A 113,484-nucleotide genomic window follows, 5' to 3' on the forward strand; every position below is an offset into this window, starting at 1 on the left:
ATGCAGCCGGCTCAGCCGGCAGAGCGGGAGGCCCTGCCCGATGCGGTGGACGTGCAGCGCAATGCGGATGGTTCGGTGGATGTGCGCAAGGCCACGCCGGAGCCGGCGGCCCTGCGGCGCACCGGCGACGGGGGCGTGGAGATCCGCAAGGTGGATCCTGCAGCCGGGCAGGGTGCCGATACGGCGTCGGCCAAGGCCAGGCCGCAGCAGTGAACCCCGCCACCCCGGATGAGCTTGCGCTCGCCGGGGTGGTTCAACGCGCGGGCTGCGCACCATTGCCATGTTCAGTTTTGTGCAGGCCTTCCGCTTCCCGCCATCGCCTGCGACAATGAACACCTGCGCCGGCCACGCGAAAGTGGCGGAATTGGTAGACGCCCTGGATTTAGGTTCCAGTGCCGCAAGGCGTGGGGGTTCGAGTCCCCCCTTTCGCACCAGTGCCGGCCTGTCCCCGCCCTGATCGGGCCATCTGCGCCCCCTTGACCGGCACGCGCTGGCAGTGCACGCCGAATTGGGCGAAACTAAAGGGCTGCGGCAAGCAGGCGCGTCCCAGACGTCGCGTCCTTACAACCGTTTCATCCCAATCATCGAGCCGGGGGCCTGGGCCACCGGTGGCAGGAGTTAACATGCAAGCTTCGATCGAATCCACCGGCAACCTGGAACGCCGCCTGAGCTTCTCGCTGCCGGAAGAGCGTCTGCAGAGCCACATCGCCGGCCGCCTCGGCGAAATCGCCCGTACCACCCGCATCAAGGGCTTCCGCCCGGGCAAGGTGCCGGCCAAGGTGATCGAGCAGCGCTTCGGCGCGCAGGTCCGTGGCGAGGCGCTGGACGGCCTGCTGCGCGAAACCTTCGATGCGGCCGTGCGCGAGCACGACCTGCGCATCGTCGGCAGCCCGCGCATCGACAAGGGCGACGAGGGTGAGTTCTCCTTCGTGGCCACCGTGGAAGTGGTGCCGGACTTCGGCGACATCGACGTCAGCAAGCTGACCGTCGTGCGCCATACCGCCGAGATCACCGACGCCGACATCGACCAGATGATCGAGAACCTGCAGAACCAGCGTCGTACCTGGGCCCCGGTCAGCCGTGGCGCGCAGGACGGTGACCTGGTCGCGGTGGAAACCTGGTCGCAGGCCGGCGAAGAGCGCCTGCCGGCCGAGGGCACCGAGAAGGGTTCGATCGTGCTCGGCCAGGGCATGATGTTCGACACCATCGAGAAGGGCCTGGTCGGCCTGGCCAAGGGCGAAGAGAAGACCCTCGACGTCGAGTTCCCGGCTGACTGGCGCGTGCCGGTGCTGGCCGGCAAGACCGTGCAGGTCACCGTCAAGGTCACCGAGGTCTCCGAGCCGGTCGTGCCGGCGGTCGACGAAGCCTTCATCAAGAGCTTCGGCGTGAAGGGCGGCGATGTGGAGCAGTTCCGCAGCGACATCCGCGCCAACCTGGAGCGCGAGCTGAAGGGTGCGTTGATGAACCGCCTGCGCCGTGAAGTGGGCGAGCAGCTGATCGCGGCCTACTCGTCGGTGGAAATGCCGCCGCGCCTGGTCGAGAACGAAGCCCGCGCCATGCTGGCCCAGCAGGTCGAGCAGCTGCGCCGCAACGGCCAGAACGTCGGCGAGATCCCGGCCGATGCCCACGAAGGCTTCAAGGACGCTGCCGCCAAGCGCGTGCTGGTCGGCCTGCTGGTCGGTGAAGTGGCCCGCATCAACGACCTGCGCCTGGAAGCCAAGCGCCTGAATGAAACGATGCGTCTGATCGCTTCGACCTACGAAGAGCCGGAGCAGGTCATTGAGATGTACCGCAACGACCCCCAGTTGATGTCTGGCCTGCAGAACCGTGTGATGGAAGAGCAGGTGATCGACTGGATCGCCGAGCGTGCCCAGCACACCGAAGAGAAGCTGTCGTTCCAGGACGCGATCCGCCAGTAAGCCCGGGCGGATCACCGGATGCCCCGCGCCTTTGCCGGCGCGGGGTTGTTGCCCCCCAAGATAGGTACCTCACGTAATGGACAACCGAACCAAAGCCCTGAACCTGGTTCCGATGGTGGTCGAGCAGACCAGCCGCGGCGAGCGTGCCTACGACATCTATTCGCGCCTGTTGAAGGAGCGCCTGATCTTCCTCGTGGGCCCGATCGACGATCACATGGCCAACGTGGTGGTGGCGCAGTTGCTGTTCCTGGAATCGGAAAACCCGGAAAAGGACATCAACATCTACATCAACTCGCCGGGTGGCGTGGTCACCGCCGGCATGGCGATCTACGACACCATGCAGTACATCAAGCCGAATGTGAGCACCACCTGCATCGGCCAGGCCGCCTCGATGGGCGCTCTGCTGCTGGCCGCGGGCGAAGCCGGCAAGCGCTATGCGCTGCCGAACTCGCGCGTGATGATCCATCAGCCGCTGGGTGGCTACCAGGGCCAGGCCACCGACATCGACATCCACGCGCGCGAGATCCTGACCCTGCGTTCGCGCCTGAACGAGGTGCTGGCCAAGCACACCGGCCAGTCGCTGGAGACGATCGCCCGTGACACCGAGCGCGACAACTTCAAGAGCGCCTTCGAGGCGCAGGCCTACGGTCTGGTCGACCAGGTCCTGGAGCGTCGTCCGGATGAGTCGATCCAGGCCGGTTGACCGGCCTTCACGGGGCCAGGGAGGCCTCGTTCCTGCAGGGTCGGGTGGGACTGGTGTCCCCTCGGCCCTGTGCTATTCTCGAATCGAACCCCCGTTCAGCGGGTGGGGTAACTGGGTAAGCGAAGCATGAGCGAAGACCGCCAAGGTCGTTCCACGGACACCGGCAAGATCCTCTACTGCTCTTTCTGCGGCAAGAGCCAGCATGAAGTGCGCAAGCTGATTGCGGGTCCGAGCGTGTTCATCTGCGATGAGTGCGTGGAGCTGTGCAACGACATCATCCGTGAGGAACTTGAGGAAAAGGCGCAGTCGGCGCGCAGTTCGCTGCCCAAGCCGCGCGAGATCCTCGAGGTCCTCGACCAGTACGTGATCGGCCAGAACCGTGCCAAGCGCACGCTGGCAGTGGCCGTGTACAACCACTACAAGCGCATCGAGAGCCGGCAGAAGAACGACGACGTCGAACTGGCGAAGTCGAACATCCTGCTGGTCGGCCCGACCGGTTCGGGCAAGACGCTGCTGGCCGAGACCCTGGCCCGCCTGCTCAACGTGCCGTTCACCATGGCCGACGCCACCACGCTGACCGAAGCCGGTTACGTGGGCGAGGACGTGGAGAACATCATCCAGAAGCTGCTGCAGAAGTGCGACTACGACGTCGAGAAGGCGCAGCAGGGCATCGTCTACATCGATGAAATCGACAAGATCTCGCGCAAGAGCGAGAACCCGTCGATTACCCGCGATGTGTCCGGCGAAGGCGTGCAGCAGGCCCTGCTGAAGCTGATCGAAGGCACCGTGGCCAGCGTTCCGCCGCAGGGCGGCCGCAAGCACCCGCAGCAGGAATTCCTGCAGGTGGACACCAAGAACATCCTGTTCATCTGCGGCGGCGCGTTCGCCGGGCTGGACAAGGTGATCCAGGCGCGTTCCACCGACGTCGGCAGCATCGGCTTCGGTGCCAAGGTGAAGAGCAGCGAGCGCAAGCAGGAAGTGGGCAAGGTGCTGGCGGAAGTCGAGCCGGAAGACCTGATCAAGTTCGGCCTGATTCCCGAGTTCGTCGGCCGCCTGCCGGTGGTCGCGACCCTGGAGGAGCTGGACGAGCCGGCCCTGATCAAGATCCTGACCGAGCCGAAGAACGCCATCACCAAGCAGTTCAAGAAGCTGTTCGAGATGGAAAACGTGGAGCTGGAGTTCCGTCCGGACGCGTTGTCGGCCATCGCCAGGAAGGCGCTCAAGCGCAAGACCGGCGCCCGTGGCCTGCGCACCATCGTCGAATCCGTCCTGCTGGACACCATGTACGACCTGCCGTCGCAGGAGAACGTCAGCAAGGTGGTCGTGGACGAATCGGTGATCGAGCACAAGTCCGAGCCGTACCTGATCTACCAGACCCCGGCGGCCCCTGAACAGAAGGCCGCAGGCGCCGAGTGATCCTTCCAGGTTGTTGATTGGAAAGGATTTTCAAGGAATGCCTTGCATCTGAAAGCCGATGGCCCCATAACGGGGCCATCGGCTTTTTTTGTCTCCGGAAGATGCCCTCCCGGAGGCGGTTTTCCCCCTTCCCTGGAGCCCCCATGGCCCGTTCCCCAAGTGAAACCCTCGACCTGCCGGTCCTGCCGCTGCGCGACGTAGTGGTGTTCCCGCACATGGTCATCCCGCTGTTCGTCGGCCGTGACAAGTCCATGCACGCGCTCGAACAGGCAATGGAGGCGGACAAGCGCATCCTGCTGCTGGCGCAGAAGTCGGCCGAAACCGACGACCCGCATGCGGCCGACCTCTACCAGGTCGGTACGCTGGCGCAGGTGCTGCAGCTGCTGAAGCTGCCCGACGGCACCATCAAGGTGCTGGTTGAAGGCCTGTCGCGCGTGCAGGTCACCCACGTCGACGAGCGCGACGGCTCGCTGCATGGCCAGGCCGTGGAGATCGACGCCACCGACGAGCGCGAGGCGCGCGAGGTCGAGGCGATTGCCCGCTCGCTGATGTCGCTGTTCGAGCAGTACGTGAAGACCAACCGCAAGCTGCCGCCGGAGCTGCTGCAGACGCTGTCGGGCATCGATGAGCCGGCGCGCCTGGCCGACACCATCGCTGCGCACATCAGCGTGCGCCTGGCCGATAAGCAGCGTCTGCTGGAAACGCTGGCCGTCGGTGACCGCCTGGAGATGCTGGTCGGGCTGGTCGACGGCGAGATCGACGTGCAGCAGATGGAGAAGCGCATCCGCGGCCGCGTGAAGTCGCAGATGGAGAAGAGCCAGCGCGAGTATTACCTCAACGAACAGATGAAGGCCATCCAGAAGGAACTGGGTGACCTGGACGACGCGCCGGGCGAGCTGGAAGAACTGGCCCGCAAGATTGCCGAGGCCGGCATGCCGAAGGCGGTTGAAGCCAAGGCGCGCAATGAACTGAACAAGCTCAAGCAGATGTCGCCGATGTCGGCCGAAGCCGCCGTCGTGCGCAACTACCTGGAGTGGCTGCTGGGCGTGCCGTGGAAGAAGCGCAGCAAGGTGCGCAAGGACCTGAAGGTCGCGCAGGATACGCTCGATGCCGACCACTACGGCCTGGAGAAGGTCAAGGAGCGCATTCTTGAATACCTGGCGGTGCAGTCGCGCGTGAAGCAGATGAAGGGCCCGATCCTGTGCCTGGTCGGGCCGCCGGGCGTGGGCAAGACCTCGCTGGGCCAGTCGATTGCCAAGGCCACCAACCGCAAGTTCGTGCGCATGTCGCTGGGCGGCGTGCGCGACGAGGCCGAAATCCGTGGCCACCGCCGTACCTACGTCGGTTCCATGCCGGGCCGCATCGTGCAGAACCTCAACAAGGTCGGCAGCAAGAACCCGCTGTTCGTGCTCGACGAGATCGACAAGATGTCGATGGACTTCCGTGGCGATCCGTCTTCGGCGCTGCTGGAAGTGCTCGATCCGGAGCAGAACAACGCATTCAACGACCACTACCTGGAAGTGGACCTGGACCTGTCCGAAGTGATGTTCGTGGCCACCTCGAACTCGCTCAACATTCCCGGCCCGCTGCTGGACCGCATGGAAGTGATCCGCATCCCCGGCTACACCGAGGATGAGAAGCTCAACATCGCGACCCGCTACCTGGTGCCGAAGCAGGTCAAGGCCAACGGCCTGCAGCCGGAAGAGCTGGAAATCGGCAGTGACGCCATCCAGGACATCGTGCGCTACTACACGCGCGAATCGGGCGTGCGCAACCTGGAACGCGAGATCGCCAAGATCTGCCGCAAGGTGGTGAAGGAGATCGCGCTGGCCGGCCCGCAGCCGGTGAAGGCGAAGAAGGGTGCGAAGAAGCCCAAGGCGCTGGTCAATGTGTCCAGCAAGAACCTGGACAAGTACCTGGGCGTGCGTCGCTTCGACTTCGGCCGTGCCGAGGAAGAGAATGAAATCGGCCTGGTCACCGGCCTGGCCTGGACCGAAGTCGGTGGCGACCTGCTGCAGATCGAATCGACCCTGGTGCCGGGCAAGGGCCAGCTGATCCTTACCGGCCAGCTCGGCAACGTGATGAAGGAATCGGCGTCGGCCGCGCTGTCGGTGGTGCGTTCGCGCGCCGTGGGCTTTGGCATCGACAGCGACTTCCTGCAGAAGCATGACGTGCACCTGCACGTGCCCGATGGCGCCACGCCGAAGGATGGCCCGAGTGCCGGCGCGGCGATGGTCACCTCGCTGGTGTCGATGCTGACCAAGGTGCCGGTGCGCGCCGACGTGGCGATGACCGGCGAGATCACCCTGCGTGGTCGAGTCACTGCCATCGGTGGCCTGAAGGAGAAGCTGCTGGCCGCACTGCGTGGCGGCATCCGCACGGTCATCATCCCGGAAGAGAACCGCAAGGACCTGGCCGACATCCCGGCCAACGTCACCCGCGATCTGAAGATCGTGCCGGTGAAGTACATCGAAGAAGTCCTGGACCTGGCGCTGGAGCGTCCGTTGGCACCGAAGAAGGCGCGCAAGAGTGCGCAGCGTGTCACGGTGCGCAGCAAGGCCAAACCGAGTGGAAACGCGCGCGTCAAGCATTGACGCGCGCTGTCCAATGGCCCGAAACCCGCGTCGTTGCTGGCTTTCCAGCTTGCGTGGGGGTAGGGCCACTGGTATAAAAGCAGCACTCGCGAATGAGTGGTCGCAGTCTGGTGATCGCTAGATTCGGCGAACCGTTTCCACATGGCGGCCGCATGCAGATGGCGTGCGGTTGCTTCCCTGTCGAATAAGCGGAACCCACCGCCAAAGGAGTTGTAGAGAATGAACAAGACCGAATTGATCGATGCCGTTGCTGAAGCTGCCGACCTGACCAAGGCAGAGTCCAGCCGCGCTGTCGATGCCGTCGTTGCTGCCATCACCAAGGCGCTGAAGGACGGCGATGCGGTCACTCTGGTTGGCTTCGGTACCTTCCAGGTCCGCGACCGTGCTGCCCGCACCGGCCGCAACCCGAAGACCGGCGACACCATCAAGATCGCTGCTTCGAAGAATCCGTCGTTCAAGGCTGGCAAGGCCCTGAAGGATGCTGTAAACTAAGCGGCTCGCTGGGGTGCTTAGCTCAGCGGTAGAGCGTCTCCTTTACACGGAGAGGGTCGGGGGTTCGAAACCCTCAGCACCCACCACAGCACCGCGGTAAAAGTTTGAGTGTGGAGCGGTAGTTCAGCTGGTTAGAATGCTGGCCTGTCACGCCGGAGGTCGCGGGTTCGAGTCCCGTCCGCTCCGCCATTCAACGAGGCCTCCGGCCAAAAGCTGGAGGCTTTGTTTTCTCCCCGGTCCAGGCCGGCTGAAAGCAAAAAGGTAACAACGCGGAGCGGTAGTTCAGCTGGTTAGAATGCTGGCCTGTCACGCCGGAGGTCGCGGGTTCGAGTCCCGTCCGCTCCGCCATTACATCCAGGCCCCCGGTTCAAGGCTGGGGGCCTTGTCTTCTCACCGAGAGGTTCGGAGGAAGGCGAAAAAGTCTTTGCAAGAACGGAGCGGTAGTTCAGCTGGTTAGAATGCTGGCCTGTCACGCCGGAGGTCGCGGGTTCGAGTCCCGTCCGCTCCGCCATTGCAGACTTCTTAAGTCCCTGTGAAAAAACTTTGAAAAAAGTGTTCATCGGGCTGGGTTTCCAGAGAGTCTTCGGATATACTGGGCGCCTGCAAAGTTCAAGCGCGGAGCGGTAGTTCAGCTGGTTAGAATGCTGGCCTGTCACGCCGGAGGTCGCGGGTTCGAGTCCCGTCCGCTCCGCCAACTCTAAAAGCCCTCGGCGCAAGCCGGGGGCTTTTTCTTTGCGCCAGGATGTGGAGTTGGCCGACGCACTGGTGGTGCCTGCCTGCGCAAGTGGGCGCAGGCCGCGTCGGTGCTGCTTTTGGTCCCTGCGGCGAAGCGGGTTACACTGCCGGGCTCGCCAATCAGGCCTTGTGATTCCTCACCATGCTGCAGAAACTCCGCGACAAGACCTCAGGCTGGATCGTCACAGTGATCCTGGGGCTGCTGATGATTCCGTTCCTGTTCGTGATCGACAACAGCTACCTCGGTGGCGTTGGCGCACAGAACGTGGCCAAGGTTTCCGCGCCGCCCACCTGGTGGCGTTCGGCGCCGTCGTGGTGGCCGGTGCGCATGCTGTGGCAGCACCATGAGATCAGCTCGCAGGATTTCCGCACGCGTTTCGAGCAGGAGCGCATGCGTGAGCGCCAGCAGCAGGGCGACAACTTCGACCCGCGCGCGTTCGAGAGCACCGAGAACAAGATGGCCGTGCTCGATCAGCTGATCGACGAACAGGTCGTGCGTCTGGTCGGTGAACAGGCGGGCGTGGTGATCGGCGACGGCGCGGTGCGCGAGTACATCGCGACCATGCCGGCGTTCCTCGATTCGAACGGCAAGTTCAACGAGAACAACTACCGCCTGGCATTGGCCGGTGGCAATCCGCCGCGTACCCCGACCCAGTTCCAGGAACTGGTGCGTGAGAGCCTGCAGCAGTCGGTGATCCCATCGGGCCTGCAGAGCTCCGGCTTCGTCACCCAGGCCGAGACCGAGCGCCTGTTGAAGCTGCTGGGCGAAACCCGCGACGTCGAGCTGGCCGCGTTGCCGCCCGTACCGGCCGATACCGCGCCGGTCACCGATGATCAGATCAAGAAGTGGTACGACAGCCACGGCAAGGATTTCCGCCAGGCCGAGAGCGTGTCGCTGGAGTACGTCGAGATCAACGGTGCGAACCTGCCGGCACCGACCCCGGCCGATGAAGCGACCCTGCGCAAGCGCTATGAAGAGGAAAAGGCAAAGTTCACCTCGCCGGAGCAGCGCCAGGCCTCGCACATCCTGATCACCGGTGACGGCGCCGAAGCCAAGGCGAACAGGATCGCTGCCGAAGCCAAGGCGGCCGGTGCCGACTTCGCTGCGCTGGCCAAGGCCAATTCGGAAGATCCGGGCTCCAAGGACCAGGGCGGTGACCTGGGCTGGGTCGAGCGCGGTGCGATGGTCAAGCCGTTCGAGGACGCGCTGTTTGCGGCCAAGGCCGGTGACGTGATCGGCCCGGTCAAGACCGAGTTCGGTTACCACATCATCAAGGTGGCCGCTGTGCGCGGTGGCCAGGGCAAGTCGTTCGAGGAAGTGCGTGACACGCTGGCTGCCGAGCAGCTGAAGGCCGACGGCGAGCGCGGCTTCAACGAACTGGCCGGTCGCCTGGTCGATGCCATCAACAAGAGCCCGAGCGACCTGGCGGCCGCCGCCAAGGAAGTGAACCTGCCGCTGCAGACCCTGGGCCCGATCACCCGCGCGACCGCCAGCGGCATCGCCGCTGACCCGGCCGTGCTGCGTGCCGCCTTCTCCGACGTGCTGGTGCAGGACGGTACCGCCAGTGACCCGATCGCCCTGGGCGGCGCGACCAACCACAGCGTGGTCATCCGTGTGGCTGCACACACCCCGGAACAGGCCCTGCCGCTGGACAAGGCCCGCGAAAAGGTGATCGCTGCGATCCGTGCTGATCGCCAGCGCCAGGCCAGCGACAAGGCGGCCGATGCCATCCTGGCCAAGCTGAAGGCGGGCGCCACCCTGCAGTCGCTGGCTGCCAGCGAGAAGCTGCAGCTGAGCCCGATGCCGGGCCTGCCGCGCAGCCAGCCGGTGCCGACCCCGGAAATCAACCGCGCGATCTTCAGTGCGCCGGTGCCGGCTGAAGGCAAGCCGAGCTATGGCAAGGTCGACGTCAATGGTCACGCGCTGCTGTTCGCGGTGAACAAGGTCAATCCGGGCGACATCAAGGAAGTGACTGCAGAGCAGCAGAAGCAGCTGAAGGAACAACTGAGCCAGATCGACGGCATGGCCGCGGCCAAGGCCTACATCGAGGCGATGCGCAAGAAGTTCATGATCCAGACCACCGAAGCGAACCTGTAAGCCTCGCGGCGAGCAGATCGAAGAAGGCCCGGCATTGCCGGGCCTTTTTTTTGTGCGGGCGCTGCTGGAAATTGAATTGTAGAGCCGAGCCCATGCTCGGCTGGCCATGAACCCCGACAAGTCGCAGGCAAGAAAAAAGCCGAGCAGGGGCTCAGCTCTACAGGAGGGCCTGGCCTGCGCGTCAGTCTTCGACGCGCAACACGGCGCCCGGCTTCAGCACGCTGCTGCCGCTCAGGCCGTTCAGCGACAGAAGCGCCTTGACCGGCATGCCATAGCGGCGGGCGATGGTCCAGGCCGATTCACCATCACGCACGGTGTGGCGACGGCTGCGCGGACGATCGGCGATCGCGGCCACGGTCTTGGCGACCTGCGGCGTTGGCGAGGCGGCGGCAGCAGGTACGCTACTGGCCACCAGTGCGGTGGCGGTGTCCGCCACGGTCGCGCTGGCGGCCGAGACCGGCGCCAGCACGCGGGTGGTGCCGGACGAGACGCGTCCACCGCCCGCCAGGGCGGGGTTGAGACGGACGATCCTGGCCGGGTCCAGGGCGCGCTGTGCGGCCCACTGCTGGACGCTGGTGCCGGCGGGCAGGGTGTGGTCCTTCAGTACGGGTACGGTGCGGTCCAGCGAGGCCATGACACCTGGCTGGTCTTCCACGTCTTCCAGCACGCAGGCCAGGGCATGCAGCTTCTCGACGTAGGCATGGGTGACCGGCGACAGGCCGGGCAGCGCCGAGGGCTTGGCGTTCTGCGCGTTCATGCCGGCCTTGCGCATGGATTGCAGCACGCGGTACTCGCCGGCGTTGTAGGCCATGGTGGCCAGGCGCCAGTCACCGCCGAACATGCCGTGCAGGGTCTTCAGGTAGCGCACTGCGGCCTGGGTGGAATCGACCGCCGACAGGCGGCCGTCGTAGCCGTTGGCCATGGGCACACGGTGATTGCGCGCTGTGGTGGCGATGAACTGCCACAGGCCGGTTGGGCCGCTGCCGTTGCGGGCATTGGGCCGGTAGCCGCTTTCCACGAAGGGAATCAGTGCGAACTCGGTGGGCAGGTTGGCCTTGCGCAGTTCTTCGACCACGTAGCCGAACAGCACCAGTGCATCGTCATCCTGGTTGGCCAGGCGCGACGGGGCGTGGGCGAACTGCTTCTGCCAGCGCGGGCTGGTGGCCTCGGCATTGCAGGTGGGCTCGGCCAGGCCATCGCGGAAGCTGGAGAAGATCTCCTGGCCGTTGCGGACCGACGCGGCCGGCAACGCGGCCGGATCCAGCGGCAGGGCGGCGGCGGCGGTCAGGTTCTGGCCGATGCCAGCGCCCAGCGACTGGGCGCCGGCGGTTCCGGCCAGCCCCAGGACCAGGCCCAGGGCCAGCGGCAGACTTCGGCGCATCATGCGCGGAAGCCGTCTTTCCAGTGCCGGAGACCGGCCATCACGTCGACGTCGTCAACGACGTCACGGCCCAGGTGTGCCGACACCGACGCGCGGATCGGCGCCGTGTGCACACGCAGGAACGGATTGCAGTCGAATTCGTTGGCCAGGGTTACCGGCAGGGTGGAACGGTCATCGCGGCGCATGGCCAAAGCCTCCTCTTGGCGCTGCCGCAAGGCAGCGTTGGCGGGGTCGACATGCCGCGCGAAGACGGCATTTGACACGGTGTACTCATGAGCGCAACAAAGCAGCAGTTGCGCGGGCAAGGTACCCAGCTTGCGCATCGATGCCAGCAGCTGGGACGGCGTACCTTCGAACAGGCGTCCACAGCCCAGGCTGAACAACGAATCTCCGCTGAAAAGATGTTCAGCAGTGTGAAACGCGATGTGGCTGCGGGTATGCCCGGGCACGGATAGTACGTGGAACGCCCGGCCCAGTGCCTGAACGCGTTCACCTTCGCCGACCCGTTCGGTTGCCGTGGGGATGCGCTCCTCGACGGGCGCGATCACCCGGACTCCGGGAAAACGTGCCTGCAGCACGGGCACGCCACCGATGTGGTCATCGTGATGATGGGTGAGCAGGATCGTGTCCACGCGCAGGCCCTGATCGGCGAGCGCAAGCACCGGCGCGGCATCGCCGGGATCGACGACCACGGCGTTACCGTCGTCGTCGATCAAGGTCCAGATGTAGTTGTCCGCAAATGCGGGCAGGGCAGTCAGTCGCATAGAATTGGACCATGCCCGCGCTGCAGAGCACCCGTCAAGCGAGCCAGACCCCGTGGTTCGACAGCGAACCGGCGGAAGCCCTGCGCGTTCTGGAGCGGCAACTGCTGCTGCCGCAGCTGTCGTTGCTGCCGGTGCAGCCCTGGCTGTGGATCGCGCCGAGTGCCGCATGGCTGGACGATGCGCAGCTTGGCGGGCGCGGCCTGCGCCTGTACCGGCAGGGGCACGGCTATGCCGGCGACACCCGCTGTGCGTTGCCGCTGCCGCTGGCCAATGAAAGCGTCAATGCGGTCGTGTTGCAGCATGTCACCGCAGCTGACGCTGATCGGTTGCTCGATGAGTGCGAGCGCGTGCTGATGCCGGGCGGCCATCTGTGGCTGAGCAGCCTCAACCCGTTCAGCCCTTACCGCAGGCACTGGCGCCAGCACGGGCTGGTGGTGCGCACGCCGCAGCGGATCCGCCTGCTGCTCGGCCGCCACGGGCTGGAGTGCGACGATATGCGTTTCCTCGGCCCGCTCTGGCGCGGCGCCGGCAGCCGTCGCCCGGGCGGTTGGTCGCCACTGCGCGCGGCCTGCCTGTTCCATGCTGAAAAGCGAACGCTGGCCCTGCCCGGGCCGAAACCGTTGCCGGTGCGTTGGCACGGCACCGTTGCTACCTGATCTGGAGTTGTATTGAAAACCATTGAAATCCACACCGACGGCTCCTGCCTTGGCAATCCTGGCCCCGGCGGCTGGGCTGCACTGCTGCGCTACAAGGGCCACGAGCGTGAACTGAGCGGCGGCGAAGCGCACACCACCAACAACCGGATGGAGCTGATGGCGGCCATTTCCGGCCTGGAAACGCTGACCGAGCCGTGCAACATCGTGCTCTACACCGATTCGCAGTATGTGCGGCAGGGCCTGACCCAATGGATGCCCGGCTGGATCCGCAAGAACTGGAAGACCGCCGGCGGCGACCCGGTGAAGAACCGCGAGCTGTGGGAGCGCCTGCATGCGGCGACGCTGCGGCACCAGATCGACTGGCGCTGGGTGAAGGGCCACTCCGGCGATCCGGACAATGAGCGGGTGGATACCCTGGCGCGCAACGCGGCCATCCAGATCCGCGACGCCAGCCCGGTAAACTGAGCCCATGCGTCAGATCATCCTCGATACCGAAACCACCGGCCTGGAGTGGAAGAAGGGCAACCGCATCGTCGAAATCGGCTGCGTGGAGCTGTTCAAGCGCCGCCCGACCGGCAACAACTACCACCAGTACATCAAGCCGGACTGCGAGTTCGAACAGGGCGCGCAGGAAGTCACCGGCCTGACCCTGGAGTTCCTGGCTGACAAGCCGGATTTCGCGCAGATCGCCGATGAATTCCTGGCCTTCATCGATGGCGCCGAGCTGATCATCCACAACGCGGCGTTCGACCTGGGCTTCCTCGACAACGAGCTGTCGTTGCTGGGCCCGCAGTATGGAAAGATCACCGATCGCTGCACGGTGATCGATACCCTGGTGATGGCGCGCGAGCGCTTCCCGGGCCAGCGTAATTCGCTGGATGCGCTGTGCAAGCGCCTGGGCGTGGACAATTCGCACCGTGCGCTGCATGGCGGCCTGCTCGACGCGCAGATCCTGGGCGACGTCTATATCGCGCTGACCTCGGGCCAGGAAGAGATCGGCTTCGGCCTGGGCGACGATGACGGTGGTGGCGCCGGTGCCGCGCTGCAGGCGTTCGATACCAGCAAACTGCTGCCGCGCCCACGCGTGGTGGCCACCCCGTCTGAGCTGGAAGCGCACAGCGCGCGTCTGGAACGACTGCGCAAGAAGGCCGGCTACGCCTTGTGGGATGGCCCGAAGGTGGAAGAGCCCGCCAGCGCGTAATGCCTGGCATGGGGTACTGCCGGACGCTGGCCGGCAGTGCCGTATCCACGCATGGCGTGGATCTGCCGCTTAATGGCAGCGCACCAGGATCACGCTGATGTTGTCGCGGCCACCGCCGTCGAGCGCGGCCGCGACCAGCGTGTCCACGCATTCCTGTGCGCTGGCATCGTCGAAGGCGAGGGTGCGGGCGATGCTGCGGTCGTCCACTTCCTCGGTCAGACCGTCACTGCACAGCAGCAGCTGCATGCCCGGGCGCAGCTCACCGCTGGTGGTGGCCACGTTCAGATGTGCAGGATCGGTCACGCCCAGCGCCTGGGTGACCACGTTGCGATGCGGATGCGCGCGTGCCTGCTCGGCCGTCAGGTTGCCCTGCGCGACCAGCTCCTGCACCACGCTGTGGTCCTGGCTGAGCTGCGCCAGCTGGCCATCGCGCCACAGATACGCACGGCTGTCGCCGACCCATGCCACTTCATAGCGATTGCCGTGCACGCGTGCTGCGACCACGGTGGTGCCCATCGGCAGGGTGTCGTTGCGCCGGCGCGAGGCGCGGATGATCTCTTCGTCGGCGGTGCGGATGGCGTGGACCAGCGGCGCGCCACGGCGGATCTCGCGCACGATGGTTTCGCGGGCCAGCGCGCTGGCCACCTCGCCGCAGGCGTGGCCGCCCATGCCATCGGCCACCAGCCACAGGGCCAGCTCGCTGTCACCGTCGTAGGTGTCTTCGTTGAGCTCGCGGCGCAGGCCGGGGTGGGTGAGGTGTCCGAATTCGATCATGGGGTGCGGGGGGCGGGGTATTGCTGGGGAGACACGCATCATCGGGGGGCTGCAGGCATCCGGCAAGGCATGCACTCAGGAAATTTTCACTTCGTTGACCGGAATGACTTGTCGCCGGCCTCGCTTCCTCGTATGATGCGCGTCCCCGGTCCGCCGGGGACCACCCGGAGAGGTGGCAGAGTGGTTGAATGTACCTGACTCGAAATCAGGCAGGCGTTTATAGCGCCTCGGGGGTTCGAATCCCCCCCTCTCCGCCAGATACTTGAACTAAGCCCTTGAATTTCAAGGGCTTTTTTCATTTGTGGCCTGGCTGGTATGCCATCTGGTATGCCATCGGGGGCTGGCTGCTGCTGGATCCATCTGGACGGGGCGCGTCTGCAATTGGCACAGATGGTGTGCCTTGCTGAAAGGGACGTTTGCATGCCATAGATCGCTATACGGAGCAGCTCACGTCGCTGTGTGCCTTGCGATAGGCTTCGCTGGCCATTCAAATGAATGGCAGTAGCTAGACGATGCTGACAAAATTAGCTGATGTTTTGGTACTGTATACCGCAGTACATATGCAGCCGCCCTGGGGGGCTATGGCCACGTCCAAGACTGCCACACTGACACTTCGGATCGATCCAGACTTGAAGGAGGCTCTTCGAGTTGCGGCTGAGCATGAGCATCGATCGATTGCGAACATGATCGAAGTTCTTATACGCAGCCACTGCGAGCGACATGGCATTGATGTAGAGCGCTCGGTCGGAAAACCAAACAGCAACGGAGTGCGTTCATGATCAAGACTGTCAAGCAGGCCTGCAGGTTCAATCCCGTCATCCGTGACTATCGTATGGCTCAGGGCATCGAGAACCTCGCAGACCTCATCAATGACGCTGGCGATGGCAGCGAGTTCTTCTCGCGTAACTTCGTCACCCACGGCATGGATCAGCTCTTCCGCGAAGCTCTGCTGCGACTGTCCGGCAAGTCCGACCAGGCCGTCTTCGAGCTGACCCAAGCGATGGGTGGCGGTAAAACGCACATGATGATCGCGCTGGGCTTGCTCGCCCGCCATTCGCATCTGCGCAAGGATGTTCTGCCTGCGGATCTGGCCTCGCGCATCGAGTTTGGCCAAGCGCGTATTGCTGCGTTCAACGGTCGCAACAACCCCGACAACTTCATCTGGGGCGAGATCGCCACCCAACTTGGAGCTGCAGAAGCCATCAAGCCCTATTGGGCGAACGGCCCCAAGGCCGTCGATCAGCGTCAGTGGAAAGAAATCATCGGCGACAAGCCGACGCTGATCTTGCTCGATGAACTGCCGCCCTATCTGGACAACGCCAGCACTCAGGTGTTTGGCCAAGGCACGCTTGCCAACATGGCGGTTTACAGCCTCTCCAGCCTGATGAGTGCTGCGCTAGAACTGCCTAATTGCGCCATCGTGGTTGCAAACCTCTCGGGCAGTTACAAGGCTCAGACAAAGGCCTTGGCTGATGCCATCTCCAACCTGCAGCAGGAAACCCGCCGCCAGGCGATGACCATCACGCCTGTGCAACTGGCGGGCAACGAAATCTACGAGATCCTGAAGAAGCGTCTCATCGACGAACTGCCGGACGAACGCGTCATCTCCGACATTGCGGAGGAGTACGCGCAGCAGATCAAGAAGGCCGAGGATGGCGGCTATATAGTCGCCAGCAGCATCGAGCAAATCGCCGAGCAGGTCAGGGAAACCTATCCCTTCCACCCGTCCTTCAAGCACCTTGTCGCGCTGTTCAAAGAGAACGAAGGCTTCCGCCAGACCCGTGGCCTGATGCAGTTCACCGCACGCTTGCTCAAGAGTGTGAGTGAGCGCGAAGCCGACGATGTCTTCCTGATCGGCACACAGCATCTGAACTTGAACGACGAGCAGGTCAAGGACGAGATCGAGCGTATTGCGCCCAAGCTGATGCCGGCTGTGACGCGCGATATCGCAGATGCGGGCAACGCCATCGCCGAGCATATCGACATCGAACTGGCAGACGATGCCGCGCAGCAGGTCATGACCTTGCTGCTGTCATCCAGCCTGTCGCGTGCTGTCGGTGGCCGTATCGGTCTCTCCGAAAGCGAGTTGATCGAGTTCCTGGCTGCGCCGCAACGCAAGCCCGACGAGTTCCTGCAGGCATTGCAGCGCCTGCGCGAATCGGCGTGGTACCTCCACCGTGAAGAGCAACGCTTCTTCATCAAGGAAACCGAGAATCTCTCGCGCCAGATCGAGCGCAACGCCAAGGAAGTTCCGCAAACCAAGGTCGATCAGGCGCTCATCAATCGCCTTTCGGGCATCCTTGCCCCGGTCAGCAAAATCGCCTATCAGGCCGTGCAGGTACTGCCCCGGCTGGATGAACTCAAGCTCGGTGGCCCGCGCACGCTGATCGTTATCAAGCCGGATGGCAAGGTGCCGCCGAGCGAATTGCAAAACTTCTTCGATTACCAGCAGGAGAAGAATAACCTGCTGGTGCTGAGCGGCCAGGACAGCCTGTTAGCCGACGCAGTTGAGGAGCGGTTGCGCGAGTTGTATGCCATCGAGCAAATCCACAAACGCCTAAAGCCCGGTGACACTCTGTTTGATGAGGCCCGCGACCGCTTCGAGGAATCCGAGGATCGCTTCAGCAAGGCCCTGTCGGCAGCCTACAACCGGATTTATTTCCCAGCCAACGACCCGGTGGATGGGCGTGACGTCTTGGCTGGAGTCACTATTGATCAGGGCCTCAAGCTTGGCCAGGGCGATCAGTCCGCTGAGGCGCAGATCGAAAAACTGCTGGCTAGCCCGCGCGCCGACTACAAACTCGTAGCCGAGCTAGGCAAGGACAACTTCGACGAATGCTTCGCGCAGGCCGAGGAGTACCTGTGGCCGTCCGGCAAGGACAACCGCCGCACCCCTTGGAAGGATGTCACCACCCGCGCCAAGTGCTCGCCGATCTGGCCGTGGATGCCGGGTTCCAGCGGCCTCGACACGCTCAAGACCGAAGCCCTGAAGCAAGGCCGCTGGCGTTTGGGTGAGGATGGCTACATCGAGAAGGGCCCGTTCCCCAAGGACAAGGCAACCGTCAACGTCTCGGTCATCAACGTCAAGCCAGACACCGGCGAAACGATTCTGAGCCTCACGCCTCGCCACGCGGGCGACAGCCCCATCGTCTATTGGTCGAGCAAGCCCGACGTTTCCGACAAGGACAACAAAGTCGAAGACCTGGATAACTTCGCCACCGGCGAGGGCACGGTCTACTTCATGGTGAAGGAGCCCACCGGGCGCTACGAAAGCGGCCCCGCCACTCGCTGGCTGGCCGATCTCAAGATTCGTCATCAGATCGAGCCTGCGGCGGACAAGCGCCGCGTCACCCTGGCAGCTACACCGCACGCCGACATCTTCTATACCCTGGACGGCTCCAATCCCAAAGACGGCACCCGCTACGACGCGCCGTTCGAGATCGGTTCCGCAAGTGCCCGCCTGCTGGTGTTTGCCCGCGCGGGCGAGGCCAACAAGACAGCGGACTTCCAGATCCCGGCCAGCGGCGACAAAACCGTGCAGATCGTCGACAGCAAGCCTGCACGCCTACAAAGCAAGCGCGTTGCGCTTGACTCCACCGACCGTGTCTTCAGCGTCATCAACCGCTTTCGCGACCAGCCGGGCACGCGCTTCAAAGGCGTGCGCGTCGAAATCGGTGAGGGCGAGAACACCGTAACCGTGCGCTTCCAAGAGCGCGAAGTCACCGCCGCCATCATCGAAGGCGTGGTCAACAGCCTGCGCGATGTGCTCAAGGAGCCCGACGCCCCGCTCAACATTGCCATTGCCGACGGCATCGCCTTCGATACCGGCTTTGCACTCAAAGAGTTCGCCAAGCTCGCCGGTATAGAGCTGAAGCCGGGCGACATCAATCAGGAGGAATGAGGATGTCCAAAGTTGCAGGTAACACACCATTGCCCAAGGCACGTGCGCAAGTGCTGCACACGCTGGGTTTTGGCGTGCCTGCGACTTCTGATCCTCATCACTTCAAGGTCGTTATTCCCAAGGCCAGCACGGGCAAAGTTCAGATCAGCGAACACCTTGGCTTGCAGTCTGCAAGCAACGACAACGCAGTGATCGACCGCGTTCTACTGGATCGGCCGCGCTGGTCCGCCATCCGCGCCGAAGTTCAACGAGCCTTCAACGCTCGTCTGGCCGCGCACGGCATCAAGCCTGGTACGTGGAAGGTCGGCGACAACCCGGTGGATCGCCTGCTCGGCAAGGAATTGTGCGTACTGGCCTGGGCCGTCGAGCAGATGGAGATGGAGAAGATTCAAGTCGCTGTGCGCAACTGGTTGGCGCTGCGCCCGGAGGAACGTTGGTGGCTGTTTGGCATGACGGCCATGAGCACCGGCGGGGTGATGGATGGGGGCAAGGGCTGGCGCGCAGCGCTCAAACACGCCTTGGGCGATGTGGCGCAGAGCGAACTGCTTGCACCGCGTGCGCGACGTGTCAAGTCGGAACAAGACGCTGTCCAGATCTCCTTGGGCCTGTTCGGGGAAGACGCGCCATGAACGCCGTGCCCGTGCCCCAGCAGCCGAAGATTTATCACATTGCCCATGTGGATCGTCTGCCGTCCATCGTGGCGACGGGCGGGCTTTTGTCGGATGCGCTGGTTCAAGCGCAGGCGCTGGGCGGAACGATGGTGGGCATGAACCACATCAAACAGCGCCGACTGACCGAGCTTCAACTTGCCAGCCACCCCGGCTTGTTCGTCGGTGCCTGCGTGCCGTTTTACTTCTGTCCGCGCTCCGTGATGCTGTATTTGATCCACCGGCGCAATGCAGAACTGGCCTATAAAGGTGGTCAGGAACCCATCATCCACTTGCAAGCGGATTTGGGCGCAGTTGTGGCCTGGGCCAACGCGCAACCCGCTCGCTGGGCGTTCACGCTATCAAACGCCGGATCGTATTTTTTTGAAGACCGCAATGACTTGGCGCGTCTTGGTGAAATCAACTGGGCGGCGGTGCAGGCGAACAACTGGAGTGGCGGCCTGAAAGAAGGCAAACAAGCCGAGTTCCTGTTGGAGCAACATTTTCCGTGGCACCTGATCGAACGCATCGGCGTGCAGTCGGCCACGGTCTATCGACAAGTCGTCAACGCCCTTCCGGCGCACGGACACCGGCCTCCGGTCGAAGTGCGCCCGGACTGGTATTACTGAATGAGAGGAGCACAGCCATGATCGAGTACACCTCGGGCGACATCCTCCAGTGTGAGGCCGACGCACTGGTCAACACCGTCAATTGCGTCGGCGTGATGGGGCGTGGCATCGCCTTGCAGTTCAAGAATGTCTACCCCGAAAACTTCAAGGCTTACGAGGCCGCCTGCAAACGCGAAGCCGTGCACACTGGTCGCATGTTCGTTTTTGAGACGGGGCAGCTCACATTGCCGCGCTTCATCATCAACTTCCCGACCAAACGCCACTGGCGCGGCAAGAGCCGTATTGAAGACATCGATGCGGGCCTTGTCGATCTGGTCAATGTCATACGCGACAAGGGCATTCACTCCATCGCCATTCCGCCCCTGGGCGCAGGCCTGGGCGGGCTGGACTGGAACGAGGTGCGACCACGCATTGAGCGCGCCCTGGCAGAGCTTGCCGAAGTACGCGTGCTGGTGTTTGAGCCCAAGGGAGCCCCTGCCAACGACAAGATGGCACACGTGCGCGAGGTACCCAAGATGACGGCGGGTCGCGCCGCCTTGGTGGAACTGATGCAGCGCTATCTTGGCGGCCTACTTGACCCCTTTGTCAACCTGCTGGAAGTCCACAAGCTGATGTACTTCATGCAGGAAGCAGGCGAGCCGCTGCGTCTCCAGTACGTCAAGCATCACTACGGCCCTTACGCCGAGAACCTTCGGCATGTGCTGAAGGCGGTGGAAGGCCATTTGATCGCGGGTTATGCCGACGGCGGCGATGCGCCGGACAAGCCGCTCACGCTGGTGCCCGGTGCGGTGGAAGACGCCAAGGATTACCTGGATCAGCACGACATCAGCCGCGCCCGTTTCGAGCGCGTCACCAAGCTGGTCGAGGGCTTCGAATCACCTTACGGGCTAGAACTCCTCGCCACAGTGCATTGGGTGATGAGCCGCGAGGGTGCCACACAGCACGAAAGCGTGGAACGTCAGGTCTACAGCTGGAACGTACGCAAGCAGCAGTTCACCCCGCGCCAGCTTGCCATTGCCGAAGAGCGGCTGCGCTCCCACGGCTGGCTATCACCTGACGTGGCTTCGGCCCATTAAGGATTCATCAGGGAATGCAAAAAACAACAATCACTCTCACGCCCTTGGCCCTGAAAGATGCGCCCGCGCTAATCGAGTCGGTTTTTCCCGCCCAGAAGGTGTCGTTCGAGGCACAAAAGGAGCGGAAGGCAAATCTTGGCCAAACCCTGACCGGGCTGGGCTCCTACTGGAAGGGTCGCAAGCCACTGATCTTGGTGCGAGCCATCGTGCTTGGCACTCTGCTACCGCCCACTGACGACGCGGAAGCCGATCTCGCCATCTTCGAAAAGCTTATGGCCTTCGACGATGAAGGATTGGCCCGGCGGGCATTGGCTGCCAACGCGTTCTCGGTGTCCAAGCTCCAGGAGATGATCCCCATCTCGGACCCGGAGCGCTACTTTGGCGGACGTGGTTGGCGACGCGACATCACCGATGACGACAAGCTGGTGCTGTACCGCCAGGCGCTGGCCACCCTGTCAGGTTACGAAGAAAAGGCCAGCATCAGCAAACGCCCCGAAGAACTGGATCAAGACTGGCTCTTCGCCCCGGTGTGGGCAGAGGTCAACCGTCACTATGCTCATCTCGGTTTGAGCGTGCAGTCCTTGCCCGAGCTGGTGGAACAGCTGGGCGTATTGCGCTACGGCCACCGCGCCCGCGTGGGCGACACTTTTAGCGGCGGCGGCTCCATCCCTTTTGAGGCTGCGCGCATCGGCTGCGACGTGTATGCCTCCGACCTCAATCCCATCGCATGCATGCTGACTTGGGGCGCATTGAACATCATTGGTTCAAGCCCGGAGCGACGCGAAGAAATCGAGAAGTCACAGGAACGTGTTGCCAAGTCGGTGGATGCGGAGATTACGAAGCTGGGCATCGAGCACGACAAGCAAGGCAATCGAGCCAAGTCATATCTTTATTGCGTAGAAGCCCGTTGCCCGGAGACGGGATGGATGGTTCCTCTGTCTCCCTCGTGGGTGATCTCTAAGGGCCGGAACATCATCGCTCGCCTGAAGCCGGATCACGGCAACAAGCGATTCGACATCGAGATTGTCAGTGGCGTTTCGGACAAGGAAGCAGCGGCTGCTGATCAGGGTACGGTACAAGACGGCGACATGGTCTATACGCTGGACGGAAAGACCTATCGCACGCCCATCAAGACGCTGCGCGGCGACTATCGGAATGCCGATGGCAGCACGGGCAACCGCCTACGCCGTTGGGAGAAGAACGATTTCAAGCCTCGCCCTGATGATGTGTTTCAGGAACGGCTCTACGCCATTCACTGGATCGCCAAGGACTCGCTCACCAAGTCCCGGCAGGAGACTTGGTTTGCCGCCCCGACCGACGCCGATTGGGAATGTGAGCGCCGCGTGGAAACGCTCGTCGCCGAAAAGCTGAGCCAGTGGCAGGATGAAGGACTGGTTCCGGATATGGCCATCGAACACGGGGACGAAACGACGCGTCTATTCCGTGAACGCGGCTGGACGCACTGGCACCATTTGTTCAACGCCCGCCAGCTTCTTCTGATCTCGCGCTACTTCCAGCATCGCACGCCGGAAGACTACGTCTTCAACGCCAAGTCGCTGGATTGGAACTCCCGGATCGCCAACTGGATGAACCATTGGGAGAAGACCAACAACGTCTTCTACAACCAAGCGTTGAACACGTTCTACAACTACGGCATCCGTTGCTTTTTCAGCCACGAAGCAGGCCGGTCGTTCGGCTTTGCCAACAGTCCGCTTCCAGAGACTCGCCGGTCGATCAAGTGCCGTGATGCAGCCAAGCTTGAAGACGACGCCGATATCTGGATCACCGATCCACCCTATGCGGATGCGGTGAATTACCACGAGATCACCGAATACTTCATTGCCTGGTTGCGCAAGAACCCACCCAAACCCTTCGATGACTGGGTGTGGGATTCGCGCCGCGCACTGGCGATCAAGGGGTCACACGACGAGTTTCGACGTGGCATGGCTGCCGCCTACAAAGCAATGGCCGATCACATGCCTGACAACGGCATGCAGTGCGTGATGTTTACCCATCAGGACAGCGCCGTCTGGGGCGACCTGATCGGCATCTTCTGGGCTGCGGGCCTACAAGTTGTGGCGGCGTGGTACATCGCAACGGAAACCAATGCAGCCATCAAGAAGGGAAGCTTTGTCCAAGGCACCGTCATCCTGATGCTCAAGAAGCGAGCGGCTGGCGAGCGAACTGGCTTCAAACAGCGCCTGCTACCCGCTGTGCGGCAGGAAGTGGCGCGCCAGATCGAAACCATGATGCACTTGAACGACACCGTGGCCGCCCATCACGGTGAGCCGGTGTGGGGCGACTCCGATTTGCAGATGGCCGGTTATGCGGCAGCGCTCAAGGTGCTGACCGCCTACACACGCATCGGCGACGAGGACGTCACCACCTTTGCCCTGCGCCCGCGCGCACGGGGTGAAGTGACCGTGGTGGACGAAATCGTCCAGCAGGCAGCGGAAACCGCATCCAGCCTGCTCGTTCCAGAGGGCCTCACCGCCGACGCGTGGGGGCGCCTCACTGGCATCGAACGCTTTGTACTGCGGATGATGGACATGGAAACCGCAGGCACGTCCAAGCTGGACAACTATCAGAACTTCGCCAAGGCGTTCCGCGTGACGGACTACAGCCGCGTGATGGGCGACATGCGCCCCAACAACGCACGCCTCAAGCGCGTCAGCGAATACGCTTCGCGCGATCTGACAGATGCCGCCGAGATCGGCGTGACGCGGCTGGGTCAGCTCATCATCGCATTGCAACAGCTGCTCAAGGACACGGAGGCGCAAGTTATCGTCGAACAACTGCGATCCGAGATGGCGGACTTCCTGGAGGCCCGATCCCTGCTTGTGGACATGCTGGGCTTCATCGAGCGCAAAGCGCCCGAATCTGAGGTGCGCTCTGCCGCCGAGGTGTTGGGTGCGCGTTTGAAGAACATGCGCTTCGGCGATTGAGGGAAATTACATGCAGGCGGATTTTCTCGATGCACATGAACGCCATTGGGATGATGCGGAACGCTTGTTTCAGTCGCAGCGCTGGGCCAATGCCGATCATCTGTACGGCATGGCGGCGGAGTGTGGAATGAAGCGGCTGATGCTGGCGTTTGGAATGCAATACGATGCAATCAAGGATCGACCTGCCAGCCAACAGGACCGGGTGCATGCGGATGGCACTTGGGCGCGTTTCGAGAGCTATCGCAGCGGCCATGCGCAAGGGACGAGCTATGCGCTGTCGCCCGGTAATCCATTTGCAGACTGGGGCGTTTCCGATCGCTATGCCCATCAGTCCAACTTCGATCAAGCGCGAGCGCAGGGGCATCAAGCCGGCGCTCAGACAGTACGCAGCCTGATTACCAAGGCGCAATACGAGGGCTTGCTATGACCACCTTCGATCAGATTCTGCCGATCACCACTGGGGTGCTGGCGGCTCATCGCGACACACTGTCGCGGCTGGAATGGTTGATCATCAATCGCGACCTTAACGGGCGAGTGCGCTTTATTGCACCAGAGCAAGTCCGCGAGGACCAGGGCCTGCGTGCGACTATCGAGGCTGTTTACCAAGCACTGGCCGAGCGCCTGGCGCCGCACGCTTATCAGCCGGCGATGGGCATTTTGTATGAAGCCAATCTAGAGCAGGCTAGGCAGGGCGCATCCAGCTATGACGTGAACGGATTCGAGAACGTGTGGGTGGTGGACCGACTGGCCACCGAGGCCAACTGGGCGCGTATCGCGCCGGAAACGCAAGGTGCTCCGCGCATTGTGTTCTTTTCCATCAAGGGCGGCGTTGGCCGCTCTACGGCGCTGGCTGCCACGGCGTGGCAACTGGCGCAGGCTGGCAAGCGGGTGCTGGTGTTGGACCTTGACCTGGAGTCGCCCGGACTGTCCTCCGCGTTATTGCCGGTGGAACGGCAGCCGATGTACGGCATCACCGACTGGCTAGTTGAAGACATGGTGGGCAACGGCGATGTCGTTCTCGACAGCATGGTTGCTACCAGCAATCTCTCTCATGACGGTGAAATCCATGTTGTTCCTGCTCATGGTGCGAAACACGGTGAATACATCGCAAAGTTGGGCCGCGTCTGGATGCCCAAATTGCACGCTGATGGAAGGCGCGAGGCGTGGTCGGCTCGGCTTGAGCGCTTGTTGCATACGCTGGAGGCGCGTATCCAGCCGGATGTGCTGCTGATCGACTCGCGCTCCGGCATCGACGAAATCGCCTCTGCTTGCATCACTGATATGGGTGCAAATCTGATTCTGCTGTTTGCGCTCGAAGGTGAGCAGACTTGGAACGGTTATCGAATGCTGTTCGAGCAATGGCAGCGTGCCCAGGTGGCCGAAGAAATCCGTGAGCGCCTGAAGGTTGTAGGCGCCATCGTGCCTGAGCTGGATCGGGTGACTTATCTGGAGGGCTTGCGCGAGAGCGCATATGGCATTTTTGCCGACAGCCTCTACGACGAGATTGCGCCGGCCAATCCAGCCGCCATCGGGCCGAGCGCGAGCGGTGACGGGAAGTGGCGGGTTGAGGAGCTGGTAGAAGGCTGGAACTTTGACGAGGCGGATGAAGGCGCGCCCCACTACCCGTGGGCAGTGAACTGGCACCGCAGTTTTGCCGGTCTGCGCTCATTGCAGGGTCGGCTCGCCAGCATTGATGCGCAGGAGGTGCAGACCGTTTTCGGCCCGCTGATCGGCGGTGTGCGCGACGCCATTGAATCAAGGAGTTTGTCATGACGTCAGCTCAGCAGTTGCGCGAAGCCATTCTGGCCGCGCCCCTGGAAACCAGCAATTTCGCGGAAACCCCGCAAGCCGGAACCTTGTATCTACCCCCTTCGCACCTCAAGGCATTGAGGTTGGATGCGCACGTTGTTGTAGGGGGGCGAGGCGTGGGCAAATCATTCTGGACGGCAGCCCTGCAATCGAACCCGCTTCTCCAGCAACTGGGCACTGCGGTCACTGAGTTGCAGGGCATTGAAGTTTTCGTCGGCTTCAGCAATGCCGAGGCCATTGACGACTATCCGAATGCCGACGTTTTTGCCGCTTTTCTTGACCAGGATGGCGACCCCTATGATTTGTGGCGCGCCGTGATTGTGCGCAGGGTTGCGCAAAAGGCCGGCGAGCAGATTCCGCTTACCAGCTGGCAAGCAACGGTCAATTGGTTGAAGCAACAGCCGGAAGACGCGGCGCGATTGATGCAACGTCCACGTAACTGGAAAGGCTTGGTGCTCTTTGATGCGCTGGATCGCACCAGCACCGACTGGCGGCGCATGGACGGCATCGTGCGCGGTCTACTGCGGGCAACGCTTTGGCTGAAGGCCTTTGCCGGTCTGTACGCCAAGGTGTTCTTGCGTGAGGACCAGGCCGAGCGCACCGTGTTCAATTTCCCGGATGCCTCCAAGCTCACCGCCACCAAGGCTGAACTGACTTGGGCCAGACATGACCTGCATGGCCTGCTCTGGCAACGTCTGATCAATGCGCCCGATCCAAGTGGCGTGTGTCTGCGCGATGTTTGTCCGCACGAACAGCAAAATGGCGTGTGGCGTGTCGCGCAGCCGATGAAATCGGAGTCAGAGGCGCAAAAGCAGGCATTTGCAACCCTGGCCGGGCCGTGGATGGGGCGTGACCGGCGTCGGGGTGTGCCCTACACATGGTCGGTGGGTCATTTGGCCGATGGGCGCGGCCAGACCTCGCCACGCTCCTTCCTCGCAGCCATTAGGCGCGCGGCGGAAGATTCCAGCGAGCGCTATCCGCAGCATGACCATGCCTTGCACTTTGAGAGCATCAAGCGCGGCATTCAGAAGGCATCGGAAATCCGTGTGCAGGAAATGGCCGAAGACTACCCGTGGGTGCCTGAGGTCCTCGCCGCTCTGAGCGGTATGAACGTGCCAATTGATTTCGATGTGGTATTAGCTAAGTGGCAAGAGGCGTTTCCTGACGGCGCACAAGGCATTAGCACTACCCAGCTGCCCGCACAGCACGTTGATCGTGGCTGGAGCGGTGTACGTGAGGATCTGCAGCGCCTGGGATTGTTGGAAGTCAGAAAGGATGGTCGCATCGACATGCCCGACCTGTACCGCGTCGGTTTCGGCTTGGGTCGCCGCGGCGGCGTGAAACCCAAGAATTAACACTTATGAGCATTCGGCGTTTCTCTTCGCGTACCCATCGGCTGGATGCTAGCTTCCTGATGCAGCATCTGGCCGGTGCCAAAAGCTACAAGCGCATCGCTGGTTACTTCACCAGTTCTTTGTTCGAGGTAGCAGGGGAAGCACTGGAGCACATTCCTGAGGTCAAGATCGTCTGCAACGTGGATATCCACCCGGACGATCTGAAAGTGGCGCAACTGCGCGAGAGCAAGATGCTCGGCCGCTGGAACGAGCGCGCCCTGGAGGCCGAGGCACTGCTGAACCGCGAACGCTATCGGCGGCTGGACGCCTTCCTCGCCAAGCATGGGCAGGCGGTGCGCATAGCACCGGACGATATCTGCGGTTTTGTGCATGGCAAGGCAGGTGTGATTACCCTGGCTGATAGCCGTAGGCTGGGGTTCCTCGGGTCGATGAATGAGACTCGAAACGGCTGGCAGCGCCACTACGAAATCCTGTGGGAGGACGAATCGCCAGAGGGCGTGGCGTGGATCGAGGAAGAATTCGACTTCCTCTGGAACGCCGCCAAGTCCCTCCCGCAGGCCGTGATTCGCGAGGTACATCGGCGTGGCTACCGGCGTGAGATCGAGTTTATCGAGATCGATGATGACGAGAGTCTTGCTCCTGCAGCCCTGATCGAATCACCGCTGTACCGAGAAGGTCAACAACTCCAGCCGTGGCAGCAGGGCTTTCTGACCGAGTGCCTACGCCACCAGCGTCTGTACGGCACGGTGCGCTTGCTGTTGGCAGACGAAGTAGGCCTGGGTAAGACGCTGTCGCTCGCTACCGCCGCGTTGACGCTTTGCTTGTTGTCCGACAAGGACAATGGGCCGCGTCGTCCGGTCGTGATCTTTGCACCTGCCACGCTGACCGAACAATGGCAGACCGAAATGCTGGACAAGCTGGGCATCCCGACCGCCCGCTGGGATACCGTTGGCAAAGTCTGGCTGGATGCTGACGAACGAGTGCTGTCGCCTGCCGGGCGCGAGCAAATTGCTCATTGCCCGTTGCGCATCGGCATTGTCTCCACCGGCTTGATGATGCGCGACTCGCTGGAAAAGCAGTACCTGCTGGGTATGCGCTTCGGCGTAGTGATTCTCGACGAAGCGCACAAAGCCAGAACCCGCCAGGGCTTCGGAAAGGAAGCTGGAACACCAAATGAGCTGCTGGCCTTCATGCGCGAGATCGCCGCCCGGGCAGATCACGTGCTGCTGGGAACGGCCACGCCGATACAGACCAACCCTGCTGATCTATGGGACTTGCTTGGCATCCTGCATCAAGGCCCAGGCCGTTTCGTGCTCGGCCACGACCTGGCGACGTGGCACCGACCCGACGAAGTGCTTGACATTCTCGCGGGCCGCGTGGAGGTCGAATCGCTCACCCATGCGTGGGAACTGTTGCGCTCGCCGCTTCCACGCACGGAATCAACCAGTGAGCCTCGCGCTCGTCGCTTGTTCTCAGCTATCCGGCAAGACTTGGGTTTGCAGAACGGCGAGTGGCAAACCAACCGTTCGCTGGCAGATCTGACGGAGGAAACACGGGAGATTCTGGAAGAGGAGTTGGAGCGCCGCATATCAGGTGCAACGCTTTTTCAGCGCGAAAACCCGCTGGTACGCCATGTCGTTCTTCGCAAACGCCAGCAGCTTGAAGACGCTGGGCTACTGGCTCGCGTCGGCGTGGACGTGCATCCGGAACGAGGGCAAATATCGGAGCAGCGCGCTTTCGATGCCTTGTTCGAGGGCAAAGCACTGCGCACGTCCGAAGACTTCAGGCAGGCGTACGGCGAAGCACGTGCGTTCGGCAAGGCACTGGCCAAACGCGGTAAAGGCAGCGGTTTCATGAAGAACATGATGGAGCAGCGCATCTGCTCCAGCGTACACGCGGGCTTAGCGTCGGCCCAGCGCTTGCTACAAGGCGATGCCGAGCATGAGGAAGACGAAGAATTGGAAGTTGATCTCACAGTCGAGACAGGTGAGGAGCGCGAGGTTCTTCAACGTCTGATTACCCGACTCGAGCGGTTAGAAGCCGATCCGAAGATGGAGGCCGTCGTCCACTTCCTCGACAAGGAGAAATGGCTGGAATTGGGCGTCATCATCTTCAGTCAGTATTACGACACAGCGAAGTGGTTGGCGGACTTGCTGGCGTCGCGTTACCCGGAAGAAGCTGTCGGCCTTTATGCGGGTGCGGGCCGGAGCCGTCTGTACCAACGTGGTGACAGCGTTAGTGTCGAGCGTGAAACCCTGAAGCGGATGGTCGCCGAGCACCAGATTCGCATCATGGTGGCTACCGATGCCGCCTGCGAAGGCTTGAACCTGCAAACGTTGGGAACGCTAATTAACGTCGATCTGCCGTGGAACCCAACGCGCCTCGAACAGCGGATTGGCCGCATCAAACGCTTCGGACAGCGGCGTGAAACCGTTGACATGCTGAACCTCGTGTTCGAGCAGACCGTGGACGAAAAGATTTACGAGCGCCTTTCCGAGCGCATGAAGAACCGCTACGACCTCTTCGGGTCGCTGCCAGACACCATCAAGGATGAGTGGATCGAGGACATCGAAACGCTGGGTGAGCAGCTGGATGACTACATCAACGCGCAGAAAACCGCGACGGGCTTTGATCTACGCTACACCGGCACGATGATGCCACCGGACAAGGATTGGCGTGAGTTCACGGAGGTTCTATCAAGACGCGATCTGGCTACTCTGATGAGTACAGCTTGGAGTTAGCTTTTTAGGGATGTTAGTTTCTGATTTTTTCACTTTGATTAGGAAAATCATCATTCTATTAAATTTCAAACACATATTACCCAGTTGATGCCGGTGGTTGCTGGCTTCGCGTGTCGATGCTCCGCAATGAAGCATCTTCCTTGGGTATGGCTGTATGAAAGAAAGATCCGATTGTCTGTACTGTGTTTTGGTTGTCGCAGCCTCCATCATCGCTGCGGTTGCTCGGTGTGCTCTGTCTTCGGGCAGTGAAGACATCGAACCCTTTAATTGATACTGCATTGGCATACGCACAAGGCCCGGCATCGTCCGGGCCTTGTGCGTTTGTGTCGTAAGAAGCGAGGAAAATACGATGCATCTGATTGAAACAATGGCCTATGCGGGCGCTAAGCCATGGCATGGTCTGGGCAATAAGCTTGAACAGCACCAGCCCATTGAGGTCTGGAAGCGTCAGGCAGGCATGGATTGGCAGATCGAGGACTCCGAGGTCCGTTTCATCACGGGTAGCAATGCCATCGGTGCCATCCACTCCTTCCCGGAGCAGAAGGTGCTTTATCGCTCCGATACCAGGAAGCCGCTGGCTGTCGTCTCCAAGCGGTTCAAGGTTGTCCAGCCGGGAGAGATCCTGGAGTTCTACCGTGATCTGACGCAGCACAGTGGCTTTGAACTGGAGACGGCGGGGGTGCTCAAGGGTGGCAAGAAGTTCTGGGCCATGGCTCGGACGGGCCAGAGCACTTCGCTCAAGGGACGTGACCGGGTGGATGGCTATCTTTTGCTTGCTACTGCCTGTGACGGTACGTTGGCCACCACGGCGCAGTTCACCTCGGTGCGGGTGGTGTGCAACAACACCCTGCAGATCGCTCTGGGAGACAGCAGCGGAGCCATCAAGGTCCCGCATCGTAGTCAGTTCGACCCGGATGCTGTGAAGCGCCAGTTGGGGATCACCGTCTCGACCTGGGACAGCTTCGTGGCTCGCATGAAAGCCCTCTGCGACCATCCAGTTAACCCCGATACGGTCGATGGTCTGTTGCGACGGGTGCTTACCTACCAAGGCCAGGGCAGCGCCGCTGAGGTCGTCAACGAACAGGCGCTGGCCAGTGTCCGTGCCCTGTATGAGGGCGGCGGTCGAGGCGCGTTGTTGCCTTCCAGCCGTGCAACGGCCTGGGGTGTACTCAACAGCGTCACGGAGTACGTTGACCACCACCGACGAGCTCGTAGCGATGATCACCGCCGTGATGCGGCATGGTTCGGTGCTGGAGCTCAGCTCAAGCAGCGCGCGTGGGATGAAGTGATGAAGTTGGTGGCCTGATGGAAGCGCAGGCCTATCACTTGACCACATCAGGGGCCGGATCCAAAGAGGAAGACAGCAGGATCCGGGTACGTGAGGACAGGACGATTGCGAGGGCGCTGCAGATCCTGCAGAAACGGGCATCGTTGCCAGGGGAAGTGCTGGGAGGAGCAACCCAGAGCGCATTGTTCTTCCGGCTACGTCTGGGGGGTGAAGACCGCGAGCATTTTGAGGTCGCCTTTCTCAACACGCAGTTCCAGCTCATCGCAGTTGAGCGGCTTTTCTCAGGGACGATTGATGGAGCCGAGGTCCATCCTCGGATCGTGGTTCAGAGGGCACTTGCACACAATGCATCGGCGGTACTCATGGCTCACAACCATCCAAGCGGTAGCTTGCAGCCATCTGCATCAGATCGGGCAGTCACGGCGCGGCTGAAGGCTGCCTTGGACACCGTGGACGTGAGGCTGTTGGACCATTTCGTTGTCACCAGCCATGAGGTGGTCTCGATGGCCTCTCAAGGCATGGTCTGACAGAGCTGCAGCGATCAGTGCTGTCGCTTCGCCCATCCATCTTGCCCACATCGATAGCTTGAAATGAAAGACCTGACCAAGGCCGCCCATCAAGGCGGCCTTTTCTGTTCCGGAGATTGCCAATGAGCAAGCACACCGCGTTGCGTTTGGTTGATACGCGTTCACTGGATCGCCAGCAGTGGCTGGAGGTCCGCAATGGCGGCATCGGTAGTTCGGATGCTGCCACCGCCGTCGGGTTGAACCCCTACAAGAGCCAGCTGGAGCTGTGGCAGGAGAAGACGGGCCGAAAGCCAATGGAAGAGATCCCCCCTGGACAAGAGGATCCCCGCTACTGGGGAACCCTGCTCGAACCCATGGTGGCCACGGCCTACCAGGAGCGCACGGGGAACCGGGTACGCCGGGTCAACGCCGTTCTGCAGCATCCGACCTTCCCGCACATGCTGGCCAACCTCGATCGAGAGGTAATTGGTTCCCCGGCGGTCCAAATTCTTGAGTGCAAGACAGCTGGGGAGTTCGGCTCTCGGCTGTGGAAAGACGGGGTGCCCGAGTATGTACAGCTCCAGGTTCAGCACCAGCTAGCTGTGACGGGCAAGCAGGCCGCTGAGGTGGCTGTTCTGTTGTGCGGTCAGGCTCTGCAGATCCACCGCATCGAGCGAGACGAAGAAATCATCAGTCGATTGGTGGTGCTGGAAGCCCGTTTCTGGGAGCACGTCATCAATGACATCGAGCCTCCAGCCGATGGCTCGGAATCAGCGGCTCGGGCGCTTCGGAGCCTGTATCCGGGCAAAGACACGGTTGTCGACTTCAGTCAGGACGAGGCGCTGGTCGAGACGTTCTCCAACCTGGTGTCTCTCAATGAGGCAGTAGCAGTGCAAGAACAGCAGGCAGAGCTGCTGAAACAAACGCTGCAGCAAGCCATGGGCGACGCATCCGTTGCCAGATTTGGCTCGCTGGGGGAGGTGATCTACCGCCGCAGCAAGGATGGCACGTCCCTGGACACCAAGCGGCTTGCAGCCGAGTACCCGGAGATCGGTGCAGCCTGCACGGTCGTCCGTCCGGGTTCGCGCCGTTTCCGGATCAACACCACGATCAAAGAGGTCAAATCATGCTGAAGGGACTGGCTATAACACCGCCCGTGATTGGGCGTATTTCCATTGGCCGGGTAGTGGAGCGCAATGGCAAGCGACTACCCGAAAAGGACGATCAGTTCACCCTTACCAGCCAGGTGCAGAACCGGGAGGGCTGGGTACTGCATCCACTGGATGAGGAGCTACGGAAGACATCGGAGGGTAACAAGCTGCGATCCATCCCGGTACGGCTGCTCTTCGACGACCCAACACTGAACCTGCGAGCGGACTACTCGCTGTTCAATCGAGAGAACGGAAGGCCGCTGTGCGTAGGCAACGGAGACACCTGTCGACGTGCTGGGCCAGAAGGCATGGAGACGCTGCCTTGCCCAGGGCCGGATGCGTGTCAGTTTGCCAATGGGGGCTGCAAAGCCTATGCCCGTTTAAACGTGGTCATTGGGGACGGGGAGGGGGATGCGATGGGCAGCTTTGTTCTGCGCACTACCTCCTACAACACCATCCGGACACTCGCAGCGCGACTGCACTACCTCAGTGCGGTGTCAGGTCGTCGGCTGTCTTGTCTGCCCCTAGAGCTGAAACTACGAGGTAAGTCCACCACGATGAGCTACCGATCAGCGATCTACTACGTCGATCTGGTGGTTCGGAGCGGGCTGACGCTCGAATCGGCGGTCGCAGAAGCGGTGGACCGACACGCCGCAAGAGCTGCGGCAGGGATCGACCAAGCTGCACTGGATGAGGCAGCGAGACAGGGCTTCGCAAATGGAGCCTTCGAGGATCTGGACGAAGACGTGCCGGCCGTGGTCGAGGAGTTCTATCCGTCAGGGCATGGCGAGGTTGCACAGGCTCCTGCGAAGGAAAGTCTCAAGGATAGGCTGGAAGCGCAAGCGTCCCGGTTGGCGTCGTAGGAGAGCAGCACCGGTTCGGACTCGTATCAGGTTCGGACGAGAGGCAGTTCAGGTCCTGAGCAGACAGAGGATGAAACGGACCGATTTGTGGGCGCAGAGGGCGAGACATGCTAGGGGGCGAAAGCTCCCTAGCATGTAAGTGTTTGATTTTTCTTTGATCTGGTCGGTTGTGCGCGTCCCTGGAAAAAACCTGGATTTTTTTTCCCTGTACCCCCAACAGCAGCATATCGACACTGATCACGTCGGAGGCCAATCCCCTTCGATAGGAAACCGGCCGGATTCCTTCCTGAAACGTTCAACACAACGAAGGAATCAACAAATGAAGCACATGACGTCCAGTCTGCGCCAGGGCGTAGACAAAAGCATGCCTTTGGCTGAGGAGAACAACACTGGCTGGAAAGCAGGGTGGCCGGATAGCCCGACGCTCCGCTTGAAGGAGCTGATCAAGCTGCTCCGTGTCAGCAGGAGCAAGGCGTACGAACTGATGAAGTCCGACCCGAACTTTCCGAAGGGCATTCCGCTCTATGACAGCGAACTGTCCCCGAAGTTCTACTGGACGCATGAGGCCATGGCATGGGCTGAAGGGCGTGCAGCCAAGTTCCGCCGTGCGATGGAGGTGAAGTGATGGCGATTAATTACGGAATTCACACCTCGCCGCTTGAGGCGCTCAAGCATGCTCTGGATGAGCAGCTGTCCAAGGGCAAGAGCAAGCTCGAGCAGGACTTCAGGCAGGCCTATCCGATCCTGGAACAGCACATCGCAAAGAAGATGCGCAAGAAGATCCTGGTAGATCAGTTCAATGCTGCGTACAAGCATGAGCTGAACCTGATTCAGTTCCGAAAGCTGCTCAATGAGGAGCGTGCTCGTCGCCATGCGGAGGGCGATGCTGCTCGGTGCCAGAGCTGTGGCCATCTGTTGGTCGAGGCTGAAGAGCAGACCGCGTTTGGCGCGGCAGAGGAGGATGCATGATGACTACCCATTGGCAGCGTTATGCCCCCAAATATCCCCTGGAAAGCTTCCATCACATTGCGCGTGAGGCTGGTCTTGAGCTCTTCCGCAACGTGCAGGTTCCTGATGCCATGGTTGGCATGGGTCTCATCAATGCCATCTCGATGGCTTGCCAGGGGCTGATTGATGTCAAGTTGCCAACCGGGCAGACCCGGCCTGTAACACAGAATTTGATGCTTGTTGCTGAGTCTGGTGAGCGCAAGTCGACGGTGTTCGAGCTGCTGCAGGCGCCTTTCCGCAATGCAGATACGAAGGCGATGACTGCGTTCAAGCAGCAGACTGAGGCTTATGAGATCGAGTACGGACTCTGGACGGCCAAGATGAAGGGGTTGAGGAGCGCGATCAGTAAAGCAGTTGCAGCAGGTAAGTCTGCGGAAGCACTCGAGTCACAGCTGAAGGAGCACGCAGAAAAGAAACCTCTGCAGCCTCGCTTGCGCTGCTTCCTGCGGCAGGACATCACGGCCAAGGCCATTATGGAGGCCGTTCAGGGTGATGGTGAGTCCATCGCCATCACGACTGATGAAGGTCACATGCTGTTCAAGAGCGAGGCAATGGCGAATGTGGGCTTGCTCAATCGTCTCTGGGATTCACCAGGAATGATGCCGTTGGATCGAGCGGAGAACGAGCATCTGATTGCGATGAATCCGCGCGTGTCTGTGAGCATCATGACCCAGTACGAACCGCTCAAGCAGTTCCTCAATAGGCGAGGCTCTGTCGCAAAGGGGAGTGGGCACTGGGCACGCTATTTGGTCGCGTGGCCTCGCTCCATGATGGGCTATCGGCGAATCGAGGACGTGGAACCGGTGTGGGAGCATTTGCCCGCATTCCATGAGCGGGTCGCGGAGCTGTTGTTGAAGTACAAGGAGCTTTCAGCCTCGGGCGCCGTTGTTCGTGAAGTGGTGTCCTTCTCCATCGATGCCAGGGCACGCTGGGTAGAGTTGGCATCAGAAACTGAGTCTTTGCTGCGCGACGGGGAGTACTTGAGCGATATCAATGACTTCGCGGCAAAGATCATGGAGATCGTGGCACGACTCGCTGCATCGATGCAGTACTTCAGTGGAGAGGGAGGTGACATCACCCTCGATACGATCAATCGTGCCTTCGAGATCGTTCGGTGGCATGTTGATGAGTACAAGCATCTGTTCTCACCTGCGTTCGTGGTATCGCAGGATCAGGCCGATGCTCAAGCTCTGGATCGGTATCTGCATGCAAAGTGGTGGAGAGGGATTTATTCGGATACGTGCGTTCCCAAGAACCAGGTTTTGCGCTGTGGACCTGTACGTAACCGAGCAAGGCTGAATGCAGCCATCTCGGTTCTTGAAGGCCAGGGAGCAATTCAGATCTGCAGTGGGTACCGGGACAAGAGGACGTATCTGCGCTTGATGAATAACTACTTCGATCGGAGGGCGCTGTAAGCGGTCTTTACACCGAGGAAGCCCCGGCGATAGTCCGGGGCTTTTTTGCTGTGGTCAGTAGGTGCCATTGCGATTCTGCGACTTTGTCGCAGAATCACTGGGTAAGGTACTGGCCTCTGCCCGGTTTTAAGTGACTGAAGCTACCTGCGCTTCTTTACGGCATTGAGCATACTGTGACTTCTCTGCATCTGCCATCTCCTTGACGAAGCGTTGGCCGAGGTGGCGCTCCGGTGACCTGGTAATGCCCTGGTCGCGCAAGCTGCGGTGGTCTACACGGGCGGAGTATCCGTTCTCAGCAAGGAACTGATTCTGGGTGTCCGCTACAAGCTTTCGCTGTGCCGTCACTTGCTGCTTCAACTCCATTGGGCTCTTTCCGCCACTATCCTTGCGGCATCCGCCTGCGGAAGGGTTCTTGGGGTTGTAGCGGGCGAAGGTCTGTTCAGGTGTACGGGGGATGCCATCAGGCAGTCTATCCGAGCACATCAGATGGATGTGCGGGTTCGGATCGCCACCGAGTTTTCCTTCAGGTGCATGAAGCGCGTATTGGTAGGGTTTTTTCCCTGCGAGATTCTTTGCAAGGCGGTCGGCAAGTTCGACCTGCTGTTCAGTACTGAGCTCACTCGGAAGAGTGATTTCGTGTTCTCGGTACACTGCTCCGTTGGCACGCTCATGCTTGTCAGCAACGCTCCAGAACCGTTTCGGATCATCTCCTGCCCATTCGGGCATGTTCCCATGTCCTGTTTGGACAAGGTCCTCCTTGTCACTATGAGATCCTTTACGATCGATATAGTTGGCGTGCCTGCGTGCACTACCTTTCTTGCCGCTTTTGATGCTGTAATGGAAGCTTGCCATTGCTGTATCACCCTTTCTCTAAGGAGAATAAAAAAGCCGACAAGAGTGGTTCTTGTCGGCCACAGGTAGATACTCATGATCGAAGAGTGTTGTGATTAGATAGAAAGGGTAAGTGCGCGTACCACACCCTGCCTGTAATCCATCGTCAGTTCTATTTGATTTCTATTCCCTTCGATGCCTTTCGTTCTTCGTGTTGTTGCTTCGAAGGACGCAAGTGAGTTTCTACATATGTATAAGGGTGGTGCAAGTTAAAAATTACATCGCATGCGAAGTGGCTTGATCTTCGATATATTGAATAAGGTCTTCGCAAAACATGTTGATCTTTCTCTCGTATTCGTTTCCTGCTTCAAGATCGAAATGAGAGTGAGCTACGGTCATGTGCTTCAGATATGCGATCTGGAATCTCATGAACGCTTCCATTCGGTTGCTGCGGCCGAAAAGTAATGCGTAGGCGATGCAATATCGATGATAGAGGGTGAGCATCGCGCCTTGCGGGATGTAGTCCTCTTCATATAGCTCTTCGATGTCTCTTGAGGTGTCCAGGTGGCTCAGTAGGCGAGATACCGTTTTCTCGCTTGAGCTCTGTCCTTTCCAGTTGGGCGTGTACTTCGTTTTGATCTTTTTTTGTATCGTAATGGCTAAAAGGGCTGCAACGCAGTCGGCCATTGAAATGTTGACGACGTCATGATCTATTCTGTGCCATTCGTGGAAGACATAGGCATGCAGAACCTTCTGCGTTTCGTCGGCTATGTTTTTGATCTCGCTGGATCTCAACTCATAACCAGTGGCTTGGTGAACCAAGTGTGCCAGCTCATTTGCATGGGTTTGCAGGAAGGAGTGAATAGCTGCGAGTGATGTGACAGGTCGCAATAGGGCATCGCACTCCGTCGGTGAGGAGATGGCGTGAGCGAAGAGTGGCTCTATCTTGTATTTGCTCAACTCTTCGTTTTCTGATTCGACAACCTGCTGATACTCTCCAACGAAGTGCAGGAATGGGAGAGTCAGCAAATAGATGTATAGCCTTTCGTGTACGGGGGCGCCTTCTTTGCCGAGTAAGGCATTTGAGGGTTGATAGCTTTCTATTTGATGTGCGCCAAACATAAAGGCGCTTGCAATGGCTTCATCATTGCCGGCGAAAGCCATGTAGATAGGTTCTATAAGCTCCTTTATGTGTCTTGCGTGGCATTCAAGGAGTTTCGATGGTGTGAGTCTGTTGATGTGGATGTGCTTAAGTCTCTCCTCGTCGATCTCAAGCTCAAGCGTGGACATGAGATAGGAGGCTGCTTTTATGGTCTTTTCATTTCTTGGGGTGTTGCGTTCTGTCCAGTGCTCGAAAGTGGCCTTGATGGTTCCTGGTTTCGAGATTCTTTGGAGTAACTGAGTGTCGCTGGAGTCGTTCTTGAGGTAAAGGAGCTTGATTGTTTTTAGAGTAGAGATTGGGAGGGTGCAATTCCCGTTTGGAATCTCTTGTTCCAATGTAGAGTTGATGAAGCCAATGACTCCATTTAGCTCCTTGCGGGTTATTGTTTTTCCGGAGGCATCGGAGTGTTTTGATTTGCCGCCACTTGGCGTTTCTGTAAGCTCGTAATTGAGCTCATTCAAAAGATCGTTGATGCTTCCAGTTGTTGATTGGTCTGTTGCTTGATCTTTCCCGAAGTCGAAGCGCGGCTTGTACTTCCCTGGTTCGATGTTGCTACTTTCCATTTTCAACCGCCATCCTTTTGGTTGTGTATAGAATTTGATGATCGCTATGTCGCCGATCCTTGTCAGCGCACCTGCAGAAGGTCGCCCCACTTCGTTGTATAGCTGGGCGACAACGAATGCAATATGGGTCGCCATTGAGCGTTGATAGTCACGTTGGACTGCTCTCCAAGTCTGGCTCCACCAACCCGCCAGCCCACGTTGCCTACTCCCACAGTGCCTCTGCCGAACTTCGCGTTGATCTGGCGACGTCCCCCCGGTTTTGAGTAGCACGGCGATTTGGAGTCCAATCCCGCAACCCAAGGAGATTGGACGTGAAGAAGCATTTTACCGAGGAACAGATCATCGGCTTCCTGCGTGAGGCCGATGCCGGCATGGGGGTGAAGGACCTGTGCCGACGGCACGGATTCAGCGAAGCCTCGTACTACCTGTGGCGCAGCAAATTGGGCGGGATGAGCGTGCCGGACGCGAAGCGGCTGAAGGAGCTGGAGGCGGAGAACGCCCGGCTGAAGAAGCTGCTGGCCGAACAGATGTTCGAGAACGACGTGATCAAGGACGTCCTGCGAAAAAAGCCGTGACCCCACCCGTCCGGCGCGACGTGGTGCGACAGATGACCGTGAAGGGACTGAGCGAACGGCGGGCGCTGGCGGCGGTGCGGATGAGCGCCAGCGCGTATCGCTATGCACCACGGCCCGACCGCAATGTCGAGCTGCGTGCGCGGATCCTGGCATTGGCGCAGCGGCACAAGCGCTATGGCGTCGGGATGATCCACCTCAAGCTTCGTCAAGCGGGGATGCACGTGAACTACAAGCGCGTGGAGCGGCTGTATCAGGAGGCACAGTTGCAGGTGCGGCGACGCAAGCGCAAGAAGGTGCCGGTTGCCGAGCGACAGCCGCTGCTGCGGCCGTCCGCAGCCAACCAGGTGTGGTCGATGGACTTCGTGTTCGATCGCACCGCCGAGGGGCGCGTGCTCAAGTGCCTGACGATCGTCGACGACGCCACCCACGAGGCGGTGGCGATCGAGGTGGAGCGTGCGATTTCCGGCTTGATGCTGACGCGGATCCTGGACCGTCTGGCGCTCAGTCGCGGCCTGCCCCAGGTGATCCGCACCGACAACGTGCTAACTCTGGAGTCAACAACAAATTCGGAGCGAACGGATCCGCGGACGTCGCTGACGTCCGGTCAGGCAAGTCGCACCGCTATTTGCACCAAGTCCCGTGGGCTTCCACGTCTTCAGGGTCTCCTGGTCTGACCATAGTGAACACGAGGTCCGGAACGGCCTCGAACGTGCCTAAAACAGCATGGAGTCCCGTGGAAGGCCCGAGCATTATCTACAGGATCCTAAGAGGTCCCGACGGCCCTACGGAGAGGGGTCGATCCACGGGGTAAAGCATTTTCGAAGTAGCAGCGGTATTGGGTTTGTTGCTTGACCAGGCCATAGGCGACACGCGCCATCTTCGCGGCCACGGCAGTCAGTGCTTTTCTTTTGCGGTCGGCGTTGGATGGATCGTTCCGGATGTAGCGCTCGTACTTCTCCCGGAAGCTGTTCTCCCGCATCCGGATGGCCACTGTGGCGGCAAACCAGAAGGCGAAGCGAAGGCGCGCATTGCCGCGCTTGGACAGCCGCTCCTGGCCCTTGTATTGGCCTGATTGGCACTTGGCCAGATCGAGGCCGCAGTACTTCAGGAACTGGCGATGGTGGGCGAAGCGACGCAGGTCGCCAGCCTCGGCCAGAATGGTCAGTGCAAGCACAGGTCCAATACCCGGAATCGAACGCAGCGACTCATAGTCTGGGCGCCCCGAAAGGGTCTGGTGCGCCTGTTCCGCGAGCCGGTCGCGCTGCTGGACCAGCTCCTGGAAGCGCTGCAATTGCAGGCGGAAGCTCTGAACCTCGAGCGAGTCATCGGCGACAGGCAAGCCAATGCTTCGCAGGGCGATTTCATATAGTTCGCGTAGCCATGCCGCCTTGTTGACCTTGCGCCCCACCAGGTCCCACGCCTCCTTGCGGAACGTCTCGTAGTCACGCTGTTGGATTGATGCCGCAGTAGGAAAGCGGAGCATGAAGCGGGCGAACCAGTCCGCATGTGCGCTGTCGAAGTAGCGCTCGATTTCGGGAAAGTACAGCGGCAGATAGTGCGTCATCAAAGCTGTGCTGCAGTCGCGTCCTTGCCAGGCTGATCTGATAGTGAGTCTTGGACAGCTCCTGCAATCCGTGGTACCCGGCCAGCAAGGGATCAATGTAGCGCAGCGTCATGCCCTGCTTGAGCAGGGCGAGAATCACGCGGGCATCTTTCGGGTCGTTCTTGCCCCATGAGTTGAACATTGCTTCGCGGTAGCGGGCGCCAGCGACCGATGAGACAAGGCAAACGTCGAAGCCTTCCGTGAGAAGCCGGAAAGCCAGCGTTCGATGGCAGTCTCCAGTGGGTTCCATGGCGATCCTGGCAGGCTGGGGTAATCCACGCAGCAGAGCGACCAGACGATCGTGCTCTTCCATCGAGCTGGCCATCCGAAACTGCTGCTGCTTGCCGTCAGGCGTTTCAATCAGGACGGCATGGTGACGCTTGGCAATATCAATCGCGACCCACGTGGCCGCAGGCGTAGCATTGGGCTGGGCAGTCATCGTCGGCAAGCTCCTGTGGTGTGTGAGAACCCTCAGGATGACCTTGGAGACGGTGGCTGCCCACGTCTTGGGGATGCTTCCAGATGTACTACGGCAAGGAGTTCTGCGGCAAGGCCATGGTGAGTTGGGCGTATGCGCGCGGCGTCGCGCTGCGCCTGATCGAGCCCGGCAAGCCGAACCAGAATGCGTACATCGAGTCCTTCAACGGCCGCCTGCACGACGAATGCCTCAATGAGCACTGGTTCATCGGCCTGCTGCAGGCCCGCACCGTCATCGAAACCTGGCGGGGTGAATACAACGAGGAGCGGCCGAAGAAGGCACTCGGCGGGCTGACGCCCGCCGCCTATGCACGACAACTCGCGGCCAATACCGCTACGATGAGCACCGGACTCTAAACAGCCCCGCTACTGAAGACGGGAGGACGTCGACACAAAAAATCCTGCACACGCTCACCTATGGACGAAGGTTGTCGATCAGGCTTTCGACGGACGCTGGCTCGCACTGAACTGTTGCGGCGTGACGGCCATTGATCTCGACATTGACGCCCGCCTCCCTGGCGCCACTCTCATTGGTCTGGTCGAAGATGCTATAGACCGTATTTCCCGTAGGAATTCTGACCGTATCCATCGACGAGGTTCGCGCCACTGACACCATGCTGTTGGGGACAGAGAGGTTCATTTCGGACTTCCCCGTATGCCGTGCGAAGATGTAACGCAGTGCCGAGCCGGAATCGCACAGCGCCACCTCCTTTTGATTCGTGGTGGTGCAGCTGAAGATCAATCGCTCAGCGTTTGTGCATGTCGTTGCGCCAGTTGATAGCGACGAGTGTGCAGGCTCCGCAGGTGACTGAATGGAACCGGCATTGGAAGGTGCCATGCACTGGCCAGACTCACATATCCGGTCACCCTTGCAGTCAGTGTCCTTTCCGCATTGCGAGAACGCCGGCTCTTGCAGGGGAGGCTGAGACTCCTGCTGAGGCGTTGCAGGGGGCTGAGCAAGTTCCGGCTCGGGAAGGCCTGCCGGCTGGTCAAGTCCAAACGCGCGCCTCACTAGGAAGGCGGCTTCTTTACCGACCCCGCAGCTCTCAAGCGCGTCGACCATTGCCCCATTCCATTCCCGGTCGGGAAGCTTCTCGACTCGAACATAGTCGTCGATCTGGCTGCTGTTGAACTTGCCTTTCAGCTCCTTGTACGTGCATGAGCACATTTCCTTCGCGATGCCCTGAGCGGTACAACTGGCCACATATCTGCTTCGCGACTTTCCGTCGCATGCCACAAGCAGCATCGAGACGATCATCGCCATGAGGATGATTGTTGCGTTCTTCGCCATGTGGTTCACCTCTTCGATGCCAAGACCATACCGAGTACGCCAAGCAGAACAATGCCGCCGAGTATCTTCCCCAGCGACGGGAAGATAATTGCAGGCCAGATGATTGACTTGCCCAGGTTGTATGCAAAGCCCCTGTAAGCGTCGTCGCCCCACCAGTTCCCGTAGAAAGCGAAGATGATTGCAATGATGAAATAAAGTACGGCCAGATTCTTCACGGTCATTCCTTGGATTTGAAGCAGTCATCTATTGGCACTAGGCAATCCACTCAAGAAGCGCGCTCTCGATATCGTCATCGATGTCATCCAAAAACCCGGGAATGGCATTCGTGGGCAGATATCTATCTGTTGCCTCTTGCATGAAACCCAGGAACTCGTTGCCGAAGGCGGTCACTGGGTAGAGCTCCATAAGTGCGGGTGAGCGGATGGAATGCTCGAACTCATCAATCAGGCCGGAGGCATCCCTCTCTGATATCAGGAGCTTGTATCGGCCCCATCTGCGCATGAACTCGTTGAAGAATCCCGACTTCCTCAGCTCCTGCTGGATGGTCTCCATCTTGTGGAGACCTCTGATTTTATTGAAACCACTGAGCTCGATGATGCATTCGATCAGCAGGGTGGTCGCGGTAGCTGCTGCAATCTCATCCGCATACTCACGCCCATCCGGGATATTTGCTCTGATCAGATGCTCAGCGGCGGCCGTCGAGTAGATAAGGAGCTCAAAGCGAACGGCGTCGCTCATCCAGAGTGAGCGCAGTTCCCGAGGAATATCGCTCTCCGATTCAATCCATTCTGCAAGCGACAAGGATATCGGCAGAAGCAGGCTGGCGAGCTGCAAGACCGCTTGCTCCCTTCCTTGAGTAGCCTTGATCCTCCTGTCTATGCTTTGCTCAAAGCTCTTGTAGTAGCCCTTTTCCAGCAGCGTGAAGGCTTGGTGCCCTGTCCCGGCAGAAGCCGGGCGCTTGTGCTTGGTCTCGCGCGGCGCATCGGCGCGGCGCTGCTGACAAAAGGCATTGAAGAAGTCAAAGAATTGATGGACTTCATCTGAGTCCGGCACGTTCAGTTTGCCCAACTCCTGCCCGTTGACCGTGATCCTGCTCTTATAAGCCTCGATGCTCCCGATTTTTTCCACCTGGACCGAGCGGGGGGATTCGAAGACCGCCTTGAACCTGAGCTCTTGCTCCGTGATAAGCACACCCTCTTTGGCACTGCCGAACACGGTGTCGTCGATCAGCGCGATGACATTTCGCGGTTTCAGCCCACGGCCATAGCTTTCCAGGGCGCCACCCAGCTTTTTCTGCGGGATGTGGGGAGCGACATGTATCTTCTGGAAGAACTCATTGTCCGGTACATACCTTTGAAGAAAATCCAGCAACGGGCTGCGCTCTTCCGGCTCAGGAATGGGTGGTGGCGAAGCTGCCGGTCTGGCGGATTGCTTCCCACGCTGTTGATCAAACCGGGCTCGCTCACCCTTATCCTTCAGGATGGCGTATGCCGCGTTTAATTCCTTCATTTTTTCCGTGGCCCAAGCGAGGGTTTCGGAATCGGAACTGGCGTAACGATCCGGGTGATACTGGCTCCGCCGCCCCTTGTACGCGAGATCGATTTCATCGATTGACGCACTGGGACGGATTCCCAGTACTTCGTAATAATCTTTTTCCAACATGCATCCCCCTGATGCTTCACTTTCTCGCTTTTGGCTCTTCGTCAAAAGTTTTTGAGAGGATAGCATCGATGATGAATGGGGGGTACTCCGTTTTTTCGAGAGGGTTCACCCCCACTAACACGGACACTTCAGTTAAGCCCTCTGGTGGGGCCTACGTCAGCCTCACCAGCGCAACGTCCACCTGTGAACTTTTAGGGCTTAAGCGGAGCGCGCCGACGTTCAATATTTCCTTGCCCCGTGTGGGGCTAACAAGGAGACGAACATGGCGAAGGGTAATGGTGGATCGGCTGGGAAGGCCGGTGGTGGCTCGAAGGGCGGTTCGACTGCCGGCGGTGCTCGAGGCCCCGCTGGGTGGCCGTCGACCAAGCCTGGGATGCCGTCAGGCGGCAACCGCAGCAACGCGCCTGCGAAGCGCTGACTACGGATCGATCAGCCAAGCTGGTGGCAGGGGGGCTGTCGATGGGACCGGGGGTGGGTAGTGGTGTCTATGCCGCTCCCACCATCCCAGGTAGGCCTCCCGCCAGCCCGTGCGGTCCATGTGGCCCGCGGCATTTGGATGGTCTGGTAAGAGCAGGCTCAACAAGAGTGCGGCCACCAGGTAGGTTTCAAGTAGATCCGCTTGGTCATCGAGATCAGACGCCTTCGCTTTGGGGGGGGGGGGGCAGAGTTGGGTGTGGATCAGTGTTCTGAACGACTTTCGAGTCAGCGGGGCCTTGCCACTTCTCAAGCCGCGAACGAATCGTTCGCCATCGCCAAGCCGAGTCCCTGATAGATCTGCCTGGGCGCCCATGTCCGCGATAGGGAGCGGGCGCTCAGGCCAGCTGCCTTCGCGCAAGTAGTGGCCAACGGCGCCGATGAAATCTACGAGGCGCGCGGCAGGGTCAGCCGGGGTATGGCGACGCCGATGAGTTGGTCCAGGCGGGGCCAACAACACTGCAAATCTGGGGAGACCCACCAAGGCATCTGGCACCCCGGTTCGTCCAATCCAATGCCCGATTTCGTGGTCTATTGCTGCTAGGAATGACAGTGCCATGTGAGCGCGTCGGTTCAGGGCCAGATTTAAGGCAGCCCGCTCAGGTGCGGTCAGCTCCAGCGTGGGACCTCGGATACCTGCCACCGCCAACGGTGCGCAGTAGGCAGGCCCCAGCTCGGACTGCGGGCCTATCTCGTCGAAAAAGCCGGACACGTCTGTGTCCGACAACTGGCAAAGCCGTTTGTCTGACGCATCGAACATGGCGACCAGCTCTCGGGTCGCTGGTGCTGTGTGATCGTCGAGCAAACCCAGCCCGTAGACCATGATCGCCGAGTGCCCCTGGGGGATGTTCTCCTTGAATCCACGGAATTCGGCGTCCGGGACGCCGCGTTTCTGAAGCATGCGTAGCAGTAGAGAGTCCGAATACGCTTCGACTTGCTCGCGCTTGGCCATGAAGGCTGCGTAGCCATGGCCGCGTCGATAGTTCATGTGGTTTAGACCCGTGGCGTACTCGAAGAACGCAGCGGGGGCCATGCCCACAAGCTTGTGAGCAACCTCGATGTGGAGAGCGAAGAGCATTGCCTATCTCATGCTTCCAGTGGAAGGGCGAAATCAGCCCATGCTTGCATCATGGGGCGTCGCTGCTCCAGCAGATCAGTGCGGTGATAGGCGGCTTCGACCTTGTTCTTGACTGTGTGGGCCAATGCACGTTCAGCTAGATCTCGTGCGTAGCCCTTTTCGCTGCACCAGTCACGAAAGCTTGATCGGAAGCCGTGTGCGGTGGCTATCCGCTTCTCGTTATCGCTGTGGGCTTTCAGGCGACGTAGGAGCGCAGTCAGGGTCATGTCCGAGAGGATTGTTCGAGCCTGGATCGATGGGAAGACCAGTTGATCGTGCTTGCCTATCTGTTTCTGCAGCAATGTCAGAGCTTGCTCAGAGAGTGGGACTCGATGGGTCTGGCTGGCTTTCATGCGCTCAGCGGGGACGATCCAGACTTTATTCCGGAAATTGACCTCTTCCCAAGTCATAGCCCTAACTTCGCCAGAGCGTGCAGCGGTCAAAATTAAGAACAGCAGCGCGCGTTTGGTGACATCCAGCTCGGTTGCATCCACAAGTCTGGCTTTGACAAACGCCGGGATGTCGGCCCAAGGCATGGCCGGTTGATGCTCTTGTCGGACCGTCTTGCTGGGTTGCACAGGCAACAGGTGCGTGACGACATCCACCGGGTTGGCTTGATTGAACCCGTGTGCCCAGCCCCAGGCCATCACGGCATGCAAGCGCTGCTTTACCCGGGAGGCGGTCTCCGCTTTTTCCAGCCAGATTGGGCGTAGGACATCGGCCATATGGCGTGGCTGAAGTTGATCCATCGGCAAGGAGCCGATCTTTGGGAAAACGTATTCGGTAAGTGTGTTGATCCACTGCTGTGCGTGTTTGGCATTCTTCCAGCCTGGCTTCAGTTCGGCGTGTACCTGTTCTGCTGCCTGTTGAAAGGATGGCATCACCGGTGCGGCCCCTGGGGTCTCCTTGATCGCCAGGGGGTCTTGCCCCAGTGCAATCTCATCGCGCATTGCGCGAGCCAGCTTGCCGGCAAGTGCGACGCCCACATGCGGGTAGCTGCCTAGGCCAGCATTGCGCCGCTTGCCAGTGATAGGGCTTACGTATCGCAAGACCCACTTGCCTTGGCCCTTCCGTGTGCGTGAAGGAAGCAGGCTCAGGCCGGTAACTCCGCCGTGTGGCAGTGCTGCGCTTCCGGGAGTGATGCTTCGAGCTTTGATGTCGGTTAGCAGTGCCATGCGTGCGCGGTATGCCATCTGGTATGCCGTCCAGTATGCCATCTGGTATGCCACTTCGCATTGGGTGGCGAAGGATGTTGCTGGACGCTGGTGGATGTATTGCCTAGTAATTCATTGAATATAAACGTTAAATTATAACTTCTTGAGATCCTGTTGGACTTCCATGGGCAGTTCTATGGCAGACCCCCTCTCCGCCAGATAAAGAAAAAGGGCTGCCGAAAGGCAGCCCTTTTTCTTTATCTGGCGCGGGACGCGACGCGCTCTGCGCGCGTCGCCCCACACGTTGCTGTGCAACGCGTGGGCCCCTCCCTTTGCCGGCCTCTCCCCGCCCCTGTCGGGGCAGCCCCTCAACAGAGGGGCTTGTTTCACCAGATGCCTCCGTGAATCCACGCCATGGATGGATGCACATCGGCATTTGCGGCGCAGTGACCATGTCCTGATCCGGCGCGGAACACGACGCGCTTTGCGCGCGTCGCCCCACACGTTGCTGTGCAACGCGTGGGCCCCTCCCTTTGCGGGCCTCTCCCCGCCCCTGTCGGGGCAGCCCCTCAACAGAGGGGCTTGTTCCACCAGATGCCTCCGTGAATCCACGCCATGCGTGGATGCACATCGGGAATTGCGGCGTAGTGACCATGTCCTGATCTGGCGCGGGACACGACGCGCTTTGCGCGCGTCGCCCCACACGTTGCTGCGCAACGCGTGGGCCCCTCCCTTTGCCGGCCTCTCCCCGCCCCTGTCGGGGCAGCCCCTCAACAGAGGGGCTTGGTCCTCCAGATGCATCATGGGAGATCCGCGGTGCGTGGATGCTGTTCCTGCTGGCAGGCTCATCCACGCATGGCGTGGATCTACCCGGGATATCCGTGCGGACGCTGCGGGTTACCATGTACGCATCACCTGCTGGAGCTTTTCCCGATGACCGCTGAAATCCTCGTCCCCGTTTCCTTCGGCGAGCTGCTGGACAAGATCTCGATCCTGCAGATCAAGTCCGAGCGCATCAGCGACGAGGGCAAGCTTGCCAATGTGCGCAGGGAGCTGTCGGCGCTGGAGCAGACCTGGATGGCACACCCGGCCGCGGTGAAGGACATCGCCAGGCTGCGTGCCGAGCTGAAGGCGGTCAACGAGCAGCTCTGGGACATCGAGGACGACATCCGGCTGAAGGAGAAGGCGCAGGCGTTCGACCAGGGCTTCATCGACCTGGCGCGCAGCGTCTACCTGCGCAACGACGAACGCGCACGCATCAAGAAGGCGATCAACCTGGCGCTGGGTTCGGCGTACGTGGAAGAGAAGTCCTATCAGGATTACGCGCAGCGCACGTGATCCCGGGCAGTCCGCCGCTCACCCCAGGTGGTCGGCGACGTAGCGTTCGAAGGCGGCGATACCGTCTTCGACGGTAATCAGTTCCATCACATCGTCGAATTCGATCTTGGTGCCCCACTTCAGATCGGTGGCCTGCTTGGCCAGGTACTTGCGCGCTGCGTCGTCGTAGCGGTCCACGCAGTAGCGGCGGTCCGAGTACGGGCCACTACGGTTCGGGTTGCTGGCCGCATGCAGTCCCAGCACCTTGGTGCCCATTGCGTTGGCGATGTGCATCGGGCCCGAGTCCGGGGTCATCACCAGGTTGGCGCGGGCCAGCAGGGCGGGCAGCTGCTTGAGCGTGTCCTTGCCGACCAGGTCCAGTGCCGGCGTCTGCAGCTGCGCCTGGATCGCATCGGCCATGTGGCGCTCCAGTTCGCTGCGGCCACCGCACAGCACCACCCGCCAACCGCGCTGGACGGCATGGTTGGCCACCGCGGCGTAGCGGTCGGCGTACCAGTTGCGGCGCACGTGGCTGGAACAGGGTGAGATCATCAGCGCCGGGCGGCCATCGTCCTGCCACTGCGCGGCGGCCCACTCGAAGGCGGACGGCGGCACGGCCAGATCCCAGCTGACTTCGGTCTGGCGCAGGCCCAGCGGCTCGCAGAAGCTGCCGATGGCATCCAGCACGTGGATGCCGGGGCGATCGGGAATACGCTCGTTGATGAAGAGCCCGTGCAGGTCCTTGGAGCGGCTGCGGTCGTATCCGATGCGGCGCTCGGCCGGAATGAAGGCCGACAGCAGGTTGGCGCGGAACGCGACCTGCATCTGCAACAGCGCTTCAAAGCGCCCCGGTGGCAGTTGCCTGCGCAGTTCCTTGACCCCGGCCATGCCGCTCTTCTTGTCGTAGGCATGGAAGGTGACGCCGGGCAGGCCGTCAAGCAGCTTGTGGCCAACCTTGTCGATGATCCAGTGGATCGGCGTGTCCGGGCGCGCAGCCTGCAGGGTGCGCACCAGGGGCACCACGTGGGTGACGTCGCCGAGTGCGGACAGGCGCAGGAGGCACAAGGAGGAGGACGCTGATGCCATGTGTTGTTAGACTCAATGAAATGGTCGCATTCGACGCCAATGAAGCGCTGACGCCATGCCGCGAGGGTCGCGGCATCGGGGCCATTCTGTTCGACCGCGAGCGGCTGCGGCAAGCCGATATTGGCCTGTTCTCGCCCCAGCACTGGGGCAGCAAGGCCCGCCCGGTGGGCGAGGGCGGCCGCGGCAGCGCCTGGTTCGTCGATGCGCCGTTCGGTGCCAGCGTGCTGCGCCACTACCTGCGCGGCGGCATGGCGGCCCGGATCAGCCTCGACCAATACCTCTGGCGCGGCTCGGACCGGACCCGCAGCTTCGCCGAATTCCGCTTGATGCGCGCGCTGCGCGAGAAGAAGTTGCCGGTGCCACGGCCGATCGCCGCGTTCTACATGCGCGAAGGCCTGCGCTACCGGGCCGCGATCCTGATGGAACGGATCGAGGGCGTGCGCTCGCTGGCCGACCGCGCACTGGTTGCGGGCCGCGGCGCGCCCTGGGAGGAGGCCGGGCGGCTGATCGCCCGTTTCCACCGTGCCGGCCTGGACCATGCCGACCTCAACGCGCACAACATCCTGTTCGATGGCAGTGGCCATGGCTGGCTGATCGATTTCGACCGTGGGGTGATCCGCATCCCGGCCACCGGCTGGCGCGAACGCAACCTCAAGCGGTTGCTGCGCTCGCTGGTCAAGCTGCGCGGCGAGCGCAGCGTGGAAGACGTGCAGAAGGACTACGCACGGCTGCGCCGTGCCTATGACATGGCCTGGAACCGGGGCACCTGATGGACTGGTCGTTGCGTTTCCTCGGCGTCGGCAACGCGTCGGCGGTCGAGCTGGGATCGCCGATGTCGGTGATCGAGCGCGGTGGTCGCCCGTGGCTGACCATCGATTGCGGCGGTGAAGGCCTCACCGCGTTCAAGGCGCACTACGGGCACATGCCGCAGGCGCTGTTCGTCACCCATGTGCACCTGGACCATGTGGCCGGCTTCGAGCGCCTGTTCGTGGACACTTTCTTCAATGCGAACCGGCGCGGCAAGGTGCGCCTGTACGTGCCTGCCACGGTGGTGCCGCTGCTGCACAAGCGCATTGGTGACTATCCGAACGTGCTGGCCGAGGGCGGTGCGAATTTCTGGGATGCCTTCCACCTGATCGTGGTGGGCGAGGCGTTCTGGCATGAGGGGGTGCGCCTGGAGGTGTTTCCGGTGCGCCATCACTGGCCGGAGACGGCCTATGGCCTGCGCCTGCAGGGCGCGCTGACCTGGAGCGGCGATACCCGGCCGATTCCGGAGATGCTGGCGCGCTACGCCAACGACAACGAACTGATCGCCCACGACTGCGGCCTGCACGGCAACCCGTCACACACGGGCGTGGACGACCTGGAGCGTGAGTACAGCATCGAACTGCAGGCGCGGATGATGCTCTACCACTACGCCAGCGTGGCCGATGGCCAGGCGCTGGCCGCGCGCGGGCACCGCGTGGCGCAGCCGGGGCAGTGCGTGCCGCTGGCCGACCCGACCGCGCCGCACGTACTGGTGCAGGATCCGCCGTGAGCAGGACCGGCCAGCCCGCCGATGCGGCGCGGGCTGCCGAACTGGAGGCGCTGGAGCGCGCGCGGTAGTAGCGCGGGGCCATGCCCGGCAAAGGGCGCCAACCAGGGTTGGCATCTACCAGAGGCGAGGGCGTCGCCGGAAAAGGCGGTGGCCCCGCCGGCTGGCCTCGGCGCCCGCGTCGATCGATACCGTTGCTGCCTTCCGGCCCTGGCGGGGTTTTCGACCTAGCGTCGCGAGGGGCCGACGGGGCCACCATAGAGACGTTGGCCGCCCGGTGGGCGGCCAGTTCACGGATCAGGGGAAGCAGCGCGCGATGCGCCGGAGACCACAGCCGGACCGCACATCGGTTTACCGATGGCAGACCCCCATTCTAGCGCAGGCCGGGCCATCGACGCCAGCTTCACGCACTGAACCGGCTGTAACCCGTTCCTGGCCACGGCGGCCGGGCGTGGCCCCCGTTGCTAGAATGCCGGCCAGGAGGAACGACCTCCCCCACATCGGGAATCAAAGACCAGGACGGCCTGGCCCTACCAAGAGGAGGGCCGTCATGGCCTGGATCTATCTATTGTTTGCCGGCCTGCTGGAAATCGTCTGGGCCGTATCCATGAAGCAGTCCGAAGGCTTCACCCGGCTCACCCCCACCGTGGTCACGATCATCGGCATGATCGCCAGCTTCTGGCTGCTGGCGGTGGCCATGCGCAGCCTGCCGCTGGGCACCGCCTATACGATCTGGACCGGCATCGGCGCGGTCGGCGCGTTCGTGGTCGGCATCGTGTTCCTGGGTGAGCAGGTCAGCCCGATGCGGATCGGTGCAGCGGTGCTGATTGTTCCCGGCCTGGTGCTGATGAAACTCTCCAGTAGCTGAATTATTTACTCATGGCGGGGATGGATTCCCCGCCACATACAGCGATATGCATTTTCGGCAAAACCATTCTGCTGGCCTCTTTTATTTGACGTGCGTCATGAAAATAACGCGCGCGATTCACATGCCGCTGGCACCGCCGGTCGCACAGTGCCGCCATTCGTCGGGCGAAATCGGGGAGTTTTCGCCTTGAGGGACACGCTGACGTACCTGTCCCTGGGTGCGATCAGGTGAAGATGTGAAGATTTTCAGGAGTTAATGCCTTCAGGCCTTGTTCCCGTATCGGGAGCAGGGGTGGCCCGCATTGTCTCCAAAAAAACCTGCCAGCTGTGCCATCCGGTCTTTTCATGGAGATTTACCGATGAACCGCATTTACCGTCTGGTTTTCAATCGTGCCCTTGGGGTAATGCAGGTTGCTTCGGAGGTCGCCCTGAATCCCGGGGGGAGCGCGGTCAGCGCAGGGCGGATACCGCGATTGCGGACGCACCAGCTGGCGGCGGCATTGGCCGCCACACTGGCCAGTGGATCGGCATTCGCGGCGTGTACGGGTACCACGACCGTAAACTGCGACAGCACCACCACCATCAACAATTACTCCAACGCGACCAACGGCCTCACGCTGAACATCGCTGCGGGTGCATTGCTGCGTACGCCGCCGATCGTAGGTGGAGGCAACGCAGCAACGCTGACCGGCGACAACGTGACGGTCAACAACAATGGCACGATCGATCCGAGCTCGATCGTCCTTGCCTCGCCCGGCCTGGTCATCGGCAATGGTTCCGCCAACAACAGCGCGATCGTCGTCAACAACAACGCCAGTGGACAGATCAAGGGTGTCGTCAACATCGCAACGCTGCTGGGCTTCGGTGGACAGGCGCTGGTGGCACAGAACGTCAACGGCACCACCACCATCAACAACGCCGGCCTGATCAGCACGTCGTTGATCGGCGCAGGCAGCGTTTCCGACGCGACCACGGTGGTGACCTACGGTGGTGCGGCAGCCAATGTGACCAACACCGGCACCATCGACGGGCGTGTCGGCCTGGGCGCTTCTGGCGGTAATACGTTCCTCAATGCAGGGGCGGTCAGTGGCAGCGTTCACCTGGGTGATTCAACCGGCGGCAATACCTTCACCGCAGTGTCGGGTTCCAGCGTTGTGGCCGGCGGTGGCACCGCCCTTGCCGGCGTGATTACGGGTGTTACCGGGGTGAAGGTTGCGGCAGCGGGAACGGTCGACGCGGGTACCGGCAGCGGTGCGGGCAACAACGCGCTGGTGCTGCAGAACAGTTCCGCCGGTCCCGGGTCAGGCACCGGCGGAGCGGTGACCACACTGGGCTGGAACCAGTACCTCAACTTCCAGAAGCTCACCGTCAACAGCGGTACCTGGAACCTGCAGGGCGCATGGGGCGCATCCGGCCCGACGACGCTCAATGATGGCCTGGTCAATTTCAACAATGCCGGTTCATTCGGCACCGGGCTGTTCACGGCCAACGGCGGTGCCATCGCATCCTCCACGGCCGGTCTGAATCTGGTCAATGCGTTCAACCTCGGCGGCAATCTATCCCTGGCCGGGACCAATGCGTTCGGCTTGAATGGCGTGCTTTCAGGCGCTGGTGGGCTGACGGTCAGCAACACCGGCATTGTTACTCTCGGCGGCGCAAACCTGTTCTCCGGGGGCGTCAACCTCAATGCCGGCGGCCTGCTGCTGGGCAATGCCGGTGCACTCGGCAGCGGCAACCTGACCGTCGGTGGCAGCGCCTCGCTGGATACGACGGCAGGCTTCACCCTGGGCAACAACCTGGTGGTCAATGGCGGGGGCTCGCTGAACCTGCTGGGCAGCAATGCGCTGACATTGAGTGGCTCGATATCCGGTGCCGGCAACGTGACCAAGAACGGTGCCGGCACGCTGACCTTGAACGGTGCCAATTCGCTGAGCGGCAGCTTCAACCTGGCCGGGGGCACGTTGGCGCTGGGCGCGGGCGGCAGCCTGTCGCCCACCGGTGCGATCTCGCTGGACATTGGCACCAGCCTGGATCTTTCGGCGGCGGCCAACCAGACCATCGGCTCGCTGGCCGGCCTCGGCGGTTCGGTCAACCTCGGCAGCCACACCCTGACCCTGGGCGGGCTGGGCAATACCAGCTACAGCGGCACGTTCGCCGCAGGCACCGGCGGCCTGATCAAGGTCGGCACCGGTGTGCAGACCCTGTCGGGCGTCAACAGCCTCACGGGCGGTGTTGCGCTCAACGCCGGTGGCTTGTTGCTGGGCAATGCCGCCGCGCTGGGCAGCGGTACACTCTCTGTCGGCGGCAACACCACCTTCGACGGCACCACGGCGCTGGCGCTGACCAATGCTGTCAGCCTCGCATCGGGTGCCAGCCTGAATCTGCTTGGCGGGCAGGCGCTGACGTTCAACGGGGTGATCAGCGGCGCTGGCGGCCTGATCAAGGATGGTGCATCGTCGCTGACCCTCAACGGCGCCAATACGTTCGGCGGTGGTCTGGCACTCAACGCGGGCAGCCTGGTGCTGGGCAACGGCGGTGCACTGGGAACCGGGGCACTGAACGTCGGCGGCGCGGTATCGCTCGACGCCAGCGCCGGGCTCGCCGTGGGCAATGGCATCACGCTTGGCGCCGGTGGTTCGCTCAATGTGCTGGGCTCGAATGCGCTGACGCTGGGGGGTGTCATTGGTGGGGGCGGCAGCCTGGTCAAGAACGGCGCTGCCACGCTGACGTTGGGCGGCGCGAACACGTTCACTGGTGGACTGGCGGTAAATGCCGGAACGGTGGCATTGGCCAGTGGTGGCAGCCTGGCGGCGACCGGCGCGGTCAGCCTCGCCGGCGCTGGCAGTGCACTGGATATCTCGCTGGGTGGCAACCAGACCATCGGTGCATTGTCCGGTGTGGCGGGCAGCACCCTGGCGCTGGGCAGCAGCACGCTCACCTTCGGTGATGCCACCAACCAGACCTTCGCCGGCGTGATCGGCGGCACCGGTGGGCTGATCAAGCAGGGTACCGGCGTGCAGACGCTGACCGGTGCCAATACCTTCAGCGGTGGGGTGAATCTTGCGGCCGGTGGCCTGGTGCTGGGCAACGCCGGTGCGCTGGGAAGCGGTGCGCTGACGGTCAGTGGCAACGGCTCGCTGGACGCCACTGCGGCGCTGAACCTGGGCAATGCGATCAACCTCGGCGCGGCCCTGACCCTGCCGGGCAGCCAGGACCTGACCCTGGGCGGCAACATCACTGGCACCGGCAGCCTGGTCAAGAATGGCGCGTCGACACTGACCTTGAACGGCACCAACACTTTCAGCGGTGGACTGAACGCAAACGCCGGCAGCCTGCTGCTGGGCAACAGCGGCGCGCTCGGTACTGGAATACTGGGCATCGGCGGCAACGTCACGCTCGATGGCAGCGCCCCGTTGAGCCTGACCAACAATGTTGACCTGGGCGCGGGTGCGGCGCTGTCGTTGCCGGGCTCGCAGGCGATCACGCTGGGTGGCGTGGTGTCCGGTACCGGCAGGCTGGTGAAGAACGGTGCCAGCACGTTGACCCTCAACGGCGCCAACAGCTTCGGTGGTGGGCTCACCGTCAACGGCGGCGGCGTGTTCCTGGGGAACGCCGGCGCACTGGGCACCGGTGCACTGTCGGTGGGCGCCACTGCCACGCTGGACAGTTCAGCAGCGCTGAACCTCGCCAACAACGTCAACCTCGGGGCAGGCGCGGCGCTGGATCTGCTGGGCAGCCAGGACGTGTCACTGGGCGGTCTCATCAGTGGCACTGGCAGCCTGGTCAAGAATGGTACGGCCACGCTGGCGTTGAATGGAGCCAACACCTTCAGCGGGGGTGTCGGCCTCAACGCGGGCCTGCTGCAGCTGGGCAATGCGCAGGCACTGGGTACCGGCCAGCTGGACGTGGGCGGTAACGCTTCGCTGGATGCAACGTCTGCACTCACCGTAGGCAACCTCATCGGCCTGGCCGCCGGTGCGAATCTCTCCGTGCTGGGCGGCAATGACCTGACGCTCACCGGTCCGGTATTCGGTGCCGGTGGGCTGATCAAGGACGGCGCGGCCCGCCTCACTCTGTCCGGCGCCAACCTCTACACCGGTGGCACCACCATCAACGCCGGCACGCTGGCGCTGGGGGCGGGCGGCAGTCTTGCCGCGGCCGGCGCGGTGGATCTTGCGGGTGCCGGTGCGACGCTGGACATCTCCGCAGCCGGTACGGCGCAGGCCATCGGCGCGCTGAACGGCGTGGCAGGCAGCCAGGTGGTGCTGGGCGCGCAGTCGCTGACCTTTGGCGGCGCCAGCAGTGGCAGCTTTGCCGGCGTGATCGATGGTACCGGCGGCCTGATCAAGACCGGTGCCGGCGTGCAGACGCTGTCCGGTGCCAATACTTTCAGTGGTGGCCTTGCACTCAACGACGGTGGCCTGATTCTCGGCAACGCCAGCGCACTCGGTACCGGTGCACTGGGCATTGGTGGCACGACCACGCTGGACAGCACCGTGGCGCTGAACCTGGCCAACGCAGTGAACTTCGGTGCCGGTACGCAGCTGACCCTGGGCGGCAGCAACGATCTCACCCTCGGTGGCGTGGTGGCCGGCAATGGCAGCCTGATCAAGAACGGTGCGGGCCTGCTGACCCTCAACAACACCAATACCTTCGATGGCGGCCTGACCTTGAACGGCGGTGGCCTGGTGGTCGGTGCGAATGGTGCGCTCGGTACCGGCGCGCTGGCGGTGAATGCCAGCACCACGCTGGACGCGGGCGCGGCAGTGACACTCGGCAATGCGGTCACGCTGGGCTCGGGCGTCGTACTGACGTTGCCGGGCAGCAATGCGCTGACGCTGTCGGGCGTGGTCGGCGGCAATGGCAGCCTGGTCAAGAATGGTGCCACCACGCTGACGCTGTCCGGTGCCAACACCTACAGCGGCGGTACCACCATCAATGCCGGCACGTTGGCGCTGGGCGCGGGCGGCAGCCTTGCTGCAGCGGGTGATGTCACGTTGGGTGCAGGCGCTGGCTTTGATATTTCCGGTGCCGGCAGCAGCCAGACCATCGGCGCGCTCAACGGTGCGGGTGGCAGCACCCTGGCGCTGGGCGGCAATTCGCTCACCTTCGGTACGGCCGGCAACGCCGCGTTCGATGGCGTGATCAGTGGCGGCGGCGGTCTGATCAAAGCAGGCGCGGGCGTACAGACGCTGTCCGGTGCCAACACGTTTGGCGGCGGCGTAACGCTCAACGCGGGCGGACTGGTGCTTGGCAATGATGCGGCGTTGGGCACCGGTGCATTGACCGTTGGTGGTGCCGCCACGCTGGATACCACCGGCCTGGCAACGCTGGCCAACAACATCGCGCTCAACGCCGGGCTGACCGTGCTCGGGACCAATGCACTGACGCTCAACGGCGTCCTGTCCGGGGCCGGCAGCCTCACCAAGAATGGCAGCGCGACGCTGACCTTGAACGGCGCCAACACCTATACCGGTGGCACCAACATCAATGTCGGCACGCTGGCGCTGGGGGCCGGTGCCAGCCTGGCGGCGAGCGGTACCGTGAACCTCGCCACGGGTGCCACGCTGGATCTGTCTGCCGGCAGCGGCACGCAGCAGTTCGGCACGCTGGTCGGCAATGGTACGGTGAACCTCGGTGCCAACTCGCTCGAGGTCGGCGGCGCCACCGATGGCACCTTCAGTGGCTCGATCGCAGGCACCGGTGGCCTGACCAAGGTGGGCGCGGGCATCGAAACGCTGACCGGTGCCAACACCTACACCGGCGGCACCTTCATCAACGCTGGCACGCTGGCGATTGGTCCGGGCGGCAGCCTGGCCGCGACCGGCGCGGTGACGCTGAGCGCTGCGGGCACCGGCTTCGACATCTCCACCGCAGGTGCCAACCAGACCATCGGATCGTTGAACGGCGTGGCCGGCTCGACGGTGAGCCTGGGGGCACAGACGCTGATACTCGGTGGTGTGGGCAACAGCCTCTTCGATGGCGCGATTTCCGGCACCGGTGGCCTGGTCAAGAATGGCGCCGGCATCCTCACGCTGGGTGGCGCCAATCTGTTCAGTGGTGGCGTTGCACTGAATGGCGGTGGCCTGGTGGTCGGCAACAGCGCTGCGCTCGGCAGCGGCGCGTTGACGGTCGGAAGCAACGCAACGCTGGATGCAACGACCGGCGTCAGCCTTGCCAACAACATCGGGCTGGCAGCGGGTGCCAGCCTCGATCTGCTCGGCAGCCAGGCGCTGACGCTGGGGGGCGTGATTTCCGGCACGGGCGGACTGATCAAGGACGGTGCGGCCACCGTAACCCTGAGCGGTGCCAACACCTACACCGGGGGGACCACCATCAACAGCGGCACACTGGCAATCGGTGCCGGTGGCAGCCTCGCCGCAACCGGTGCGGTGAACCTGGCCGGTGCGGGCACGCTCGACATCTCCGCGGGTAACCAGGCCATCGGTTCGCTGGCCGGCGTTGCAGGCAGCACGGTGGCGCTGGGCGGCAGCACACTGACCCTGGGCGGCACCGTGGACAGCACCTTCAGCGGTGTGATCGGCGGCAGTGGCGGCCTGATCAAGAACGGTGCGGGCGTGCAGACGCTCAATGGCGCCAACACTTTCAGCGGTGGCGTGGCGCTCAACGCCGGTGGCCTGGTGGTCGGCAACAATGCTGCGCTGGGCACCGGTACGGTGACGGTCGGAGGCGCTGCGACGCTCGATTCGAACACTGCGGTCATCCTCGGCAACAACTTCATCCTCAGCAACGCGTTGACCGTCCTGGGCAGCAACAACCTCACCCTCAACGGCAACCTGAGTGGTACCGGCAGCCTGACCAAGGAGGGTGCCGCGACGCTGACCTTGAACGGCACCAACACCTATACCGGCGGCACAAACATCAACGCTGGTACGCTGGCACTGGGTGCAGGCGCGAGCCTGTACGCCAGTGGCATCGTCAGCCTTGCCTCGGGGGCGACCTTCGATCTGTCGGCAGGCAGCGGCACGCAGCAGTTCGGTACCCTGATCGGCAACGGCACGGTGAATCTGGGCGCCAACACGTTGACGATCGGAGACGCCACCAATGGCACGTTCAGTGGCTCGGTGGCCGGCTCCGGTGGGCTGATCAAGGAAGGCTCCGGTACCCAGACGTTGACCGGCACCAACACCTTCACCGGTGGCACCACCATCAACGCCGGCACGCTGGCGATCGGCGCCGGTGGCAGCCTCGCTGCGACGGGTGCGGTGAACCTGGCCAACGCCGGTACCACCTTCGACATCAGTGCGGGGGGCGCGCAGGCGATCGGTTCGCTGGCAGGCGTGGCAGGCTCTTCAGTGGCGTTGGGTGGCAGCTCGCTGACCCTCAATGGCGTGGGCAATACCACGTTCGCCGGCACCATCGGAGGTGCAGGGGGGCTGGTAAAGAACGGCGCAGGCATCCAGGGCTTGACTGGCGTCAACGTCTTCACGGGCGGCGTGACCCTCAATGCCGGTGGCCTGCTACTGGGCAACGACGGTTCGCTGGGAACCGGTGCGCTGACCGTAGGCGGCAACGCCAGCCTGGATGGCACCAGCGCGCTGACGCTGGCCAACACCGTGCAGCTGGCCAGCGGCACGCTGACTCTGGGCGGCAGCAACGCACTGACCTTGAACGGCCCGATCAGTGGTGCCGGTGGCCTGCTGAAGGATGGCGCGGCGACAGTCACCCTGGGCGGTGCCAGCAGCTATACCGGCACCACCACCATCAACAGCGGCACGCTGGCAGTTGCGGCCGGCGGCAGCCTGTCCGGTGCCAGCACGGTCAACCTGGCCGGTGCCGGTACGCTGGATATCAGCGCCGGTGGCAGCCAGAGCATCGGAGGCCTCGCTGGCGTGACCGGTTCCAGCGTGGTGCTGGGCGGTGCAACCCTGACCACCGGCGGCAACAACGGCAGCACGACCTTCGCCGGCGTGCTCAGTGGTACCGGCGGCCTGGTGCAGAGCGGTACCGGCACGCTGACCCTGAGTGGCGACAACACCTATACCGGAGGCACCACCATCAACGGTGGCAGTACGCTGCAGATCGGCAACGGCGGCAGCACCGGTTCGGTGCTGGGCGACATCACCAACAACGGCAGCCTGGTCTACAACCTGGGTACGACGGCCACCGTGGGCGCGGTGGTCAGCGGCAGCGGCGGCTTGACCCAGGCCGGCAGTGGCACGCTGGTGCTGACCGGCAACAACAGCTACACCGGTGGAACCACGATCAATGCCGGTGGCACATTGCAGATCGGCAACGGCGGTGCGACCGGCGCGATCGTCGGCGACATCACCAACAACGGTGCGCTGGTATCCAACGTGGCCGGCAACACCACGCTCGGTGGCACCATCAGCGGCAGTGGCGGCCTGACCCAGGCCGGCAGCGGCACGCTGACCCTGACCGGCAACAACACCTATACCGGCGGCACCACCATCAGTGCCGGCGGCACGCTGCAGGTGGGCAATGGCGGTGCGACCGGTGCGATCACCGGCAACGTTGCCAACAACGGCAGCCTGGTGTTCGACGTTGCGGGCAACACCACGGTCGGCGGTGCGATCAGCGGCAGTGGTGGCCTGACCCAGGCGGGCAGCGGTGTGCTGACCCTGGTGGGCAACAACACCTACACCGGTGGGACCACCATCAATACCGGCGGCACGCTGCAGGTGGGCAACGGCGGCGCGACCGGCGCCATCGCTGGCGACATCACCAACAATGGCGCGTTGATTTCCAACGTGGCCGGCAACACCGCGCTGGGCGGCACCCTCAGTGGCAGCGGCGGCCTGATCCAGGCCGGCAGCGGTACGCTGCTGCTGACCGGGACCAACACCTATACCGGCGGCACGACCATCAACGCCGGCAGTACGCTGCAGCTGGGCAATGGCGGGGCAACGGGCTCAATCGTCGGTGATGTCACCAACAACGGCACGCTGGTGTCCAGCGTGGCGGGCAATACCACGCTGGGCGGCACCATCAGCGGCAGTGGCGGCCTCACCCAGGCCGGCAGCGGTACGCTGACCTTGACCGGCAACAACACCTATACCGGCCCGACCACGATCAACGCGGGTGGCACGCTGCAGGTAGGCAATGGCGGTGCGACCGGTGCCATCGGCGGCAGCGTCACCAACAACGGCAGCCTGGTGTTCAACGTGGGCGGCACCACCACCGTCGGCGGTGCCATCAGTGGTAGCGGTGGTCTGACCCAGGCGGGCACCGGTACCGTGATCCTGGCCGGCAACAACACCTATACCGGCGGCACCACCATCAACACCGGCGGCACACTGCAGGTCGGCAATGGCGGCGCCAGCGGTGCGATCACCGGTAATGTCAGCAACAACGGCAGCCTGGTGTTCAACGTCGGCGGCAACACCACGGTGGGCGGTACCATCAGCGGCAGTGGCGGCCTGACCCAGGCCGGTACCGGCACCGTGACCCTGACCGGCAACAACACCTATACCGGCGGCACCACCATCAACGCTGGCGGCACCGTGCAGGTCGGCAATGGTGGGGCCAGTGGCTCGATCACCGGCAACATCACCAACAACGGCGGCCTGGTCATCAACACCGGTGGCACCACCACGCTTGGCGGCAGCATCACCGGCGGCGGCAGCATCGTGCAGGCCGGCCCGGGCACGCTGAATCTGGGCGGCAACAGTGGTGGCTTCAGCGGCACCGGCCAGGTCACCGGCGGCGGTTTGAATGTCACCGGCACGATCGGCGGCCAGTGGACCATCGGCAGTGGTACGACCCTGTCCGGCACCGGCACCATCGGTGGTACCGGCGGTGGCGTGACGGTGTCCAGCGGCGGCGTGCTGTCGCCGGGCAATGGCGCGGGCAATGGCAGTGGTGCAGGCAATGGCACCGGCACGATCACGGTGGGCGGCAATCTGAACCTGTCACCGGGCAGCACGCTGGGCATCGACCTGGGCGCCACCGGCAGCGACACGGTGCAGGTGGGCGGCAGCGCGAATGTGGGCGGCAGCACCGTGCGGGTGAATACCATTTCGCCGAGCACCAGCTACCAGCAGGGCCAGCAGTACACGGTGGTCAATGCGGGCGGTGGCGTGAGTGGGCAGTTCGCCTCGGCAACCTCGCCGTCGGCCTTCCTGACCATCACCCCGGTCTACACCGCCAACACGGCCAACCTGCAGATCGACGTGGCACAGACCGCAGCGTTCACCACCGTGACCAACACGCGCAACCAGTACAACACCGCCGCGGCGCTGGACAGCCTGCCGCAGAGTGGCGCGGCTCTGGGCCTGTACAACACGGTGCTGATGTATGACGCCGGCACTGCGCGCAGCGCATTCGAACAGCTCTCCGGTGAAGTGCACGCGGCCAGCCGCGCGGTGCTGCTGTACGACAACTACCTGGAAGAAGGCATCCGCCAGCGACTCGGCAGCGAGTTGCCGACCGTGCGTGGCGAGCGCGCTTCGGCCTGGTTGGCCGGCAGCGGCAAGGTGTTCAGGCAGGACGGCGACGGCAATGGCGATGAGATCCGCGCCAATCGCAATGCGTTGATGGCCGGTGTCGACTGGCAGCTGGGCGAGCATGTGGTGCTGGGTGCAGCGGCCGGCAATGAGCGGCTGGATACGCGGCTGTATGATCGCAGCTCGCGGGCCCGCCTGCGTGGCCACACGTTCGGCCTGTATGCACAGGGACAGTGGAACAACGGCTTCGCGGTGGGTGGCAGCGTGTCGCGCGGTGACTACCGGACGCGCACCACGCGTGAAGTGCCGTTGTTGGGCCAGACCCTGTACAGCCGCCAGGATTCGGATGTGACCATCGCCCAGGTGGAAGGCAGCTGGACATGGACCCATGGCAGGACCCAGCTGCAGCCCTATGTGCAGTTCACCAAGCACTGGGTCGACAGCGATCGTGCGGTGGAGCAGGGCGGCAGCGCGGCACTGGTGCTGGAAGGCGGCAAGGACACGCTCAATGTCAGCACCGTGGGCGTGCGTGGGCGTTGGGACGTGGGCAGCGGCGAGCGCTTCCCGGCGCAGCTCACGGTCGGCCTGGGCTGGCAGCACGCCTCGGGTGACACCGATGTGGCCAGCCGCAACCGCTTCGCGGTGGGCGGCGACGCCTTCGATGTCTACAGCGCGGTGATGGCACGCAATGCCCTGGTCAGCCAGGTGGGTGTGGCGGTCGGCCTCGGCCGCAACAGCCAGCTGTCGATGTTCGTGCAGGGCCAGCATGGCGATGGCCGCCGCGATGTCGGCGGGCAGATCAACCTGCGCGTCGGGTTCTGAGGGAGCAGGCGGGCGGTAGAACCACGCCCTGCGCGGATGGCACCGGGGCGGGAGCGCTAGAGCTCCCGCTCCATTTCAACGGCGTCGATCCCGGCGCCATGCCCATCGGGCACGATGCGCGCCACCTGGAAACCCAGGCCGGCATAGAAGCCCTGGGTGTGCTGGCTGGTGCTGAGCGCGATGCGCTTGATCGAGGGATCCGCTTCGGCCTGGCGCAGGCGCGCGAGTGCCAGTGTGCGGCCCAGCCCCTGGCGGTGCAGCGCGCGCTGCACCATGCCCCAGCAGAAGCCGGCGCTGCCGTCGCCACGGCGCGAGAGGCCACCACAGGCGACGACGTTTCCATCGCGCTCGATCACCTGGAATGCACAGCCCGTGGCCTGCTCGCGCAGGAAGCGTTCGAAGTCGCTGCGCTCTTCGGGCGCGAAGTAGGTGGGTACGTTGCTGTCGAAGATCGACAGGCAGGCGCGTGCGTCGGCGGGTTGGTAGACACGAAGGCTCATGCAGCCACCATAGCGTGCGGAGGGGGCTGGGTGGCCTCTGGGTTATGCTGTCGGGCAACGGGAGTGACCGCACGGCAGGATCCGCCGGCCCCATTCGTCTTCCCGCCTGCAACGGAGCTGCCCAGCGATGCCCGACCCTTCTTTTTTCCGGACTGCCCAGCTGATGCGCGGTCTGCTGTTTGGCGTGGTGGGTCTGTTGATCCTTGCCGTGGCCGCCTTCGAGGTGACACATCGTCTTGAGTTCCTGGAGGTCGCGCAGGCCGTTGATGGCCAGGTTGAGCGCCTGAACGCCGGCGGATCGCATCCGCAGGTCGCGTTCACCACCGCGACCGGCCAACGCGTCTCGTACCCGCAGGGCGGCATGATCTTCGGCTATGAGCCTGGGCAGCCGGTACGCGTGCTTTACGACCCGGCGCAACCGCGGCTGGAGCCGGTCCTGGATACGTTCGGTGCGCTGTGGGGAATGACGGTCGTGTGGGTGCTGCTGGGGCTGGCGTTCGTCGGCGCCTGCGTGCGGAGACTGCTCCGGCGCAGATGACCTGCGGCGGATCGCGCGCCGTCGGCGGGCGGGCCGTTGGACCGGCCACGACGGCAAGACCTGTTCAGTCCGGTAGTAGCTGCGGCGATTCCCGCCAGCCAAATAAAAAAGCCGCCCACTGGGCGGCTTCTTCATTTATCTGGCGGAGAGAGGGGGAGGTACTGATCCGGAGACCTCTCTCCCTGACTGCTCGCAGATCGCAAACCGGACGTGTGTCCTGTGTTGTGTCCCGCCCATCATAGCCGCCCAAGACTGCGCAGTGTGCAGGTCCAACGATTTCCCCTGGAGATCGCGGGACGCAGTTGGAACACGGGCAGGGGCTGTCTTGATCGAGGATCCCGTCAAGCTGAATGCGCCTATCTTGCATTGGGCGCTGGAGGCCATATGATCAGCGGCATGAAGCACTTCTTTAGCCAGTTCACCATCGCCAAGCGCGGGCAGAAGGACACCTTCTACGAGGTCAACCGAGATGGTGCCCTTGTGCTTAACCGTGACGGGCTTCTCAAATCTGGCAGGATGAACCGCCAGCTTGATGCTGCACGCGATCTCCGTGACCTCAAGGTCGCCGCCGACAAGGGCCGCTCCTCGAAATGACGAGCCTAGCCCTGCTGGCCGTTCTATTGGCTGCGGGCTGGTATTTCTATCGGCAGTGGCGATACACGCGATTTGAAGCACTGCACCATCCGGGGCACCCCCAGTATTTCGGCGCTGCTCTCTGCTCGGTCTACTTGTTCGGCATCAGTGCCGGGCTGCATGCTTTGGCGGCGCGGCATTCCACCTACAGCTTGTATCTAGGCAAGCTCCAGGGAATGTTGCCCCTTCAGATGAGCGATAAGCAGTCGGCCGAAGGGCTGACCCTGCATCTGGCGATTACCCTCTGGTGCCTAGCCCTTGGGGCCGCGCTTCCCATCCTGCTCAACGATCCGTTGGTGCGAATCCGATCACTCGCGCAGTTGATTGCCTCGCGTCACGGCGCTATCGACGCCATCGAGAGCCTTGCTATCAAGTGCGAAGAGGATGGAACCTTGGTTGCGTTGACCTTGGACAACGGCAAGGTTTACGTCGGCCTGTTGGACGAGTTCACGGGCCCGAGGGTGGGGAAAGAGTGGGTAGGCATGACTCCCGTCGCGTCAGGCTACCGGGATGAGAAAGGGAAGCTCGTCTTCACTACCTACTACGACATCAAGCTGCCGGATGACGCGACCATGGAGATATTCCAAGTCATTGTGTCGATGAAGCAGATCATCTCCGCGCAGGCGTTCGATCTGGAGCTCTACAAACAGTTCCAGCAGCCAGAGGCTCACACTCAGGCCATGGCCGACAGGAAAGAGCTTGTGCCTCAGCGTTCTTCTTTAGCGGTGGACAATACCCGGCACGCCTTCTATTTAGGGCTGCCAATCTTCCTGCTTCTTTCGCCTTACGTGGGCTTGAAGTCCACCATTGGTGGACTGAGCATGGTCATTGCGGCAGGTCTGTCCTGCATCGCGGCTGAGAGGCTGCGACGACGGCAGGTGAAGCCTGGAGCGGACGTAGGCTCCACTGCCCTAGAAACTGATGAGGTGCATTTCGTTTAGTCGCCGCGCGCTCGATTTCCTCGAGGCACTGAATGGCACGCGAAGAATAGGGGCCCCAAGTGTCGCCGGCAATGCCTACGCGCTGTTAATCGTCCACCTTAGCGAGCCATTTGGAAATGAGCTGGTGAGAGGCGCTGTCTGGATCCCTCAAGATGGAGATGGTGTCCGTCATGGTGGTCTTCTCCCATTTTGCAGGGTGGGTGACAAGATCCGCGTAGTAGCCCAGCACTTCGACCTTTCGGAAGTGGCGAAACCACACCCCTAGCTCTTCTTTTGGAGCTCTGATGTAGTTGTACGGTCCTGTGACCCGGACTAGGGCGCAGGGATAATGGTGGGCAACGACCAAGATGACGTCTCCCACATCCATGCAGTGGGCGAAATCCCAGTAGTCTCGCTGGCTCTGGTCGATGTCTTGTTGCTTCACATCGGTCAGATCTCCGGGCGGCTCCGCGAAGTCCAATCCTACATACCCGAGGCCCAGCGATCGGGTGGTGTGGCAGACCGCTCGTGCGCTTTCCGAAGGATGCAGCTGCATGCGCCAAAACGTCATACAAAACCCTTTTCTAGCGTTTGGAGAGAAGGAAGGCATTGTTAGCCTTCCCTATCTTACTGAGCGATCCCGCTCGGCGCGAGACAACTCCCGGGCTGCTAGCCCGGGCCGCCGCAGCAACGCTGAAGGTATCGCATGCCTAACCATGCGTATCAATCAAGGCTGGGGAATCATCAGCTTTGAATACAGGACCAGCAGAAACATCGGCAGTCCACTGATGAGGGTCATGGCCCCGACAGCGCCCATCAGGGTGAGGATGGTCATGGCCCACCACTGCCACCAAGCGAACCCCTTATCCCGCGCCTGAGCCACTCGAGCTTCGGCCGGGTAGAGGCGTTCTACCCTTCGTGTTCCTCGCCGGGCCATAAACGGCCCGACAAGGAACCCAAAGGGTCCAGTAAGAAGCAGGGCACCCAAATACCACCAGAAGAACCGGTTCCGGGGCGTCATGAGCTTGCGCCGTGCGGTCACCGGCTGGTCAAGCAGAGGGGGAGGGGGCATGCTCATTTGGCGTAGGCCTTCCAAGTCCCGTCCTCTTTGACGTAGCGCAGGTTTTTGCTAACCGGGATAGGGACCTGACGCCCACCGATATCGATGGACACTTTCCCGGCCGTGTCGCAGCGATAGCCCGACATGTCCTGGGCTTCCATGCACCCGTCGAGCTTGAAGTCGTGGATGCTGGTGATCTGGCCCGCCCCGCTCTGGGTGAGAAGGGCCGCCAACGCCTTCTCGGCATCGCGATCAGATGGCGGTCCGCCGCAGGCAGTCAGTGCAAAAGCGGTCGCCAAGCCGGCGAAGGCAAGCTTCGGTGCTTTCATAGTCATTCCTTGGTTGCGAGGGAGGGGCGGCGGCGGGCCGCCCCGAACGGGGAGAGAAAGAGACGGCTTAGCGGTCTCGGTTGCCTTCCGGTTTGAAACCGGCGATCCACATGCGGCCGTCTTTGAACGGGGTCAGCATCCCCGAGGGGCCGGGGTGGAGATCTGCTGTCTGGATAAAGCCGCTGACCCAGGCAACCCGGAGCGCCACATCAACGGCCTTGTCCGAAACACCCGGGCGGCTGACGTTGACAACAAACGGCTGACTGGGCGGGTTGGGACCTGTGGACCGGCCGGCCCCAGTGTTCGGTTTACTTGCCGGCACCCGAACGCCATTGAGATTGTCGCGTCCCTTCCAGAGGGCTGCGGTGTTGAACTCTGCTGTGTCGCCAAGATCGTCCGTCACCGTCACCGGTGCATCTGCGCAGGTCCGGAAGGTCTCCGTGGTGGACGCGGAGGGGCTGGTCCAAATCCGAGCTTCGACCGTCCAACACGGCAGCGTTGTGCCCCACTCAAGGTAGGTCAAAGCGACCCGGGGCCAATCGAGCCGACCCTGCTGTGCGAGCTGGTGGTTGTCGCCCTTGAAAAGTCCCTGAATCTTTCCAGCCCCGGTGACCGGAGTGTAGATCGGCTGATTGCCAGGGGCTTGGCTTGCGGTGGCCCCGGTGGGCTTCACCCCAATCATCTGGCCGCCGGCATCCTTCAGACTCTTCCCCAACTGCCGGAAGAAGCCGGGCTGTTCCGCCTGCTGGGCGGACTGGTTGGCTTCCTGGGCTGATGCGATCTGGCTACTCAGCGACAGCGCGGCCGCCAGAGCGGCGGCCATCCTTGTGGTGTCCTTCATTAGGTGCCCCTGTAGACCGCCACGCCGGCGGCATTTACGATAATCGCAGATGTGCAATCGGGTTCCAACCGTCAGACTTGGGAGAAGTTCAGCTGTGGTGCAAGAACCCGGATGCCGCAACCCAAGACGCCAGCGACGGTCTATGGCAAGCGCCTGCGCAGCGCGCGGGTGGCCAAGGGCTGGACGCAAGCCCAGTTGGCGGAGCGGATTGGAATGGTCGACTCCGTCTCGGGAGCGACTCGGGTGAGCCGATACGAGACGGGCCAACACGACCCCGACCCGGCGACGTCTCAGGCGTTGGCTAAAGCATTGGGTCTGCCGGTGGCATATTTCCATGCCACCTCGGATACGCTGGCTGAAGTCATTCTGCTCGTGTCGAAGTTACCGGTCGCTAAGCAGAAGGAGGCGCTTCAGCGCCTTAAAGACATGGTCTCCAGAATGGACATTGGGCGCTGAGAAAGCCTCGCTCCGTTATGTAGCCACTGGCTTGCCTGTAGTGCGGGCCTCCGAAAAGCGAGTCGCTATTCGATCAATCCTTTCATGGCGGCGATGCAAGGCGCTCTCATACAGGCGTGGTGATTTGGCTAAAGTTCTCGAAGCCGTTGTCGATACCCTTCTGGATGGACCAACGGCTTCTGTAGATGATTTGCCGGCAGCCGGTTGGCTTTATGAAAACCCAGGAGGCGAAAAATGCACGACGCAGACAAGGACGAAGACGCCCAGAGCCAGGCTGACGGCAAGTCGAGTCCTATCCCACCTTTCGGGGACAGTTCCCAGGGGCACTTAGTGACAATCCTGGCTGGTGCACTAGGAAGTGGGGTTTGGGCAATCGGAAGCGAGGCAGCAAGGGTGCTGTTGACTGCCGTAGCTCAGTTCGAGTGCCATCAAGGCGACAGTTGGCACCTTGATCGGTCCTTGGTCTCGGGCGATACGGTGGAATCTCTTGTTCGCACGGGGAAAAGCAGGGCCATCGACGTCGCAAGGGCATGCGCGCTTGGAGCAGAGCTGCTGTGGCATGCTGACGCCTTCGAGAGGCATGCTGCATTCGTGCGAGAGCGCGAGGTGGAGCTGATTAGAATCCTTCTAGATTTCCTTGAGAGCAATGGAGAGGGTGAGCAAGTGCGCGCGCTCCATGAATCTTTGCTCGAGAGCTTCGCTGCGGCTTTCAAAGCCGAGTTAAACGCTTCGTTGCCACTGAAGGAATACTTGAAGTCGCTGCCGAGACGAATCTAAGCGTGCCCCTGAAACGTGTCAGTGAACATGTCGTCGATGGGGCCGCCCTTGGCTTTCGATTCGCGATGATTCTTCCCGCGCCCAAGCCTTTTTCTTAAAGCTAAGAGTTCGTCAGAGGAAGCTCCCCCCTAAGAAGGGGGGGCTTGGCATAGACTGGACTGAAGAGTCAACGCGGATCGAAGAGACGGCGGAACTACTATTCGGGCACGCAGAGGTGCTTTAGCTCGGCTACCCCAAAGCTCATGGGTAGAACTTGCTTGGGTCAGACAGCTGATCGGCAAACTGGCCCCGCTGATACTTAGGCAGTTCGACGCTCGGCTGGTAACGCTTGATGGTGCGAATCTTCTTCTTCTGAGCGTATGCCGGTTTCTTGTGGAAATACGCCTCGTGCAGGACAGCGACCCTTTTGTTAGCTGAGTGACCAGTGATGAGGGCAATGACCTCGTCTGGGATGTCCTGGTGGTGAAGCTCGGTTGCTAGCGTATGGCGGAACGCGTGGAAGCCGACGCCTTTTTTGAAGCCTAAGCGTTTCATGTAAGTGCTGAACTGGTTGAGCGCGGCTTGGCTGTAACGTGCGTTCGAGTCGCCTGTCTCACGGTTCACGCCGGCGGAAAGGTGGGGGAACAGGCGCGGGTGTCCGCACTGGCGTATGTCTTCGACGTAGTCTAGGAAGCCGGCGTCGATGAGCGGCTGCGCGATCGGCACATCCCGGACGGCCGACTTGCCTTTTAGGCGTTGGCGACTTCTTCCTCGACTCTTGTGTGCCAGGTCTGGGTCGATCGTGACCCGGATGCGTATCCACCAGATGCCGGCGTCGTGCACGATGTCGGCCACTTTCAGTTGCGCAACCTCGTTGATCCTCGCGCCGGTGTATAGGCCGATCATGGGCATCCACCACCGGTGGGGATGACACTTCGCCCACGGAATGAAGTTCTCAGGCGCGAAGATCTTTTGGAGGTCCGCTTCGTCAAAGAGCCTCTCTGCTTTGTCGGCGTCTACCGCCAGATCGTCTTTGAACTTCTTGAAGCCGGCCATGGGGGACGCTGGGATCGCGTTGGCTTCGACTAGGCCCTTGAAGAAGGTCGACAGGAAACGCCGATGCTTTTCCAATGTCTTGGGGGCCAGGGGAGGAACGGCCAGCTCCTTGCCGAGCGCGACGGCCTGGTCATACGTGTAGTCGCGATACTTGGGGTCGGAGAGAAGCAACGGGGGAGCCCACCGGAGCAACTCCCACAGACGATAAATATGGGCATGGTCGATGCGCGAAACGGGGATGTCGCCGCAGGTCAGCTTAAGCAAGTTGAGGGTGCGGAGCGTAGATCCGGTTGTGTCCTTGGCCAGATTACGGTCGTCTCTGGACCTCACGTAGTCGGCGATCTCGACAGACAGCAGGCGAGGGGCGGAGGCAATGGGCAGCGGGGCGGGATACTGGGTGCATCCATTGGCTCGACGACTGCGACGCTGGCGGTCATCGGCTCGGTCCAGCATTTCCTGGGCGTGGATGGCTGCCTCACGTCCGGTGATGTTCAGCTCTTCGATACGAAGGTTGCCCATCTGGACGCCCTTGAGCTGGAGGGTGCCCATGGGGTGTAGGAGATATTGGTGGAGGTGTTCTAAAGCGGGGGAGGGCATTGCTTGGCTTCCATCGGAACGATGGAAGTACCAATAAGACAGCTCAAAAAATGGTCAATACAAAATCGTCGGCGACTTGAATGCCGTAAGCGTTGCCACGGTCAAGGGCGGATTCAACGAAGCGCCAAGTTTGTACCGGTGTCTTTTCCAAGGTTGGATCTTTATATATCAATGACTTGGGCGTTGAGGGGGAGGGAAACCTCGGAGTCATTTTGGTACTGTTTAACTGAACTAAGCTAACGATTCATCTTTTGAATGATGAATGCAAGATAAACGGGCGAAAATATTGATGAGCCGTAACCAGTGTTTTTCCTATCATCCGGCTAGCCACATATAGTGGCTAGGAGAGACGTTATGGCGAAGAACGAGCAGACGAGCCCGAAGGCGGCGAAGGCCGCAAGTGCAGTTTTGCGTGACGATCGAACCGGCAGTAAATCCAAGACGGCGGCCGGCTCTGCCCTGAGCCAGGCCCCGGACAAGGGCAAGAAGGGCAAGAAGTAGTTTCAAGGGCCGGCACCAGTCGGTGCCGGTTTCTATCGCACCACAGGGCAAGGGAGCCAAGATGACAGGGATTGCGTTGCTTCGCTCGTCATCCAGCGGTGAGTCAACACCAGATCTGAATAAGCACGAGTGGACCGATGAAGTTCGATTCCTCCCGTATTGCGGTGACCTTTACTGGGATAGCATGAACGGGCAGCGGATCCTGCTGTTGGGGGAGTCGCACTATCGGAAGGAGGGGGTGGCCGATTCGCTTGATGTGACCCGGTCCTTCACTCGAAATACTTTCCGGGGGATGGCAGAGCCGGTCCGGGAACGCGAGGACAGTCCCTTCTTCAGGGCGCTGGACCTGGTGCTCACCGGGCGACAAGACTTCCAACCGCTGGAAGCTGCGGACGCATGGCGGCGAGTAGCCTTCGCCAACCTGTCTCAAGCCTTCGCCGGCTCCCAGGCCAATCACCGCCCCCGCAATGAGGCGCTGAGGAAGGGTGGTGACGTGCTGGTCGGGGAGATATTGCCTGTTCTTAGGCCAACTATTGTCCTCGTCCTGGGCGGGACCACTTGGCGGTTCCTTCGGCATGGCCGCCGCGAGGGAGGCATTCCTCCATTTGTGGCGGAGCAGGTGAACCGTGGCGACAGCAAAAGGCGATACCTTGAAAACCGAGATGTGTGGTCGCTGGATTATGTCGGGGGCTCAGCGCTCATGACCTGGGTCTATCATCCCTCTTGGAATGTGGACACGTGGCAGGACAGGGCCGGAGCACTGCGTTTCCTGGCATCCCTGCGGTGCCAGCCCTGAGAGTGGTAAGAGTGGCTTTTGGGTCGAGGACTAGTGCATGAGCGAATCAGCCGAAGTGTCAAAAGTGGTCCGCAAAACTGCTCAGAGTGGCAAGTTGGACTATGTCCCTGTCGTTGTCCTCAACGAGAACACGAGGACCAAGCTGCACGTGGTCGGGTGGCTGATTCCTCACACTAACCACACCGAGTTCTCTATAAAGCTCGAGGGTTTCAAGAAGACCAAAGCCTCGCCCTGGGAGGAGGATCCGATCAAGACCATCACCTTGACCGAGACCTCCACGCTCAAGCTGTTCAAATACCTTCAGACTCACCTGCCTTTGGCCCAGCAATCTGAAGCAGGGGAGTTCATTCTCATCAGGGCGGCGAACGGCACCGTCGACCTCACCGGGCATGACCCGCAATCCTTGGTCGGCGCGCTGACCAAGGTGTTGTCGCAAGCAGAGCTCGTCAAGCACTTGGCCAGCACTGAGCTGACACATGAGTTGACCGAGGCGCTTCGGGGATCCATTCGGCTCAATGAGATGCGCTCAGCGGTTGCTGAGCTACGGTCCACCTTGGGCCGTGGTGAGTCGGCTGAGCAGGTCTACCAATCTTGGTGCGAAAGGCACTGCTGGGCCTTTGGGAACGCCTACGTGGTCAGGGACGAGGTGAGGGCAATCACCACAGGAGACAACATCGACTTGATGTTGCCTAGCGTGATTGCTGGGTATCGAGACATCGTCGAGCTGAAGCGGCCGGACATGGATGTGCTGCTGTATGACAGGGCGCACAAGAACTACTACTTCTCTGCGGACGTATCGAAGGCCATTGGCCAGTGCCACCGTTACCTGGATATGCTTCATGACTTCGCAGACAAGGGATTGGTTGACCACAAAGAGGTAGTGGCTTACCACCCCAGGGCCACAATCGTCATTGGACGCTCTCATGACTGGACGGATGAGCAGCAGCGAGCACTTCACGGCCTCAATCGGCGTATGCATGGAATCACGGTCATCACTTACGACCACCTCCTGGCTCAGGGTGAGCGGTTGATAGAGATGATGGTGCCGACGGCGGGCCTTGAAGCTGCGGCGGTCGAGGCCGTCGAACCCGACGACGACATTCCCTGGTAGGCCATGACCAGGTATAAAGAGATTTCCCAACCCGCCACGAAGGACGTCGAGATGAGCGTTGCAGTCTACAAAGATACCCCTCATCTAAAAGTATGCGAGGGAAGCTCGGAGTTGGGCTCGACTCCATACATCTCGTTCGAGGAATATTTGACTATTCCAGGACTGGAGGACGCGGATATTCGCTTGGAGTTTGCTAACAAGCCGGGTCTGGAAGAAGTGGAAGACCTGCGGCGCAGGCTGAAGAGCGCCGGGCTGGTCTTTGTGGTCCAGCGGAGAACCTAGGCTGCCCGGAGGGGAAGAACGGGATGTGGCTGCCCTGAAGGCAGCCCGCCGTTCTCGTATCAAAGGGGGCGCTCTGCCACGGGCTTAGGGGGAGAGAGATGGATCATTTCGAGAACGTAGTGCTGGACTTTCTCCGGGCAGACCGGCGGTTGTTCATCAATGCGCAGTGCTGCATCCAACTGAACCCTGGCAGCAATCCTGATACCAGTGGGCCTCACTGGTATTGCGACGCGGTGGCTGTGAGTGTTCGTGACCGAGCGGCTTACCTTTGCGAAATCTCTTATGCGGTCCGCTTGCCTGCATTGTTGAACCGCCTGAAGAGCTGGGACCAGCATTGGCTTGGATTAAAGGAGGCGTTGGCTCGGGACGGTGGTATCCCCCTTGATTGGACGCTTCAGCCATGGCTATTCGTTCCCAACGACCGCATCGAGCGCTTGCTTTCGGGCGCACGTGCGCTATCACTGATGCCAGAGCCGCGGATAACGGCCTTGGAGGATGTCCTCCCTTGGCGCTACCGATCTTGGGACCGTGGAGACTATCTGGATTCTGGCCGTGACTGACTTCAACCTCAAAGCGCCTAGCTTTGCTTTGCTCCAAGCTTCCATGGCTTGTTGGAAATGTGGCTCAGGAACCTTGGTCACTGCCATCTGGGTGGCTCGCCTCACAGAGTTCGATGAGGAGGGCGAACTGGAGGTGGCTGATGCTGCTGTCCTGCAATATGTCGAATCCTTGGACGCCGCAGTGCAGACGTTCGTCGTCCAGTCCGCGCCACTCCTTCGCATCGGACGGTCGCGGACTGCCGGCAGCAACTATTGGGCCAACCATTGTTCTCACTGTGATGCCCTTCAAGGGGACCACTTCGTGATGGGCGTAAATGGGCCGTTCTTTTTCCAGTCCCAAGAAGAGCTGGCTTCGTTGACGGTTCGCCAGGGCGGCAGCGGTCTTAGGGCGTCTGCCGGTTATTCGGAGTCGGGGTGGATGACACAGATCCCTCGGTTGCTGGGAGGCGCAAAGTAAAGTCCGTGGACCGCACGAACTATCGGAGGCCTTGGATGGCTCACCCATCCAAGGCAGTATCTTCTATTTGCCGCTCTTAGTCCGGTTGTCTTTCTTGCAAAGCAACTGGCAGTTGTCGATATTCGTTTTTCCGCCGCTGTGCCATGGGAGGATATGGTCGGCCTCCATTTCCTCTATTGAGAACTGCTTTTTGCAGATGGGGCACTTGCCTTGCTGTTCCGCATACTTCTTCTGCCTGGTTTTTTCATCGAAAGATCGTAGGCTTAACGTCCTTTCTTGACCGGTCAGGAGATACTCGTAAATTCCCTTCTTGTTATCAACTTCATCATCCTCGATTAGAGCGGAAATCCGTTCTTCGAGATCCTGGGCATTAAATGTCTCGTCTTTATGGGCATTATAGAAATATCCCCAGGGAAGTCCCTTCATGAGGCGGGCACGTGCGCTTTCCTGATTAGGGAAAATGCGTTTAACCCATGCGAATACAGACTGCCAGTATTGCCATAAATCTTGAGCATCTTTGCTGTGCTGATAGGTGCTCATGTAAGTTTCGATGTCGCCTTGTGAGCGCCAGTCTAGTGCGGTCTCGAGTATTTCTTGTCGAATAGGCGAGCCGTTTACGAGCTTTTCTCGGCCTTCTTGGACGGCTGGCGCCCCACTCTTCGAGAACCAGCGTTTAGCATCCGTAAGCCATGGTCCAGAATATATGGCGTTCCGAAGTTCTTGTTGCGTTAGCTTCTCTCCGGCGATATTGATTGTTTTGAACCAATCCAGCTTATCGCTATCTGATCCTTCACATATATATATGGAGAGATCGTAATCCAAAATGTTTTTCTTCTTATCGGAGGTTAGGTTTCCGAAGGACATGGGGTTGCCGTCGACTACAACGGAAAAATCGCCGTGAACATATTGGCAGATACTTATAGTCCGCTGCTGTCCATCCATTAGCTCGTAGCCATCGTCAGAAACCGCCCAATACATCGTGTTGAGCGGGAAGCCTCGCATCACCGTCTTAATGACTTCGTTGCGCTGCTTCTCCTTATAGATGAATTCGCGCTGGTAAGCGGGGCGGATGTTTAGCTTCCCGTCATACCCACGCACACCAAGTTCAGCATTGTCCTTATACCCTTTAGTGAGTTCGGAGACTGGAATGTTCGTAAGCTTTATCTTCATTAGGTCCTTCTTTTGATTACAAGCCGATCATACATTCTTCGGAACTTCCCTTTGGCTTCGGGAAGATAAAACCGAGGGCCGCCTGGTGAATATGATCCTTTTTCGGCGAGTTGCGACATTGGAGTGCCAAGCGTGCGGCTGGATCCAAGAATCTCAAACTGCGTCGGGTTGTGCTTATCCAAGAAGGTTATGGGAACCCCCATGGGGCCATCATAGTCGCAAGGTATCTCAGCAGTTTTGCTTACATCGATTGCATCGTAGTTGTAATACTTTGGATAATCCTGGGCTGAATATCTCTTATAGAGCGGAATGTCTTCGTGTCGGCTCTCGAAGTCCATGTTAGTGAACCATCGAACTCCTTTTACGCGGATGTACTTCCTCCCGTCTTGATCCACGCGGGTGCCGGCGGCCTCAAGTGGGTAATGATCGGGGACGCGGAACTCTCGGTCCCCGCTATGGATACTCTTGCCAAGCCATAGCTCATCCTTTTGGATGAGATCGAAAATTTCCTTATATGTGATCGCATTCACATTACCAATAATCAAGTATTTTTTCTTGTGTTCAACAAGTTGAGACACAAACTGGCGGAACAATGAGAATGGCGGATTTGTTATTACGACATCCGCCTCTTTCAATAACGCGACGCACTCGCTGCTACGGAAATCTCCGGCTGCGTAGTTTTCGTCTCCGGCCAAGGTATGGGCAACATTTGCTTTGCGCTTTAGAAGATACTCTACATCGGTAATGTCTGTTGCGCCACGATTTCTGTGGTCTGGGACCTCACTGATAATCACCGCGTAGGGATCTTTGCCTTCGGGTTTCAATCCTTCGATGTCCAGCAGTGGAAGCTGCTTGCCCGTGATCGGAGACTTTGAATAGCTTGTCGCGATTAGCTTCTTCAAGCCGAGGATATTGAAGTTCAGTGCAAAATACTTAAAGAAGTTGCTCTCAAACGGGTCGTCGCAGTTGCAGAACACGGTCTTGCCGTGAAGCTGGGGCTTGTAGTTCTTTAACTCTTTTTCGATGTCATCAAGTTGAGTATAGAACTCATCCTGCTTAGCTGACTTCGCTTGACCTAGCGTGTGATTGCTGGCGCCTTTCACGTCAGGTTTCTCTTTAACTATTTTCACTTTCATTGATGTCTCTGATTGTCGATGCAGCGCCGTAATGGCGGATAGCTGAACAAAGCCTGAATGAGGGGTGCGGACTCAAGTATTCTGGTACCAAATTACAGGTGGTTTGAGAAATGGCAAGAGGTCTTGTTGAGCGTCCGTCAGGGACAGAGAGCGCTCACGCATGTATATCGGCGGCTCGAGGAAGAGACCTTGAAGTAGCGTGGGACCGCAGGTAGATTCACGCAGCTCTCTGTCAGGAACCTACGCCAGCTATTCACTTTGCTGGCCCTGCTGTTTGGATTTGCTGTGGGCTCTTCTAGAGCGCGTCTAGGCCGAGGTGGCTTGCGTGGTAAAGAGCGCTTTCCCGCTGCGATCTTGACATGGCATTGCGGTAAGGCAAGAGCGCACTTAGGCATCCTGACGGATGCGTGCGCCAAGGGCTGCGCCCCTGGAACCCCAAGCCTCTTGGAGGCTTGCCAAAAGCAAAAGCTGAGCCATAAAGACTCCTGTCTTCACAGGAGTTTTTATGGCCATCTTCCATACCGCGATCAAGACTTTTAGCCGCAGCCGGGGGCAGTCCGCCGTTGCTGCTGCTGCCTACCGGGGCGGGCTACTGCTCGCGGACTTGCTCACCGGACAGCAGCACGACTACCGCCGCCGCAGCGGTGTCGTCGAAAGCTTCTGCCTCGCCCCGCCAGACGCTCCCGAGTGGGCCTTGGACCCCCGGGAGCTCTGGGCTGTCGCGGAGGCTGCGGAGCGGCGGAAAGACTCGACCGTGGCGAGGGAGTTCGAGATCTCCTTGCCCCATGAGCTTTCCGAAGAACAGCGCGCCCATCTGGCATTCGTGCTCGCCGACGCGTTGGTCGGGCGTTACGGATTCGCTGTCCAAGCCAGCATCCATTGCCCGAGCACGCCGGATGGCCTCAACCACCATGTCCACATCCTGGCGACTACTCGTCGCATTGGGCCTGAGGGCTTTGGCGACAAAACCCGCGAGCTAGATGTCGGGCCGTCTGGAAAAGTAGAGGTTCAGTGGATTCGGGAGATGGTCGCTACGACGACGAACGCCCACCTGGAGGCGGCCGGCTTTACCAGCACCATCGACCACCGCAGTCTGGCTGAACAGGCCAGATCGGCAATGGAGCGTGGGGATGATTTGGCGGCAGCGGCGCTCTCCCGGGAGCCGACCCAACACCTCGGTAAGCGGGCGACCGCTCTGGCTGGGAAAGGCGTGGATACCACTAGGGCGAGGACGAACGACCAGATTTTGGAAGACAATCAGGAGCACTATGACTACTTGGTGCTCAAGGCCGGGTTGGAGGGCAAGCCCGTGCCACCCGCTGGGGAGGAGTCTGGGTCGCGCCGTGGGCGGGTGCTCAACAGCGATACGGCCGGCCTGCCCGCGGGTATGGAAATGAAGGGGGTCTCCGGTGTTCGCCTGCAGCATGTGCTCCTTTCGTCTCACGGACTACCCGACCATGGGGCACCCGTTAGCCTTGCTGAGAGGATTATGGACGCCTTGCGCGACGTTGAGGAGATTTCCAGGGCGAGGGCAGACTTGGCCATGGAAAAGACTCGTGCTGGGTTGGGTTGGGCGCAGCGGCTGCTTTCAGCTCAAGGGGAGAGCGTCGAACTCCGGCAGTGGATCATCATGGCTGTGCTTCAAGTCCGTGCCCTGAAGTGCCTCATCATTAGCCGGGCTCGCAGGCTCTTGAACCTAAAGAGTGCAACCAGGTTGCGGCATATGGCCGAGCAAGAGTGGGAGCGGTTCAATGCCGACTATCCGATGGGTTCAAGCGGTTACTCGCGTCCGGAATGGACCCAGCGCCGAGGGCGGCGGCTTTCGGTGCTTGAGACGCGCACGGCCGAGTTGAAGTTGGCGCAGGAGCGGGCATCGGAGCAAGAGATTGGCTTGATCGACGCGGACATCGCCAAGAAGGCTGATGCCCTTGAGGCAATTCCTTCTCCGCCACAGCGCCAAGCTCTGAAGCCAGCGGCTCATCAGCCCTTGTCCCCCGATGCGCCCGCTCCTCGTCCGCCGGCTCCCCGTGGGCCGACCTTCCACTGATCCCATAAAAGACAAGCCCCGCGAAAGCGGGGCTATTGCTCAACGGGGCCCTGGTCCCACGGGCGTTGTCCGATTTGGGAGTGGCTTCACTGGCGGAAGGCCGCGAGATGCACGCCAAGCATCGGGGGATGGGAAGGTTTGCGGCACTTGGTTGCGGTCGACGGTTGCGGCTCGGGATGCGCCGCTACTTGGAGGCGAGTGGGTAAGTGACTGAGCTGCTTGGCCTTGTGGGCTCGCGGCGAAGCGGCGCAACAGTATTTTCGCTATATCCAGCGCATGCTGGACATCCACCTCTCGCTCAGCGGCGTCGCGAGTGTTGTTTTGAGGCACCAGAACTTGAAGAAGTTGGCTGGCGATACGAAGTTCGACGTTTGCGGGCATTGGTCAGTCATGTAGTGAAAGGTCTTCACATCGAACCACTCAGTCGGGATTGCGCAAGCGCGCGATGACGCAGTGCGTCACAGTTTTTCTATCTGGATTTTTCGCCTTAGGCGTCAGACGCTGCTGCGATTGAAGCCTGAGCCGCAGGGCTCTGTTCCGGTGCGAGCTTGACCAGCCAGTGGCCTCCCGGCGCTTGCGAAGCAACGAGCAGGTCATACGTCTTGACCATGTTAAGCAGGCCGGAGTGCCCATAAGCGTTTGGCGAGAACGACGGATCTGTTCGCTTTAAATAGTTGCCAAGCGCGCTGACGATGACCCTCCCATCTGTGCTGCCGTCGGCGAGAAGGGCCACTGCATCGACCAAGAAACGGGGGCGTCGCTTGGGCAATGGCTTGGGGGTTTCGGTCTTTCCTTGCGCCTGTCCTTTCAAGCCCGAGGCCTGCTCTTCCGCTTCGGGTTTCTGCTCCGAAGGCTTCCACTCGAAGAACTGGTCGCAGGCATTGCGCAATGCCTCAGGCGTTTTTTCCTCCCCCACGATGCAGACCGTCGCTCCTCGCTCCCGGAGCTTTCGGCACAGGTAAGCGAAATCCGAGTCGCTCGTGACCAAGCAAAACGTGTCAGCCCGCTGATCGAACATTGCTTCTAAGGCGTCCAAAGCCAGTGCCATGTCAGCGGTGTTTTTCCCTGCCGCGTATTGATATTGGAGGCATGGGGTGAATGCTTGTCGGACCAAGGTCTCCTGCCAGCGCTTGGCCAGCGTGGCGTGGTTTCCGTAGCCGCGGCGGACGACAACCCGCCCGAACTGAGCGGCCATGAGGAGGGCATGGTCCACGATTTCGGGTGGAACGTTGTCGCAATCGAGAAGGACAGCGACCCGTGTGTCGATCGGATGGATGCTCACGCATTGCTCCTTGCTTTGCGGCGGTTGGTTGGAAGGCTGCCCTCAGGCAACAGGTTCGGATCAACCAGGGGGCGCAAGGCGGAAAGGTCGAGCCCATAGGTCAGGGTCCGAAGGCCGGGTGAATGAGCCCCCAGCCCTTCCAACTTCTCTTTGGCCGTGAAATCGCGGCTGTAGGTGGCGTGGTGCTCATCGTCCAGCTCGTGACCTACGATCTGAGCCCGCAGCTCGGAAACCACTCCCAAGCCCTGGAGCTCTTGAATCAGGGTTTTCCGAAGGGAGTGGAAGCCCCGCTTCGCAGTGGGCCAGTTCTTGCCCACCTCGGCCAAGTAACGGCTGAAGGCCTTCGACACCCAGTTGCCCTGGCCGTTCTTGGCCTCGGCCTTGGCTCCAGGGAATAAGCGAGTATGGCCCTCGGCCCGCATGCTCTCGACCCACTCGAGGAAGCCCAGCGCCGCCAAGTCGGGGTGGACGGGCACGGTGCGGACGCTTACGTCGGTTTTCACCCGCTGATGTTCGCCTTCGTCGGTGATATGGATGCAAGGCACTCCGCTTTCTTCCGAGATGTTGCTGACCATCAACTGCCCGACTTCGGAGGCCCGGGCCCCCGTGTAGAGCCCCAACAGGGCCGCCCAGCGAGCGGGCAGGGGCAGGGCCTCGAAGGCCGCCGGCGCAAACAGGGCCTGGACTTGATGGGTGTCATAAGCCTTGAAGCCGAACTTGCGCCGGGCCCGCTTCTCCCGCGTTGAGTAGCTCACATGCCCGGAGGCCGGGTTGTCGCCCTTCGGGTAATGGCCCGAGGCGATCGCCCACTCGAAAAATCCTCCTCTCCCGCCCACATAGCTTTGCTTGTTGGTCAGGGTGGGGGTGGATGCCCCTTCGTCCCTCATGTGCTGATACCACCGGGCCAGGTCGGACCGAGTGAGCGTATGGAGTTTGGCCTTCTCGCCCAGGAAGCGAGTCAGCAGCTCTACCGCCGTTCGTTTGATGGTCCAAGTCTTGGGCAGGGTGCTGCCCTTGATGCTCGCCAGCCACGCCTCCTTGGCCTTGCCCAAGGTGATGGTCTCAATGGCGGGCTTGGTCACCCGGCGCGCCTCCGGCATTGGCGGGACGCCCTGACGAATCAGCTCCCCAAGTTCGCTGGGCCGTGAGGCAGACAGCTCCATGATCTGCTGATAAAGCTTCACGTCCTCCGGAGTGTCGATCTGCCAGTGCTCGGTGACGACACCGTCGGCGGTGCGCGTTCGGTTCAACGTCAGCTGCTGGAGGCTGTCGGAGCTGGTGAGGCGCGCAAGAAGCGTCTCGATGTCCTCGTCCTGGGTTCCCATGCGTCGTTCCCTCAACACGCTGAAGGCCTGAGCATAACGTGCGGCCAGTGTCAGGGCGCGCAGTTGGGCCACGGACAGCTCGAAGGTGCGCAGCGTGCGCTTCAGGATGCGTTTGCCGACGAGGGCCTGAAGGTCCGTAGGAACCCGTTGCCGGAATGACCAAAGCCCAGAGCGGGCTCGAACCAGATGATGGGGGATGCGCATAGGGGCGATGTGTCCCGGATTGCGTCTTTCCCAGCAGTCCATCCAGAAAAGCAAAAACCCCTGCGTAAACAGGGGTTTGCGAGAACTGGCGGAGAGAGGGGGATTCGAACCCCCGAAGCGCGGTTTAGACGCTTACACACTTTCCAGGCGTGCTCCTTCAACCACTCGGACACCTCTCCGGATCCCTGCCATCGGCAAACGCCTCAGCAGGGGCGCAGATTCTAGCGGGCGGCGCGGCCGGACACAAGCGCCCAGATCAGGGACGCATCCGGGGGCATTGTTGGCGAAGGGGCTGGACAGGCATGGCACAATGGAACTTCCGATGGAAAACGGTGGCCTGATGTCCTATCTCGTCCTTGCCCGCAAGTGGCGTCCGAAGCGTTTTGCCGAGCTGGTGGGCCAGGAGCATGTGGTCCGTGCGCTCAGCAATGCGCTGGACAGCGGCCGGGTCCACCACGCGTTCCTGTTCACCGGTACCCGTGGCGTGGGCAAGACCACCATCGCGCGCATCTTCGCCAAGTCGCTCAACTGCGAGCAGGGCACCAGTGCCGACCCGTGCGGCCAGTGCGCCGCCTGCCTGGACATCGACGCCGGTCGCTACATCGACCTGCTGGAAATCGACGCCGCGTCCAACACCGGCGTGGACGACGTGCGCGAGGTGATCGAGAACGCGCAGTACATGCCTTCGCGCGGCAAGTACAAGGTCTACCTGATCGACGAAGTGCACATGCTGTCCAAGGCGGCGTTCAACGCACTGCTGAAGACGCTGGAAGAGCCGCCGGAGCACGTGAAGTTCCTGCTGGCCACCACCGATCCGCAGAAGCTGCCGGTCACCGTGCTCAGCCGCTGCCTGCAGTTCAATCTCAAGCGCCTGGACGAAGACCAGATCCAGGGCCAGATGACCCGCATCCTGGCGGCGGAAGAGATCGAGGCCGACGGCAGCGCCATCGTGCAGTTGGCCAAGGCCGCTGACGGCAGCCTGCGTGACGGCCTGTCACTGCTGGACCAGGCGATCGCCTATGCCGGCGGCGCGCTGCGCGAGGATGTGGTGCGCACCATGCTGGGCACTGTGGATCGCACCCAGGTGGCAGCGATGCTCGATGCGCTGGCCGAGGGCGATGGCCCGCGCCTGCTGCAGGTGGTGGCCGCGTTGGCCGAATTCTCGCCGGACTGGAGTGGCGTGCTGGAAGCGCTGGCCGAAGGCCTGCATCGCATCCAGGTGCAGCAGCTGGTGCCGGGCGCCGCCGTGGCGGAAGGCCTGGATGTGGCGGCATTCGCCGAGCGCCTGCGCCCGGAAGTGGTGCAGCTCTGGTACCAGATGGCCTTGAATGGCCGTCGCGACCTGCCACTGGCACCGAGCCCGCGCGCGGGCTTTGAAATGGCGGTGCTGCGCATGCTGGCGTTCCGTCCGGCCGCAGCGGTACCGCCGGTGCCGAAGGCCGTCGACGGTGCGGTGGGAGGCACGCCGGGTGGCAACGCTGCCGGTGGTGGCGCCCATGCCGGAAGCCATGAAGCGACGCCGGCTGCTGCCGTCGCTTCGGCCAGCCCGGCCGTGGCGGCGCAGGTGGCCGCTCCGGCGGCTGCACCGCGCGAACCTGAACCCGAACCCGAGCCGGCCCCGCAACCGGAGCCGGATCCGACGCCTGAACCCGAGCCGGTTCCGGTGGAAGAGCCCGTGTCACCGCCGCCGGTGAAGGCCGAGGCGCTGGCGCCTGCCATCGCTGCAGAGGCAAGCGATGACCTGCCGCCGTGGGCCACCGACGAAGCCGAGGCGCGGGATGGGGCTCTGGCGGCCGAGATGGCCGGCCCGGATGCCGCCATGGTCGCGCCCTGGCATGAACCGCCGGCTCCCGCCGCGGATCTAGGCGAGCCTGCGCCGCCGGAGCGTTCGTTCCGCGCCGAAGGTATTGCCATTGCGCCGGCCGAATCGGCTCCGGCGCGTGAGGCCGCACCGCAGGAAGGTGTCAGCGAGCTGGCCACTGCCGAAGACTGGCTGGACCTGGTCGCCAACAGCGGTCTCAGCGGCCCCTCGCGGCAGCTGGCTGCCAACGCCGCCTTCATCAGCTGCCAGCACGGGACCTTGAAACTGGGCCTTTCGCCCGGATTTGAGTACCTGCGCTCGGAGCGCGCGCTGGCTGCCCTGGGCGAGATGCTGGAGAAGGCCCTTGGCCAGGCGCCGAAGATCGTGGTCGAGACCGTGGAAACCGAACACGTTCCGGCCGAGACCCTGCATCAGCGTGCCGACCGCCAGCGTGGCGAGCGGCAGCGGGTGGCAGAGGCCGTTTTCATGGACGACCCGGAAGTGCAGGTGCTGATCCAACAGCACGGTGCCCGGGTTGTTTCCGATTCCATCCGTTCTTTTGACGAGTAAGACACTATGCGCGGCAATATCGCCCAACTGATGCAGCAGGCCCAGAAGATGCAGGAAAACCTGCAGAAGGCCCAGGAAGAAATCGCCAGGATCGAAGTGACCGGCAGTGCCGGCGGCGGCATGGTCAGCGTGACCCTGACCGGCGCCAAGGAATGCCGCAAGGTGCGCATCGACCCGTCGCTGACCAGCGACCCGGAGATGCTGGAAGACCTGATCGCCGCCGCCTTCAATGATGCCTCGAACAAGATCGATGCCGAGTCGAAGTCGAAGATGGGTTCGGCCACCGCCGGCATGCAGCTGCCGCCGGGCATGAAGCTGCCGTTCTGATTGCCAGCGTGGCATCCGTGCAAGCGGGTGCCACAGAATCTGTAGCCGTCGAGCTCGCTCGGCGCCATCAAAGCATGCCGCCGTGTCCGCACCCCTGCTTGAACAACTGATCGACGCACTGCGGGTGCTGCCTGGCGTAGGCCAGAAGACGGCGCAGCGCATGGCCTACCACCTGCTCGAGCGCGAGCGCGAAGGCGGCCAGCGCCTGGCCGAAACGCTGGCCTTGGCGGTGGAGCGTATCGGCCACTGCGCGCAGTGCCGCGACTTCAGCGAAACCGAGCTGTGCCCGACCTGTGCCAACAGCAGCCGCGAGCGCAGCCAGCTGTGCGTGGTCGAATCGCCGGCCGATCGTCTCGCGATCGAGAACGCGACGGGTTTTCGCGGTGTCTACTTCGTGCTGCAGGGCCGGCTGTCGCCGCTCGATGGCGTCGGCCCGCGCGAGCTGGGCCTGGAGCAGCTGGAGCAGCGGCTGGCCGAAGGTGAGGTACAGGAGCTGATCATCGCCACCAGTGCCACCGTCGAAGGCGAAGCCACCGCGCATTACCTTGCGCAGCTGGCGCGCGCGCGCAAGGTGCAGCCCAGCCGGCTGGCACAGGGCCTGCCGCTTGGCGGCGAGCTTGAATACGTTGACCGCGGCACGCTGTCGCACGCGTTCGGGACGCGCAGCGAATTCCGCGATTGAGTACCACCCGGGCATCACCCGGCGCGGCCGGCCTACAATGCGGAAGACACTCCCGCCGAGGCCGACCATGAGCAACGAAACCCTCTTCAGCAAGATCATCCGTCGCGAGATCCCGGCCACCATCGTCTATGAGGATGACGAGGTGCTGGGCTTCAAGGACATCGCACCGCAGGCGCCGGTGCACGTACTGTTCATTCCGAAGAACGAGATCATCCCGACCCTGGACGACCTGCAGCCGTCGCAGGCGCACCTGGTCGGCAAGCTGGCCCTGGCCGCTGCCGAATACGCGCGCCGCGAGGGTTTCGCGCAGGACGGCTACCGCATTGTGATGAACTGCCGCGAACATGCCGGGCAGACCGTGTTCCACATCCACATGCACCTGCTGGCCGGCGCGCCGCTGGGGCATTTCGGTACGCCGGGGCGCTGAAGCCCTGTCCACGCATGCGTGGATGAAAAAGGCCGCCCGAAGGCGGCCTTTTCCGATCATGCGGGCTGGGGGGCGATCACCACCAGCCCCAACGGCCGTAGCCACCCCAGTACGGGCCCCACGGACCCGGACCCCACGGACCATAGGGGTAGGGCACCACATCGACCTGGCGCTGTTCCGGCCACAGGTAGATCACATCGGCCGACAGCTTCGGCAGGCGGTAGTCGTAGTCCCCGATGCGGGTGTTCTGGTAGCCGTCGATCTTGCCGATGAAGGTCACGTCACGCCCGGCTTCAAACACGGCCGGGTCGTAGAAACCGGCGCGGCAGGCAATGAAGCGGCCGTCGCTGGCGTCGGACGAGGTGGTGTTCGGGCGGCCACTGGCGTTGAGCGGGCGCGAGATCATCTGGAAGCAGGTCTCGCCCTGGCCGGGCTTGGTCTCGATGATGCGGCCGCCCCATCGGACCGGCGTGCCGACCTGCTGGGTGGCGACCGAGTCGCGCGGGGAAACCAGGCTGAACTGTCCCTGCAGCGGCTTGGGGGCCGTGGCGCAGGCCGACAGGGCCAGCGTGGCCACAGCGGTGAGGAGGAACTTGGTGTTCATGGGGAGGCTCCGGAAGTCGGGCGATGCCTGCGCAGGTCCCGCAATAATGAAGCGAGGTCGGTGCAAGTTCCAGCGTAGCGCGCGTCGGCGAAACGCTGGCTGAGCGCGAGCAGGGTCGGGTCGGGTCGCTGCCGGTGAACCCGCTGTGCCCAGTCCTGTGCGGTTTCGTGCGGTTCGCGGGCCAGGCCAAGGCGCGCATACCGCCGCCCGAGCCGGTGCCAGGCGCGCAGCAGCGGGTCGCGCTCGCGCTCGCCGCGGGCCAGCAGCCAGGCCATCCACGCCAGTGCCAGCAGGGCGGCGACCACGAATCCGGTCACCAGCTGCGCCGGCCCGAGGTCATCCAGCCCGAACGGCTTGAGCAGTTGCTGCTGGCGGCGTGCATCGAAGGACAGCACCAGGTCGTTCCAGCCGCGGCGCAGCCAGTCACCCATCTGCCCCAGCTGCAGCCAGCGCTGTTGCAGTGGGGTATCGGTGCCGGCCTGCAGGCGGTCGTCCAGGGTGTCCAGGATGCGTTCGGGTGCCACGGCGGCAGTCGGGTCGACCCGCACCCAGCCGCGTTGCGGCAGCCAGACTTCGGCCCAGGCGTGGGCATCCATGCGACGCACCACCCAGTAGTCGCCGATGCGGTTGCGGGTACCGCCTGCGAAGCCGGTCACCACCCGGGCCGGAATGCCGGCATTGCGCATCAGCACTACGAAGGCCGAACTGAAGTGCTGGCAGAAGCCGGCCCTGTAGTTGAACAGGAAATCGTCGACCGGATCGCGCCCCGCCACCGGTGTATCCAGCGTGTAGGAGAAGTCGCGGGTGATCCATTGCAGCGCACGGCGGACGATGGCCTCGTCATCGCTGCCGGCCTCCTGCCGCCATTGCCGCGCGAGCTGGGCGGTGCGCGGATTGAAGCCCGGCGGAAGCTGCAGCGCCGCGCGGCGCAGGTAGGGCGACAGATCGGTGTCGAACCGTTGCGGCGGCGCCGAATGCAACCGCCAGCGGCTGAGCGCGGACAGCGTGCGGTCGCTGCGCAGGCTCATGTCGGCATCGAAGCTGCTGCCCTCCGGTGCGCGGCTGGGCAGGTCCAGTGCCACCAGCAGGCGACGGTCGGTGGGCTCGTAGTCGATCTGGTAGTCCCAACCCTGTGCGGCGGTTTCGACTACCGGTGCGGGGCGCCCGGCCGTCGCGCGATCGCGGCTCCAGCGGTGGCCGTCGAACGACGTCAGCACCGGGCCGCGCCAATAGCGCTGCGCAGGCTCGGGCACCGCGCCGAAAAACTGCACGCGCAACGCCGGGGTGTCGTCGGCCATCAGGTCCAGCCACTGGTCCGGCGCCATGCTGTCAGCCAGGCCCGGTGTGCCCACCGCTCGCTCGGGTACGCCCCACAGCGGCGTGGACAAGCGCGGGAACAGCCAGAAGCAGGCCAGCGCGAGTGGCAGGCCGATCCCCAGCAGGCGGCCGACGCCACGCAGTTGTCCGCGCAGCGGCAGGCGAGGGCTGTGGCCCTCGTCCAGGGCCAGGCGTTGCAGGGCCAGCAGTGCGGCAACTGCGGCCAGCGCTGCCAGCCCGGTGGTCAGCGGCCCCTGGTCGAGCAGGAAGGCCGCGAACGGCGAGAACAACGCGAAGCCCAGCAGGCTGCGCGCATCGCGCAGGTTGCGCAGCTCGCTGGACTTGATCGCCAGCATCGCTGCCAGCAATGCGCAGCCGGTATCGCGGCCCGGCCGCACCATGCCCATCTGCCAGACGATGGCGGCAAGCATGGCCAGCACCAGCAACAGGCGGACCGGCATCGGCAGCAGCCGCCGCCATGAAAGCGCAGCGGTCAGCACGGCGGCGATCGCGATCACGCTGGCCAGCACCGGCGGCAGCTGCAGCAGCAGTGGCAGCAGCGCCAGCGCTGCGCTGGCCAGGGTCCAGCTGCGGGCGTTGCGGTCGAGCAGGACGGCAGGCTCAGTCATGGGGCATCAATGCCAGTGCGCGCAGGCACAGGTGGTGGTGGCTGGCACCCTGGCCGGGCCCCAACGGCGGATGGGCCGGAAGCAGCAGCGTATAGCGACGGCCTTCGCGTTCGGCCATGTCGACCCAGCGTGCCAGGCGTGCGATGCGCGCTTCATGGCCCAGCGCTGCCAGCGTGCGCCAATCCAGCAGCACTTCGATGCCGATCGGCTTCTCGTACTCGCGTACCAGCAGGCTGTCGCGGCGCGCCGAGTGTTTCCAGGCAATGCTGCGCGGAGCATCGCCGGCACGATAGGGGCGCAGCTGATGCAGCTCTTCGCCCGTGGCGTGGGCGCGGGTGTGCAGGGGATCGCTGCCACTTTCAGGGAGGGGCGGTGCCTGGGCCTCGGCCAGCGGGTAGACCAGCAGCGGTTGCTCCGGCCACACCCACGACCATGCCCGCACCAGTCCCAGCGGCTGCGTGCTCGACAGGCGGATGCGGGGCAGTTCCAGCCAGCCGCGGCGCTCGCTGGGAACATCCAGCTCCACTTCGCCGCGACCGTGTGCAGGCAGTGCGACCCAGGCCTCGCTTGCGCCCAGCTGCAGGTGCAGCCCGTGGCGCGCGCGCGGGTCGCGCAACGAAAGGTCCACGCGCAGGCGCAGGGGATGCCCGGCCGGTACTGGTTCGGCGGAGATTGCATCGATCTGTATGCCGGACAGTTGCAGGTGCGCGGCGATGGCGCTGGCGATCGCTGCCGCGGCCAGCAGCAGCGCCAGCAGCAGGGCCGGGTTGTTGTTGTAGTTCAATGCGCCCAGCAGCATCGCCGACAGCAGGGTGGCGACGAACAGGCCGAAGCGTGTCGGTAGCACGTAGATGCGATGACGGTCCAGTCGCTGCGGCAGGGCTTCGGGCCTGCGGGGGCGTGCCAGCAGCTGCATGCGTGCCCAGCGTGTGGCCACCTTCAGTCCACCGCGACGGTCTGCAGGATCGCCCGCGCCAGCGCCGGCCCGGAGCTGGATTCGGCTTCGGCCACCAGGCGATGGCCGGCCACCGCCACGAACAGGGTCTGCACGTCTTCGGGCATCACATGCCCGCGGCCGAGCAGCAGCGCATGTGCCCTGGCGGCACGCAGCAGGGCCAGTCCCGCGCGCGGTGACAGGCCTACGCGCACGCCGGCATGGTGTCGGCTGCGGGTCAGCAGCGCCTGCACATAGTCGATCAGCGCGTCGCTGGCATGCACCTGGCCAACCGCTTCACGCAATGCACGCACCTGGGTGTCGTCCAGCTTTGGCACCGCGCGTGCGATCAGGTCGCGGCGATCACTGCCGCGCAGCAGCTCGCGCTCGGCCTGCGCGCTGGGGTAGCCCATCGCCAGCCGCAGCAGGAAACGATCCAGCTGCGAATCCGGCAACGGGAAGGTGCCGGACAGGTCGACCGGGTTCTGCGTGGCGATGACGAAGAACGGATCGGGCAGTGGATGTGTCTGTCCATCCAGTGTGACCTGTTGCTCGGCCATCGCTTCCAGCAGCGCACTCTGTGTCCGCGGCGGTGCACGGTTGATCTCATCGGCCAGCAGCACGTGGGTGAACACCGGGCCGGGATGGAACTGGAACTGGCGGCTGCCGGCCTCGTACACCGAAACGCCAAGTACGTCCGCCGGCAACAGGTCGGAGGTGAACTGCACGCGCTGGAAGCTGAGACCGAGGCTGCTGGCCAATGCGTGCGCCAACGTGGTCTTGCCCAGCCCGGGCAGATCCTCGATGAGCGGGTGGCCGCCAGAAAGCAGGGCGACAAAGGCCAGCCTGACTTCCGGCACCTTGCCCAGCACCAGTGCGTTCACCTGATCCTGTGCCTCCCGCAGGGCCTGGCGCAGTTGATCGGTTAGCATGCTGGGATTGGGGGACGAGGCTGGCATGATCGTCTCAGGTCTGGAATCCATTCGATTATCCATAGAGCAATGCAAGGCGAACAGCGCGCGCGGGCGATTTTTCTCTGGTTGTGGACGCTGATCACAGCGGCCAAGCTGGTGGTGGCCGCGCGCCTGCCGCTGTTCGTCGATGAGGCGTTCTATTGGCAGGAAGGCCAGCACCTGGCCGCTGCCTATTCCGACCTGCCGGGGCTGACCGCCTGGCTTGCACGCCTGGGCGTGGAGATCGGTGGCCATCACGTACTCGCATTGCGCCTGCCGTTCCTGGCCATCGGCGCGCTGCTGCCGATGCTGGTGGTGCGCATCGCCACGCGCTGGTTTGGCAACGTGGCCGGGTGGCAGGCGGGCAGCCTGACCCTGCTGATGCCGTTGTCGGCCACGCTGGGCCTGCTGGCCGTGCCGGACGTACCGATGGCGCTGGCGGCGGTGATCTGCCTGCACGCCGGCGCGCGCCTGCTGCACAGCGTGGATGCGTCCTCGGCGATGAAGCTGGCGCTGGGCCTGCTGATCGGTGCGCTCAGCCACTACCGTTTCATTGGTGTCATCGGTGTCGGCTTCATTGCGCTGCTGGCGTTGCCGCAGGGCCGTCGCATGCTGGCCGATCCGCGCGTATGGGTGGCGCTGGCGGTGGGCGTGCTGGCCTGGCTGCCGTTGCTGGCGTGGAATGCCGACAACCACGATGCCGGCCTGAAGTTCCAGGTGGTCGAGCGCCACCCGTGGGCGTTCGAGTGGGAGGGGCTGTGGTTCCTGGTGATCCAGCCGATGCTGGTGACGCCGATCCTGTGCATCGCGATGTGGAAGGTCGCCCTGGCGGGTACCCGCAGTGGCGGTGGGGCGCGGGTGCAGTGGCGCTATTTCGGCCTGGTGGGCGGGGTGTCGACGCTGGGCATCTTCCTGCTGGGCTTCTTCACCGATGTCGAGCGGATCAGTTTCCACTGGCCCTTGCCAGGCTACCTGGCGTTGCTGGTGGCCGTGCCGGTGGTCCTCAACGGTTGGCCGCGCTGGTTGCGCCGTACCGGCTGGTGGCTGGCTGCTGCAGGTACCGTGCTGGCGTTCGGCTACTACCTGATGGCGTCCACGCCGGCACTGCGCGAGCAGATGGCCGGCAGCAAGTACTACCCGCGCAACTTTGCCGGCTGGCAGCCACTGGCCGTGGCGGTGCGTGACGAACTGCGGCAGATGCCACCGGGTACGCGTGTCCTGGCGGGCAACTTCAAGGTCGGTGCCGAACTGGGCTTCCAGCTGGGCAATGGCGATATCGAGGTGCTGCCACATCCGCTCAACGACAAGCATGGGCGCACCGCACAGCTGGCGCAGTGGGACCTGCTGCACGAAGGCCCGCGCAGTGTGCCGATGCTGCTGGTGCTGTCACCCAGTGACCAGCGCTACCGCGATCTGCTGGCGCGCTATCACACCCTCTGCGAGCAGGTGGGGCCGCTGCCTGCGCCGCGGGTGGTCAGCAGCGATCATGGCTTCCAGCGGTTCCTGCTGTTCCGGCTGCCGGCCAAGCGTGCACAGGGGCCTTGCATAACACCCGCGATGGCCTGGCTGGATGCGCCGTCCAACGGTGAGAAGGTCTCCGGAACGCTCGCCATCAAGGGCTGGGCATTCAAGGATGGGGTCGGGCTGGCGCGGGTTGAAGTGCTGGTTGATGGCCGCTCGATCGGTGACGCGCGTTACGGGCGCGTGTTTGACGTTCGCCCCGCCTGGCCGGACAGTACCGATCCGCAGCATCCGGCGGTGGGCTTCGACGCGTCGCTGGACACCACCACGCTGGCGCCGGGCCGGCACTGGCTCGGCCTGCGCCTGCACGGGCGCGATGGCAGCGTGGAGGCGTGGCAGGAGCAACCGTTCGAGGTTCGTTGAGGTCCTCTGGTCCTGTGGAGCCGAGCCGATGCTCGGCTGCTTCCGAGTCAGATGGCAGGCAGCCTCGAAAAAAGCAGCCGAGCATGGGCTCGGCTCTACCGTTCACGGCACCGCAAATCCGGCCCTGCGCAGCAGGCCGCACAGCGCGATCAGTGGCAGGCCGACCAGCGCGGTCGGGTCGCGGTTGTCGATCGCCTCGAACAGGCTGATGCCCAGGCCCTCGCACTTGAAGCTGCCGGCGCAGTCCAGGGGTTGCTCGGTGGCGACGTAGCGGGCGATCTCCTGCGAATCCAGCGCGCGGAAGCGTACTTCGGTCAGATCCAGGGCGGCGAGGGATTCTCCATCCCGCCTGAGACTGATTGCCGTGTGAAAGCGTACCGTCTGCCCGGACATCGCCACCAGCTGCGCACAGGCCGCCTCGACCGTGCCCGGCTTGCCCAGCGGCTGGCCGTTCAGGTCGGCGACCTGGTCCGAGCCGATCACCCAGGCACCCGGATGGCGCGTGGCGACATCGGCCGCCTTGGCGGCGGCCAGGCGCGTGGCCAGGGCCATCGGGCCCTCGCCGTTCAACGGTGTTTCATCCACCTCCGGGCGTGCGCAGTCGAAGGGCAGGCCCAGCCGTTGCAGCAGTTCGCGACGGTAGCGGGAGGTGGAGGCCAGGACCAGTGACATGCGAGAATACCGAGGCAGGGCGCGGCAGTCTGGCCCGCCGGCAACGCCAGCAGCAAGTCCTGTATGGCGGGCATTTGACAGCGGGCGGTGCGATCCTTAGTATTCAGCGGCTTATGTCCGCGAACGTGCCCGAAACGCTGGATGCCTGGCGGATGGTTGTAGCGCGAAGGCGCTTCGACGGTCAGGTCTCCCTGGCTGAATTGACCCGCCTGCAGGGGTTGGTCGCAGATACCGACGGCGAGTGTGTCTACTCGCTTGAATTCGGTCGCGACGACGTCTTGCGGGTATCCTATGTGGAACTGACCATCGACACCGCGTTGCCGCTGACCTGTCAGCGCAGCATGCAGCGATTCCTGTTGCCGGTGAAGGTGACCCAGAGGCTTGGTCTGATCCGCGACGAGGACGAGGAATCGTCCCTGCCGGAGGAATACGAGGCGTTGCTGGTGCCGGAAGACGGCCAGCTGCGTCCGCTGGACCTGGTCGAGGACGAGCTGGTGCTGGCGGTGCCTGTGGTGCCGCTGTCGCCCGACGGTGAAGCAGTCGACAAGGACTGGGCACCGAGCGAAGAAGAAACAAAGAAGGCCAACCCGTTTGCGGCGTTGGCGGCATTGAAGAAACAATAGCAGCCGGTTGTCGTCGGCGGCTGCGGCGAAAGCGAAAAGTGTGCTGGGCGCTGGCGTCCTGTGCGACGAAACGACGAAGCAAAACGAACCGAGTTTGGAGCAATCCCATGGCTGTCCAGAAATCCCGTGTTACCCCGTCCCGCCGCGGCCAGCGCCGTTCGCATGACGCCCTGAGCGCCAAGCAGCTGTCGACCGACCCGACCACCGGCGAAGTGCACCTGCGTCACCACATCACTGCTGACGGTTTCTACCGCGGCAAGAAGGTCATCCAGACCAAGACCTCGGCCGTCGAAGAAGATTGATGTGCCGGGAAGGCCGCTGCCTCCGGGCAGCGGCCTTTGCCTTCTTTCCCGGGCGTGCCGGTGATCGGCGGCCCGCGCAAAAGGAAACATGATGAGCAAGCGGATCTATTCGAGGATCGCGGGCACCGGTAGCTATTTGCCGGAGAAAGTCCTGACCAACGCCGACCTGGAAAAAATGGTCGAAACCTCGGATGAGTGGATCCAGTCGCGCACCGGAATTCGTGAACGGCACATCGCGGCCGAAGGCGAGACCACCAGCGACCTTGGCTACAACGCCGCCCTGCGCGCGCTTGAAGCCGCAGGCATCGATGCCTCGCAGCTCGACATGATCGTGGTCGGCACGACCACGCCTGACCTTATTTTCCCGTCCACCGCGTGCCTGATCCAGGCCAAGCTCGGTGTGGCCGGGTGCCCCGCCTTCGACGTCAACGCAGCCTGTTCCGGATTCGTGTTCGCGCTGGGCGTGGCCGACAAATTCATCCGCTCCGGCGACTGCAAGCACGTGCTGGTGATCGGCACCGAAACGTTGACCCGCATGGTCGACTGGAACGATCGCACCACCTGCGTGCTGTTCGGTGATGGCGCCGGCGCCGTCGTGCTCAAGGCCGACGAAGAGACCGGCATCCTCAGCACCCACCTGCATGCCGATGGCAGCAAGAAGGAACTGCTGTGGAACCCGGTCGGCGTTTCGACCGGCTTCAAGGATGGCGCCAATGGTGGCGGCACCATCAACATGAAGGGCAACGACGTGTTCAAGTACGCCGTCAAGGCGCTGGACTCGGTCGTGGACGAGACCCTGGCCGCCAACGGCCTGGACAAGTCCGACCTGGATTGGCTGATCCCGCACCAGGCCAACCTGCGCATCATCGAAGCCACCGCCAAGCGCCTGGACATGTCGATGGACCAGGTCGTGGTGACCGTCGACAAGCACGGCAACACCTCGTCCGGTTCGGTGCCGCTGGCGCTGGACGCCGCCGTGCGTTCGGGCAGGGTCGAGCGCGGCCAGCTGCTGCTGCTGGAAGCCTTTGGTGGCGGCTTCACCTGGGGTTCGGCCCTGCTGCGCTATTGATAGTGCAAGTTACGACAATGTGAAGTCTTGTCGTTACGGCCCTTCGGGGCCGTAACGCGTTTAAGGAGGACCTGTCATGGTTGAGCCCATCGTCATCGAAGGGCAACGTGCCTGGCTGAAGCAGTACGGCAAGGGAAGCCGGGCGCTGGCCCTGGGCCTGCTCAATTTTGTTGCCCGTCGTTTCCATCTCGACGCCCTTCGTCCTCCTCCGCACCGTGGCGGCGACGCCGCGCGCGAAACCGAGGCCCGCCGCCTTGCAGAGCTGCAGGCCCAAGGCGTGAACGTGCCGAACGTGCTGGGCACCGGCCATGCCGCGCTGGTAATCGGCGACAACGGCAGCTCGTTCAATACCTGCCTGCGCGAAGCCGACGAAGCAGGTCGTGATCGGCTGGTGATGGCGGCGATGCAGGCCATTGCCCAAGCGCATGCGCGCGGCGCCTATTTTGGCCAGCCGCTGCCGCGCAATCTCACCTGGGATGGGCAGCAGGTCGGCTTCATCGATTTCGAGGAAGATCCGCTGGAAGTGATGGACCTGTCCGAAGCGCAGGCCCGCGACTGGCTGATGTTCGGTTATGGCGTGGCCAAGTACTACGCTGATCGCCCCGAACATCTGCAGGCGATGATGGCCGAGGCGATGGGCGAGGCCCAGGCGCCGGTGCGCGAGCACGTGCATGCGGTCAGTGGCCGCCTGCGCAGCCTGGCCAGGGTCTGCATGAAGCTGGGCCGCTCAGCGCGCGCGCTGGCCCATTCGATCTTCATCACCCACGGTGCCAGCACTGCTGGCGTGCTGATGCTGGTGGGCCTGTGCGTGGATTTCCTCGCCGACGGCGATCTGGACGTGCTGCAGCTGTTCTGCTGATCGTTGGCCGGGGTCAGATCCCATTTCCCGTGGAAAAGGGATCTGACCCTGTCATTGCTCCATACGCCTGCATACGCGCACGTACAGACGACACAGCGGATTCCCCCTTATCATGGCCCGCTTCGATTGCAACAAGCGGATGACCGCGTGACCGTATCCACCCTCGCTTTTGTCTTCCCCGGCCAGGGCTCGCAGTCTGTGGGCATGGTGGCCGAGCTGGCCGAACTGCATCCGCAGGTGCGTGAAGCCTTCACCGAGGCATCCGATGGTGCCGGCGTCGACCTGTGGGCGCTGTCCCAGGGCGGCCCGGAGGAAATGCTCAACCGTACCGAATACACCCAGCCGGCCCTGCTGGCCGCGAGTATCGGCGTGTGGCGTGCCTGGAACGCCGTGGGCGGTCCGCGCCCGTCGGTGCTGTCCGGCCACAGCCTGGGCGAGTACACCGCCCTGGTTGCCGCCGGCGCGCTGAGCCTGCATGACGGTGCGCACCTGGTGCGCCTGCGTGGCCAGCTGATGCAGGAAGCGGCGCCGGCCGGTGTCGGCGCCATGGCCGCCGTGCTCGGTGCCGAAGACCAGCTGGTGCTGGATGTCTGCGCCGAAGCCGCAGGCAGCCAGGTAGTGGTGCCGGCCAACTTCAATTCGCCGGGCCAGATCGTGATCGGTGGCGACGCCGACGCGGTCGACCGTGCGCTGGCGCTGCTGGCCGAGAAGGGCGTGCGCAAGGCGGTCAAGCTGGCCGTCAGCGTGCCCTCGCACACCCCGTTGATGCGCGAAGCGGCCAACCGCCTGGCCGAAGTGATGGCCGGCCTGTCCTGGCAGGCGCCGCAGCTGCCGGTGATGCAGAACGTCGATGCCCAGGTGCACGACGGCGTGGACGCCATCCGCACTGCGCTGGTCCAGCAGCTGTATCAGCCGGTGCAGTGGACCGGTTGCGTGCAGGCGTTGGCCGCCCGCGGCATCACCCAGATCGCCGAGTGCGGCCCAGGCAAGGTGCTGACCGGCCTGGTCAAGCGCATCGACAAGGCCATCGACGGCCGTCCGCTGGCCACGCCGGGCGACTTCGAAGGCGCCCGCGAGGCATGGTCGGCCTGACCTTCCCTGTTCCTGCCGACCGTACCGGTGGCCGCTGCAAGCGGCACGGTGCGGCGGCCGCTCCCGTCTGAGGAAAACATCATGAGCAAGCCCCTGCAGGGTGAAATCGCACTGGTCACCGGTGCCAGCCGTGGCATTGGCGCCGCCATCGCCGATCTGCTGGCCGCCCAGGGCGCCACCGTCATCGGCACCGCCACCACCGAATCCGGCGCCGCCGCGATCGGTGAGCGCTTGGCCGCCCACGGCGGTCACGGCCGCGCGCTGAACGTCACCGACGCCGCCGCGCTGGACAGCGTGCTCGATGGCATCGCCAAGGAATTCGGCCCGATCTCGATCCTGGTCAACAATGCCGGCATCACCCGCGACAACCTGCTGATGCGCATGAAGGACGAGGACTGGGCGTCGATCATCGACACCAACCTGACCAGCGTGTTCCGTACCAGCAAGGCGGTGATGCGCGGCATGATGAAGGCGCGCAAGGGCCGCATCATCAACATCGCATCGGTGGTGGGCGTGACCGGCAATGCCGGGCAGGCCAACTACGCGGCCGCCAAGGCCGGCATCATCGGCTTCAGCAAGTCGCTGGCCAAGGAAATCGGCTCGCGCGGCGTCACCGTCAATGTTGTCGCACCCGGCTTCATCGACACCGACATGACCAAGGCGTTGCCGGAAGAAGCGCGTACCGCGCTGATCAACGACATCGCCCTCGAACGCCTGGGTTCGCCGGAGGACATCGCCCATGCGGTGGCGTTCCTGGCCAGCCCGGCTGCCGGTTACATCACCGGCGAAACCCTCCATGTGAACGGCGGCATGTACATGCCGTAAGCAAGGGGCGCAGGGATTGCGCCGCAAGTGGTTGATCTGCGGAGGTTTTTGCTGCAATGCAAGGCCGCGCCGGTTTCCACTACACTATCCCACGGCCATCGCCCTTGATGGCGACCACTTTTGAACCACAACTCCATCTGGAGCGAGATCCCATGAGCACCATCGAAGAACGCGTCAAGAAAATCGTCGTCGAACAGCTTGGCGTCAAGGAAGATGAAGTCACCAACAGCGCATCGTTCGTCGATGACCTGGGCGCTGACTCGCTGGACACCGTCGAGCTGGTGATGGCCCTGGAAGAAGAATTCGAGTGCGAGATCCCGGACGAAGAAGCCGAGAAGATCAGCACCGTGCAGGCCGCCATCGACTACATCACGGCCCACGTCAAGGCCTGATGTCAGACGGCAGTGCGCGCGGGTCTCCGCTCGCCGCGCACCGCACCCCATGGGGCCGCAGTTGCGGCCCCGTGTGTTTGAGCATCACACCGAAGCAAACCGTGTTACCCGATTGAACCTTCGGGTCAGGAGAATCAGCAATGAAGCGTCGCGTCGTCGTAACCGGCCTGGGTATCGTCTCGCCGTTGGGCAATGATCTGGCCAGCAGCTGGGAAGGCATCACCCAGGGTCGTTCGGGCATCGGTCCGCTGACCAACGTTTCTGATGCCTACCTGGACCGGTTCACCACCAAGATTGCAGGTGAGGTCAAGGGCTTTGACATCACCGCCGACAACGAACTGTTCGGCAAGTACCGGGTCAGCGGCAAGGATGCCAAGAAGATGGACCCGTTCATCCATTATGGCCTCGGTGCCTCGTTCATGGCCCTGCACGACTCGGGCCTGGAGATCACCGACGCCAATGCCGAGCGCATCGGCGCCATTGTCGGCGCCGGCATTGGCGGCCTGCTCGGTATCGAAGAGCAGACCATCGAGTTCCATGAGGGCAAGAAGATCTCGCCCTTCTACGTGCCCAAGACCATCATCAACATGCTGCCGGGCCAGCTGAGCATCATCGCCGGCCTGAAGGGGCCGTCGTTCTCGGCGGTGTCGGCGTGCGCGACCTCGAACCATTCGATCGGCACCGCGATGCGTATGATCCAGTACGGCGACGCCGACGTGATGGTGGTGGGTGGTGCCGAACGTGGCTCGTCGCCGACCGCCGTGGGTGGCTTCTGCGCGATGAAGGCGATGAGCACCCGCAACGACGCCCCGGAACAGGCCTCGCGCCCGTGGGACAAGGACCGTGACGGCTTCGTGCTGGGCGACGGCGCCGGCATCCTGATCCTGGAAGAGTACGAGCACGCCAAGGCCCGTGGCGCGAAGATCTACTGCGAACTGGCCGGCTTCGGCGCCAGCTCCGACGCGTACCACATGACCGCCCCGAGCGAGAACGGCGAAGGTGCCGCGCGCTGCATGGTCATGGCGATGAAGGACGCCGGCGTGACCCCCGAACAGGTGGGTTACCTCAACGCGCATGGCACGTCCACGCCGCTGGGTGACCTGGGCGAGACCATGGCGATGAAGACCGCTTTCGGCGACCACGCCTACAAGATGATGGTCAGCTCCACCAAGTCGATGACCGGCCACCTGCTGGGCGCGGCCGGCGGCGTGGAAGCGATCTTCTCGGTGATGGCGCTGCAGGACAACGTCATTCCGCCGACCATCAACCTGCAGCAGCCGGGCGAAGGCTGCGACCTGGACTACGTGCCCAACGAAGCACGCCAGGCCAAGGTTGACGTGGTGATGTCCAATGGCTTCGGCTTCGGCGGCACCAACGGCACGCTGATCTTCAAGCGCGTCTGACCAGGTTGTAGCGTCGGGCCATGCTCGACTGAACGTGCATTACGCACGAGGAGGCCGCCGCAAGGCGGCTTCCGTGCATCTGAATCCCTGAACTGGCCATCATGACCCACGCACCGCTGATCCACCCGCTGCCGCACCCGATCGATCTGCTGGCCCTGCAGCAGCACGACCCGGCACGCTTCCCGCTGCTGATGGAATCCACCGCCTCGGGCACCGCCCAGGGCCGCTGGAGCCTGCTGCTGGCCGCGCAGGGCGATTGCCTGCGGCTGGATGCCGATGGCCAGGTGCGCGACCTGCAGGGTGCCGTGCAGCCCGGCACGTTCCTGCAGGCGCTGGATCGCGCCTGGCAGCACGAACGCCTGCCGCACGACGGCAGCCACAGCCTGCCGTTCCGCGGCGGCTGGGCGTTGATGCTGGACTACGAAGTGGCCAGCCAGATCGAACCGGTGCTGCCGGCGCGCGCGCGCGAGGACGGCCGCTCGACCGCGCTGGCGCTGCGCTGCCCGGCCGCCGTGCTGCATGACCATCACAACGACGCCAGTTTCATCATCGCCGAAGCCGGTGAGCAGGCCCTGCTGGAGGCGCTGGTGACCTTGGCGTCGCAGGCGCTGCCGGAGGCCGGGCAGGGCTGGCAGCCGCCGCAGTCGGTGGGCGAGGATGCGCCGCAGCGCTTCACCGACGGCGTGCGCCGGGTGATCGACTACCTGCGTGCCGGCGATGTGTTCCAGGTGAACCTGTCGCGGCGCTGGAGCGCGCAGTTCGCTGCGCCGGTCAGCCCGCAGGCGCTGTACGCGCAGCTGCGCCGTGCCAACCCGGCACCGTTCGCCGGCTTGTTCAGCGCGCACGGCCGCCACGTGGTCAGCTCCTCGCCGGAGCGGCTGGTGTCGGTGCATGCCGGCCACGCGCAGACGCGTCCGATTGCCGGCACGCGTCCGCGCTTCGAGGGCGACGATGATGCCGCGCGCATCCAGGAGCTGGTCGGCCACCCGAAGGAGCGTGCCGAGCACGTGATGCTGATCGACCTGGAACGCAATGACCTGGGCCGCATCTGCCTGCCCGGTACCGTGGTGGTCGATGAGCTGATGACCGTGGAGAGCTACGCGCATGTGCACCACATCGTCAGCAACGTCAGCGGCCACCTGCGTCCGGAGGTCACGCCCGGCGAGGTGATCGCCGCCACGTTCCCGGGCGGCACCATCACCGGCTGCCCCAAGGTGCGCTGCATGCAGATCATCAGCGAGCTGGAGCAGGTGCCGCGCGGTGCCTACACCGGCGCGTTCGGCTGGCTGAACCGCGATGGCGACCTGGACCTGAACATCCTGATCCGTACCGCCGAAGTGGATGGCCACGAGGTGAGCTTCCGCACCGGCGCCGGCATCGTGGTTGATTCGGACCCGGACAAGGAACTGGACGAGACCCGCGCGAAGGCCCGCGGCCTGCTGCGCGCGCTCGGCCAGCAGGGGTAGTGCCGGGCGCTGGCCGGCAACCTCATTCGTCCACGATCCGCGCGATTGCCGGCCAGCGGCCGGCACTACCGGGTGCCTGCGCCACCCCGGTCATGACCCCGATCCACCGGCACGGTATCCTGCACGACGGAATCGAGTTCAGAGGTAGTCCATGGCGGGAGCCAAGCGCGGGTGTCTGTTCGTGGTAACGCTGGTGGTGGTGCTGGCCGCCGTCGTGGCCGGCGCGGGCGCGTGGTTCTTCTACCAGCAGACCCGCTTCGCCGATGCCCCGATCACCCCGTCCGCCGAGAGCGTGGTCATCGCCAGCGGCGATGGCATGAACAGCGTGCTGCGCAAGCTGCGCGATGCCGGCGTGGACGAGGGCCAGGACGCCCAGTGGCAGCTGCTGGCGCGCCAGCTCGATGCCGCCGGCAAGCTGAAGGTGGGCGAGTATGCGCTCAGTGGCGAGCTGACCCCGCGCGAGCTGCTGCTGCGCATGCGCGCCGGCAAGGTGCTGCAGCACCGCGTCACGATTGTCGAGGGCTGGAACATCCGCCAGCTGCGTGCCGCACTCAAGCGCGCCGAACCGCTGCTGCACACCACCGACACGCTTGATGACGCCGCGCTGATGCAGCGCCTCGGCTTCGGTGGCCAGCATCCGGAAGGCCGCTTCCTGCCGGAGACCTACGTCTACCAGCGCGGCGACAGCGACCTGGACGTGCTCAAGCGCGCCCACGCCGCAATGGAAAAGGCGCTGGACGAGGCCTGGGAAAGCCGCGCGCCGGACCTGCCGATCAACACGCCCTACGAACTGCTGACGCTGGCCTCGATCATCGAAAAGGAAACCGCGCTGGCCAGCGAGCGCCCGCAGATTGCCGGGGTGTTCATGCGCCGCCTGAAGATCGGCATGCGCCTGCAGACCGACCCGACCGTGATCTACGGCCTCGGTGCTGCGTATGACGGCAACATCCGCCGTCGCGACCTGACCACCGACACCCCCTACAACACCTACACCCGTGCCGGCCTGACCCCGACCCCGATCGCCATGCCCAGCCGTGACGCGCTGATGGCCGCCGCACAGCCGGCGCCGGGCGACGCGCTGTACTTCGTCGCCGTGGGCGATGGCAGCGGCGCGCACGTGTTCTCGCCCAGCCTGGACCAGCACAACGCCGCCGTGGCGCGCTACCTGCAGCAGCTGCGCCAGCAACGTACCCAGGAGACCCCGGCGCAATGAGTCCCGCGCTGCTTCGCCACCCGCGTTTCGTCAGCCTGGAAGGCGGCGAGGGCGCGGGCAAGACCACCGCCATCAATGCCATCCGTGAGTGCCTGCGCGGCCACGGCCACGAGGTGGTGCTGACCCGTGAACCCGGCGGCACGCCACTGGCCGAGCGCATCCGCGGCCTGGTGCTGAAACCCGATGCCGAGATCGCCGCCGAACCGCTCAGCGCCGAAGCCGAGCTGCTGCTGGTATTCGCCGCGCGCGCGCAGCACGTGCGCCAGGTGATCCAGCCAGCACTGCAGCGCGGCGCCTATGTGCTGAGCGATCGTTTCACCGATTCCAGCTATGCCTACCAGGGCGGTGGCCGTGGCCTGGATCCGCAGTGGATTGCCGATCTGGAGCGCCGCGCGGTCGGCCTGTTGCCGGGGCTGACCCTGCTGCTGGACGTGGACGTGGCCATAGGCCGCGCGCGCGCCAACGGCCGTGACCTGTGGCCGGACCGCATCGAGAGCGAGCAGGACGATTTCTTCCAGCGCGTGCGCGAAGTGTTCCGCAGCCGCGCACAGCAGGACCCGCAGCGCTTTGCGTTGATCGACGCCGGCCAGGTGCAGGAACGCGTGGCCGCCGACGTGGTTGCGCGTGTCGAGCGCTGGCTGCAGGGCGGGGAGGGCGCATGAGTACCTTTTCACCGTGGCAGCAGCGCGCGTTCGAGCAGACGGTGGCCGCGCTCGACGCCGGTCGCCTCGGTCATGGCCTGCTGATCTGCGGTCCGGCCGGGTTGGGCAAGCATGAGGTGGCGCTGGCGTTGGCCGACCACGTGCTGGCGCAGGGCGATGCAGCCCACGCCACGCGCACGCGCCAGCTGATCGCAGCGGGTACACACCCGGACCTGCAGCTGGTCAGCTTCATTCCGAACAAGAGCGGCGACAAGCTGCGCACCGAGATCGTGATCGAGCAGGTGCGCGAGATCACCGACAAGCTGGCGCTGACCCCACAGTACGGCGTGGCGCAGGTGGTGATCGTCGACCCGGCCGATGCGATCAACCGCTCGGCGGCCAACGCACTGCTGAAGACGCTGGAAGAGCCGCAGCCCGGCCGCTACCTGTGGCTGATCAGCAGCGACCCGGCACGCTTGCCGCAGACCATCCGCAGCCGCTGCCAGCGCCTGGAATTCAAGTTGCCGCCGCCGCACGAAGCACTGGCCTGGCTGCAGCAGCAGGGCCATAGCGAGGCATCGGCGCGCGAAGCGCTGGACGCCGCCCGCGGCCATCCCGGCCAGGCCGACAACTGGCTGCGCGAAGACGGCCTGAGCCTGCGCCGCGAAGTCGGTCGAGATCTGGAACAGCTGGTCACCGGCAAGACCGGCGCGGTGGAGCTGGCGCAGAAGTGGTGCGGTGACGACAACGCGGCGCTGCGCCTGCGCTTTGCCGCCGACCTGGCACTGGCCCAGGCCAGCACCGATGCCTTGACCACGCCGGAGCGATTGCACAAGCTTGCAGCCTGGTTCGATGCGGCCAACCGCACCCGCGACCTGCTGCGCACCACGGTGCGTGCAGACCTTGCGGTGGTCGAGTTGCTGCTGGCCTGGAACAAGGTGAACGAGCGGCCTGCCGCAAGGGGAAATCGATGAGTGCCAGCAACGCCCGCCAGGGCATCCTGTCCCTGGCCGTGAAGGACAAAGCCGCGCTGTACAGCGCGTACATGCCGTTCGTGAAGAATGGCGGCATCTTCGTGCCCACGCCCAAGCGCTACTTCCTGGGCGACGAGGTGTTCCTGCTGCTGACCCTGCCCGATTCCAGCGAGCGCCTGCCGGTGGCCGGCAAGGTGATCTGGGTGACCCCGGCAGGCGCGCAGGGCAACCGCACCGCCGGCATCGGCGTGCAGCTGGCCGATGGTGCCGAAGGCGAGGGCGTGCGCCACAAGATCGAGACCCTGCTGGCCGGGCTTACCGGCTCGGACAAGCCGACCCATACGATGTGATTCCGGTAGCGCCGGGCCATGCTCGGCGGAACCACCGAAACACGCGTACCCCGCTGTTCTGTAGAGCCGAGCCATGCTCGGCTGCACATCCCGAGACACCCGTGAACACGAATGTGAAAAAGTGTTGACGGCCTCTGAAAAGCCCCTATAATGAGCGGCTCAGCAACACACCGGGCGGTTAGCTCAGCGGTAGAGCATTGCCTTCACACGGCAAGGGTCACAGGTTCGATCCCTGTACCGCCCACCATGTTGCAGAACGAAAGAAGCCTCCAGAAATGGGGGCTTTTTTGTTACCAGCGATCCAGCAGGATCAGCTGGAAGCACACGCCCTTTCAGCCGTGCCGCTCCAGCAGCTCGCGCGCGATCATCGCCGTGGCATCCAGCAGGTCATGGCCGCTACCCGCCTGCACCACCACCGCCAATAGGCTACGGCCCACCTCGGCATTGCCGCTGGTCAGTTCCATCTCGCCCTCAAAGCACAGATCGGCCAACCATTCATGGGCCTGCTGCAGCCCGCGCTTGCGGACGCGGCGGAACTCCGCGAGCAGCTTCGCCTGGCCGGCCTCCTGCTCACCGTCGGCCAGCAGGCCGATGGCACCGCCGTGCGCCGCGCGCCAGAGGGCCGGTAGCGGGCGACCGTTCGCGTCCACCACGTCCGGCGAGAACTGCGCGCAGTACATTTCGTAGCGCTTGCCCGCTGTGCTGCGGGGCACGATGCCGGCTTCGGCCAGCAGGCGTTCGGCTTCATCCAGTGTGCTGAACTTCAAGCGCAGCAGTGCAGGGCGGCTCAGCTGTTGTGCCAGCGCGTGCTGGTTGGCGGCGAACCAGACGTTCCAGCCCACGGTTGCGCGGCCTTCCAGTGCGGCCTTGAAGTATTCCAGGTGTTCGGCGTCCATTGCGGTCTCCTGCGCTCACTGCGCGATTGTAGCGGGAGCGTATCCGGGCCGGTCAGGCGTCGCCGCCGGAGAGGCAATGATGTGCCTCGCGCACCAGTTGTCGGGCGGCCACGATCAGTCCGTCGATATGGAAGGCGCCCAACTGTTCGTCCGGGCCACCTTCGTTGCGCGCATGGTCGGCGGCCTGCAGCAGGTCGAGCAATGCGCCGAGCCCAGATAGCGAGCGGCGCAACGAAGCGTGATTGCTGGCGCCGAGGGTGAGGCTGATGCACGGCTGTCCGTCATCACCGTCGGCCTGGTTGATCGCATTGAGTCGGGCGAAGAACGTGGCCGACTGCGTCGGCAGGTTCTGTTCGTTCAGGGCGCACTCGATCTCGCGTGCGAGGTCCCCGGGCACGTCGGCTGCGACGTCGCCGATAAGCGCGTGCAGGCGGGGATGGACGGCGGTGCGGTTGGTCATGGCGAAACCCTCAGTGGCGTAAGGCCACCTTCCGGAGTGAAGGTGGCGGACGGTGCGGGTTGGCGTACCAAGGCAAACGAACTCCCATCGAGAAGAAGGCCTGGCGGATCTGTCGATCCCCACGCACCGGCCGCCATTGAAGGCAATCGGTGCATTCTCTCTGCTGCGACGTAAACCGCAGCGATGGGTGTTCATTCGTTTATTCGAGACGCCAATCCCGGCCAAGGCGTCTTGCCTCGGCGCGGGGATCTTCAAGCCGGGCAATCACATCGGTCTGTAAGGAAAATTCTCAACTGTCCCTAGGCAGGCCAGACGTTCTCCGATGTGTGTCGTTCGACACGCGCGAGTAGTGCGGCCCATCACTGATGGCGCGCATCGCCGCCCCTACCGACCGTGCACAAGACGACTCCAGAGCGGCGCCGCCATGGCAATCGCGTCACCCCGCGCGGCGGAGGCGGGAACATGCCACGCATGGAGCCAGAGGGTTCCATCCCTGCGCTGTCCCGCGGCCCCGGGCAGGCGTAGTCTCAGCCTGTCGTCGTACCCATCCACTCTGGAGTGCCACCATGCCGCTTGCCCGCATCGATCTCCGCAAAGGTAAATCCGCCGACTACCTGCAACGCGTCGGCGAAACCATCTACCAGGCCATGCGCGCGGTGGGCGTTCCGGAAAACGACCGCTTCCAGATCTTCCAGGAACACGCGCCCGGCACGCTGATCTACGACCCCGGCTACTTGGGCGTGGATCGCACCGACGACTTCATCTGCATCCAGATCACCTGGAACGAAGGGCGCACGCTCGAGCAGAAAAAGGCGTTGTACGCCGGCATCGCCGATGGACTGTATGCGGCGGTGGGCATCCGCCGCGAGGATGTGTTCATCAATCTGGTGGAAGTGAAGAAGGAGAACTGGTCGTTCGGGAACGGTCAGGCGCAGTACGTGAGTTGATGCGGGAACGGTGTCAGCGCCTGATGCGGCTGGGTCAGGCCATGCGCGGCGACGCCTGCTGTTGTGCCTGTTGCTCGTCCTGCGCCAGCCGACTTGCGTCGCGGGATTGCTGCTGCACATTGGCCTGCTGATACAGCGTATCCGCGTCGCCCTGCTGCGTATCGAGCAGGGACAGGCGCTGGCGATTGGCGGCTGGGTCCGGCGAGGCGGTGTCGCCGCTGCGATGCAGGAATACGTAGCCGGGTGCCTCGGCGGTGCTGTTTGAACTGAATGCCACCTGCAGCGTGTCCTTTTCGCTGAAGCCGGCCTGCACCGCCGCGTGGGTCAGATGGCCGGCCAGTCGTTCGTGCTCCTGTCCGGGGGGCAGTCCCTGCTGTTCGCTGGCCTGGGCGAGTGCGGTACGCACTTTCTGGTCCAAGGCATGAAGGCTGTGCCCCGGTGCGCGCGCGTCCGCAGCCAGACGCTCGCCCAAGGGGCCATCAATGCCATCGGTTTCGCTGAGCAGACGCTGCTTCAAGCTGCGCTCGGGCAGGGGATGAGTGGTGGTGCGGTTGAGTTCGCTGTTGGGGAAAGGCGGCTCAATGCTGTCCACGCCATGGATGTTGCGCAGCGGACGATAGCCGTCCTTGCCCTGTGACTGGACGCCCAGCGGAATGCGGACGTCTGGCAGCAATTGGCCAACAGGGCCGCCGATGCTGTTCACGTCCAGGCTGTGCTTGCGCTGGATGCCGGCATGATTCAATGCGCCCCAGGCGAAGTCCACACAGTTGTGGCGCACGTCGGCATAGTGCTTGCTGAAGCCGTGCGCCACTGGATCGTCGCCGAACGCCTTGAGCTTGTTGTACTGGGCTTCGGTGATTTCCAGAGAGCGCGTGTAATGCGGGTTCTTGTAGGTCTTTGCATCGCTGTCCACGATGTCGCCCGGTCCGTTCATGCTGCCGTGCTCGATCGGTGCAAAGCCGTAGCTCGCCGGATCTTTTCCCGGTGCTCGCAGGACGTAGAACATGTGTCCCGGCCCGGATGTCTGCGGGGAACCATCCGGATTACGCAGCGGCTGCTGCGTTACCGGGTCGAGAAGCGGTGTTCCCGGCGCCGCAATGACGATATCGACGATGTAGCGTGGCTTGTCCATGTGCGTGTGATCCTCCTGGAAGGTGTACGAAGGCGCTGCGCTACTTGGCGAGCGGACGCGATTCGTGAATCAGTATCCTGGCGCTTGCGCCACGAAGCGGTGCGATGTCTTCAACCGTGCTGATCTGGACCCGATAGCGGCTACGCGCCTGCAACGGCAGCAACGCGACATGGAGTCGATAGGCCCCGTCGCTGCCTCGTTGGGTCTGAGCGTAGTTCAGTCCCGCATCGCGGTGCCAGTCTGGCAGTGGCTGGCCAGATTGCGACTGTGCGATCTGGTAGGCGTCGGGGCTTGCCAGCGACTGCCACGTGCCGCCGGACCATTGCTGAAGTCCAACGCGTAAAGGAATGTGCAGGTCGCGCGGAGAAGCAGCATCTGGCGACGGGGAGACGTGCTGCAGATCCAGCTCCACCGCATATGTACGGTAGCTGGCAAAATTGCGCGCCGTGGTTTCGAACTCGAACTGCACCTGCTGGCCAGGCGCGTCCACGGCGATGGGTTGTGAGAGTTCCAGCGGCTCTGGCGGTGGGGGCGGCCCGTTGTCGGCGCAGGCGGCAAGCAGCGCGGTCAGGCCGAGCAGGCTGATGCGCTGCCAGTGTGTGATGCGGGTGGTCATGCGGATTCCTGTGGCTCCTTGCCGTGGCCAATTGAACCCTAACGTTGGCGAGGCAGAGCCCGCAAGCGCAGAGACCGCGGTGCGGTCCATTCACATGTCGCCGCGCGAGGCGAGCCCCTGCGTCACCGTGTCGCAGGGGGCAAACCCTGAACGCGGTCCAAGGTTGACCGTGGCCCCGTAGAATGGCGGCGTGCGTCATTCTGTCCTCCACCGCCGGTTCCAGGCCCTGGCATGGCTCGCCATGCTGCTGGTGCTGCTCGCCCCGCTGGTGAGCCGCTGGCTGGCGCATGGTCACGTGGCTGCCGCGGCACCGGTGGCGGCCATGGACCACGCAATGCACGCAGAGCACGCGCAGCACGCGATGGAAGGCCATCACGACCATCACGCGATGGCGATGCCGCACGGCGAGACCGCAAAGAAGCCGCCCGCCGATCCACATGCCGATCATGAGATGGGTGTGGACTGCGATTACTGCCTGATCGCTGCACGGCTGATCACCCTGCTGGTGGCGGCCGTGCTGCTGTTGGCGCCGATGGCACCGGTGTGCCGCGCACTGCGCGGCGCGGTGCGGGCGTTGCCGCAACGGATCAGCGGCACATTGGGCGCGCGTGGGCCGCCGGCACTGATGGCTGCCTGAGCCGCACGCGCGCTGCATTGAACGTTCCCCCATGAGGTTGCCGGCCACGGCCGGTGCCCGCACGCGCGTGTTTGTCCCTTTCTGATTGCTGCCCTGCCATTGCGGGGTGGCCTTGCATGCCGTGAACAAATGAAAACGAACCCCAACTCCGCGCGCCTGCGCCGGGCGACGCTGCCTGTCGCTTGCGCGCTGCTGCTGCACTCCGCTTCTGCCCTTGCTGCCGACGTGGCACCCCCGACCACGCTGGATGCCGTACGCGTGATCGATACCCGCAGAGGCGAGCTGTCCTCCACCGCCAGCGCCGGCTCTGCATTGGGCCTGAGCGTGCTGCAGACACCTGCCAGCCTGACGGTGATTTCGCGCGAACAACTGGAGCAGCGCGGCGACAGCAACCTCAACGATGCGATCAGCCGGGCGGGTGCGATCAGTGCCATGCCGCACCCGGGCAACGGCTTGAGCGCGCTTTCCAGCCGTGGCTTCACCGACGGTGCTTCGGTGATGCGGCTGTACGACGGGCTGCGCCAGTACGGCGGCGTGGGCATCACCTTCCCGTTCGATACCTGGTCGATCGAGCGCATCGAAGTGCTGCGCGGGCCGGCCTCGGTGATCCATGGCGATGGTGCGATCGGCGGGGTGATCAACATCGTGCCGAAGAAGCCCTCGCGCGGTGCCATCGAGAACGAGATCAGCGTGACCGTGGGCAGCGAGGACACCGCGCGGCTGGGCTTCGGCAGTGGTGGCGCGCTGGCGTCCGGGCTGGCCTACCGGCTGGATGTGAGTGGCAACTACAGCGGTGGCTGGGTCGACCGTGGCCGCAACAACGATGCGACGTTCTCCGGTGCGTTGCTGTGGCAGGCTCGCCCGGACCTGCAGCTGACGCTCACCCATGCGCAGGGCTACCAGCAACCGATGCGCTACTTCGGCACGCCGCTGGTCGAGGGCCGCCAGCTGGAGGCGCTGCGCCACCGCAACTACAACGTGGACGACAGCGAAATCCGCTTCCGCGACCGCTGGACGCAGCTCGATGCGCAGTGGACGCCGAACGCGAACGTTGACTGGCGCACGCGCCTCTACCAGATCGACAGCCAGCGCGATTGGCGCAACGCCGAGGCCTATGTCTACAACCCGCGAACCGGGTTGGTCGACCGCTCGGGTAACACCCAGATCACCCACAACCAGGACCAGACGGGGCTGACCTCGACGCTGCGCGCGCAGGGCAATGTGGGCGCTTGGGCGAACAGCTTCACGGTGGGCCTGGACGCCAACCGCGCGCACTTCAAGCACACCAATAACACCTATGCCGGCAGCTCGGGCCCGGTCGATCCGTTCGATCCTGTCCCGGGGCAGTTCGCCAGCGATGCGCCGAACCTGCCGCGCTATCGCAACCGTGCCGAGCAGTACGCGCTGTTCGTGGAAGACCGGTTGGCGCTGAGCGAGCGCTGGTCGGTGCTGGCTGGCCTGCGCCACGATCGCGCGCGCATCGATCGCACCGATCTGATCAGTGGCCAGAACGCGTTCTCGAAAACCTACAGCAGCACCGGCTGGCGCGCCGGCACGGTATTTGCGCTGCAGCCGACGCTGAGCCTGTATGCGCAGTACTCGCAGGCGGCAGATCCGGTCAGCGGGCTGCTGATGATCAGCCCGGCCAATGGAGCGTTCGATCTGGCCAAGGGGCGGCAGATCGAGGTGGGCCTGAAGCAGGCCTTCGACGGTGGCGAGTGGACGCTGGCGGCGTACCGCATCCGCAAGACTGGGCTGCTCAGCCGTGATCCGCTGGTGCCGGATCGCCGGGTGCAGGTGGGCGCGCAGACGTCACGCGGCATCGAGGCATCGTTAAACTGGGCGTTCGCGCCGCGGTGGTCGCTCGATGCCAATGCGACGGTGCTGAAGGCCGAGTTCGAGGAATTCCTGGAAACCACGGGTTCGCCGCCGATGCTGGTCTCGCGTGATGGCAACGTGCCGCCGAACGTAGCCGAGCGCCTGGCCAGTGCGTGGCTCAGCTGGCAATTCGCACCGGAATGGAGTGCGGCGGGTGGCGTTCGCTACGTCGGCAAGCGCTACGCTGACAACGCCAATACACTGGAGCTGCCCGGCTACAGCACCACCGATCTGGCACTGACCTGGCAGGCGGCACCGCGCACGCGGCTGTCCGCGCGGTTGTTCAACGTGTTCGACAAGGCGTACTACGCCACCGCGTACTACACCAGCACCCAGTGGCTGCTGGGGGCGGACCGGCGCGTCGAATTCACCGTCGACCATCGCTTCTGAGGGCGCTGGCGATGTCGCTGCGATCCACCGCCAAGCGCTGGACCTACCTGGTGCATCGTTGGCTGGGCATCGGCGGATGCCTGCTGATGCTGCTGTGGTTCGTCAGCGGCATGGTGATGCTGTTCATTGGTTACCCGAAGCTGACGCCCGGCGAGCGGCTGGCGGCATTGCCAGTGCTGGGTGAGGCCCGCGACCTGCAGGGGCTGTCTGTACTGCCGGCTGCTCTGCAGGCCGAGCCGGAGGCCGTGGCGCTGACCACGCTGCGTGGCGAGCCCGCCTATGTGGTGCGTAGTGGCAGCCACATGGGGGCCTGGTCTGCATACACCGGTCAGGCGCTGCCGCCGGTGTCGGCACAGCGCGCCGAAGCATCCGCTGCACAGTTCGCCGTAGGCCCGGCCTTCGTGGGAGCGATGCGCGTGGAGGAGGACCGCTGGACGCATTCGCGCGCATTGGATGTGCATCGACCGCTCTATCGCGTCGAGGTGGGCGGCGCGCAGCCGGGCGACCTGTATGTGTCCTCGCGTACCGGTGAAGTGGTGCTGGACGCCCCGCATGTGCAGCAGCGCTGGAACTATGTGGGCGCCTGGCTGCACTGGCTGTACTTCCTGCGCATGCAGTCGGTCGACCCGGTGTGGACGTGGGTGGTGATCGTGCTGTCCGCAATGTGCACGGTGGCGGTGATCAGCGGCATCGTGGTGGGAGTGTGGCGCTGGCGTTTCCGTGGGCACTATCGTTCCGGTGCGAAGACGCCGTACGTGGAGTCGTGGATGCGCTGGCACCATCTGATCGGATTGTGTGCTGCGGCCTTCGTGTTCACCTGGATCTTCAGCGGCCTGATGTCGATGAATCCATTGGGCGTCTTCAGCAGCACGCGGGAGGCGATCGATGTTGAGCACTACCGTGGCGGCGCGGTGGCGGTGGACGGTGCGCTGGGTGATCCTGACACGCTTCTGGCAGTGGCCGAAGCCGCGCGCTTTCAGCCGGTGGAGATTCAGTGGCGACGGATCAGTGGTGAACTGTTTGCGGTGCTGCTGGACGGGCAGGGTCATACTCGCATCGTGTCCGGCAGCAATGGGCATCTGCAGGTTACGCGGTTGCTGCCGGCAGCTTGGCTGCAGCAGAAGGTGCGTGCGTTGTCCGATGCACCGATGCAGGGCTTCGTGGTGCAGCATGCAGCGGATGCGTACTTCTATCCGCGTGCGCCCGAGGCCATGAATGGTGCAGCGGTACGCCGCTTCCCGGTGGCCGTGGTGGACTTTGGTGATGCCGAGGCGACGTGCGTCTATCTCGACCTGGCTACGGGCGATCCGTTGCTGACGATGGGTCATCGCGAGCGGGTGGGGCGCTGGTTGTTCTACTTCCTGCACAGCTGGGATCTGCCTGCGATGCTGCGCCAGGAAGGTGTCCGGTTGGCGGTGTTGCTGCTGCTGAGCGCTGCTGGCACCGCGCTGTGCGCCACGGCGACGGTGATCGGCTACCGGCGCGTGCGGATGAAGCTGCGCCGCAGGCGGCGTTGATGCGCCGCGCTACACCTGCAGCCAACGCGTGGACACGGCCACCAGCAACAAGGCCGTGGCCACGCCGATGAACGCGGCGATCAGTCCGAAATGATCTGCGGCGAAGCCGATCAGCGCCGGCCCGGCAAGGATGCCGGCAAAGCCGAGCGTGGACACGGCAGTGATCGCCAGTGCGCCGGGCATGCGGGTCTGGTGGCCGGCCAGCGAGAACAGTGCGGGGGCGATGTTGGCGCAACCGAGGCCGACCAGCACATAGCCCGCCAGCGACGCCTGCCACGGCGTGACCAGGGTCAGCACCAGTACGCCCGCGGCGGCGAGCAACGCGCCGAACACGATCGCGCGCTGGCGGCCCACGCGTGCCACCAGTGCATCGCCGAACAGGCGCGCGACGGTCATCGTCAGGGTGAAGGTCACATAGCCGATGCCGGCGAGGCTGGCATCGACGCGGCGCACGTCGCTGAGAAATACCGCGCTCCAGTCGAGCATCGCACCTTCGCCGAGGAAGGCGACGAACGCCAGCACGCCGATGAACAGCACGATGCCGTGCGGCAGGACCAGCATGGGCGTGTCATGCGGCATGCGTTCGCTGTGCCAGTACGCCGCTGACAGCAGCATCACCAGCAGCATGGCACCAACGCCGACCAGCACGGATACCAAGGTAGGCAGATGGGCAGACAGCAGCACGGTCATGGTGGCCGCGCCGAGGAAGCCGCCGATGCTGAAGAAGGCATGGAAGCCGGACATCATCACGCGCCGTGCTTCGCGCTCGACAATGACCGCCTGCACGTTCATCGTGCAGTCCATCGCGCCCACGGCGGCGCCGAACACGAACAGCACCAGCCCCAGTTTCCAGGCCGAGCCGGCCAGGGCCAGGCCGGGCACGGTCAGGCAGATCAGCAGACTGCTGGCCACCATCACCCGGCGGCAACCGAGGCGCGCGGCCAGCACACCGGACAACGGCATCGCCAGCAGCGAACCGGCACCGAGGCAGAGCAGCACCAGCCCCAGCGTGGCGTCATTGATCCCGGTGCGTGCCTTGGCGAACGGCACCAGGGTGGCCCACAGCGCGGTGGCGAAGCCGGGAATGAAGAACGCAGCGCGGGTCGCGTGCTGTTCGGCACGCGCGCGGTTGGCAACGGACATGAGCGGTACGGTCAGGGCGGAGTGGGGTGTACCGCGATGCCTGCGGCGCGGAAGCGTGCCGCCAGCGCCGGCGGGGCCGAGGTGGTGAGCACCAGGTCGTCGATCTCGTCGAGGCTGGCAATCTGCCAGTTGCCGCGTGCACCGAGCTTTTCAGTAGTGGCGGCGACGATGACGCGGCTGCTGCACGCGACCATCGCGCGCTTCAGCGTGGCCTCTTCTGCATCCATTGCCCATACACCAGTATCGCCGTCCACCGCGCAGGGGCCGGGCAGG

Annotated in this window: 98 protein-coding genes, 9 tRNA genes, 1 other RNA gene and 3 pseudogenes (2 of these 111 running past the window's edge); 76 read left to right on the forward strand and 35 right to left on the reverse strand. The window is 62.9% G+C overall.

The genetic code is table 11. The annotated features are described in order from the left end of the window. The 13 genes from ROV93_RS12495 to ROV93_RS12555 form a co-directional block, all read left to right on the forward strand. Positions 1-213, forward strand: partial view of a hypothetical protein gene (locus ROV93_RS12495; RefSeq protein ID WP_072168265.1) — the 3' portion only. 156 nt of this gene lie to the left of the window's left edge; 213 of the gene's 369 nt are visible here — the last part of the coding sequence; its start codon lies beyond the left edge, outside the window; the stop codon is at positions 211-213. A 136-nt stretch (positions 214-349) separates the two neighbouring features. Next, positions 350-434: transfer RNA gene (locus ROV93_RS12500), tRNA-Leu, on the forward strand. A gap of 189 nt (positions 435-623) precedes the next feature. Next, positions 624-1,919: a trigger factor gene (tig, locus tag ROV93_RS12505; protein ID WP_069138945.1), complete on the forward strand. Its 1,296-nt coding sequence runs from the start codon at positions 624-626 to the stop codon at positions 1,917-1,919. A 76-nt stretch (positions 1,920-1,995) separates the two neighbouring features. Beyond that, on the forward strand, positions 1,996-2,622 hold the full coding sequence (gene clpP, locus ROV93_RS12510) for an ATP-dependent Clp endopeptidase proteolytic subunit ClpP (protein WP_004146318.1): 627 nt from the start codon (positions 1,996-1,998) through the stop codon (positions 2,620-2,622). Positions 2,623-2,748: 126 nt separating this feature from the next. Continuing rightward, positions 2,749-4,038, forward strand: coding sequence for an ATP-dependent Clp protease ATP-binding subunit ClpX (gene clpX / locus ROV93_RS12515; protein WP_004154600.1), 1,290 nt, complete (start codon positions 2,749-2,751; stop codon positions 4,036-4,038). A gap of 143 nt (positions 4,039-4,181) precedes the next feature. Beyond that, on the forward strand, positions 4,182-6,632 hold the full coding sequence (lon, locus tag ROV93_RS12520) for an endopeptidase La (RefSeq protein WP_072168264.1): 2,451 nt from the start codon (positions 4,182-4,184) through the stop codon (positions 6,630-6,632). Between the two features lie 219 nt (positions 6,633-6,851). Continuing rightward, the gene (locus tag ROV93_RS12525) at positions 6,852-7,124 is read left to right on the forward strand and encodes an HU family DNA-binding protein (protein ID WP_005408270.1); all 273 of its coding nucleotides are present in this window, start codon (positions 6,852-6,854) and stop codon (positions 7,122-7,124) included. A gap of 11 nt (positions 7,125-7,135) precedes the next feature. Continuing rightward, positions 7,136-7,210, forward strand: a tRNA-Val gene (locus ROV93_RS12530). A gap of 26 nt (positions 7,211-7,236) precedes the next feature. Beyond that, positions 7,237-7,313: transfer RNA gene (locus tag ROV93_RS12535), tRNA-Asp, on the forward strand. Between the two features lie 82 nt (positions 7,314-7,395). After that, positions 7,396-7,472 (forward strand) — tRNA-Asp (locus tag ROV93_RS12540). Positions 7,473-7,558: 86 nt separating this feature from the next. After that, positions 7,559-7,635 (forward strand) — tRNA-Asp (locus tag ROV93_RS12545). Between the two features lie 106 nt (positions 7,636-7,741). Next, a tRNA-Asp gene (locus ROV93_RS12550) sits at positions 7,742-7,818 on the forward strand. A 183-nt stretch (positions 7,819-8,001) separates the two neighbouring features. After that, positions 8,002-9,957, forward strand: coding sequence for a peptidyl-prolyl cis-trans isomerase (locus ROV93_RS12555; protein WP_072168263.1), 1,956 nt, complete (start codon positions 8,002-8,004; stop codon positions 9,955-9,957). A gap of 181 nt (positions 9,958-10,138) precedes the next feature. Here the strand turns inward: ROV93_RS12555 and ROV93_RS12560 are convergent, their stop codons facing one another. Together ROV93_RS12560 and gloB are read right to left on the reverse strand one after the other, a co-directional pair. Further along, the gene (locus ROV93_RS12560) at positions 10,139-11,341 is read right to left on the reverse strand and encodes a lytic transglycosylase domain-containing protein (protein WP_072168262.1); all 1,203 of its coding nucleotides are present in this window, start codon (positions 11,339-11,341) and stop codon (positions 10,139-10,141) included. Further along, positions 11,338-12,102 carry a hydroxyacylglutathione hydrolase gene (gene gloB, locus ROV93_RS12565; RefSeq protein ID WP_072168261.1) on the reverse strand — a complete coding sequence of 255 codons (765 nt, stop codon included), beginning with the start codon at positions 12,100-12,102 and terminating at the stop codon, positions 11,338-11,340. The genes ROV93_RS12560 and gloB overlap by 4 nt, the downstream gene beginning before the upstream one ends. Positions 12,103-12,113: 11 nt before the next feature. Between gloB and ROV93_RS12570 the strand changes: the two genes are divergently transcribed. Genes ROV93_RS12570 through dnaQ form a run of 3 tightly spaced genes read left to right on the forward strand, consistent with a single transcriptional unit; the run spans position 12,114 to position 13,959 of the window. Next, a complete protein-coding gene (locus ROV93_RS12570) occupies positions 12,114-12,758 on the forward strand; it encodes a methyltransferase domain-containing protein (protein WP_072168260.1) in 645 nt (214 codons plus the stop codon). A 12-nt stretch (positions 12,759-12,770) separates the two neighbouring features. Further along, entirely contained in the window at positions 12,771-13,223 is a 453-nt protein-coding gene (gene rnhA, locus ROV93_RS12575) for a ribonuclease HI (protein ID WP_005408275.1), read from the forward strand. A gap of 4 nt (positions 13,224-13,227) precedes the next feature. After that, a complete protein-coding gene (gene dnaQ / locus ROV93_RS12580; RefSeq protein WP_049415209.1) occupies positions 13,228-13,959 on the forward strand; it encodes a DNA polymerase III subunit epsilon in 732 nt (243 codons plus the stop codon). Between the two features lie 69 nt (positions 13,960-14,028). Here dnaQ and ROV93_RS12585 read toward each other — a convergent pair whose 3' ends face one another. After that, positions 14,029-14,733, reverse strand: a complete 705-nt coding sequence (locus ROV93_RS12585; protein ID WP_312539954.1) for a protein phosphatase 2C domain-containing protein — start codon at positions 14,731-14,733, stop codon at positions 14,029-14,031. A 166-nt stretch (positions 14,734-14,899) separates the two neighbouring features. Here ROV93_RS12585 and ROV93_RS12590 point away from each other — a divergent pair. The 18 genes from ROV93_RS12590 to ROV93_RS12675 all read left to right on the forward strand — a co-directional run bounded on the left by ROV93_RS12590 (position 14,900) and on the right by ROV93_RS12675 (position 36,067). Beyond that, positions 14,900-14,990, forward strand: a tRNA-Ser gene (locus ROV93_RS12590). Positions 14,991-15,314: 324 nt separating this feature from the next. Further along, on the forward strand, positions 15,315-15,512 hold the full coding sequence (locus ROV93_RS12595) for a ribbon-helix-helix protein, CopG family (protein ID WP_080375642.1): 198 nt from the start codon (positions 15,315-15,317) through the stop codon (positions 15,510-15,512). Then, the gene (locus tag ROV93_RS12600) at positions 15,509-18,634 is read left to right on the forward strand and encodes an anti-phage-associated DUF499 domain-containing protein (protein WP_053462285.1); all 3,126 of its coding nucleotides are present in this window, start codon (positions 15,509-15,511) and stop codon (positions 18,632-18,634) included. The genes ROV93_RS12595 and ROV93_RS12600 overlap by 4 nt, the downstream gene beginning before the upstream one ends. A 2-nt stretch (positions 18,635-18,636) precedes the next feature. Further along, positions 18,637-19,263: an anti-phage-associated DUF3780 domain-containing protein gene (locus tag ROV93_RS12605; protein WP_279936858.1), complete on the forward strand. Its 627-nt coding sequence runs from the start codon at positions 18,637-18,639 to the stop codon at positions 19,261-19,263. Continuing rightward, on the forward strand, positions 19,260-19,910 hold the full coding sequence (locus tag ROV93_RS12610; protein WP_080375613.1) for a DUF4433 domain-containing protein: 651 nt from the start codon (positions 19,260-19,262) through the stop codon (positions 19,908-19,910). Before ROV93_RS12605 ends, ROV93_RS12610 begins: the two co-directional genes overlap by 4 nt. Positions 19,911-19,927: 17 nt before the next feature. Continuing rightward, the gene (locus ROV93_RS12615) at positions 19,928-20,986 is read left to right on the forward strand and encodes a macro domain-containing protein (protein WP_279936859.1); all 1,059 of its coding nucleotides are present in this window, start codon (positions 19,928-19,930) and stop codon (positions 20,984-20,986) included. Between the two features lie 14 nt (positions 20,987-21,000). Continuing rightward, the gene (locus tag ROV93_RS12620) at positions 21,001-23,931 is read left to right on the forward strand and encodes an anti-phage-associated DUF1156 domain-containing protein (RefSeq protein WP_279936860.1); all 2,931 of its coding nucleotides are present in this window, start codon (positions 21,001-21,003) and stop codon (positions 23,929-23,931) included. 10 nt (positions 23,932-23,941) lie between these two features. Next, on the forward strand, positions 23,942-24,358 hold the full coding sequence (locus ROV93_RS12625) for a hypothetical protein (RefSeq protein WP_053462289.1): 417 nt from the start codon (positions 23,942-23,944) through the stop codon (positions 24,356-24,358). Next, the gene (locus ROV93_RS12630) at positions 24,355-25,704 is read left to right on the forward strand and encodes an ArsA-related P-loop ATPase (protein ID WP_279936861.1); all 1,350 of its coding nucleotides are present in this window, start codon (positions 24,355-24,357) and stop codon (positions 25,702-25,704) included. Before ROV93_RS12625 ends, ROV93_RS12630 begins: the two co-directional genes overlap by 4 nt. Continuing rightward, positions 25,701-27,095, forward strand: coding sequence for a hypothetical protein (locus ROV93_RS12635; protein WP_279936862.1), 1,395 nt, complete (start codon positions 25,701-25,703; stop codon positions 27,093-27,095). Before ROV93_RS12630 ends, ROV93_RS12635 begins: the two co-directional genes overlap by 4 nt. 5 nt (positions 27,096-27,100) lie before the next feature. Further along, positions 27,101-29,836: a phospholipase D-like domain-containing anti-phage protein gene (locus ROV93_RS12640; protein WP_053462292.1), complete on the forward strand. Its 2,736-nt coding sequence runs from the start codon at positions 27,101-27,103 to the stop codon at positions 29,834-29,836. Between the two features lie 349 nt (positions 29,837-30,185). Next, the gene (locus ROV93_RS12645) at positions 30,186-31,142 is read left to right on the forward strand and encodes a DUF932 domain-containing protein (protein ID WP_279936863.1); all 957 of its coding nucleotides are present in this window, start codon (positions 30,186-30,188) and stop codon (positions 31,140-31,142) included. Then, positions 31,142-31,651 carry a JAB domain-containing protein gene (locus tag ROV93_RS12650; protein WP_241898718.1) on the forward strand — a complete coding sequence of 170 codons (510 nt, stop codon included), beginning with the start codon at positions 31,142-31,144 and terminating at the stop codon, positions 31,649-31,651. Before ROV93_RS12645 ends, ROV93_RS12650 begins: the two co-directional genes overlap by 1 nt. 122 nt (positions 31,652-31,773) lie before the next feature. Beyond that, on the forward strand, positions 31,774-32,763 hold the full coding sequence (locus ROV93_RS12655) for a lambda-exonuclease family protein (RefSeq protein ID WP_312539963.1): 990 nt from the start codon (positions 31,774-31,776) through the stop codon (positions 32,761-32,763). Then, the gene (locus tag ROV93_RS12660; RefSeq protein ID WP_279936865.1) at positions 32,757-33,644 is read left to right on the forward strand and encodes a hydrolase or metal-binding protein; all 888 of its coding nucleotides are present in this window, start codon (positions 32,757-32,759) and stop codon (positions 33,642-33,644) included. The genes ROV93_RS12655 and ROV93_RS12660 overlap by 7 nt, the downstream gene beginning before the upstream one ends. 319 nt (positions 33,645-33,963) lie before the next feature. Further along, the gene (locus ROV93_RS12665) at positions 33,964-34,269 is read left to right on the forward strand and encodes an AlpA family phage regulatory protein (protein ID WP_171968777.1); all 306 of its coding nucleotides are present in this window, start codon (positions 33,964-33,966) and stop codon (positions 34,267-34,269) included. Beyond that, positions 34,269-34,613, forward strand: coding sequence for a hypothetical protein (locus ROV93_RS12670; RefSeq protein ID WP_171968776.1), 345 nt, complete (start codon positions 34,269-34,271; stop codon positions 34,611-34,613). The genes ROV93_RS12665 and ROV93_RS12670 overlap by 1 nt, the downstream gene beginning before the upstream one ends. Then, on the forward strand, positions 34,613-36,067 hold the full coding sequence (locus ROV93_RS12675; RefSeq protein ID WP_312539968.1) for a YfjI family protein: 1,455 nt from the start codon (positions 34,613-34,615) through the stop codon (positions 36,065-36,067). Before ROV93_RS12670 ends, ROV93_RS12675 begins: the two co-directional genes overlap by 1 nt. 126 nt (positions 36,068-36,193) lie before the next feature. Here the strand turns inward: ROV93_RS12675 and ROV93_RS12680 are convergent, their stop codons facing one another. Together ROV93_RS12680 and ROV93_RS12685 are read right to left on the reverse strand one after the other, a co-directional pair. Then, positions 36,194-36,919, reverse strand: a complete 726-nt coding sequence (locus tag ROV93_RS12680) for a MobA/MobL family protein (RefSeq protein ID WP_171968774.1) — start codon at positions 36,917-36,919, stop codon at positions 36,194-36,196. 255 nt (positions 36,920-37,174) lie between these two features. Beyond that, positions 37,175-38,758: a hypothetical protein gene (locus ROV93_RS12685; RefSeq protein WP_312539972.1), complete on the reverse strand. Its 1,584-nt coding sequence runs from the start codon at positions 38,756-38,758 to the stop codon at positions 37,175-37,177. A 236-nt stretch (positions 38,759-38,994) separates the two neighbouring features. Here ROV93_RS12685 and ROV93_RS12690 point away from each other — a divergent pair. Continuing rightward, a pseudogene (locus ROV93_RS12690) lies at positions 38,995-39,737 on the forward strand (IS3 family transposase); the annotation flags it as partial. Between the two features lie 224 nt (positions 39,738-39,961). Here the strand turns inward: ROV93_RS12690 and ROV93_RS12695 are convergent. Continuing rightward, positions 39,962-41,240 (reverse strand): annotated as a pseudogene (locus ROV93_RS12695) (IS110 family transposase). Positions 41,241-41,332: 92 nt separating this feature from the next. Here ROV93_RS12695 and ROV93_RS12700 point away from each other — a divergent pair. Continuing rightward, a pseudogene (locus ROV93_RS12700) lies at positions 41,333-41,635 on the forward strand (transposase); the annotation flags it as partial. Between the two features lie 58 nt (positions 41,636-41,693). Here the strand turns inward: ROV93_RS12700 and ROV93_RS12705 are convergent. The 5 genes from ROV93_RS12705 to ROV93_RS12725 form a co-directional block, all read right to left on the reverse strand. Then, positions 41,694-42,569 carry a hypothetical protein gene (locus ROV93_RS12705; protein WP_171968772.1) on the reverse strand — a complete coding sequence of 292 codons (876 nt, stop codon included), beginning with the start codon at positions 42,567-42,569 and terminating at the stop codon, positions 41,694-41,696. A 5-nt stretch (positions 42,570-42,574) separates the two neighbouring features. Next, positions 42,575-42,784: a hypothetical protein gene (locus ROV93_RS12710; RefSeq protein ID WP_197581381.1), complete on the reverse strand. Its 210-nt coding sequence runs from the start codon at positions 42,782-42,784 to the stop codon at positions 42,575-42,577. 37 nt (positions 42,785-42,821) lie between these two features. Beyond that, entirely contained in the window at positions 42,822-44,231 is a 1,410-nt protein-coding gene (locus tag ROV93_RS12715; protein ID WP_312539974.1) for a DnaJ domain-containing protein, read from the reverse strand. Positions 44,232-44,649: 418 nt separating this feature from the next. Continuing rightward, positions 44,650-45,783, reverse strand: coding sequence for a hypothetical protein (locus tag ROV93_RS12720; RefSeq protein ID WP_312539976.1), 1,134 nt, complete (start codon positions 45,781-45,783; stop codon positions 44,650-44,652). An 8-nt stretch (positions 45,784-45,791) separates the two neighbouring features. After that, on the reverse strand, positions 45,792-47,039 hold the full coding sequence (locus ROV93_RS12725) for a tyrosine-type recombinase/integrase (RefSeq protein WP_312539979.1): 1,248 nt from the start codon (positions 47,037-47,039) through the stop codon (positions 45,792-45,794). 870 nt (positions 47,040-47,909) lie between these two features. Between ROV93_RS12725 and ROV93_RS12730 the strand changes: the two genes are divergently transcribed. Continuing rightward, on the forward strand, positions 47,910-48,314 hold the full coding sequence (locus ROV93_RS12730) for a DUF6165 family protein (RefSeq protein WP_061479957.1): 405 nt from the start codon (positions 47,910-47,912) through the stop codon (positions 48,312-48,314). An 18-nt stretch (positions 48,315-48,332) separates the two neighbouring features. On the opposite strand, the gene ROV93_RS12735 is transcribed toward ROV93_RS12730, so the two are convergent. Continuing rightward, positions 48,333-49,379: a glycosyltransferase family 9 protein gene (locus ROV93_RS12735; protein WP_072168258.1), complete on the reverse strand. Its 1,047-nt coding sequence runs from the start codon at positions 49,377-49,379 to the stop codon at positions 48,333-48,335. 20 nt (positions 49,380-49,399) lie between these two features. On the opposite strand from ROV93_RS12735, the gene ROV93_RS12740 reads away from it, so the two are divergent. Both ROV93_RS12740 and ROV93_RS12745 read left to right on the forward strand, forming a co-directional pair. Further along, positions 49,400-50,149, forward strand: coding sequence for a 3-deoxy-D-manno-octulosonic acid kinase (locus tag ROV93_RS12740; RefSeq protein WP_072168257.1), 750 nt, complete (start codon positions 49,400-49,402; stop codon positions 50,147-50,149). Beyond that, positions 50,149-50,916, forward strand: a complete 768-nt coding sequence (locus ROV93_RS12745; protein WP_072168256.1) for an MBL fold metallo-hydrolase — start codon at positions 50,149-50,151, stop codon at positions 50,914-50,916. The genes ROV93_RS12740 and ROV93_RS12745 overlap by 1 nt, the downstream gene beginning before the upstream one ends. A 156-nt stretch (positions 50,917-51,072) precedes the next feature. Here the strand turns inward: ROV93_RS12745 and ffs are convergent. Beyond that, positions 51,073-51,163: signal recognition particle sRNA small type (gene ffs / locus ROV93_RS12750), an RNA gene on the reverse strand. Between the two features lie 300 nt (positions 51,164-51,463). Here ffs and sugE point away from each other — a divergent pair. After that, positions 51,464-51,781 (forward strand): quaternary ammonium compound efflux SMR transporter SugE, encoded by a 318-nt coding sequence (gene sugE / locus ROV93_RS12755; protein WP_072168255.1) that lies wholly within the window; start codon positions 51,464-51,466, stop codon positions 51,779-51,781. Between the two features lie 358 nt (positions 51,782-52,139). Then, complete coding sequence (locus ROV93_RS12760; RefSeq protein WP_072168254.1) at positions 52,140-63,029, forward strand: autotransporter-associated beta strand repeat-containing protein; 10,890 nt, start codon at positions 52,140-52,142, stop codon at positions 63,027-63,029. Positions 63,030-63,085: 56 nt separating this feature from the next. Here ROV93_RS12760 and ROV93_RS12765 read toward each other — a convergent pair whose 3' ends face one another. Continuing rightward, positions 63,086-63,529, reverse strand: a complete 444-nt coding sequence (locus tag ROV93_RS12765; RefSeq protein WP_072168253.1) for a GNAT family N-acetyltransferase — start codon at positions 63,527-63,529, stop codon at positions 63,086-63,088. 127 nt (positions 63,530-63,656) lie between these two features. Here ROV93_RS12765 and ROV93_RS12770 point away from each other — a divergent pair, with 127 nt between their 5' ends. The 3 genes from ROV93_RS12770 (at position 63,657) to ROV93_RS12780 (ending at position 65,641) form a co-directional block, all read left to right on the forward strand. Further along, entirely contained in the window at positions 63,657-64,067 is a 411-nt protein-coding gene (locus ROV93_RS12770; protein ID WP_269777698.1) for a DUF3592 domain-containing protein, read from the forward strand. Positions 64,068-64,451: 384 nt separating this feature from the next. Beyond that, the gene (locus tag ROV93_RS12775; RefSeq protein WP_065183764.1) at positions 64,452-64,661 is read left to right on the forward strand and encodes a hypothetical protein; all 210 of its coding nucleotides are present in this window, start codon (positions 64,452-64,454) and stop codon (positions 64,659-64,661) included. After that, complete coding sequence (locus ROV93_RS12780; RefSeq protein WP_065183765.1) at positions 64,658-65,641, forward strand: hypothetical protein; 984 nt, start codon at positions 64,658-64,660, stop codon at positions 65,639-65,641. Before ROV93_RS12775 ends, ROV93_RS12780 begins: the two co-directional genes overlap by 4 nt. Before the next feature lie 85 nt (positions 65,642-65,726). Here the strand turns inward: ROV93_RS12780 and ROV93_RS12785 are convergent, their stop codons facing one another. From ROV93_RS12785 to ROV93_RS12800, 4 genes are all read right to left on the reverse strand, one after another. Further along, positions 65,727-66,176 carry a hypothetical protein gene (locus tag ROV93_RS12785; protein ID WP_065183780.1) on the reverse strand — a complete coding sequence of 150 codons (450 nt, stop codon included), beginning with the start codon at positions 66,174-66,176 and terminating at the stop codon, positions 65,727-65,729. A gap of 171 nt (positions 66,177-66,347) precedes the next feature. Then, positions 66,348-66,692 carry a hypothetical protein gene (locus ROV93_RS12790; RefSeq protein ID WP_065183766.1) on the reverse strand — a complete coding sequence of 115 codons (345 nt, stop codon included), beginning with the start codon at positions 66,690-66,692 and terminating at the stop codon, positions 66,348-66,350. Positions 66,693-66,694: 2 nt separating this feature from the next. Beyond that, the gene (locus ROV93_RS12795) at positions 66,695-67,009 is read right to left on the reverse strand and encodes a hypothetical protein (protein WP_065183767.1); all 315 of its coding nucleotides are present in this window, start codon (positions 67,007-67,009) and stop codon (positions 66,695-66,697) included. Between the two features lie 67 nt (positions 67,010-67,076). Then, entirely contained in the window at positions 67,077-67,850 is a 774-nt protein-coding gene (locus tag ROV93_RS12800; RefSeq protein WP_065183768.1) for a hypothetical protein, read from the reverse strand. A 111-nt stretch (positions 67,851-67,961) separates the two neighbouring features. Here ROV93_RS12800 and ROV93_RS12805 point away from each other — a divergent pair, with 111 nt between their 5' ends. Continuing rightward, positions 67,962-68,306 (forward strand): helix-turn-helix transcriptional regulator, encoded by a 345-nt coding sequence (locus tag ROV93_RS12805; RefSeq protein ID WP_065183769.1) that lies wholly within the window; start codon positions 67,962-67,964, stop codon positions 68,304-68,306. 234 nt (positions 68,307-68,540) lie between these two features. Further along, on the forward strand, positions 68,541-69,083 hold the full coding sequence (locus ROV93_RS12810) for a hypothetical protein (protein WP_065183770.1): 543 nt from the start codon (positions 68,541-68,543) through the stop codon (positions 69,081-69,083). Positions 69,084-69,323: 240 nt separating this feature from the next. On the opposite strand, the gene ROV93_RS12815 is transcribed toward ROV93_RS12810, so the two are convergent. Beyond that, on the reverse strand, positions 69,324-70,715 hold the full coding sequence (locus ROV93_RS12815) for a site-specific integrase (RefSeq protein WP_065183771.1): 1,392 nt from the start codon (positions 70,713-70,715) through the stop codon (positions 69,324-69,326). 354 nt (positions 70,716-71,069) lie between these two features. Here ROV93_RS12815 and ROV93_RS12820 point away from each other — a divergent pair, with 354 nt between their 5' ends. From ROV93_RS12820 to ROV93_RS12845, 6 genes are all read left to right on the forward strand, one after another. Next, positions 71,070-71,216, forward strand: coding sequence for a hypothetical protein (locus tag ROV93_RS12820; RefSeq protein ID WP_158230178.1), 147 nt, complete (start codon positions 71,070-71,072; stop codon positions 71,214-71,216). A gap of 61 nt (positions 71,217-71,277) precedes the next feature. Then, on the forward strand, positions 71,278-72,012 hold the full coding sequence (locus ROV93_RS12825) for a hypothetical protein (RefSeq protein WP_065183772.1): 735 nt from the start codon (positions 71,278-71,280) through the stop codon (positions 72,010-72,012). 37 nt (positions 72,013-72,049) lie between these two features. Then, entirely contained in the window at positions 72,050-73,123 is a 1,074-nt protein-coding gene (locus ROV93_RS12830) for a Shedu anti-phage system protein SduA domain-containing protein (RefSeq protein WP_065183773.1), read from the forward strand. Positions 73,124-73,174: 51 nt separating this feature from the next. Further along, positions 73,175-73,405, forward strand: a complete 231-nt coding sequence (locus ROV93_RS12835; protein ID WP_134971706.1) for a hypothetical protein — start codon at positions 73,175-73,177, stop codon at positions 73,403-73,405. Between the two features lie 98 nt (positions 73,406-73,503). Then, entirely contained in the window at positions 73,504-73,965 is a 462-nt protein-coding gene (locus ROV93_RS12840; RefSeq protein WP_081284568.1) for a hypothetical protein, read from the forward strand. Further along, positions 73,958-74,422, forward strand: a complete 465-nt coding sequence (locus ROV93_RS12845; RefSeq protein WP_231110313.1) for a hypothetical protein — start codon at positions 73,958-73,960, stop codon at positions 74,420-74,422. The genes ROV93_RS12840 and ROV93_RS12845 overlap by 8 nt, the downstream gene beginning before the upstream one ends. A 63-nt stretch (positions 74,423-74,485) precedes the next feature. Here ROV93_RS12845 and ROV93_RS12850 read toward each other — a convergent pair whose 3' ends face one another. Then, entirely contained in the window at positions 74,486-75,592 is a 1,107-nt protein-coding gene (locus tag ROV93_RS12850; protein ID WP_065183775.1) for a DUF262 domain-containing protein, read from the reverse strand. After that, positions 75,592-76,728, reverse strand: coding sequence for an adenine-specific methyltransferase EcoRI family protein (locus ROV93_RS12855; protein ID WP_312540004.1), 1,137 nt, complete (start codon positions 76,726-76,728; stop codon positions 75,592-75,594). Before ROV93_RS12855 ends, ROV93_RS12850 begins: the two co-directional genes overlap by 1 nt. Positions 76,729-77,233: 505 nt before the next feature. On the opposite strand from ROV93_RS12855, the gene ROV93_RS12860 reads away from it, so the two are divergent. Further along, complete coding sequence (locus ROV93_RS12860; RefSeq protein WP_312540007.1) at positions 77,234-78,775, forward strand: MobA/MobL family protein; 1,542 nt, start codon at positions 77,234-77,236, stop codon at positions 78,773-78,775. Between the two features lie 487 nt (positions 78,776-79,262). Here the strand turns inward: ROV93_RS12860 and ROV93_RS12865 are convergent, their stop codons facing one another. The 3 genes from ROV93_RS12865 to ROV93_RS12875 form a co-directional block, all read right to left on the reverse strand. Beyond that, a complete protein-coding gene (locus ROV93_RS12865) occupies positions 79,263-80,057 on the reverse strand; it encodes an NYN domain-containing protein (protein WP_065183777.1) in 795 nt (264 codons plus the stop codon). Beyond that, positions 80,054-81,586 carry a DUF6538 domain-containing protein gene (locus ROV93_RS12870; protein WP_065183778.1) on the reverse strand — a complete coding sequence of 511 codons (1,533 nt, stop codon included), beginning with the start codon at positions 81,584-81,586 and terminating at the stop codon, positions 80,054-80,056. The genes ROV93_RS12865 and ROV93_RS12870 overlap by 4 nt, the downstream gene beginning before the upstream one ends. Positions 81,587-81,672: 86 nt before the next feature. Further along, a tRNA-Ser gene (locus ROV93_RS12875) sits at positions 81,673-81,765 on the reverse strand. Positions 81,766-81,926: 161 nt separating this feature from the next. On the opposite strand from ROV93_RS12875, the gene dnaX reads away from it, so the two are divergent. The 4 genes from dnaX (at position 81,927) to ROV93_RS12895 (ending at position 85,393) form a co-directional block, all read left to right on the forward strand. Beyond that, positions 81,927-83,957 (forward strand): DNA polymerase III subunit gamma/tau, encoded by a 2,031-nt coding sequence (gene dnaX / locus ROV93_RS12880; protein WP_072168274.1) that lies wholly within the window; start codon positions 81,927-81,929, stop codon positions 83,955-83,957. Between the two features lie 6 nt (positions 83,958-83,963). Further along, a complete protein-coding gene (locus tag ROV93_RS12885; protein ID WP_019659509.1) occupies positions 83,964-84,284 on the forward strand; it encodes a YbaB/EbfC family nucleoid-associated protein in 321 nt (106 codons plus the stop codon). A gap of 82 nt (positions 84,285-84,366) precedes the next feature. Then, positions 84,367-84,966: a recombination mediator RecR gene (gene recR, locus ROV93_RS12890; RefSeq protein ID WP_005415496.1), complete on the forward strand. Its 600-nt coding sequence runs from the start codon at positions 84,367-84,369 to the stop codon at positions 84,964-84,966. 67 nt (positions 84,967-85,033) lie between these two features. Continuing rightward, positions 85,034-85,393, forward strand: a complete 360-nt coding sequence (locus ROV93_RS12895; RefSeq protein WP_005415497.1) for a histidine triad nucleotide-binding protein — start codon at positions 85,034-85,036, stop codon at positions 85,391-85,393. 76 nt (positions 85,394-85,469) lie between these two features. On the opposite strand, the gene ROV93_RS12900 is transcribed toward ROV93_RS12895, so the two are convergent. The 4 genes from ROV93_RS12900 to ROV93_RS12915 are packed head-to-tail and all read right to left on the reverse strand — an operon-like array spanning position 85,470 to position 89,836. Beyond that, a complete protein-coding gene (locus ROV93_RS12900; protein WP_005415498.1) occupies positions 85,470-85,997 on the reverse strand; it encodes a Slp family lipoprotein in 528 nt (175 codons plus the stop codon). Further along, positions 85,994-87,943, reverse strand: coding sequence for a DUF3488 and transglutaminase-like domain-containing protein (locus ROV93_RS12905; protein ID WP_072168238.1), 1,950 nt, complete (start codon positions 87,941-87,943; stop codon positions 85,994-85,996). Before ROV93_RS12905 ends, ROV93_RS12900 begins: the two co-directional genes overlap by 4 nt. After that, the gene (locus tag ROV93_RS12910; RefSeq protein ID WP_072168237.1) at positions 87,936-88,859 is read right to left on the reverse strand and encodes a DUF58 domain-containing protein; all 924 of its coding nucleotides are present in this window, start codon (positions 88,857-88,859) and stop codon (positions 87,936-87,938) included. Before ROV93_RS12910 ends, ROV93_RS12905 begins: the two co-directional genes overlap by 8 nt. A 23-nt stretch (positions 88,860-88,882) precedes the next feature. After that, positions 88,883-89,836, reverse strand: coding sequence for an AAA family ATPase (locus ROV93_RS12915; protein WP_312540018.1), 954 nt, complete (start codon positions 89,834-89,836; stop codon positions 88,883-88,885). Positions 89,837-89,878: 42 nt separating this feature from the next. Here ROV93_RS12915 and ROV93_RS12920 point away from each other — a divergent pair, with 42 nt between their 5' ends. Then, positions 89,879-91,714 carry a glycosyltransferase family 39 protein gene (locus tag ROV93_RS12920; RefSeq protein WP_072168235.1) on the forward strand — a complete coding sequence of 612 codons (1,836 nt, stop codon included), beginning with the start codon at positions 89,879-89,881 and terminating at the stop codon, positions 91,712-91,714. 102 nt (positions 91,715-91,816) lie between these two features. Here the strand turns inward: ROV93_RS12920 and ROV93_RS12925 are convergent, their stop codons facing one another. Continuing rightward, entirely contained in the window at positions 91,817-92,386 is a 570-nt protein-coding gene (locus tag ROV93_RS12925; protein ID WP_072168234.1) for a Maf family nucleotide pyrophosphatase, read from the reverse strand. A gap of 113 nt (positions 92,387-92,499) precedes the next feature. Between ROV93_RS12925 and ROV93_RS12930 the strand changes: the two genes are divergently transcribed. From ROV93_RS12930 to ROV93_RS12995, 14 genes are all read left to right on the forward strand, one after another. Further along, complete coding sequence (locus ROV93_RS12930) at positions 92,500-93,009, forward strand: YceD family protein (RefSeq protein ID WP_049404889.1); 510 nt, start codon at positions 92,500-92,502, stop codon at positions 93,007-93,009. Between the two features lie 107 nt (positions 93,010-93,116). Continuing rightward, entirely contained in the window at positions 93,117-93,311 is a 195-nt protein-coding gene (gene rpmF, locus ROV93_RS12935; RefSeq protein WP_005408308.1) for a 50S ribosomal protein L32, read from the forward strand. A gap of 91 nt (positions 93,312-93,402) precedes the next feature. Further along, entirely contained in the window at positions 93,403-94,380 is a 978-nt protein-coding gene (locus tag ROV93_RS12940; RefSeq protein WP_005415505.1) for a beta-ketoacyl-ACP synthase III, read from the forward strand. Positions 94,381-94,456: 76 nt separating this feature from the next. Continuing rightward, on the forward strand, positions 94,457-95,239 hold the full coding sequence (locus ROV93_RS12945) for a serine/threonine protein phosphatase (protein WP_072168233.1): 783 nt from the start codon (positions 94,457-94,459) through the stop codon (positions 95,237-95,239). 147 nt (positions 95,240-95,386) lie between these two features. Next, complete coding sequence (gene fabD / locus ROV93_RS12950) at positions 95,387-96,331, forward strand: ACP S-malonyltransferase (RefSeq protein ID WP_312540024.1); 945 nt, start codon at positions 95,387-95,389, stop codon at positions 96,329-96,331. Between the two features lie 81 nt (positions 96,332-96,412). Continuing rightward, positions 96,413-97,156 carry a 3-oxoacyl-ACP reductase FabG gene (gene fabG / locus ROV93_RS12955; RefSeq protein ID WP_005408312.1) on the forward strand — a complete coding sequence of 248 codons (744 nt, stop codon included), beginning with the start codon at positions 96,413-96,415 and terminating at the stop codon, positions 97,154-97,156. 152 nt (positions 97,157-97,308) lie between these two features. Next, positions 97,309-97,548, forward strand: coding sequence for an acyl carrier protein (gene acpP, locus ROV93_RS12960; RefSeq protein WP_061480516.1), 240 nt, complete (start codon positions 97,309-97,311; stop codon positions 97,546-97,548). A gap of 140 nt (positions 97,549-97,688) precedes the next feature. Next, positions 97,689-98,951, forward strand: coding sequence for a beta-ketoacyl-ACP synthase II (fabF, locus tag ROV93_RS12965; RefSeq protein ID WP_061480515.1), 1,263 nt, complete (start codon positions 97,689-97,691; stop codon positions 98,949-98,951). Between the two features lie 101 nt (positions 98,952-99,052). Continuing rightward, on the forward strand, positions 99,053-100,417 hold the full coding sequence (locus ROV93_RS12970; RefSeq protein WP_072168231.1) for an aminodeoxychorismate synthase component I: 1,365 nt from the start codon (positions 99,053-99,055) through the stop codon (positions 100,415-100,417). A 151-nt stretch (positions 100,418-100,568) separates the two neighbouring features. Beyond that, the gene (gene mltG / locus ROV93_RS12975) at positions 100,569-101,630 is read left to right on the forward strand and encodes an endolytic transglycosylase MltG (protein ID WP_072168230.1); all 1,062 of its coding nucleotides are present in this window, start codon (positions 100,569-100,571) and stop codon (positions 101,628-101,630) included. After that, positions 101,627-102,292, forward strand: a complete 666-nt coding sequence (tmk, locus tag ROV93_RS12980) for a dTMP kinase (protein WP_072168229.1) — start codon at positions 101,627-101,629, stop codon at positions 102,290-102,292. The genes mltG and tmk overlap by 4 nt, the downstream gene beginning before the upstream one ends. Then, positions 102,289-103,245, forward strand: coding sequence for a DNA polymerase III subunit delta' (locus ROV93_RS12985; RefSeq protein ID WP_072168228.1), 957 nt, complete (start codon positions 102,289-102,291; stop codon positions 103,243-103,245). Before tmk ends, ROV93_RS12985 begins: the two co-directional genes overlap by 4 nt. Continuing rightward, complete coding sequence (locus ROV93_RS12990) at positions 103,242-103,595, forward strand: PilZ domain-containing protein (protein ID WP_005412452.1); 354 nt, start codon at positions 103,242-103,244, stop codon at positions 103,593-103,595. Before ROV93_RS12985 ends, ROV93_RS12990 begins: the two co-directional genes overlap by 4 nt. A 172-nt stretch (positions 103,596-103,767) precedes the next feature. Then, positions 103,768-103,842, forward strand: a tRNA-Val gene (locus ROV93_RS12995). An 85-nt stretch (positions 103,843-103,927) separates the two neighbouring features. Here the strand turns inward: ROV93_RS12995 and ROV93_RS13000 are convergent. After that, positions 103,928-104,491: a hypothetical protein gene (locus tag ROV93_RS13000; RefSeq protein WP_005415515.1), complete on the reverse strand. Its 564-nt coding sequence runs from the start codon at positions 104,489-104,491 to the stop codon at positions 103,928-103,930. A 52-nt stretch (positions 104,492-104,543) separates the two neighbouring features. Continuing rightward, on the reverse strand, positions 104,544-104,951 hold the full coding sequence (locus ROV93_RS13005; protein WP_072168227.1) for a hypothetical protein: 408 nt from the start codon (positions 104,949-104,951) through the stop codon (positions 104,544-104,546). Between the two features lie 566 nt (positions 104,952-105,517). On the opposite strand from ROV93_RS13005, the gene ROV93_RS13010 reads away from it, so the two are divergent. Further along, on the forward strand, positions 105,518-105,898 hold the full coding sequence (locus tag ROV93_RS13010) for a tautomerase family protein (protein ID WP_088497806.1): 381 nt from the start codon (positions 105,518-105,520) through the stop codon (positions 105,896-105,898). A gap of 34 nt (positions 105,899-105,932) precedes the next feature. Here the strand turns inward: ROV93_RS13010 and ROV93_RS13015 are convergent, their stop codons facing one another. Together ROV93_RS13015 and ROV93_RS13020 are read right to left on the reverse strand one after the other, a co-directional pair. Continuing rightward, positions 105,933-107,030, reverse strand: a complete 1,098-nt coding sequence (locus tag ROV93_RS13015; protein ID WP_088497805.1) for an XVIPCD domain-containing protein — start codon at positions 107,028-107,030, stop codon at positions 105,933-105,935. A gap of 40 nt (positions 107,031-107,070) precedes the next feature. Further along, complete coding sequence (locus ROV93_RS13020) at positions 107,071-107,646, reverse strand: hypothetical protein (protein WP_072168224.1); 576 nt, start codon at positions 107,644-107,646, stop codon at positions 107,071-107,073. A gap of 241 nt (positions 107,647-107,887) precedes the next feature. On the opposite strand from ROV93_RS13020, the gene ROV93_RS13025 reads away from it, so the two are divergent. The 3 genes from ROV93_RS13025 (at position 107,888) to ROV93_RS13035 (ending at position 112,068) form a co-directional block, all read left to right on the forward strand. Next, a complete protein-coding gene (locus ROV93_RS13025) occupies positions 107,888-108,283 on the forward strand; it encodes a DUF2946 family protein (protein ID WP_072168223.1) in 396 nt (131 codons plus the stop codon). 129 nt (positions 108,284-108,412) lie between these two features. Further along, positions 108,413-110,551 (forward strand): TonB-dependent receptor, encoded by a 2,139-nt coding sequence (locus ROV93_RS13030; RefSeq protein ID WP_072168222.1) that lies wholly within the window; start codon positions 108,413-108,415, stop codon positions 110,549-110,551. A gap of 11 nt (positions 110,552-110,562) precedes the next feature. Beyond that, positions 110,563-112,068, forward strand: coding sequence for a PepSY domain-containing protein (locus ROV93_RS13035; protein WP_072168221.1), 1,506 nt, complete (start codon positions 110,563-110,565; stop codon positions 112,066-112,068). Positions 112,069-112,077: 9 nt separating this feature from the next. Here the strand turns inward: ROV93_RS13035 and ROV93_RS13040 are convergent, their stop codons facing one another. Continuing rightward, complete coding sequence (locus ROV93_RS13040; protein ID WP_072168220.1) at positions 112,078-113,211, reverse strand: MFS transporter; 1,134 nt, start codon at positions 113,209-113,211, stop codon at positions 112,078-112,080. An 11-nt stretch (positions 113,212-113,222) separates the two neighbouring features. Continuing rightward, positions 113,223-113,484, reverse strand: the end of a protein-coding gene (locus ROV93_RS13045) for a DeoR/GlpR family DNA-binding transcription regulator (RefSeq protein WP_072168273.1). Its footprint extends 515 nt past the window's final position; only the last 262 of its 777 coding nucleotides appear in the window; its start codon lies off the right edge, out of view — the gene reads right to left on this strand; it ends in the stop codon at positions 113,223-113,225.

The sequence above is a fragment of the Stenotrophomonas maltophilia group sp. msm4 genome (assembly GCF_032025605.1).
GTDB lineage: Bacteria > Pseudomonadota > Gammaproteobacteria > Xanthomonadales > Xanthomonadaceae > Stenotrophomonas > Stenotrophomonas sepilia.

Coding starts and splice junctions, on each gene's coding strand:
- clpP (WP_004146318.1), top strand. CDS start 1,996: ATGGACAACCGAACCAAAGCCCTGAACCTGGTTCCGATGGTGGTCGAG.
- sugE (WP_072168255.1), top strand. CDS start 51,464: ATGGCCTGGATCTATCTATTGTTTGCCGGCCTGCTGGAAATCGTCTGG.
- ROV93_RS12820 (WP_158230178.1), top strand. CDS start 71,070: ATGGCGAAGAACGAGCAGACGAGCCCGAAGGCGGCGAAGGCCGCAAGT.
- ROV93_RS12625 (WP_053462289.1), top strand. CDS start 23,942: ATGCAGGCGGATTTTCTCGATGCACATGAACGCCATTGGGATGATGCG.
- ROV93_RS12655 (WP_312539963.1), top strand. CDS start 31,774: ATGAGCAAGCACACCGCGTTGCGTTTGGTTGATACGCGTTCACTGGAT.
- ROV93_RS13020 (WP_072168224.1), bottom strand. CDS start 107,646: ATGACCACCCGCATCACACACTGGCAGCGCATCAGCCTGCTCGGCCTG.
- ROV93_RS13040 (WP_072168220.1), bottom strand. CDS start 113,211: ATGTCCGTTGCCAACCGCGCGCGTGCCGAACAGCACGCGACCCGCGCT.
- ROV93_RS13010 (WP_088497806.1), top strand. CDS start 105,518: ATGCCGCTTGCCCGCATCGATCTCCGCAAAGGTAAATCCGCCGACTAC.
- ROV93_RS12725 (WP_312539979.1), bottom strand. CDS start 47,039: ATGGCATACTGGACGGCATACCAGATGGCATACCGCGCACGCATGGCA.
- ROV93_RS12765 (WP_072168253.1), bottom strand. CDS start 63,529: ATGAGCCTTCGTGTCTACCAACCCGCCGACGCACGCGCCTGCCTGTCG.
- ROV93_RS12675 (WP_312539968.1), top strand. CDS start 34,613: ATGACTACCCATTGGCAGCGTTATGCCCCCAAATATCCCCTGGAAAGC.
- ROV93_RS12730 (WP_061479957.1), top strand. CDS start 47,910: ATGACCGCTGAAATCCTCGTCCCCGTTTCCTTCGGCGAGCTGCTGGAC.
- ROV93_RS12940 (WP_005415505.1), top strand. CDS start 93,403: ATGAGCAAGCGGATCTATTCGAGGATCGCGGGCACCGGTAGCTATTTG.
- ROV93_RS12630 (WP_279936861.1), top strand. CDS start 24,355: ATGACCACCTTCGATCAGATTCTGCCGATCACCACTGGGGTGCTGGCG.
- ROV93_RS12840 (WP_081284568.1), top strand. CDS start 73,504: ATGGATCATTTCGAGAACGTAGTGCTGGACTTTCTCCGGGCAGACCGG.
- clpX (WP_004154600.1), top strand. CDS start 2,749: ATGAGCGAAGACCGCCAAGGTCGTTCCACGGACACCGGCAAGATCCTC.
- ROV93_RS12905 (WP_072168238.1), bottom strand. CDS start 87,943: ATGACTGAGCCTGCCGTCCTGCTCGACCGCAACGCCCGCAGCTGGACC.
- dnaQ (WP_049415209.1), top strand. CDS start 13,228: ATGCGTCAGATCATCCTCGATACCGAAACCACCGGCCTGGAGTGGAAG.
- ROV93_RS12790 (WP_065183766.1), bottom strand. CDS start 66,692: ATGCCCCCTCCCCCTCTGCTTGACCAGCCGGTGACCGCACGGCGCAAG.
- ROV93_RS12780 (WP_065183765.1), top strand. CDS start 64,658: ATGACGAGCCTAGCCCTGCTGGCCGTTCTATTGGCTGCGGGCTGGTAT.
- gloB (WP_072168261.1), bottom strand. CDS start 12,102: ATGCGACTGACTGCCCTGCCCGCATTTGCGGACAACTACATCTGGACC.
- fabF (WP_061480515.1), top strand. CDS start 97,689: ATGAAGCGTCGCGTCGTCGTAACCGGCCTGGGTATCGTCTCGCCGTTG.
- ROV93_RS12660 (WP_279936865.1), top strand. CDS start 32,757: ATGCTGAAGGGACTGGCTATAACACCGCCCGTGATTGGGCGTATTTCC.
- tig (WP_069138945.1), top strand. CDS start 624: ATGCAAGCTTCGATCGAATCCACCGGCAACCTGGAACGCCGCCTGAGC.
- ROV93_RS12855 (WP_312540004.1), bottom strand. CDS start 76,728: ATGAAAGTGAAAATAGTTAAAGAGAAACCTGACGTGAAAGGCGCCAGC.
- ROV93_RS12605 (WP_279936858.1), top strand. CDS start 18,637: ATGTCCAAAGTTGCAGGTAACACACCATTGCCCAAGGCACGTGCGCAA.
- dnaX (WP_072168274.1), top strand. CDS start 81,927: ATGTCCTATCTCGTCCTTGCCCGCAAGTGGCGTCCGAAGCGTTTTGCC.
- ROV93_RS12760 (WP_072168254.1), top strand. CDS start 52,140: ATGAACCGCATTTACCGTCTGGTTTTCAATCGTGCCCTTGGGGTAATG.
- ROV93_RS12670 (WP_171968776.1), top strand. CDS start 34,269: ATGGCGATTAATTACGGAATTCACACCTCGCCGCTTGAGGCGCTCAAG.
- ROV93_RS12810 (WP_065183770.1), top strand. CDS start 68,541: ATGCACGACGCAGACAAGGACGAAGACGCCCAGAGCCAGGCTGACGGC.
- lon (WP_072168264.1), top strand. CDS start 4,182: ATGGCCCGTTCCCCAAGTGAAACCCTCGACCTGCCGGTCCTGCCGCTG.
- ROV93_RS12685 (WP_312539972.1), bottom strand. CDS start 38,758: ATGGCGACCCATATTGCATTCGTTGTCGCCCAGCTATACAACGAAGTG.
- ROV93_RS12805 (WP_065183769.1), top strand. CDS start 67,962: ATGCCGCAACCCAAGACGCCAGCGACGGTCTATGGCAAGCGCCTGCGC.
- ROV93_RS12990 (WP_005412452.1), top strand. CDS start 103,242: ATGAGTGCCAGCAACGCCCGCCAGGGCATCCTGTCCCTGGCCGTGAAG.
- ROV93_RS12665 (WP_171968777.1), top strand. CDS start 33,964: ATGAAGCACATGACGTCCAGTCTGCGCCAGGGCGTAGACAAAAGCATG.
- ROV93_RS12585 (WP_312539954.1), bottom strand. CDS start 14,733: ATGATCGAATTCGGACACCTCACCCACCCCGGCCTGCGCCGCGAGCTC.
- ROV93_RS12610 (WP_080375613.1), top strand. CDS start 19,260: ATGAACGCCGTGCCCGTGCCCCAGCAGCCGAAGATTTATCACATTGCC.
- ROV93_RS12600 (WP_053462285.1), top strand. CDS start 15,509: ATGATCAAGACTGTCAAGCAGGCCTGCAGGTTCAATCCCGTCATCCGT.
- ROV93_RS12640 (WP_053462292.1), top strand. CDS start 27,101: ATGAGCATTCGGCGTTTCTCTTCGCGTACCCATCGGCTGGATGCTAGC.
- ROV93_RS12795 (WP_065183767.1), bottom strand. CDS start 67,009: ATGAAAGCACCGAAGCTTGCCTTCGCCGGCTTGGCGACCGCTTTTGCA.
- ROV93_RS12920 (WP_072168235.1), top strand. CDS start 89,879: ATGCAAGGCGAACAGCGCGCGCGGGCGATTTTTCTCTGGTTGTGGACG.
- ROV93_RS12745 (WP_072168256.1), top strand. CDS start 50,149: ATGGACTGGTCGTTGCGTTTCCTCGGCGTCGGCAACGCGTCGGCGGTC.
- ROV93_RS12945 (WP_072168233.1), top strand. CDS start 94,457: ATGGTTGAGCCCATCGTCATCGAAGGGCAACGTGCCTGGCTGAAGCAG.
- ROV93_RS12830 (WP_065183773.1), top strand. CDS start 72,050: ATGAGCGAATCAGCCGAAGTGTCAAAAGTGGTCCGCAAAACTGCTCAG.
- ROV93_RS12785 (WP_065183780.1), bottom strand. CDS start 66,176: ATGCAGCTGCATCCTTCGGAAAGCGCACGAGCGGTCTGCCACACCACC.
- ROV93_RS12930 (WP_049404889.1), top strand. CDS start 92,500: ATGTCCGCGAACGTGCCCGAAACGCTGGATGCCTGGCGGATGGTTGTA.
- ROV93_RS12715 (WP_312539974.1), bottom strand. CDS start 44,231: ATGTTGGAAAAAGATTATTACGAAGTACTGGGAATCCGTCCCAGTGCG.
- ROV93_RS12815 (WP_065183771.1), bottom strand. CDS start 70,715: ATGCCCTCCCCCGCTTTAGAACACCTCCACCAATATCTCCTACACCCC.
- ROV93_RS12925 (WP_072168234.1), bottom strand. CDS start 92,386: ATGTCACTGGTCCTGGCCTCCACCTCCCGCTACCGTCGCGAACTGCTG.
- ROV93_RS12615 (WP_279936859.1), top strand. CDS start 19,928: ATGATCGAGTACACCTCGGGCGACATCCTCCAGTGTGAGGCCGACGCA.
- ROV93_RS12800 (WP_065183768.1), bottom strand. CDS start 67,850: ATGAAGGACACCACAAGGATGGCCGCCGCTCTGGCGGCCGCGCTGTCG.
- ROV93_RS13025 (WP_072168223.1), top strand. CDS start 107,888: ATGCTGCTGGTGCTGCTCGCCCCGCTGGTGAGCCGCTGGCTGGCGCAT.
- ROV93_RS12985 (WP_072168228.1), top strand. CDS start 102,289: ATGAGTACCTTTTCACCGTGGCAGCAGCGCGCGTTCGAGCAGACGGTG.
- acpP (WP_061480516.1), top strand. CDS start 97,309: ATGAGCACCATCGAAGAACGCGTCAAGAAAATCGTCGTCGAACAGCTT.
- ROV93_RS12650 (WP_241898718.1), top strand. CDS start 31,142: ATGGAAGCGCAGGCCTATCACTTGACCACATCAGGGGCCGGATCCAAA.
- ROV93_RS12680 (WP_171968774.1), bottom strand. CDS start 36,919: ATGGCAAGCTTCCATTACAGCATCAAAAGCGGCAAGAAAGGTAGTGCA.
- ROV93_RS13000 (WP_005415515.1), bottom strand. CDS start 104,491: ATGGACGCCGAACACCTGGAATACTTCAAGGCCGCACTGGAAGGCCGC.
- rpmF (WP_005408308.1), top strand. CDS start 93,117: ATGGCTGTCCAGAAATCCCGTGTTACCCCGTCCCGCCGCGGCCAGCGC.
- ROV93_RS12705 (WP_171968772.1), bottom strand. CDS start 42,569: ATGGCGAAGAACGCAACAATCATCCTCATGGCGATGATCGTCTCGATG.
- ROV93_RS12885 (WP_019659509.1), top strand. CDS start 83,964: ATGCGCGGCAATATCGCCCAACTGATGCAGCAGGCCCAGAAGATGCAG.
- fabG (WP_005408312.1), top strand. CDS start 96,413: ATGAGCAAGCCCCTGCAGGGTGAAATCGCACTGGTCACCGGTGCCAGC.
- ROV93_RS12620 (WP_279936860.1), top strand. CDS start 21,001: ATGCAAAAAACAACAATCACTCTCACGCCCTTGGCCCTGAAAGATGCG.
- mltG (WP_072168230.1), top strand. CDS start 100,569: ATGGCGGGAGCCAAGCGCGGGTGTCTGTTCGTGGTAACGCTGGTGGTG.
- ROV93_RS12735 (WP_072168258.1), bottom strand. CDS start 49,379: ATGGCATCAGCGTCCTCCTCCTTGTGCCTCCTGCGCCTGTCCGCACTC.
- ROV93_RS12525 (WP_005408270.1), top strand. CDS start 6,852: ATGAACAAGACCGAATTGATCGATGCCGTTGCTGAAGCTGCCGACCTG.
- ROV93_RS12860 (WP_312540007.1), top strand. CDS start 77,234: ATGGCCATCTTCCATACCGCGATCAAGACTTTTAGCCGCAGCCGGGGG.
- ROV93_RS12825 (WP_065183772.1), top strand. CDS start 71,278: ATGACAGGGATTGCGTTGCTTCGCTCGTCATCCAGCGGTGAGTCAACA.
- ROV93_RS12595 (WP_080375642.1), top strand. CDS start 15,315: ATGGCCACGTCCAAGACTGCCACACTGACACTTCGGATCGATCCAGAC.
- tmk (WP_072168229.1), top strand. CDS start 101,627: ATGAGTCCCGCGCTGCTTCGCCACCCGCGTTTCGTCAGCCTGGAAGGC.
- ROV93_RS12910 (WP_072168237.1), bottom strand. CDS start 88,859: ATGCAGCTGCTGGCACGCCCCCGCAGGCCCGAAGCCCTGCCGCAGCGA.
- ROV93_RS13030 (WP_072168222.1), top strand. CDS start 108,413: ATGAAAACGAACCCCAACTCCGCGCGCCTGCGCCGGGCGACGCTGCCT.
- ROV93_RS13035 (WP_072168221.1), top strand. CDS start 110,563: ATGTCGCTGCGATCCACCGCCAAGCGCTGGACCTACCTGGTGCATCGT.
- ROV93_RS12870 (WP_065183778.1), bottom strand. CDS start 81,586: ATGCGCATCCCCCATCATCTGGTTCGAGCCCGCTCTGGGCTTTGGTCA.
- ROV93_RS13005 (WP_072168227.1), bottom strand. CDS start 104,951: ATGACCAACCGCACCGCCGTCCATCCCCGCCTGCACGCGCTTATCGGC.
- ROV93_RS12970 (WP_072168231.1), top strand. CDS start 99,053: ATGACCCACGCACCGCTGATCCACCCGCTGCCGCACCCGATCGATCTG.
- ROV93_RS12720 (WP_312539976.1), bottom strand. CDS start 45,783: ATGCTCTTCGCTCTCCACATCGAGGTTGCTCACAAGCTTGTGGGCATG.
- ROV93_RS12555 (WP_072168263.1), top strand. CDS start 8,002: ATGCTGCAGAAACTCCGCGACAAGACCTCAGGCTGGATCGTCACAGTG.
- ROV93_RS12635 (WP_279936862.1), top strand. CDS start 25,701: ATGACGTCAGCTCAGCAGTTGCGCGAAGCCATTCTGGCCGCGCCCCTG.
- ROV93_RS12835 (WP_134971706.1), top strand. CDS start 73,175: ATGAGCGTTGCAGTCTACAAAGATACCCCTCATCTAAAAGTATGCGAG.
- ROV93_RS12895 (WP_005415497.1), top strand. CDS start 85,034: ATGAGCAACGAAACCCTCTTCAGCAAGATCATCCGTCGCGAGATCCCG.
- ROV93_RS12645 (WP_279936863.1), top strand. CDS start 30,186: ATGCATCTGATTGAAACAATGGCCTATGCGGGCGCTAAGCCATGGCAT.
- ROV93_RS12770 (WP_269777698.1), top strand. CDS start 63,657: ATGCCCGACCCTTCTTTTTTCCGGACTGCCCAGCTGATGCGCGGTCTG.
- ROV93_RS12850 (WP_065183775.1), bottom strand. CDS start 75,592: ATGAAGATAAAGCTTACGAACATTCCAGTCTCCGAACTCACTAAAGGG.
- ROV93_RS12775 (WP_065183764.1), top strand. CDS start 64,452: ATGATCAGCGGCATGAAGCACTTCTTTAGCCAGTTCACCATCGCCAAG.
- ROV93_RS13015 (WP_088497805.1), bottom strand. CDS start 107,030: ATGGACAAGCCACGCTACATCGTCGATATCGTCATTGCGGCGCCGGGA.
- ROV93_RS12570 (WP_072168260.1), top strand. CDS start 12,114: ATGCCCGCGCTGCAGAGCACCCGTCAAGCGAGCCAGACCCCGTGGTTC.
- ROV93_RS12560 (WP_072168262.1), bottom strand. CDS start 11,341: ATGATGCGCCGAAGTCTGCCGCTGGCCCTGGGCCTGGTCCTGGGGCTG.
- ROV93_RS12900 (WP_005415498.1), bottom strand. CDS start 85,997: ATGAACACCAAGTTCCTCCTCACCGCTGTGGCCACGCTGGCCCTGTCG.
- ROV93_RS12740 (WP_072168257.1), top strand. CDS start 49,400: ATGGTCGCATTCGACGCCAATGAAGCGCTGACGCCATGCCGCGAGGGT.
- ROV93_RS12915 (WP_312540018.1), bottom strand. CDS start 89,836: ATGCCAGCCTCGTCCCCCAATCCCAGCATGCTAACCGATCAACTGCGC.